This window comes from Collinsella sp. AM33-4BH (assembly GCF_003469205.1).
Taxonomy (GTDB): Bacteria; Actinomycetota; Coriobacteriia; order Coriobacteriales; family Coriobacteriaceae; genus Collinsella.
On sequence record NZ_QSIN01000001.1, the window covers coordinates 173,015 to 288,357 of the forward strand.

The following is a 115,343-nucleotide window of genomic DNA, read 5'->3' on the forward strand; positions in this document are numbered from 1 at the left end:
CTGCTTCATAAACGGAATGAGCGACCAACGACGGTCGAACTGGTAATAACCCAGCGCGTTATAACCGTCACCGTACGAAAAGCCCTGGTTATAGTTGCCGTGACTCTCATATTTGGTGAAGTACTTCATCTCGGGAGTCACGTTAACAAACGAAACGCCCTGGACCGACCTCAGCACGCCCGAAAAGGACTGCTGGGTATAGAGACCCTTATCGATATCGGTCGCATCCGAGGCAACGCCCGGCGTGGGCTCCTCGGCAGCGGCGGGTGCCGGCGCGGAAACGGCGCCAAACGAAAGCGCCAGCGTCAGGCCCGCGACAATCGCAGAATGCTTGGGCTGCATAAGATCCTCCCTGCATTGGTGTAGTTAAAGTGCAGTTTGCAAAGATAAAAATAAGTATTGCAGCTCGCCCGTTGTTGCACAACAACCCCTCGGTAAACGGCAACAACCCTCCGCGAAATCTTAAGGAATTAAACAAACTGGTCGTCGGGCGCCATCAGAAGCTCGCCGTATCGCTCCATCAGCCCGTCCCTCAACTGACAAAAAGCGGGAATATATACGTTCAAGATGCGCTGAATCAAATCTTGAGCGAGCTTGTTGTCATAGATATGGACGTTCGTATTGCGGTCTTTGAGCATATCTAGCCAGGCCGCCTCATCAATAAAGTCGTAGAATCGGTAGGACTCCTTCAAGATGGCACGAGGAGACCCCGACGCGGCAAGCGTGGCGCCCTCATACTCGAGCAGACGCTTAAGGAGCTTCCAGCTCAGTTCAAATTGAAGATTGAACTTATTAATCAAACCACTCTGAACAAAATCATTGTTGAGATCCTGATTGGGCGCATCTTCAAGATTCGCCAAGGCGCTGACAAAGTTCTCATATTTTTTCATACAGAATCACACCATCCCTGGCAATTTCATCGAGCAATTGACGCGATAAGGACTCGTCGAGATTGACGACATCTACATCTAAAAGAGTATCAAGACGCTCCTCGATCAAATATGACAACCGGCCGAAATCCCGGCAACCTGCTACGGCGATGTCAATATCGCTCTTAGGCAAGTTGTCACCTCGAGCGCGGGAACCAAACAGCACAACCTTCTCGGCGTCACATTCCCGAGCAAAAACTTCAATTTGCTTATACACCTTGTCGAGAGATGTCATTTGCAGCCCTACAGCTTAATGTCAAAGTTGATCTCGGGGACGGCGGCCAGGTCGGCCAACGTCACGCCGTCGACGTACTTTTCGATCACGTCGTCCAGACCACGCCAGAATTTGACGGTCGAGCAGAGATCGCTGCGGGCGCAGCTGTTGTCGATACCATCGCACGCCACCGGAGCCGTGCTGCCCTCGACGGCGCGCAGGATGTCGCCAGCACGCACCTCGGCCGGGTCCTTGGCCATCATGTAGCCGCCACCCTTGCCGCGCACGCTCTTAAGCAGGCCTGCCTTCATAAGCGGACGCACAAGCTGTTCCAGATACTTTTGCGAGATACGCTCGCGGTCGGCGACCTCGCGCAGGGCGATCTTGCCCTCGGCGTCACCAAGCGCTGCGATATAGATCATCAGTCGGAGGGCATAGCGGCCCTTAGAAGAAATGAGCATACCTACCCTCCCATCGCATCTGGGACAACATAACCAGGTTTGTTTGTCCCAAATCTTAAGTGAGTGGGACAAACACAACAGGTTATTTTGTCCCAGAATTTGAAAAGTCGAGTGGATTAGTCGGGTTTTCCCTTGACTAACGCCGAACCCATAGTAACTTTATTCCGAGAAGATTCCTAGGGTTTCGCACACCCATGAGTACACCATATACAGAGAGGGACAGCATGAGCGCAAATCCGCTGCTTTCCATCGAAGGTCTGACCGCCTCCGTGGACGAGAAGACCATCCTCCACAACGTCAACCTCAACGTCGCCGCCGGCGAGACCCACGTGCTGATGGGACCCAACGGCGCCGGCAAGTCCACCCTTGGCCACCTGGTCATGGGCGACCCCGTCTACACGGTCAACGACGGCCGCATCGTCTTTGACGGCCAGGACATCACCGAGCTCACCACCGACAAGCGCTCGCGCGCCGGCCTGTTCCTGAGCTTCCAGGCCCCGGTCGAGATCCCGGGCGTGCCGCTGTCGAGCTTTTTGCGCGCCAGCATCGCCGGCCGCCCCGGCCTGGAGATGAAGGGCAAGGAATTCCGTCGTCGCGTCAAGGAGCTCGCGGCCGAGCTCAACATGGATACCGCCTACCTCAACCGCGAGCTAGGCGTGGGCTTCTCGGGCGGCGAGAAGAAGAAGGTCGAGATGCTCCAGCTCCTGTTGCTGCAGCCCAAGCTCGCCATCCTCGACGAGACCGACTCGGGCCTGGACGTCGACGCGCTTTCCACCGTCAGCCACGGCATGGACGCCTACCGCAAGAGCTGCGACGGTTCCATGCTCATCATCACGCATAATACGCGCATCCTGGAGCACCTGGATGTAGACCGTGTCCACGTTATGGTCAAGGGCCACATCGTGCGCGAGGACGACGCCTCGCTCATCCCCTGGATCGACAAGAACGGCTTTGAGACCTTCGAGCGCGAGGCCGCCGAGCAGCGCGCCCAGGCCGAGGCCGCCGCTGCCGGGCAGCAGGCGTAAAGGGGCGACGCAATGACCAAGAACCGCACCGAGGTCGCGGACATCGACCGCAGCCTCTACGACTTCACCTATGGCGAGGAGGGATTCGAGCGCCTCGACGCCGGCATCACGCCCGACATCGTGCGCGAGATCAGCGCCAAAAAGGACGAGCCGCAGTGGATGCTCGACCTGCGCTTAAAGTCCCTCGAGATCTTCGACCGTTTTCCCGACCCGACGTGGGGCCCCTCCATCGAGGGCCTGGACATGGACAACATCGTCACCTACGTCAAGCCCAACACCGACCAAAAGCACGACTGGGAGTCGGTGCCCGACGACATCAAGAACACCTTTGAGCGCTTGGGCATCCCAGAGGCCGAGCGTAGCTACCTGGCGGGTGTCGGCGCGCAGTACGACTCCGAGCTCGTCTACCACAACATGCAGGACACCGCGTCCAAGATGGGCATCGTCTACTCCGGTATTGAGGAAGCCCTGCACGATCCGCAGTGGGAACCGCTCATCCACGAGAAGTTTATGACACTCATCCCGCCCACCGACCACAAGTTTGCGGCCCTGCACGGCGCCGTATGGTCCGGCGGCTCGTTTGTCTACGTGCCCAAGGGCACCAAGCTCGATTTCCCGCTGCAGAGCTACTTCCGCCTCAACGCCAAGGGTGCCGGCCAGTTTGAGCACACGCTCATCATCGTCGAGGACGATGCCGACCTGCACTTTATCGAGGGTTGCTCCGCGCCCAAGTACAACGTTGCCAACCTCCACGCCGGCGCTGTGGAGCTCTTTGTGGGCAAACGCGCACACCTGCGCTACTCGACCATCGAGAACTGGTCCAAGAACATGTACAACCTCAACACCAAGCGCGCGCGCGTGGACGAGGACGGCGACATCGAGTGGATCAGCGGCTCCTTCGGCAGCCACGTGGGCTACCTCTACCCCATGAGCGTGCTCAACGGCCGCCGCGCCCGCTCGAGCTTTACCGGCATCACCTTTGCCGGCGCCGGTCAGAACCTCGACACCGGCTGCAAGGTCGTGCTCAACGCGCCCGATACCTCGGCAACCGTCGAGACCAAGGGCATCTCCAAGAGCGGCGGCATCCAGACGTTCCGCAGCTCCATCGTGGCCACGCCTAAGGCCGAGGGCTCCAAGGCAACCGTGAGCTGCCAGTCGCTCATGCTCGACGACCAGAGCCGCTCCGACACCATCCCCGCCATGGACATCCGCGCCAAGAACGTCGACATCGGCCACGAGGCCACCATCGGCCGCATCGGCGACGATAAGGTGTTCTACCTGATGAGCCGCGGTATCTCGGAGGAAGAGGCCCGTACCATGATCGTCAACGGCTTTGCCAACCCGGTCTCCAAGGAGCTGCCGCTGGAGTACGCCGTCGAGATGAACAACCTGATCAAGCTCGAGATGGAAGGAGCGATCGGATAATGAAACAGACCACCAACACCGCTGCTACCATCCTTGAGCAGGTTAATGCGATGCCGGCTGCCACTTGGGGTTGGCTCAAGATGAACCAGACCAAGCTCGAGCTCTCTGACGAGCTTGCCGCCGCTCCCACCGAGGCCGTTGAGGTCGAGGGCTTGGACGAGCAGTTTACCGGCGTGGCAGACGCGTTTGAAGCCGCCATGGACGCTATGGCCGAGCGTTTCCCCGAGCGCCGCGCCTCCGCCCCCGGCGATGCCGCCGACCGCGCCCGTATCACGCCCGAGACCGAGCTCGACGTGCCTGCGACCTCCGTCTACCAGGCCGGCGCCATCAAGCTCGAGGAGGAGCTCTCCCCTGCCGAGGCCTTCGAGACTGGCATGGGCGAGGCTGCCTACACCTACCTGGCCGACCACGCTACCAAGCGCATCGTCATCGATGTGCCCGCATACAAGCACGCCACGGTTACCGTGCGCGTGAGCGCTGTCGATGCCGCCGCGGCCATCGCCGCCATCGACGTCGTCGCCCGTCCCCAGTCGACGCTCGATCTACATATTGCCCTAGACTCCCCCGTTACCGGCGAGGGTGTCGTGGGCTCCGTGCTACGCGTGTGCGCCCACGAGTACGCCACCGTCAACGTGACCTGCACGCAGACGCTCGACGATAGCTGGATCGCGCTCGACGACACCGGCCTGTTCCTGGACGAGGGCGCGCGCGTCAACGTGCAGCACACCGTCCTGGGTGCCGGTGCCAGCGCCACCGGCCTCGCCGGCGACCTGTTGGGCGATACCGCCAAGGTCACCATCGATACTGACTACCTGGGCGCCCGAGAGCAGGTGCGCGACTTTAACTACGAGCTGCGCCACCGCGGTCGCAAGACCGAGTGCGAGATCGACGCCAACGGCGTGCTGACCGGCACGTCCAAGAAGGTCTACCGCGGCACCATCGACCTCGTGCACGGCTGCAAGGGTGCAACCGGCACCGAGCGCGAGACGGTGCTTTTGGCCAACAAGGGGGTCGACAACAAGACCGTCCCCGTCATCCTGTGCGACGAGGACGACGTCGCCGGCAACCACGGAGCCACCATCGGCCACGTCCGCGACGAGCAGCTGTTCTATCTCGCCTGCCGCGGCCTTGACCAAAACGCCGCCGAGGACCTGTTCGTCCGTGCCAAGCTGGAGGACGCCGCGCTTTCCGCCACCGACGAGCGCACCCGCGCCGCCGTCGTCCGCCTGGGCAACAACCTGATCGACAACTTTGAAGAGGAGCTCGCATGATCGACACCGAGCACGTTAAATGCGATACCTGTACCGCACCGGAGCCTATGGAGCTCGACGCCAGCGACGAGGCCTCGCGCGGCTGGCCTACCGTCGACATCGAGACCAATCCCTACAAGGCACAGTTCCCGCTGTTCCAGCAACACCCCGAGATCGCCTTCCTCGATAGTGCCGCCACCGCGCAGCGCCCTGCCTGCGTGCTCGACGCCGAGCGCGACTTCTATCAGCGCATGAACGCCAACCCCCTGCGTGGCCTGTACTCGCTGTCCGTCGAGGCCACCGACGCCATCGCGAAAGTCCGCCAGCAGATCGCCGACCTCATCGGTGCCTCACAGGCCAACGAGGTCGTCTTCACCCGCAACACGAGCGAGTCGCTCAACCTGGTCGCCAAGAGCTTTGCACCCACGGTGCTCGAGCCCGGTGACGAGGTCGTCATCACCATCATGGAGCACCACTCCAACCTGATTCCGTGGCAGCAGGTCTGCCGCGAGACCGGCGCCAAGCTCGTCTACCTCTATCCCACCAAGACCGGCCAGCTCACCACCGAGGAGGTTCTGGCCAAGGTGGGACCCAAGACCAAGATCCTGGCCGTGGGTCAGGTCTCCAACGTGCTAGGAGTCGAGAACCCGGTCAAGAACCTCGGCAAGCTCGTGCACAAGTACGGCGGCTATCTGGTCGTCGACGGCGCGCAGTCGCTGCCGCACATGCCGGTCGATCTGGCCGACCTGGGCGCCGACTTCTTTGCCTTTAGCGCGCACAAGGCCATGGGCCCCATGGGCATCGGCGTGCTGTGGGGCAAGATGGACCTGCTCAACGCCATGCCGCCAGTGCTTACCGGCGGTGAGATGATCGATTCGGTCACCGAGCAGGACGCCGTCTGGGCGCCCGTTCCCGAGAAATTCGAGGCCGGCACGCAGGACGCCGCCGGCATCTTCGCCACGGGCGCCGCCCTTGATTACCTAGTCAACACGGTGGGTTACGAGAAAATCCAGGCCCGCGAGCAGGCACTCGTCCACTACCTGATGGGCGAGCTCATGCAGCTCGACTTTGTCCAGATCATCGGCTCCATCTATTGGGACAACCACCACGGCGTCGTGAGCTTTAACGTCAAGGGCATCCACCCGCACGACGTCGCGAGCATCATGGATATGGACGGCGTCTGCATTCGCGCCGGTCACCACTGTGCACAGCCGCTGCTCACCTGGCTGGGCGTCGAGAACCTCGCCTGCTGCCGCGCCAGCGTGGCCTTCTACAACGACAAGGCCGACATCGACAAGTTCATCGCCGGCCTGCATCACGTTTGGAGCACGTTCAATGGGTAATCTGTACACCTCCACCACATTTATGGAGCACAACTCGCACCCCGACTATAAGTACGAGATGGATGCTCCCACGCACGAGCACGACGGCATCAACCCCAGCTGCGGCGACGAGCTCACCTTGCAGCTGCGCGTCGAGAACGGCTTAATCGAGGAGGCCTCCTTTACCGGCCACGGTTGCGCCATCAGCCAGGCCAGTGCCGACATCATGGCCGACCTCATCACCGGCGAGACCGTCGAGGAAGCTCACCGCCTGGCAGAGCTCTTCCTCGCCATGATCCGCGGCGAGAAGCTCTCCGAAGAGGACTTGGAAGACCTGGACGAAGCCGCCCAGCTCCAGGACATCTCGCACATGCCCGCCCGCGTCAAATGCGCCGAGCTCGCCTGGCGTACCCTCGACGGCATGCTCGAGGGGCAAGCTAACCAGTAGCGTATGCCCCGAATCCAAGGTTTTTGATTGCCGAGCCGCCCGATACGGGCGGCTCTGTTTTTTCCTAATGAGCACAGATGCACAAAGTCTGCGCGTCCGGCGCCCCCTCTGTCATTCACCACACGACCAGACGCGAACACGGGCGTTTTCCACAGCACCAAAGGCCTGCGGCAGGGCCCCGGGCCCGCCAAGCAATGCGCCAAGCCCCGTTCTGCGAAGCTCCGACTCGCTTCGCGCCTGCCGCAGCCGGGTACCATGGGGAGCGGCGTGCATTTTTGCGAGTATTCAGCATGCAAAGCTGTGGGCATACGCATCGGAAGCGTTAATCAACGTCTCCAGGCGCATATATATTGTGTTTTAGAACAGACATCGCGGCCTGACGGGACGCAGGCACGTGCTTCAAGGGCGCAACGGCGGGAATCAATAGCTTCGGAACCCGTATGTTGCAAGATTGCGGCGGTGCCGACAGCAACACGATGCTGAAAACTCCGTTTTTTGCACGGCGCAGACGGGGGTAGGCACGGGCAAACCCGGACTGAGCCGTTATTTTATGCAAGATGGCGATTGTTCTATGCATATTAAGAAGTGCAGTTACCTCACCAAGCTTTTGAACGCTGGTTGCGGCGTATGGACGACCCCAGCTGCGGTGAAAAGGCGACCTTACATCACGTTTCCGCCAGCCCGCATCGCCGTTCGCGCGCGGGCGCGCACGATACGAGAGACGGTACTTTTGCTAATCCCCGTATACCGCTCGATCTGGCGCACCGTAAAGCCGGCATTGTTCAATCCAACAACAACGGTATCGCGCTGCGCCGGCGGTGCAGCTTTAACCCCGTTGAGCGGAACCCCGAGGCGCTTCGCCAACTTGTCGGCAAAGGCGTGGCGTTCCCACTCCGTCTCTTTCATATCGCCCAGCGCTGGCTCGCCGCCGTCGGGCGTCGACAGCGAATGGGTAATAAAGCCCTCGGCAGAACCAAAAAGCTCAAGCACGCAAGAAGGATCAGAAAATCCCCTCGCGACATCAGCCGCGTCACCGTCGTAAGCGCACAAATGCTCCGCAAAGCTGCTCCAGGGATAACGCTCGATTAGGCTAACGCCCGCCTCCTGTGGATCGGCGTGTACGGAGCGAATAGCCTCCATCACCTGCCAGTCGGTATCGAGCGAGCGCCGGTCAAAACGGTTCTGGAACAGATGGCCTGTGCGCCCCGTGCGTTTATTGAACCGCCGCGCGTACGTCAAAAGCAGCCGGTGCATCGCCGCGCTCATCCTGTCCTCGTAATCTGCAAGCACCAAATGCACGTGATTACCCATAAGGCACCAGGCGATAACCGTCACGCCCGCCTCGCGGCAGCAGTCGCGCATCAGCTCCAAAAACTCCCACCGGTCTTCATCGCCCTCAAAGATGAGCTGCTTGTCCGTACCGCGGGCACAGACATAGTAAAAGCCAGTAACCGTTCTCCAAACGCGCTGCATGGCGCTCCCTTCGCCGGGATCTGCTTGCCATCCAATACAGCACGATTGAAGCGTGCCATCAAAACATTCACGCAAAACAATACACTCGCGCGGCCAAAGGCAGTAAACGGGCGGTGAACGGCACCGTTGCAACAGGTCAACCCATGCAACGCTTACAAGAGCTGACCAAAATCTTACCAAAATCGGACCCCCTCTACGGAAGTTCACGACCACAGAACATAGAGTTAAACCGTTTCAATTAAAACTTCCGGACTTCTCGCTACGAAAACTGAGCCGTTCGCCGAATATTCCGTGCATTTCGCGGTATTATAGGGGCTGCATGTCATGTCCCTTTCGAAGGGTCGCCCGGCAATCGCCAGCCACGACCCCCAGACGGGACGCCAACACGATAGAGAGGAGAGGCATGCAGTACTCACAGGAAGTGGAGAACATGTGCCCCGTTGCCAAGGGTGCATACCACGGCCCCGCACCCATCCCCGAGGAGGGCAAGTGGGTCCAGGCTAAGGAGATTTCCGACATCTCCGGTCTTACGCACGGTGTGGGTTGGTGCGCACCTCAGCAGGGCGCCTGCAAGCTCACGCTGAACGTCAAGGACGGCATCATCGAGGAGGCCCTCGTTGAGACCATCGGCTGCTCGGGCATGACCCACTCTGCCGCCATGGCTTCCGAGATCCTTCCCGGTAAGACCATCCTCGAGGCCCTCAACACCGACCTCGTCTGCGACGCCATCAACGTTGCTATGCGCGAGATCTTCCTGCAGATCGTTTACGGCCGCAGCCAGACCGCGTTCTCCGAGGGCGGCCTGCCCGTGGGCGCCTCCCTCGACGACCTCGGCAAGGGCCTTCGCTCTCAGGTCGGCACCATGTTCGGCACCAAGGCCAAGGGCGCTCGTTACCTCGAGCTCGCTCAGGGCTACGTCACCCGCATGGCTCTCAACGACAAGAACGAGATCATCGCATTCGAGTTCCTGAACCTCGGCAAGTTCACCGACGCCGTCAAGGCCGGCAAGACCCCCGAGGAGGCCATCGCTGGCGCTATGGGCCACTATGGTCAGTGGGAGAATGCTGCCAAGTACATCGACCCGCGCACCGACGAGGAGACTCACTCCGTCGCCAGCGTGTTCCCGGTTCACGAGTAGAAAGGGAGGGAAATAACTATGACTGTTACGTTCGAAGGTTACGAGCGCCGCGCTGACAAGATCAACAAGTGCCTCGCCGACAACGGCATCGCCTCCCTCGAGGAAGCTCTGCAGATCTGCACCGACAAGGGCTTCAACCCGCGTGAGATCGTCAACAACACCCAGTCCATCGCCTTCCAGAACGCCGAGTGGGCCTACACCCTCGGTTGCGCTCTCGCTGTCAAGCGTGGCGCCAAGTCCGCTTCTGAGGCTGCCGCCATCATCGGCGAGGGCATCCAGGCCTTCACCGTTCCCGGCTCCGTCGCCGAGGACCGCAAGGTCGGTCTGGGCCACGGCAACCTGGGCGCTATGCTGCTCTCCGACGACACCGAGTGCTTCGCCTTCCTGGCCGGTCACGAGTCCTTCGCTGCCGCTGAGGGTGCTATCGGCCTGGCTCTGAACGCCAACAAGGCTCGCAAGAAGCCGCTGCGCGTCATCCTCAACGGTCTGGGCAAGGACGCTGCTCAGATCATCGCCCGCATCAACGGCTTCACCTACGTGAAGACCCAGTTCGACTACTTCACGGGCGAGCTCAAGGTCGTCGAGACCATCCCCTACTCCGATGGTCCCCGCGCCGCCGTCAACTGCTACGGCGCCGACGACGTCCGCGAGGGCGTTGCCATCATGTGGCACGAGAACGTCGACATCTCGATCACCGGTAACTCCACCAACCCCACGCGCTTCCAGCACCCCGTCGCTGGCACCTACAAGAAGGAGCGCCTCGAGGCTGGCAAGAAGTACTTCTCCGTCGCTTCTGGTGGCGGCACTGGTCGTACCCTGCACCCGGACAACATGGGCGCCGGCCCTGCCTCTTACGGCATGACCGACACCATGGGCCGTATGCACTCCGACGCCCAGTTCGCCGGTTCTTCCTCCGTGCCTGCGCACGTTGACATGATGGGTCTCATCGGCATGGGCAACAACCCCATGGTCGGTGCCACCGTCGCCTGCGCTGTCGCCGTCGAGGAGGCCCTCAAGGCCTAATCGCGCCCGCGCGATGCTCATATAGTTGAGCTTTTGAGCCGCTACCCACCCAGGTAGCGGCTCTTTTTTTGCCATAAAGCGTTCGAGATCCGATATATCAGTTCTGATGGAACGTGAGGTGTAATGAGAAGGAGCCGTCAAGCGGCCTCAACGCCCACGTGCCATATTCGCCCTTTACCGATTTATCCAATCTTTGCGATACCTTTGCCAATCTCCCGTGCGACAATGCGCGGACGAGAAAGGAATCCCATGGAATCGACTGATGTATTGGTAATTGGATCTGGCATTGCGGGCCTTTGTGCCGCCATAGAATCGTCGCGCGCGGGCGCAACCGTTGCCATCGCAAGCGCCGGCAAGACCATGAGCGGATCGAGCTTCTTCCCGGGCACCTGGGGACTCGGGCTTATTGGGCCCGTCGACGAAGACGACGAGCAGGACCTTATCGACACCATCCAAACCGTCGGCGGCGGCGTTGCCGACCCCGAACTCGTCCAGACGTTCGTCCACGGCATTCCCCAAGCGATTGACTGGCTCGAACAGGATCTGGGCGTTGATCTCCAGCGTCCAAAAAGCGCCGAGAGCGCCCAGCAAAAGCAATTTATCCCCTGCTTTGACCACAAAACGCGCATGTGGCGCGGCCTCACCCGCAAGCCCCTTGAGGACGCTCTGACGGCCCGGCTCGAGTCGCTCGGCATTCGTCTGCTCCCCCGCCATGAGCTTATCGACCTTGTTGAGGACACGAACGGCAGAATAACCGGAACCGTGCTCTACGACCTCACCGAAAATCGAATCGTGCCCTTTGCTGCCAAGGCCACGATCATCGCAGCCGGTGGCACAGGTGGCCTGTTCGAGCGCAGCCTTACGTCGGCTGATGTGCTCAGCTCCTCGCAGGCCATCGCGCTGGCGCACGGCGCAACACTTACTAATATAGAGTTCATGCAGATGATGCCCGGCTTCATTGAACCCAAGCGCAACCTGGTCTTCAATGAGAAAACCTGGCGCTACGTCACGTTTGACCAAACGGTCGATATTGCCGATGAAAAGCTGGACAATCTGCTTGAGCAACGCTCAGGATATGGACCCTTCACTTCGCGCTTGGCTTCCCGCGCCATCGATCTTGCCATCGATCAAGCAGGTGCAGAGGGCCTGGCGCTCCACTACGACTTCCCCCGCGAGGACATCCCCGAGTTTGTGCAGACCTTTGCCACCTGGCTGCAAGACGAGCACGGCATCGCCCCGACTGACGAGATGCGCGTTGCGATGTATGCCCACGCCGCTAATGGCGGCATCAAGATCGATAAGACCGCGCACACGGGCGTTGAGGGCCTCTACGCTTGCGGTGAGGCGACAGGCGGCATGCACGGCGCCGACCGCATTGGTGGCTTGTCAAGCGCCAACGGCATCGTGTTCGGACGCATCGCGGGCGCATCGGCAGCCCTTGCAGCGCAGAATGCACCTGAGGTGGCCCCGAAGGCGGATATCGCCCTCCCCCAGTACGGCATTGCCACAACAGATGCCGAACGCCTGACACGCAGCCTTAAGCACACGATGAGCACCTATTGCATGATCAACAGGACCGAAGCAGGTCTATCCAAGACACTACACGAGCTTGAGGGCTTGAAGACGGAGGCAACGACCTTGAGCGCACAGAAAGCCCAGGACAGCGAAGTCGCAGCCCTCGCCCGCCTGCAATCGCAGATTCAACTAGCACAGGAAATGGTCAAAGCCATGCGCAACCGAACCGAAAGTCTCGGTTCCCATTATCGAGCGGACTAAATCGATTCTCACTTTGAGTTTGATCACAACTTCTCAACATGCATCGAGCCCCATGAGCATAATTCTCATAAGGAGAGCACGTTTATGGGGCTTTAGCCGTGTTTCCCTAAGGGAATCACGGTGCAGATTACTCAGCTCTGTGCCCTTTCGGGTTCGACCCCATGCGAGGTCAACAAAAAAGCGACCAGCCGAAGCCAGTCGCTTTAACATGCTTTGGTGGGCCGTCAGGGGGTCAGCCTGCTTTGCAGGCGGCCGCTGCGGCGCTTTGCGCCTTGCGCGCTACGCTGGTAAATGCTTACGCATTTCCTCAGCTCCGCGCCCTTACGGGTTCGACCCCATGTACTGTTAACAAAAAAAACGGCCAACCGAAGTTGACCGTCTTAACAATCTTTGGTGGGCCGTCAGGGGGTCGAACCCTGGACCTTGGGATTAAGAGTCCCCTGCTCTACCAACTGAGCTAACGACCCAAAGCTAAAGTCCGTTGTGGCGGACTTTAGAGGAGATATCGTGTGGTGGGCCGTCAGGGGGTCGAACCCTGGACCTTGGGATTAAGAGTCCCCTGCTCTACCAACTGAGCTAACGACCCGATATCAACACGAAGCAAGAACTGGGGTGGGTAAAGGGACTCGAACCCTCGACCTACGGGACCACAACCCGTCGCTCTAGCCAACTGAGCTACACCCACCGTGTCCTGTGCGCTTCGCGCTCGACTATTATTGCAAGGAACGCCACGCGATGCAAGCCCCAATTTTCAAGAATTTTGAAAAGAGTTTTTCAAGCGCGTTTCGAGCAATTCCCACCGGTTTCATAGGAGTAAACTTGCCCCACTGCAAATGCTCGAAAGGACAAGCATGAAAGAACTCTCCAACCGTACGGCAACGTTTACCGATTCGGTCATCCGCCGCATGACGCGCATCTCCAATAAGTACGGTGCTGTCAACCTGTCGCAGGGCTTCCCCGACTTCGATCCCCCGGCGCAGCTGCTCAACAGCCTCAGCACCATCGCCACCGACCCCAAGCCGCTTTACCACCAGTACTCCATCACCTGGGGCTCCCAGGCCATGCGTGAGGCGCTTGCCGCTAAGCAGGAGCACTTTATGGGCATGCCGATCAACCCCAACGAGAACATCGTAGTCACCTGCGGCTCCACCGAGGCCATGATGGCCGCCATGATGACGGTTACGAACCCCGGCGACAAGGTCGTAATCTTCTCGCCGTTCTATGAGAACTACGGCGCCGACACGATCCTTTCGGGTGCCGAGCCCATCTACGTGCCGCTCAACCCGCCTGCGTTCGACTTTGACCGTGAGGTGCTCGAGGCGGCCTTCCGCGACAACGATCCCAAGGCGATCGTCCTGTGCAACCCGTCCAACCCCTGTGGCAAGGTCTTTACGCGCGAGGAGCTCACCTTTATCGCCGACCTCTGCAAACAGTACGACGCCTACTGCATCACCGACGAGGTATACGAGCACATCGTCTACGCGCCCCATGAGCACGTCTATATGGCCACGCTGCCCGGCATGTTCGAGCGAACCATCAGCTGCAGCTCGCTGTCTAAGACGTACTCCATCACCGGCTGGCGTCTGGGCTACACCATCGCCCCGGCCCAGATCACCGAGCGTATCAAGAAGGTCCACGACTTTCTCACCGTGGGTGCCGCCGCTCCCCTGCAGGAAGCCGTTGTCACCGCCCTCAACTTCGACGACAGCTATTACGATGAGGTCCTTAACCTCTATACCGCCAAACGCGACCTGTTCTGCCAGGGGCTCGATAGCATCGGTCTTGAGCATAACGTGCCACAGGGCGCCTACTACGTCATGATGGACATCTCTGAGTTTGGCTATGACAGCGACCTCGAATTCTGCGAGGACCTCGCATCCAAGGTGGGCGTGGGCGCCGTGCCCGGCTCGAGCTTCTTCCGCGAGCCCGTCAACCATCTGATTCGTTTCCACTTTGCCAAGCTGGACGAGACGCTTAACGCGGCACTGGAGAACCTCAAGTCGCTACGTGATAAAATCAAGCCGCGCGGGTAATGACGGCCCGGCAACTAAAGCAACCAAAGAAGCCCCGCACCGCCCGCCACGTTGCGAGGCTTCTTTTTATAGCGCTTTCTTAAATGGTTTAGAGCCCTATACTTTAGTCACGGAGCAACTCGTCCCAGAGAGAGGAATACTATGGCAGAACAGCAGCTTATCGGAGCGCTCGAGGCCGGCGGCACCAAGATGGTCTGCGCCACGGGCTATGCAGACGGTACGGTCCTGGAGCGTGAGCAGATCGCGACCACGACCCCGCAGGAGACCGTTGAGGCCGTCAATGCATGGTTTGCCGACAAGGGCATCGCCGCACTGGGCATCGGCGCCTTTGGCCCCACCGCAGTCAACCCCGCTTCGCCCCAATACGGCAAGATCCTGGAGACGCCCAAAACGGCATGGCGCTACTTTGATCTGCTGGGCACCATCCAAAACGAGCTCAATATTCCCTGTGGCTACGACACCGACGTCAACGTTGCCTGCTTGGGCGAGGTCACCTTTGGTTGCGCCCAGGGCCTCACCGACGTGGTCTACCTGACCATCGGCACCGGCGTGGGCGCCGGCGTGCTCTCGGGCGGTAAGCTCGTGCACGGCATGATGCATCCCGAGGCCGGCCACATCCTGGTCACGCGCGACCCGCGCGACACCATCGGCGAGCATAGCGCCTGCCCCTTCCATGACAACTGCCTCGAGGGCCTCATCGCCGGCCCTGGCGTTAAAAAGCGCTGGGATGGCAAGAGCGCCGGAGACATGGCCGATGACCCGGAGGCCATGGACCTGCTCGCAGGCTATCTGGCACAGGCGCTCATGACCTACACGCTGTGCTACGCACCGCAAAAGATCATCATCGGCGGCGGCGTGGCCGACCACACCCCCATCGTGCCGCTCGCACGCAAAAAGTGCGCCGAGATGCTCAACGGCTATATCGTCACGCCCGAGGTCAACGACATCGATTCCTATATTGTCAACAACAGCCTCGAGGGCAAGCAGGGCATCATGGGCTGCCTGGCCCTGGGCGCACAGGCGCTTCAGTAGCAGACGCACCCACAGGGCGTGGCGCGCTCGGCAAATCCAACCTACGGAACGACGCCACCACGCCTCATATAACCCCTCAAATAAAAAAGGCCGCCTAGGACCAAACAATACGTCCTAGGCGGCTTTTTTGGCGCACATCAGCCACCGTAAGAGATATCGAAGCACAACGCCCGTTGCCGCTCCACAGCAGTCGATCATCACATCGGTGATCATGCCGGCGCGTCCCGGCACAAAGAGCTGAATCGTCTCGTCGATCGAGGGAATCAGCAGCAGGAACACCGCCGTGGGCAGCAGCACGTCAAAGGTGCGCCGGCCCTCAAAATCAAAGGCGTGCGTTGCCAGGATGCCGAGCACCATATACTCGGTAAAATGCGCGCACTTGCGAACAACAAAGTTGGTCACCCATTCATATGGAAGTCCCACGCCGTGCAGGAAACCGCGGATAGCTTCCATGACCGTTAGGCTCAGCGAGCCCGACCCCAAGCCGGGAACCAGCGAATTGCCCCAGATCAAGAGCGCCATCAGGCAGGTCGCGACCGCCCATTTTCGATTGATCTTAACCATGCAGAAGTTATGCCTCCGCGCGGAGCGGCGCGAAGCTGGCGGTACCGCCCTCGATAACGCTCAGATAGGCACGGCCTGTACGCTTGGCTGTGGAGGACTGCAGGCGCTCGATCTCTTCCTCGAGGATCTGATTGACGCGCTCGTGACGACGATTTTCCATAATGCCGGCGGCAATAGCCTCGGCCCGCTCGATACTCTCGCGCGAGATGCGGGCGGTATCCTCGGGGAACACAGCGCTGTGACGGCCGACATAGGCGGGGGCAGCAGGCTGAGGGGCAGCGACGGGAGCGGGCGCTGCAACAGGAGCGGGCTCGTCAATCTCATCCAGAATCGCGGTGGCGGCGGCCCACATGTCCTCGTGGCCCGAGTAATCGGCTATGGGAACATCAACCTCGAGCGAGGCGTCCGGAAGGTCTCCGGTGTCGATGCGATCTTGGGCATCAATCGATGCGGTGATGGCTGCAGGCTCATCGAGGTCATCGAGATCGATGTCCGCGGCACCGGAGATGATAGGCATGCTGGCGAGGTTTGCGTTGTACGGCGCAGCCTCAGCCGCCTGCTGCTGGGCAGGAGCGCCCCAAAGCGAGCTTTCGGCGGCACGGCGGGCGGCAACGGCCTCCTCGTCCGCGGCCATGGCTTCATCAACGTACGAATTGTCGGCAGAAGCGTTCGCGTCCGCCGAGGTAGCGCTGTAGGCGTTATTGGCTGCCGCGTTGGCGACGAGTGCCACGAAAGCCGCCGTGCTGCCCGCAGGGGCGGCCTGGGAGCCAGACACGGCGCGTGCCGCGGCGGCGATGTCGTCGCGATTGAAGGAGCCGGTCTGCCCGCCGTTGGTGAGCTCGTCGATGGCGACTTGATAGACGTCGCGCGAGTGTGCAGGGTTGCAGCTCACCGGCGAATCGTCGTCGAGCATACTGTCGATCATGGACCAAGCCTCGTCCTCGTCCATAGCATCTGCGGCTCGAGCAATGGTAGGGACACCATCATCGGCATGACGGCGCTGGAACGCACCAGTCAGGCCGGAAAGGAATGCCGAGGTAGACTGCTCCGCCTGAGCCTGAGAAGCAGAAGTCGCAGCGTAAGGAGTCGCATCCTGCTGCTGAGCTGGAATCGAGGCGGTCTTGAACTCGCTTTGATGCTGATTGAGATTGGCGGCACCGCCCATGGCATCGGGCTGGAACAGACGCTCTTCACGCTGCGCACGGTACTCGGAGATACCCAGCGAGGCGGCATAGATACCCACGCCCGCCACCGCACCCACGGCGAAGGGAACCGCACCCGCCACGACCGTCTCGTTCACCGACGAAAACGGCAGCGTCGCGGCATACATAACCACGGGAGCGGCAAGGCCGATCCCGCACGAAAGTCCGGCAAGGACTGCTCGTTGTGTTGCATCAGAAGAAGCCATGAGCTCTCCCCATCTTCCAGCACCCAAATCGCATCATTCAGTTGGCTGCGCGAGAGAAGATGAAGCGGGGCTATGCCCCAAAGCAACGGTATATGGTTCGTTTCATCTGCGTTTTCCGTCGCGAAGCTTAAAAGCTATTATGCGAAACCGCCCCGTCGATTGCAAGCGACGATGTCGGATTGAAACGGGAAACCTGCTGCTCGTCGGTCTTATGGTTAAAAATAAGCGCGGAGCGGCGATATGGAAAAGGGCCGAGGCTCAAAGCCCCGACCCTTTATCGCATTGATGGCTATCGCTGCGTGTGGATGACAACCTAGAACGTCTGCTCGTAGTCGCTGTGCTTTTTGGCCGAACGCACCAGGAACTCCTGGTTGGTGTTGGTGCCCTTAAGGCCCTTGATAAACGATGCGGCTGCGCGCTCGGTGTTGTTCATGCCGGCAAGAATGCGACGCAGGCCAAAGACAAACGGGCGCATCTGCTCGTCGACCAGCAGATCCTCGTTGCGCGTACCGGAGGCAACGGGGTCAATGGCCGGGAAGATACGACGGTCGGCAAGATCGCGGTCGAGCTTAAGCTCCATGTTGCCGGTGCCCTTGAACTCCTCAAAGATGACTTCGTCCATCTTGGAACCGGTGTCGATGAGGGCAGAGGCCAGGATGGTGAGCGAGCCACCGTTCTCGATATTACGGGCTGCGCCCAGGAAGCGCTTGGGCGGATACAGGGCCGCCGAATCGACGCCGCCCGAAAGGATGCGGCCCGAGGCGGGCGCCGCCAAGTTGTAGGCGCGGGCAAGACGCGTGATGGAGTCGAGCACCACCACGACGTCGCCACCCAGCTCCACGATGCGCTTGGCGCGCTCGATGACGAGCTCTGCCACACGAGTGTGGTTGTCGGCGGGCATATCGAAGGTCGACGCCACAACCTCACCCTTGATGGAACGCTGCATATCGGTGACCTCTTCGGGGCGCTCGTCGACGAGCAGGCAGATGAGGTGCACCTCGGGGTTGTTAATCGAGATGGACTGGCAGATCTTCTTGAGGATCGTGGTCTTGCCGGCCTTGGGCGGGGACACGATCAGGCCGCGCTGGCCCTTGCCAATCGGCGACACGATGTCGATGGCGCGACCGGTGATGGAATCCTTGCCGTGCTCCATGCGCAGCGGCTCATTGGGATAGACCGGGGTAAGGTCGCCGAACTTGGGGCGGTTGCGAATCTGCTCGGGGTCCAGACCGTTGACGGTCGTGATTTTGGCGAGGCCGGCGCGCTTGTCGCCGCCGCGCGAAGGACGCAGCGAGCCCTCGATGACGTCGCCCGTGCGCAGGCGCGCGGAGCGGATGAGGTAGGCGGGCACGAAGGCGTCGTCGTTGGACTTCATGTAGCCATGGGCGTGGATGATGCCGGAGCTGTCCGGGCGAATCTGCAGAATGCCCTTGATGTCGCGGAAGCCCTCGGCCTTCGCGGCGGTGACGTAGATCTCCTCGACAAGCTCGGCTTTCTTCTTGCCGGTCGTCTCGATCTCGAACTCCTTGGCCTTCTCGCGAAGTTCGGCGACCTTCATGGCAGCGAGCTCCTCGCGCGAAAGCGTGGGCTCGGTGGGAGCGGCATTACGCTCCTTGTTGCGTTGCTTGCGATCGCGCTGGCGGTTGCGACGGTCGTTGTTGCGCTCGTCCTTGCGCTCGTTGCGCTCCTCGTTGCGCTTGTGCTGGCGACGGTTGGGGCGAGCGCCGTCTTCGCCCTCGGCGGGGGCGGCACCATCGGTTGCGGTGGTGTCAACATTGGCCGCAGCGGCGTCATTGGCCTCGGCGCCGGAATCGACCTGCGCTTCGACATCAGCATGCTGCTCGGCGGCCTTGGCCTTAACGGACTTCTTGCGACCGCGCTTGGGCTTCTCGGACGCAGGCTGTTCGACGTCTTGGGGCTCGGCGGCATCAGTCGATGCATCGGCGGTCGTCTCGTCGGAATCCTCGGACGCACCCTTCTTGGCAGCCTTAGCCTTGGACGTGCGCTTAACAGCAGTGCGACGGCTGCGACCGGGGCGGACGTCGGCGGGCTCGGCATCGGCGGGAGCGGCCTCGGAAGTCGCAGCATCCTGAACGGGTGCATCGGCAGCGGTTGCAGACTCGGCGGTCGCCGCAGCATCCCGAGCAGCTGCGGCTGCGGCTGCGGCCTTCTCTGCCTCGACGAAGGCCTTGGGCTTGCGACCGCGACGGTGCGGGCGCAAAGCCGGATCGACAACGGGAACTTCGCTGGCCTCGACAGGCGCAGCGGGCTCAGTTGGCGATGCGCCCTCCCCTGCCGCGGAACGGACCGAAGCCTCAGTGAGCTCGGGGGTTACCTGTTCAGCAACCTGCTCGGCCTTAGCAGCCGTGCGACGGCGTGTGCGCGGTGCCGGCTTCTCGGTCGGTTGGTCGGCGGCAGGGGTCTCGGGCACAGACGGGGCTGCAAACTCGGTCAGAGCCGCGGCCTCGCGCTCAGCAGCACGACGGCGGGCGCGCACCACCTGAGCCTCGCTAATCTGCGCCAACGCACGTGCCTGCGCGACCTCATCGGAAATCGGCGCCGAGGAGTCAGCTGCAACGGTGCGCTTGGCGCGCGTCGTGCGCGTGGTACGGCGCTTGGGCTTGGTGACCTCCTCGCCGTCAGCAGCAGGCTTGGTCGTGCGGCGCGTACGCTTGGGCTTTGCCGGAGCAGCCTCCTCACCAGTTGCAGGCACGGCCTTCTCAGCCGCTGCAGGCGTAGGCGTCGAAGCAGCCTTAGGCGTCTCAGGAGCCGAGGCTTGCGCGGGCGCCGCGACCTGGTCCGACGCAACCGGTGCAGCGGGAGCGGTCTGCGTCGTCGTTATTTCGTTTTCTTGCTGTTGATCAGACACGGTGTTTGCTCAACTTTCTTTTCAAGCCCTGTGATCACATGCTCCCTGCATAAACCTTCAGGGCGGCTAAACAGTCTAGTTCCGTTCAAAACGACGGACATCATTGATCTGTATCGAGATGATTGCGTCATATACGCAGCGTTAGTGTAACACAACCGCCGCCACCTGCAACTTAGTCATTGGGGACGTTCTTAAACGACTAGTCAAAAGGGACACTCTTTGGTTTAACACCCACAAATCTGACTGCCTCCGCCAAAACTATGGCGGTTTACTACGATGAATCGCTCAACCGCGACCACTCCGAAACTTGTTGAACTAAAACCGCAGGTAGATGCCTTGCATTTTTTAGTGAAAAGCCGGCGTGGTTGGAATATCTCAATTCATCGTAGTAAACCGGCATAGTTTCGTATTTCCAGCAGTTCCAAATTCGTCAACACGTCGGCGTTTGCAAAAAAGCCCGACCTCCGTAGGAGATCGGGCTTTCAAGGCTTAGTTAAACCAAGTCTGTACGGTCAAATGAACCGCAGCTTACATCTGCTCGGGAGCGGAGACGCCAACGAGAGTGAGCACCAGAGCGAGCGTCACGCGGACGGCGTCGCAAGCGGCCAGACGGGCGCGCGAAAGCTCGGGGTCGACGGGACGGCCCTCGCTCGGCAGAACCTGGCAGGCAGCATAGAAGCTGTGGAAGTCGCCGGCGAGCTCCTCGGCAAAGTGCGTCAGGCGGAACGGAGCGCGGTCGCGAGCGCAGCTGGCGATGAGGTCGGTGAGCTCGTTGAGCTTACGCGAAAGGGCGAGCTCGGTCGGGTCGGTCAGCAGCGAGTAATCGACGTTCTCACCGATGGCCTTGGCGGCGACGGCCTTCATGCCCATCTCGTCAGCCTGCTCGGGCGTAACGTCAGCGGCACGGCGCAGGATGGAGCAAACGCGGGCGTGAGCGTACTGCACGTAGTACACCGGGTTGGAGTTGTCGCGCTTCTTAACGGCCTCGATATCGAAGTCGACCATCTGGTTGGAGCTCTTGGAGATGAGCGTGTAGCGAGCGGCGTCGGAGCCGACCTCGTCAACGAGCTCCTGCAGGGTAACCATGGTACCCTTGCGCTTGGACATACGGACGGGCTTGCCGTTACGCAGCAGGTTGACGAGCTGGCCCAGCAGAACCTCGAACTTGCCGGGATAGCCAAGAGCGTCGCAGACGCAGCGGACGCGCTCGATGTAGCCATGGTGGTCGGCACCCCAGATGTCGATGACGTGGTCAACGCGCTGGAACTTATCCCAGTGATAGGCAACGTCGGAGGCAAAGTAGGTGTACTCGCCGTCGGACTTGATCAGGACGCGGTCCTTGTCGTCGCCCAGGTCGGTGGAACGGAACCACAGAGCGCCGTCCTTGGTGTAGAGGTAGCCCATCTTGTCGAGCTTCTCAAAAGCGCGGTCGACGGCGGAGGTGCCGGCGGTCTCGCCCTCGGTGTCCTTCACGTACAGCGAGCGCTCGGAGAACCAGCGGTCGAAGTCGCAATTGACGGCGTGGCAGAGGTCGCGCATGTTGTCGACCATCTTCACATAGCCGCGCTCACGGAAGCTCTCCATGCGCTCCTGTGGATCGGCCTCGACCCACTTGTCGCCGTCGGTGCGCCAGAACTCGGCAGCCTCATCGATGATGTAGTCGCCGCCGTAGGAGTCCTTACCCAGGGTCTCGGCAAAGTTGTCCTGATACGGATGGGTCTCGGGATGCTCGTCGTTCTCATCGGCAACGAAAGCGTCGCGGTCGGCGATCAGCAGCTTGTGAGCCTCGTCGATGTCCACGCCCTGCTTGGCGATAATGTCGGCAAGCTGCATATAGCGCGTGCTGATGGAGTTGCCGAAGGTGTTCATCTGCGAGCCGTGGTCGTTGATGTAGAACTCACGCTGGATGTCGTAACCGGCGTGGTCCATAACACGGCAGAGGGAGTCGCCCAGCGCGGCCCAGCGGCCATGGCCGATATGCATGGGGCCGACGGGGTTGGCGGAGACGAACTCGACCTGGGTCTTCAGGCCGCCACCGACGTTGGACTTAGCGAAGTCCATGCCCTTCTCGCGGGCCTCGCCGAAGATGGCGTTCTTGACGGCGACGGAGAGGTAGAAGTTGATAAAGCCAGGGCCGGCGATCTCGACCTTCTCGATCGCGGGGTCCTCGGGCATATGGGCAACGACGGCCTCGGCGATCTTGCGCGGGGCACAGTGAGCCAACTTGGCGGACTTCAGAGCCATGGTGGAGGTCCACTCGCCATGAGAAGTGTCAGCCGGTCGCTCGATGGCGCAATCGTCAAGTTCAAATGCGGAAAGGTCGCCGGCCTCCTGGGCCGCAGCAAGCGCAGCGCGTACCAGCTCTTCAATCTTCTCGGGCATAGATCCTCCTTGTGTTAAAGCCCCCGAGCTCTTGGTCACTCGTAGGGCAAAAGCCAGAGTTTGTAGCACTCTATCACAAGCGGTAGCTACTGTCGCAGGGTAAAGCTAATAGATATTGCATATGCACAAAAATGACTACCGCTCTTGCGCGGCTGTACAAAGTTGACGGTTTGCCTGCAGTTTATACACGTTCTGGAAATGCATAAACATGTGCATGAACCGCTCAGAGTATCGAATACTCTTACCTATCGGAGTTGTGTGCTTTTCCTGCATAAAGTAAGGGTTTGCGCACGTCAACGTAGTATTCTTAACATACGCAAATTCGTATAAGTTGGAGGTAGCATGTTCTCAATCGGTCAACACGTCATTCATCCGGGTCAGGGAGTCTGCACCGTCGTCGGTTTTAGGGACGACACACCGCAGCCCATGCTACTGCTCGAGACCAAGCAGGGACATGCGCAGACGATCCTCATGTACCCCGTGGCGCAGGCCGACCGTTTGCACGCCGCCATCTCGCAGCAAGATGCCGAGCACCTGCTGAGCCACTATGACGAGCTGGAGTGCGACACTTTTACCGAGCGCAACAGCTCACTTGAGGAGACGCACTTTAAGCAGCAGCTCAAGCTGGGCGCGCCCGAGACGGTCCGCGTGGCAAAAACCATGATGCACCGCATTCGCCAGGCCGAAGAAGCTGATAAAAAACCCAGCTCCTACTACATGCGCGTACTCAAGGAAGCCAAGCGCCGCTCCATCGAGGAGTTCGCTGTGGCCTTGGGCGTCACCGAGGAGGCCGCCGAAGCCCGCCTAGCCCAAGCCGCCCTCAACTAACCAATCCGCGCCAAAAACCACCACAAAGGGAACAGGCACCTTTGTGGTGGTTTTCTTGTTCTAGTAGTATTCATTCTTATCGATACCCACGAGCACAAGGAGTCTCTTATGGCAGAGCCGCTTACCGCCGGAATCACCCGCGACCGCGCGTTCGAACTGCTCAACGAGCACAACAAGGACCCGTTCCACATCACCCATGGCGAGACGGTCGAGGGCACTATGCGCTACTTTGCGCGCGAGTTCGACCCCGAGAACGAGGAGTTTTGGGGCATCGTCGGTCTGCTGCACGACCTTGATTGGGAGGAGCATGAGGACGACCCCATGAACCACACCATCTATGCTGCCGAGATTCTTGAGGGCGAAGGTGCGTCTCCCGAGCTCATTCGCGCCATCCAGACGCACACGTCGGACTTCAACACCTCGCTGCCCAAACCCGAGCTGCAGATGGAAAAGATCCTGTTTGCCTGCGATGAGCTCACCGGCCTGATCGGCGCTGCAGTCATCATGCGCCCGAGCAAGAGCGTTATGGACTTTACGACCAAGTCGCTTAAGAAGAAGTTCAAGGACAAGCGCTTTGCCGCCGGCTGCTCGCGCGACGTGATTTCGCAGGGCGCCGAGATGCTCGGCTGGGAGCTCCCCGAGCTCTTTGACCGCACCATCGCGGCCATGCAGTCCTTCGCCCCCGACCGCGATACCTTCCAGGCCTAACCGTCCACGCCACTTAAAACCACCACAAAGGGGAAAGGCACCTTTAGTGGTGGTTTTTGTTTGCGCGGGCGCTAGGGACGGACCTGACCGGTGCCTCGGAGCTTGTATTTGTAGGTGATGAGGGCCTCGGCGGCGAAGGGGCCGCGGGCGTGGAGCTTTTGGGTCGAGATGCCGATCTCGGCGCCCAGGCCAAACTCGCCGCCGTCGGTGAAGCGCGTGCTGGCGTTGGCGTACACGGCCGAGGCATCGACCGCGTCCAGGAAGCGCTCGCAGGCATCCACGTCCTCAGCGATGATGGCCTCGGAGTGCATCGTGCCGTAGCGGTTGATGTGTGCGATGGCCTCGTCCTCGTCTGCCACGACCTTCACGCTCATCTCGAGAGCCAAGTACTCGCGACCCCAGTCCTCCTCAGTCGCGGCGACGTAGTCATCGCCCTCCACAAAGCCGGCGTCGGCGCACGCGGCGCACGTGGCCTCGTCGCCGTGAATGAGCACGCCGTGGTCGTGCAGCACGGCAACGACCGCAGGCAAAAACGCATCGGCCACATCACGGTCGACCAGCAGCGACTCGGCGGCATTGCACACGCCTACGCGCTGGGTCTTGGCATTAACGATAATGTTGAGCGCCTTATCAAAGTCGGCGGATTCATGCACGTAGATGTGACAGTTGCCTGTGCCCGTCTCGATCACCGGCACGAGCGACTCGCGCACGCAGCGCTGAATCAGGCCCGCGCCGCCTCGCGGGATGAGCACGTCGACGATGCCGCGAAGCTTCATGAGCTCGCCGGTGGCCTCGCGGTCGGTAGACTCGATCATCGACACGGCCTCGCGTGGGAAACCCTTGGCCTCGAGCGCATCGGCCAGCAGCTCGGCGATCATGGCACACGAGTGATAGGCCAGCGAGCCGCCGCGCAGAATGCAGGCGTTGCCGGTACGGATGCAGATGCCTGCGGCATCGGTCGTCACGTTGGGGCGCGCCTCGTAGACCATGGCGACTAGGCCCAGCGGCACACTCACACGGGTCAGGTCCACGCCGCTTGCGAGCACGCGGTGGTCGAGTACGCGGCCGACGGGATCGGGCAGCTCGGCGAGCTTTTCCAGTCCGGCGGCCATGCCCTCGACGCGCTCGGGCGTCAGCAGCAGGCGGTCGAGGAGCCCCGCCGAGGTGCCCGCATCGCGCGCGGCGGACATGTCGAGCTCGTTGGCGGCAACGATGGAATCGACGCCGTCGCGCAGCACCGCGGCCATGGCGCGCACGGCCTCCTGGCGCTGGGCATCGCTCGCAGCGGCAAGCGCGCCCGAGGCGGCCTTGGCCTCAACGGCAAGATCGTGAACGTACGTGGCTATATCGACCGACATGGACGGCCCTTTCTCCTAGATGTTTGCCCACCATGGTAGCCGATTTGCACATACCTTCGTCTGCGGCGGTAGAATTGGTCAACCCGAAACACCGCAACGAACGGAAGACTCACATGGCCCTCATCACTTCGTACCACGTCCCCGGCCTTTACGTCGAGGACCACAGCATCGACGTCCCCCTTGACTGGCGCGGCCTGGAGCCGATGCTCCTAGCCGTCGGCAGCACCATGCGCCGCGGCGCCATGCCGGCACCCATCGCCGGCGCGCCCGAGAGCATCAAGCTCTTCTACCGCGTGGTTTGCGCACCCGACCGCATCAACGACGATCTGCCGCTCCTCCTGTTTTTGCAGGGCGGCCCCGGCGGCGAGAGCCCGCGTCCGCTGTCGCCCACAAGCGACGGCTGGATCGAGGAGGCCGTCAAGCACTTCCGCGTAATCCTTCCCGACCAGCGCGGCACCGGACGCAGTAGCTGCGTGGACGGACGCACGATCAAGGCACTGGGCGAGCGCGCCGAGGCAGCCGGCGCCGATACAGCACGCTCGCAGGCGGATTTCCTCAAGCGCCATCTTGCCAGCTCCATCGTGCGCGATTTTGAGTACCTGCGCCTAGTGGGCTTTGGCGGCAAGCCGTGGGTCACGCTCGGCCAAAGCTACGGCGGTTTTTTGACGCTGAGCTACCTGTCGCTCTTCCCCGAGGGCGTGGCGGCGAGCTTTACCTGCGGCGGAATCCCCCACGTGCCGGCGAGCGCAAGCGAGGTCTACGCGCACACCTTCCCGCGCATGGCCGCCAAGACGCAGCAGTATTATGACCGCTACCCCGCTGACGTCGAGCGCGTGGCAGCCCTGGCCGATGCGCTCGAGGCTCAGAAGCCCGTGCTGCCCGACGGCTCGCCGATGACGGTCGAGCGCCTACAGCTCATGGGCAGCGACTTTGGTATGAAGCCGAGCTTTGAGCGCATGCACTGGATTATCGATCATGCTTTTGTTGACGGTGACGGCACGCTGACCTGCGGCGCCTCGGTATCTGACAGCTTTTTGATGCGCGCCTTCGAGCGCACCAACACGCGTACAAACCCGCTGTATTGGACACTGCAGGAGTTCATCTACGCCGACGGCGACACCATGCCCATTCGCTGGGCCGCAGCAGAGGAGAAGGCCCATCGCACCGAGTTCGACACGCTCGCGCGCCCGCTCATGTTTACCGGCGAGGCCATGTTCCCGTGGATGTTTGAGCAGATGCCCGAGCTTAAGCCATTTAAGCCCGCCATGGACCTGCTGATGGAAGACACCAGCTGGGACAAGATCTACGACCCGCAGCGCCTGGCGTGCAACGAGGTGCCCCTGCAGGCCGCGGTGTATTTCGACGACATGTACGTGGATTCGGGCCTGCAGCTCGATACGCTCAGCCGCGTGGGCAACTCGCACGCCTGGGTGACCAACGAGTTCGAGCACGACGGCCTGCACGGCAGCGTGGTGTTCAAGCACCTCTTCGACGAAGCCCTCAACCGCGGAGATCTGCGCCAGATCTTCTAGCAAAGGAGTGTCCCCAACTGCCGACACAAAAGGAACGTCCCCAAGTGCCGGCACGAGATAAAGAGAGACAGCGCTGCGGGAAACGATCCGCAGCGCTGTCTCTCTTTATGCAAATACGATCAAGTTATCCCTGTGTATCGCGGGCTTCTCGGCCAGGTCTGCCAGCAGGCGGTTGCTAGCAATCTGGTCCTGGCGGCGTCCTGCCGCAAGCTCCAGCACGTCCGAATCGGCTTCGGCGATACCGCGGGCGACAACCATGCCGCTCGGGTCGCACACGTCGAGCACATCGCCCTCGGCAAACGCGCCATCGACCTCGCGAATACCCACCGCAAGCAGGGACGAGCCACGGCTGATCAGCGCCTTCGCAGCACCATCATCGACCGTCACCGAGCCATGCGCCTTGTCACCCAGCGCGATCCACAGCTTGCGGGGCGCAATGTCCAGGCGCTCCGCCGGCGGATCGAACAGCGTGCCCACGCTCTCGCCGCGGGCGAAGCGCACGAGTGCATCGGGCTCCTCGCCCGAGCAAATCACGCTCTGAATGCCCGCCGTCATCAGAATGCGGCTCGCACGAATCTTGGTAATCATGCCGCCCGTACCCACCGATGTGGAAGAATCGCCCGCCGAGGCGATAATCTTGGCATCGATCTTATGCACGACCGGGACAAACTCGGCCGTGGGGTCCTCATGCGGATTAGCGGTATAGAGCCCATCGATGTCCGAGAGCGTCACGCACAGATCGGCAGAAACCAGGCAGCTTACAAGCGCCGCCAGTGTGTCGTTGTCGCCAAACTTAATCTCATCGACGGTAACGGTATCGTTCTCGTTGACGACCGGCACCACGCCAAGCTCCACCAGGCGCAGCAGGGCGTCGCGCGCGTGCAGGTAGGACGTGCGGCGGGCCGTATCGTGGCGCGTGAGCAGCACGAGCGAGGTGAGCAGGTCGCGCGCATGAAACTCCTCGTCGTAGGCCGACGAGATGATGCACTGACCGGCCGAGGCGCAGGCCTGCAGGCTCGGCAAGTCGCCGACCGGCTTGCGGTCGAAGCCCAGCACGGGATAGCCGCAGGCGATAGCGCCCGAGCTCACCACGACCAGGCGCCAGCCGAGCTTGCGCAGGGCTGCGGCCTGATCGGCAAGCCCGCCGATAAAGGAGCGGTTGACCTTGCCGTCGGCGCCCACCACCGTGGACGAACCGATCTTTACCACCATCGTTTTATAAGAAGTCGTCATACGTCAGACCAATCAACTGTTCAGCGAACCGGCGTGCTGGCGGCCGAGGGAACGCAATTCGCCCCTACCGCCCAAGTTCATTAGTGAGCCCAGGGAAAGGCGGAAGCCGCGGCCATGTTCTTGCGCACGAGCTCGTCGCGCACCTGTGCCAGGCCCTGCTCCATGCCCACCACATAGGTCTGCGGGTACAGGAAGCGCTTGTAGACCGGATCAAGATGGTCAAGCGCCCAGGTGCAACGCTCTCGTGCGTCCTCAATGCTCTCGCGCGGGGCAACGGCGCTGCCATTGCGCACGATCGGCGCCAGCAGCTCGCGATACTCAAGCTCGGACACATCGGTCACCAGAGCGGCATCGTTCACGGCCACGAGGGTATTGCCGCGCGCGGCGCCCTCCCCCGCCAGATGGTCCTCGTCATAGATCATGTCGCAGATCGGGCCGCCAAAGCCGTCGTAATAACGGCGCACGCGCTGCACGCCCGGAATCGTGCGCTTGTAGGGCTGCTCGGAGAGCTTGACCACCGGCGTCCACGGGTCCGCCTCGCTCGCACGGCGGGCGGAAAGCTTGTACACGCCGCCCAGCGCCGGTTGGTCGTAGCAAGTCGCGAGCTTAGTGCCCACGCCAAAGCTGTCGATAGGCGCACCCTGGTCGAGCAGCGACTGGATCGTGTACTCGTCCAAATCGTTGGAAACCGAGATCCCCACATAAGGCAGCCCCTCGGCATCAAAACGGCCGCGGACATACTTGGACAGCTTGGCGAGGTCGCCGGAGTCGATGCGAATAGCCGATAGACGCTCGCCCACCGCCTCCATCTCCTTGGCAACCGTAATGGCATGCTCGCAGCCCTCGCGCACGTCATAGGTGTCGATGAGCAGCGTACAGTTCTTGGGGCTCGACTTGGCAAAGGCACGGAAGGCCTCGAGCTCGGAATCGAAGCTCATCACCCAGCTGTGCGCATGTGTGCCAAAGACGGGAATACCGTAGCGGCGGCCGGCGAGCACATTGGACGTAGAGGAGCAGCCGGCAACGTAGCTCGCGCGCGCAACGGCCAGGCCGCCATCGGGACCCTGGGCTCGGCGCAGGCCAAACTCCGCCACGGGGCGACCGTCGGCGGCGAGCACCACGCGCGCCGTCTTGGTGGCGACAAGCGTCTGGAACCCGACGATGTTGAGCAGCGCCGTCTCGAGCAGCTGGCACTCCAGCGCGGGGCCGGTGACGCGCACCATGGGCTCGCGCGGAAAGACGAGCTCGCCCTCGGGCACGGCGTCGATGTTTACATGCGCACGAAAATCGCGCAGGTAGTCGAGGAATCCAGGCTTGAACATCGCGCCGCCGGCAGGGGCCTGGAGCGAGGCGAGGTAGTCGATGTCCTCGGGCGTAAAGCGCAGATTCTCGACCAGCTCGGGCAGTTCGGCGGTGCCGCACATGACGGCATAGGCGCTGCCAAAGGGATGGTCGCGGTAAAACGCGGTAAAACAACCCTGCTCATTGGCCTTGCCGCTCTCCCACAGGCCCTGGGCCATAGTGAGCTCGTACAGATCGGTGAGCATTGCAATGTCGGTGGGATGCGAGATGTCGGTCAAAGCCATGGGGCGACCTTTCGGATGTGTGGTACAGAATTTGAGGGTTTGACGAGAGCAGAGGATGCGGACATGACGCCCGATGCAAATCGGTTAGAGCAGGCCCATGCTGGTCAGGATCGTGTAGCCCATAAAGATGACAAACGCGATGAGGGCAAGGACAATGATGAATTTTTGAGCCGGCGCCATGCCAGGGATCTCGTTCTCGCCCGTAGGTTCCTTGGAGGTAACCATGCGCTGGGCAAAGGTCATCTCGTCACGGCTCGGCTTGGGCTCGACGGACTTGGGACGAGCGGCCTTTTTAGGCTGAGGTTTGGGCGCGGCAGGTGCAGGCTTCGCAGCAGCGGGCTTGGGTGCAGGCGCGGGCGCCGATGCGGATGCGGCGTTCGCGGCGACCTCCTCGGCCTTCGCACGCTCGGCACGCAGGGCAGCCAGCTCCTCACGCTCGCGACGGGCCTCTTCCCGAGCCTCGCGGCGGGCCTTCTCGGCGCGGAGCTCTTCCAACTCAGCGCGCTCCTCGTCGGACAATGGTTGGGACTCAAGCTCGGCCATGGTACAGCCCTTTCTTTTAAAAAAAGCCGCCGACACAATGTCAGCGGCTTATCAAATCCAAGGGTGGAGACGAAGGGAGTCGAACCCTCGGCCTCTGCCATGCGACGGCAGCGCTCTCCCAACTGAGCTACGTCCCCAGGACAAGTCGATATTTTACCTACGGCTCGCCAACTGTCAACGCCCAATAACCAGTCTTTTTGGGGCGCGGCTATTTTGACAACTTTTCGAACAGGCGATCCTCTCGATGATTTTTTAATCCCCGTCCCAGAAAAATCATCGACGAACGCACTACTTTGCGCTGGTAAGAACACCGGTGGTGTCGAAGGCAGGGGTGAAGCTCTCGTCTACAGCGCCGCCCTCTTGCCAAAACATCGTCGTAAAGCCCAGGTCATCGGCATGGTCGAGCACCTGCTCGTACTCCTCGCGCGTCACGGCGCGTGCCAGGTCGCCGCCCTGCTCTCGCATGAGCGCATTGGGCGTGTACTGGTTCATGACGGAGATCGGCACGTCGCCCACCGTCTGCCACACCAGGTCTAACACGCGGCACGAGTCATCCGCATGCCCCGGCAGCACCAGGTGGCGCACGATGATGCCGCGCTTCATGAGCCCGCCCTCATCCACCAGCTCTCCCCCGCGGCGATCGATCTCGCGCGCCATCTGGGCCAAACCCGACACGGCCACGCGCGGGTAGTCCTTAATATGAGAAAGCGACTGCGCAAGCCCGGCATCGGCATATTTAAAGTCGGTGAGCCACACATCGACCAAGTCACCCAAGGCAGCAACGGCACTCGCCCGCTCATAGCCGCTCGTGTTGTAGACGATCGGGATGTCCAGCCCGCGCTCCCTCGCTGCGGCAATCGCGGCCGGCAGCAGGTGAGCATAATGCGTCGCAGTCACCAGGTTGATGTTGTTGGCGCCCTGGTCCTGCAGTTCCAGCATAATCTCGACCAGGCGCTCAGGTGAAATCTCAAGGCCAAAATTGCCGGTCGAGATCTCGTGGTTCTGACAATAGACGCATTTGAGCGAGCAGCCGCTAAAGAAAATCGTGCCCGAACCGGCCTCGCCCGAGATAGGCGGCTCCTCCCACATATGAAGCGCGGCGCGGGCCACCTTGAGCGTGTCGTTAGCACCGCATACGCCGCGCGCGCCCTCATCGCGCGCCGCACCGCAACGGCGCGGACACAAATGGCAGGCGGGCGAAAAAAGTTCGGTCAACGACGTCGGCATAAAAACATGCTCCAAAACAACGATTCAGCAGCTCAAACGTAAAGGGCCAGGCCGCGTAGACGGCTCCGTCCCTAAGGCGCCGTAATCGTCCGACACGATTTTTGTAATGTCAAGACTGGAATCGACAAAGTGCCGCTTTATGATGTAGGTATTCCGCCCCCCGCGGAGCAACTGGGTGAACCGTCGCGTTTATTTAGGGAGCCCACACAGTCGTACCTAGTACAGGTATCCTTCGTTGTTAAGGACGCTGGAACAGTCGATGAGGGCACCCACCTGTTTTAGGTGGGTTCATTTTCGTAACGTGGGGGGTGGTTTTCTTTTGCCGAAAATCACCATTACAGTCCATATGGATTCCCGCCGGCATCCCGACAAGCCATCGACAACATCCCAATATCTGGTAAGCGCGTGATTATCGCTGCGTGCAATTACATGCACCCCCCTTGGTCGAGTATTATGGTTCGGCTATGCCCTTTGCGCATGGCGTTCTTCTGACCTTTTCCTTCGACGCTTGGCGGTTTTTAGATTCATGGCTTCATCCCCGAGCTACATACCGTATCTATGCGTGGCAGCGGCGGCCTTTATCACGACCTTCCTCGCGGTGCCCCTGGTCAAGCGCTTGGCAATTAAGCTCGACGCCGTCGACTATCCTTCTAAGCGCCGCATCAACACCAAGCCCATCCCGCGTTTGGGCGGAACGGCGGTGTTTTTGGGCCTGGTCGTTGCCTGCATTGTGCAAATCCTAGGCACCTGGCACCTAGGCTGGCCGCCCGTCCTGGTACCGCACCCGCGCCTTCACATTAGCTATCCCATGCTGGCGCTCTCCTTTACCGTCATCTTTGCGACCGGCGCTATCGACGACGTCTATCAGCTCAAGCCCAAACAAAAACTGGCCGGTCAGGTACTCGCCGCGCTCATCGCCTGTATCGGCGGCTTGCGGATCGGCGTCATCGTCAACCCGTTTGCCCCCGGCGAAATCATGCTCGGATGGCTCGCCTACCCCATCACCGTGATCTATCTGGTGGCATTCACCAACATCATTAACCTCATCGACGGCCTCGACGGCTTGGCCACGGGCATCTGCGGCATCGCGTCGTTCACCATGTTTTCGATGGCCGTTCTCTCGGGCCGCATCGACGCCGCCGCGCTCTCCATTGCGCTCTTTGGCGCCTGCCTGGCCTTTTTGCGCTACAACTTCAACCCCGCAAGCATCTTCTTGGGCGACTCGGGATCGCTGCTTCTGGGCTTTGCGCTGGGCTCCATCTCGCTGCTCAACGTGAGCCGCACCGCCGCGCTCACCTCGCTCATCATCCCGCTCATCGTGGCCGGCGTGCCCATCATCGATACGTTTAGCGCCATCGTGCGCCGCAAGCGCGCCCACATTAGCATTGGGCAGGCCGACAAGGGCCACATCCACCACCGCCTCATTCAAGAGGGTTACAACCAAAAGCAGGCTGTGCTGCTCATCTATGCCTGGTGCATCATGCTTTCGGCCGGCGCCGCCGCGATTAACCAGGTCGAAGTGCCCATGCGTGTGCTCATCTTTACCGTGCTCGCCGCGGGCTCGGCGGCTTTCGCCAAGCACCTGCACCTGTTTGAGCCCGTCCTGCGCCACCATTACAACAAGCGCACGCACGAGGATGAGCTCGTCACCCCCGACGACCCCGCCTTTAAGCAGGAGGAGCGGGCAGCAGAAGAGCGTAAGGAAGAGCGCCACCACAAGCTCTAGGGCAAGCTGCCGAGGATGCGCCCAGGCGCCGCTGGCCAAGCTCAGCCGCGCCGTACCCATCGCACAAGCCGCACCACGCTCCCGCCCCTCTCCCGCCCCTCGCCTACTTACGCACCGCCCCTCCAATAAACGCGTTATCATCTTGACCCATGAACATACGTTAGGAGCAATCATGCCAAACGAGAACAGCTACGAAGTCGCGCTGCAAAAGAGCAACGCCATTCGCGAGGGCCTGACCAAAACGCCCGAGAAGTTCACCATGCTCACCGGCGACCGCCCCACCGGCCGTCTGCACCTGGGCCACTACTTCGGTACCCTCAAGGGCCGTGTTGAGCTGCAGAACATGGGCGCCAAGACCAACGTGCTCATCGCCGACTACCAGGTCATCACTGACCGCGACACCACCGAGCACATCCAGGACAACGTGTACAACATGGTCATGGATTACCTTGCCTGCGGCATCGACCCCGACAAGACCATGATCTACGCGCACTCCGCCGTGCCCGCCGCCAACCAGCTCATGCTGCCGTTCCTGTCGCTGGTGTCCGAGGCCGAGCTGGCGCGCAACCCCACGGTAAAGGCCGAGATGGAGGCCTCGGGCCACGAGCTCACCGGCCTTCTGCTCACCTACCCGGTACATCAGGCCTGCGACATCCTGTTCTGCAAGGGCAACGTGGTGCCCGTCGGCCGCGACCAGCTGCCGCACATCGAGCTTACCCGCACCATCGCCCGCCGCTTTAACAACCGCTACGGCAAGGTGTTCCCCGAGGTCGACGCGCTGCTGTCCGAGACCCCGCTGCTGCCGGGCCTGGACGGTCGCAAGATGAGCAAGAGCTACGGCAACGCCATCAACATCTCGATGACCGCCGAGGAAACGGCCAAGCGCATCAAGAAGAGCCAGACCGACTCCGAGCGCATGATCACGTTCGATCCCGAGAACCGCCCCGGTGTGTCTGGCCTGCTTTCGACAGCCGCCATCTGCACCGGCCGTTCCGAAGTCGAGATTGCCGAGGAGATTGGCATGGGCGGCTCCGGCCAGCTCAAGAAGTACGTGACCGAGGCCGTCAACGAGTACTTCGCACCGATCCGCGAGCGTCGCCAGCGCTACGAGAACGATCTGGACTATGTGAAGGACGTCCTGCATGAGGGCAACCGTCGCGCCAACGAGATCGCCGAGCAGACCCTGGCCGAGGTTCAGGACGCCATGGGCATGGTGTACTAGACCGATCTGTTGGCTTGAGCTTTCGATTGCTATAGGGCGGGCGCTACGGCGTCCGCCTTTTTTTGGAGCCGGACCGCTTCGGCTCCGTCCATCACACTCTCGCGACAAACAGGAACAGGCCCGCCGGCAGTTAGCTGCCAGCGGGCCTGTTCCCGAAGTACACCGTTGAATCGCACAGAGGGGAGGGATGCGAATCAAACTCAACAGGGCAGGCTTTTTCATCGCCTATTGCCTGCTCCGTTGCTGAAACCAATATAGTTCACCGTGGTTTACTTTCTAGCGTCAATGTGCGCCGCCATACCTTCTCCATAAGTTAGCTCCGGTAAACCTGCAACGGAGAACCACCACAAAGGGGACAGGCACCTTTGTGGTGGTTTTGACCACGGCAGAGCCGCTAGAGTCCGGCAGGCCAGCGACAGGCGGCCAAGTCGACGTGCATGTCGTCCTTAAACGCCACGCCCTCCCCTAGCAAAAGCTCACGTTGAGCATCGGGGCCGCCAAAGGCAAAGCCTTCGCAAATGCGACCGTCGGCAAACACCACACGATGGCAGGGAATCTGGCCGGGGCGCGGATTACTATGCAGGGCATACCCCACGTACCGCGCACTTCGTGGACGACCGGCAAGCAGTGCCACCTGACCATACGTGGCGACCATCCCCTCGGGGATCTGCTCGACCACCTCGTACACCCGTTCAAAAAAGCCCTCAGACGCCATTGCTCGCTCCCTTCCACCCGGAAAAGCATAAACCACCACAAAGGTGTCTGTCCCCTTTGTGGTGGTTTATGGCAGGTCGGTTAGTTGGCGGGCTGGAAGAAGGCTACTGCTACGGCGCCGGGGCCAACGTGGGTACCGATGGTGGCGCCGATGGTGTGAACGGGCAACTCGCCCTCGGTGTGGCCAGCCCAAAGTGCCGCGCTGTCCTCGATATACTTCTTGAGCACCGCATTCGAAAGACCCGTATAGCCGAGCGCCAGCGGCATGGAAAAGTCGATGCCGCCCGCCTTTTTGACCTTTTGGTTCAGCAGGTTGCGGCCGTTCTTGGAACCGCGCGCCTTGCCCAGCTGCACGATCAGACCGTCCTCGACAGCCACCACGGGCTTTACGTTGAGCAGCGTGCCCACGGCGCCGGCCGCAGCAGACAGACGACCGCCGCGCACCAGGTACTCCAGCGTCTCGAGCAGGCCGATAACCACCACACGGTCGCGCACGGCCTCGACAGCCGCCGCAATCTGAGATGCACTGCGGCCCTCGTCCACCAAGCGCAGCGCATACTCGACCAGGACGCGCTCGCCTAGGGTAACGTTGTTGCTGTCTACCACGAACACGTCACCACCTGGCGCCTCGGCAAGTGCGGTACGGGCACTCTGATTGGTGCCTGATAGCTTAGCGCCCACGGTAATAATCACAGCCTCATCGCCGGCTTCACGAACCTCGGCGATGGCCTGCGAAAACGCGTACGGGTTGACCTGGCCGGTCTTGGGCAGCTCATCGCGCTCCACGAGCATCTCGTAAAAGCGCTGGTGATCGATGTCGATGCCATCCATGTACACATCGGTGCCAAAGGTGACGGACAGCGGCAAAACGGCCAGTGCTGGGTGCTCGGCCGGCGACATATCGCTTGCGGAATCGGTAATAATGCGGACGGACATAGCGAATCCTTTCTTGCGCAGGTCCCGCGCAGGGAATTTTGACAGCAAGGCCCCGGCACGGCATACGCGCCCAAACGGGACTATGCAGTTGTTAATTGGAAGCAAATGCCTTGGCGGCCTTAGATCTCGCGCAGGGTGTTGAGAATCGTGCGTAGCGACGCATACATCTGCTCGCGCTGCTCCACACCCATAGCCTTACCGGTGGTATCGAGCACCTCGCGAATGATGCGGTCCGCCTCGCTCATACTCTCGCCGCCCAGAGCGGTCAGGCGCACCGGAGCACGATACTTAACGGCGGCATCGCCCGAATCATCGACCTCGACGTAGCCGCCCTCCTCCAGATGCGCGAGCGTGCGCGAGACGGCGGCGCGGGTCACGCCTGCCATGCGAGCGAGGTCGGCGCCAGTCAGGCCGTCCTTGCTGCGCTCAAGATAGTACAGGCACATAACGTCGGAGCCCTTGAGGCCCAGCCTTGCGCCCTCGGATGTCTTAATGCGCTGGATCTCCTTGTAGAGCCCGCTGATCAGTCCGACAAAGTCCTCGAAACGTGTCTCGTCGTTCTGCTGCATGGGAGACGACCGCCTTTCGCTTGCATAATGCTAACGGGTAAACATCTTAACCGTACTTATCGGCCGCCAGCCCTGCGCACCCTATTTGTTAACCCATCAACATAAAAACCACCATAAAGGACTGGCGCCTTTGTGGTGGTTTTGAGCATCAATAGGTTCTAGGCGCCGCTACAGCTCCACACAGGGATTGTCACGGGTCACAAGCGTCTTAACGACAACCGTCGCCCCCAAATACCGCTCGAGCAGATCGGCAAGACGGTCGATGGCGGCCTGGCAGTCCTTCATTCGCTCGGGCTCCACGCACTCAATCGCCAGGAACGCATCGGCCGAATCATCGGACAGAGCCGTTCGAACGCCGTCGCGCCAGTTCCAGCAGCGGCACACGGCGCCCGCATCATCGATGTAGGCGAGCTCGCCGGGCAGCGTCGGGTCGTCCGCCTCCTCGCCAAGCGGCCAGAACGCATCGCCACCGTCGGTCACCTTCAGGCGAAGGTCTCCCTCGATCGCATGTAGGTCCTCGCCTCCGACGGGCAGCGCGTAGGTCAACGACACCGTGTTGTAGATGTCCACCGCGGGCGTAATGTGGCCCACCGGCTTGCCTTTGAGCACGCGTTTGAGCAGGTTCTCGATTGAGCAACGCGCGCCCTTTTTGGTCTTGAACAGACGATAGGCCTCGCGCCATGCCTTGACCGGTGCGTTCTCGCTGATAGTATCGCTGGTCAGATGACGCTCCGCATCGATATTGGCGCGGTCGAGCAACGCCGCAATCGCATCCACGTCCTCTTGAGGAATCTGAGCCGTGGGCTTCATGCCCTCCACGACCACAACACCGACCGCTGCCTGCGGAAACAGCTCCCAGAATGAATCCTCGGCAATAAAGCTCTTCATACGCTCTCCCTTCATTGTGCGCGCCCGAGTGAGGGCGCCTAAACAAAAAGCGCCCTCACAACGGCCACCTTCAAAGTCCTACGGTGCCGTCACAAGAACGCTTGCGCTGTCCCCATCCGGAGAAGGAGACGATATGTCAGGCGTATTGTAACCCGAGTCATCCACGTGAGCAAAACCACCACAAAGGTGCCTGTCCCCTTTGTGGTGGATATGGACTCACGGCGAAGCTAGTGGCGGAGTCCCAGCAGGCCGCGGCCGCGATGACGGGCCTCGGCGGACACCTGGGCGTGCGGGCCGGCGGCTTTGACGGACTCGGGCAGGTGCGAGTACTTCTTCTCGAAGTTCTCCTCGAACATCACCGCCAGGTTGTGCGCGGCCTCGTCGTAGCGCGCGGTGCTCTGCCAGTATTGGCGCGGCACCAGGATGCCATCGGGCACGCCGTGGCACGTCGTGGGAATGTCGACGTTAAAGATGTCGTCGTGCACGAACTCGCTATCCTCGATGGTGCCGTCGAGGGCGCGCGCGACCAGCGAGCGCGTGTAGGCCAGCTCGATGCGATGACCCACGCCGTAGCCGCCGCCGATCCAGCCGGTGTTGACGAGGTACACGCGCGTGCGGCCGTCGGCAATGCGCTCGCCGAGCATCTTGGCGTAAACCATGGGGTCGAGTGGCATAAACGGCTCGCCGAACAGCGAAGAGAACGTGGGCGTGGGCTCGGTGACGCCGACCTCGGTGCCGGGAATCTTAGCCGTAAAGCCCGTCACAAAGTGGTACATGGCGGCGTCGGCCGTCAGACGCGAGATGGGCGGCAGCACGCCAAAAGCGTCGCAAGTCAGGAACAGCACGACACTCGGAGTGGTGCCCATGCCCTTAGTCCACGCGTTAGGAATGTGCTCCACGGGATAGGCCACGCGCGTGTTGTGCGTGATCGAGATGTCGTCGTAGTTGGGCTTGCGGTTCTCGTCGAGCACCACGTTTTCGCAAATGGCGCCAAAACGGACGGCGTTGAAGATCTCGGGCTCGTGGAAGGCGTCCAGGCCCTCGCATTTTGCGTAGCAGCCACCCTCAATGTTGAAGATACCCATGTCGGACCAACCGTGCTCGTCGTCGCCGATCAGCAGGCGCGTGGGATTGGCCGAAAGCGTGGTCTTGCCGGTGCCGGACAGGCCAAAGAACACGGCGGTCTCGTGCGTGACGGGATCCATGCTGGCCGAGCAGTGCATGGGCAGCACGTCGTCCTCGACGGGCAGCAGGTAATTCATAACGCTGAAGATGGACTTTTTGATCTCGCCGGAGTAGCCGGTACCCGCGACCAAAATCACGCGCTCCTGGAAGTTGATGACCACGGCGGCGCTGGAGTTGAGGCCCTTGATGGCAGGGTCGCATTGGTAGCCCGGCGCGGCGAGCACGCAGAAGTCCGGCTCGCCGGTGCGCGCGATTTCGCGGGCGAGCGGGCGGGCGAGCATCTGCTTAATGAAGAGCGCCTGGCTGGCACGCTCGCAGGCGACGAGCAGGCGGCGCGTATGGTTGCGGTCGGCGCCGGCCATGCCGCGGGTGACGAACACATCGCGCTCGTTGAGATAGTCGACGATGCCGGCTTTGATGACCTCGTAGCTTTCGACGGACAGCGGGCGGTTGACGGCGCCCCAGGCAATCTTGTCGTGGACATCGGGGGTGTCAACGATAAAGCGGTCGTTGGGCGAACGTCCGGTACGCTCCCCCGTCTCGATCACCAGCGCGCCGTTGGATGCCATGCGGCCTTCGTTGCGGCGGATGGCATGCTCGACGAGCTCGGCTGCCGGCAGGTCAACCAGCAGGCGGGGCTGGTTCTCAGCGGGGTCTTCGACCAGCGTAATGCCAAAATTGGACAGAACTTCTGCAGGGGTAACACCAGGCATGGGGCCTCCTTTAAAAACGCGGCACGTGGACGCGGCGCGCACTTTACTCACGTAAAGCCCGTTGTACCCGATATGCAAAAACGTTTTTGCGGCAAGGGCGGCAAGCCCGCCCAACGGTCAAAAATCGCAGGCAAGCGGCCCAGTCATTGGAGACGTTCTTGAACAGGCAACATTCAAGGAGTGTCCCCGAATGCCGGCACTTAGGGACGTTCCCAAAGTGCCGGCACATAAGGAACGTCCCTAAGTGCCGACTATAGTGGCAGGCCTTGTCCGAGCATGGCGATGGCGCTCATGAGGACCAGCATGCCGGCGGCGTAGGGCAGCACGGCGCTCAGGAGTTCGGCGTCCTTGCCGCGCACGCGTACGGCGGCAAGACCAATGGCGAGCGTCTGCGGCGAAATCATCTTACCGGCAGCAACGCCAAGCGCATTCAGCGCGACCATCCAGTAGTCGCTCACACCCAGCGCTGTAGCAGCCTGGCTCTGGATGGGGCCAAACAGCATGCCTGAGGACGTGCCCGAACCGGTCACGAACGCACCGACGGCGCCGATCCACGGAGCCAGAATCGGGTACAGGCCGCCAGCGACCGCAATGCAAAACGCGCTGATCGAAGAAATCATGCCCGCATAGCCCATCACCTTGGCGCAACCCAGCACCGAAAGCATGGTAATGACTGTCGGCATCATCTGCTTGACGGTCGCGGCCAGCACCTCACCCATCAAGCGCGGCGAAGCGCCCTGAATGGCACCGCCGACAAACGCAGCCAGGAAAATCCAAACACCCGGCGTGTTGATCCACGAAAACGTAAGCGTGCCGGGGTTCTCGCCGCAATACACCTGCACGTGACTCGCAAACGGCGCGAGCGCGGCGTGCACGACGGGCACCAGGTTGGAGGTACCCAACAGCAGCACAAAAATCAGGATGAAGCACGACCAGGCAGAAAGCGCCGACTTAGCGGTGAGCTGTTCGCCGGCCTCGATATTCATGTGAAAGCGTGCGTCCAGATGCCCCGACTTCTCGGCACGCATAGCAAGCGCAGCTGTCAGCCCGAGCGAAACGATAGAACCGACGACGACGGCAAGCTCGGGACCCACAAACCTAGCAACGACCAGAGCCGCACCGGCAAAGGACACGCCGGAGAGCACGGCGATGCCCGCCGCGCCACGTAGGCGCTCGGCAACGCCTGCAACGTTGCCCTGGTCCTCGGCAACACGACCAGCAACCAGTACGATAAACAGCGGCATCATCACAAAGAAAGGCGCCAACTGCACCAGCTGAACGGTCGCCAGGTGCAGGGAATCCAGACCCACCAAGTCGGCAACGGACACCGTGGGGATGCCGATGGAGCCGTAGGGTGTGGGTACGCCGTTGGCCAGCAGGCAGATGAGCACGGCGGGCACGGCCTCAAAACCCAGGCCCGCGAGCATGCCGGCAGGAATGGCGACGGCAGTGCCAAAACCGGCCATGCCCTCCATAAAACCACCGAAGCACCAGGCCACGAGCAGCGCCAGCAGACGGCGGTCGCTGCTGATGGAGGTGATCATGCTGCCGATCACGTCCATGGCGCCCGTGCGAACGCACAGGTTATACGTGAATACCGCGGCGATGATCACCAGGACGATGGGCCACAGAGCCATCAAAAAGCCTTCAAGCGAGGCGGTCGCGATCTGCGCTGCCGGCAGGTGCCACCATGCGAAGGCAAGCACGCACGAAAGGACAAACGATCCGATAGCGGCCTTCCAAGCTGGCCATTTAAAGCACAGCAGCATCACGACCAGCCAAATAATCGGCACAAGAGCCAGTAAGAATGCGGCGACGTCCATAGGTAGAAGCTCCTTGGTGCCGCGTGGGCGGCATCGGGGGGGTGTCACAAAACTTCAACAGGATACCGCACACTTACCGACAAATTACAGCCGCCTGCCGAAAATATTGAACAATCCGTTCAAAAACACGAGCGAACACCGTCGCGTCTATACTAGAGCGCAGCAATAGAAAGGACCCCGCTTTGAGCATCACGCCCCTCGATAGCATTCGCCGCGCCATCGCCCGCCGCAATGGCGTCGCCGACCCCGCCGTAGCGGGCAGCGGCACCGCAAGGGCCCAGGGCGGACGCATCGAGAATGGCCTGTTCCCCGCCTCCCACACGGCCGAAGAGCTCGCGCGCATCCAGGAGCTGAGCCAGCGCAACGCCGGCGGCCCCGACAGCAGCCAGGCCACGCGCCGTCGCCGGCGCGAACGCGATCGGGAGCCCGGCCCCGTCCGCCGCATGGTCAACGCTTGGTGGAACCGTCTGCTCGGTGCCGTCTACGGCGGCGGCTTCTCCATGCAGGAAGCGGAATACGAGGAGCACGCCACCAGTCGCGACTATCTTTGGAACACCCTCGGCACCGCCGTGTGGGGCTTGGCATTTCCGCTGCTCACCATCGTGTCTACGCAGCTCGTGGGCGCCGAAGAAGCAGGCAAATTCTCCATCGCCTTTGTCACCGGCACGCTCATCATGATCGCGTGCAACTACGGCGTGCGCAATTTCCAGGTCTCGGACATCGACGAAAAGACGTCCTTTGCCTCCTACCAGCTCAACCGCTGGCTTTGTGGAGCGCTCGCGCTGGCATGCGGCCTGGTATACAGCAGCGCCCGCGGCTACGATGCGCAGATGGCCACGATCGGCCTGGGCGTCTACCTCTATAAGGTGATCGACGGCATCGCCGACGTGTACGAGGGCCGCCTGCAGCAGGCCGACAAGCTCTATTTGGCAGGCATGAGCCAAACGCTGCGTTCCGCCGGCGTCATCGCGGTCTTTAGCGTGGCACTGTTCCTCACGCGCAGCATGCCCATCGCGGCCATGGCCATGGGCATCGCCGCGATTGCCTCGCTCGTACTGGTCACCGCCCCGCTCGCCCTGCTCGAAACCGAAAAATCACGCCGCATGAGTCTGCGCGAGGCTGGCCACCTGTTTGTCCAGTGCGCCCCGCTCTTTGGTGCGCTGTTCCTGTTCAACCTTATCGAGAGCATGCCCAAGTTTGTGATGGAGGGCACGCTGGCATACAAATATCAGCTGTACTTTAATGCACTGTTTTTTCCGGCGCAGGCCATTTTGTTGAGCATTGGATTTATCTATAAACCGCAGCTCCTGCGCTTGTCGAGCATTTGGGCTAATCCTCGCAAGCGTCGTCGCTTTGACCTGATTATTGTTGCCGTTATGGCGCTGATCGTGGTCATCACCGGCGTGTGCGCCGCATTTATGGCAGGTCCCGGTATTCCCCTCATGAGCTTTATGTACGGCCTCAGCTTTGAACGCTACCGTACGCTGGCGCTGCTGATGGTCGTCGCCGGCGGCGTAACCGCGGCCATCGATTTTATCTACGCCATTATCACGGTGCTGCGCCACGCTGGAGACGTCACCAAGATCTACCTGATCTGCTTCGCCGTAAGCGTGGTGCTGCCGGTGATCCTGATTAAGCTACTGGGTCTGATGGGCGCTGTGGTGAGCTACCTAGCCATCATGGCCCTACTCCTGGTGCTGTTGATTGTCGAATACGCCCACATTCGCCAGCGCATAGAACGCGACCGCAACCCGTACGGCGCCTAATTCGAATCAATTTGAAGAAAAGAAACGTCGATGTTTTGGCACCGACAGCGAGCAGTCTCAAAGTGCCCCAGGTTGGCGCGAAAGAGGAGCGACGCGTACTTCCGTACGCGAACGACGGTTTGAGCGACAAGATGGGGTGCTTCGGGGCTGCGCAGCATCAACGTGGCCGCCGTTCGGTAGAACGGCGGAACAAAGTTATTCCCCGGGGCGAATATTCGCGTAGAACTCCGCCCCATCATCGAGCCGCAGGATGCCCACGCGACCGAACTCGGAGCCGGTGGCGGCAGCGCAGTCGATGTCGATGCGATCGGGCACACCGGCGGCATCCTCGCCGCCCAGGCGCACGATCTGTCCGCGGCCCGACTCCTCATCGAGCCCCGCAAGACCACCGACCTCGCAATAACGCCCGAGCGACACCGTTGGCGTGTGACCGCTCACCACGACCGGACCCTTGCCCCCGGCAGAAAGCAGCCCGGTCGGCGCATCCCAATAGCCGTGACGAATCCACAGCAGGTCATCGGCCGACTGCACCGCGAGCATCTGCTGCAGCAGCTCGCGATCGGCACCCACCGCTCCAACGCCATCGGCACAATCGACGCCATGCTCAAGCAAAAACGCGCGCGCCGCCTTCATCTCGATTCCAGCATGTACCAGCAGATACGGGCGCTCCTCGGTCTCGGCCACCGCGTAGAGCGGCAGCGCGGCCATCCATCGCACGAGCTCCTCGTATGCGTCAAATTCCATGTCGTTGAGCTGCTCGCGCGTCGTCCAGCCACCGTTGATATCCCAGGTCTCGGCATCGAGCGGATCCTGGCCAATGATGGCATCGAGCATGATCTGCTCGTGATTGCCCTTGAGCACGAGGGCGTTGGGCAGCGAGCGCACGAGCTTAATAACGCCGACCGGATCGGGCCCGCGATCGATCATGTCGCCCAGCACGTACAGCGTGTCGTCGGACGCCAGCGAAATCTTAGACAGGGCCTCGTCAAGCGCACGCACGTGCCCGTGAGCATCAGATGTCACATAGATCGCCATGGTACGCCTCTCCTTGCATTGCGGCCAAAGCCCGGCGCCGCAACTAAAACTTCAAGTTGAACTTAAACGTTACCCATTGTACTCCGTTGCAATAAAGCTGGAAAGGGTTTCCGAGCAGAGGCAAAGACGGCAGCCGTCTATGACGATATCGCGCACGCCCGCAATCCAACCCCATAAACCCACCATCTTTGGGTACAAATAACCGCAGACAACTAACCGTGCCACGCCAACCACCCAGGAGCGGACACCATCCATGAACCAGATCCTTCTTTTTATCGGCCTCGTCATCATTTTGTGCCTGACCATCAAACCCATCGGCAAAAAGCTCCCCTTCCCCACCCTGCTTATCTTTATCGCGCTCGGCATGCTGTTGGGCGTCAACGGCCCGGCGCATATCGACTTTAGCGACTACGCACTCACCGAAACCGTCTGCAGCACGGCGCTATTGTTCATCATGTTCTACGGCGGCTTTAACACCAACATAGACCGCGCCAAGCCCGTCGCCGCGCCGGCGGTGCTGCTGAGCACGCTCGGCGTCGTCATCACCGCAGGCATCACCGGCGTGTTCGCCCACTTTGTGCTGGGCTTCGACTGGATCGGCGGCCTGCTGCTGGGCTCGGTCGTGGCGTCGACCGACGCGGCGAGCGTCTTTAGCGTGCTGCGCGAGCACAACCTGTCGCTAAAGGGCGGCACCGACTCGCTGCTCGAGGTCGAATCGGGCTCCAACGACCCCGTCGCCTACATGCTCACCGCGGTACTCGCCACCCTCGCGGCGGGTGGCAACATCGACATTCCCGTGCTGCTGGCCAAGCAGATCATCCTGGGCGTGGGGCTGGGCCTTGCCATCGGCTGGATATCCAGCCGCCTGATTGAGCGCGCACACGCAACGGCCGAGGGCGCGCAGACTATCTTTTTGTTCGCCGTGGCGATCGTCGCCTACGCACTGCCGAGCTACCTGGGCGGCAACGGCTTTTTGGCCGTATACCTGGCAGGCATTGTGCTGGGCGCGAGCGACATCACCGGCAAGGTCGAGATGGCGCACTTCTTTGACACCCTTACCGAGATGGCCGAGATGACGATCTTCTTCTTGCTCGGCCTGCTCGTCACGCCCGCGCGCCTGCCGCAAATGCTGCTACCCGGCCTTGCGCTCATGGCGTTTATGCTCTTTGCGAGCCGCCCCATCGCCGTCGGTCTGCTGCTGGCGCCCTTTAAGACGAGCCCTCGCCAGGTTGCGCTCGTAAGCTGGGCGGGCTTGCGCGGCGCGGCTTCGGTCGTCTTTAGCCTCTTTGCTGTGGTGGCCGGCGTTCCCGGCGGACACGACCTATTTGACCTGGTGTTTGTGATTGCCGTATCGAGCATTGTGGTGCAGGGTTCGCTACTGCCGGCGGTGGCGAAGAAACTCGATATGATCGATGCGGCCGGCGACGTGCGCCGCACCTTTAACGACTACCGCGACGAGGACGGCATGTCGTTTGTAAAGCTCAAGGTGGGCGCTGGCCATCCGTTTGCCGGGCGCTCGCTCGCCGATATTGGCAGCGCGACGGACATGCTCGTGGTCTTGGTGCTGCGCGACGGGGCGCACCCGGTACTGCCCAACGGCGATACCGTCATCGAGGAAGGCGACCTTCTGGTGATGGCAGCCCCAACGTTCGAAGAGCGTGCCGAGGTTACGCTGCGCGAGGTCACCGTGACGCTCCACGGTCGCCTGGCCGGTCAGCGCCTGCGCGACGTGCCGCAGGGCAAGCACCCGTTTATCGTGGTGATGCTCAAGCGCGAAGGCCAAACGATCATCCCCGATGGCAACACCCTAATATACGCCGGCGACGAAGCCGTCATCGCCACGCTGGCGTCATAGGGGCCAGAGGCACAGCTACCCCAGCCCCTCCTTGTATTCCTATACCCGCAGGTAGATTGACGAACATGTGTTTGCTTATTATAATTTCTACTTGAATAGACTCCTCGTCTCGTGGTATAAAAGGGTTGGTACCCTCGAATAGAGGGACCTCCAAGAGCCGGGGGCTTCCCCCCGGCATTTTTTTTGCGTAATTGGAGGTCACCTCATGACGGAACTGTCGATCTTTATCGACGAATCTGGTGACGCGGGTCCCGTATCTCGCTACTACATCGTTACCCTTGTTTTTCATGAGCAGGCAATAGAGCTAAATGCAAATATCGCCGCATACGAGCGCAACGTTAAAGACTGCGAGCTCGATATTATGCCATTTCATTTTGGGCCTCTTCTCACTGGTCACGATGATTATCAATGGGTCAACATTCGCAACAGAAAGAAACAGCTCAGCCTATTCCGCCAGTTTGTAGACCGCTCCCCCATCACCTATCAGCCCTTCATCTACGATAAGAAACAGGGCCTTTACGAACCGCAAAAGCTCTCCGCAAAGATCGAGCGCGACGTAACAATATTTCTCAGAGATCACTTGGCGTATATACAGAGCTTTGACCACGTTAAGATCTACTACGACGGAGGCCAAAGCGTTGTAACGCGAGCACTTCATGGTGCTATCGAGAAGGCCATTTCCCAAAAGGCCACGGTATATCGCGACGCTTCGCCCAAGACATACCGACTCTCCCAGGTCGCCGACTATATTTGCGGAATTGAGCTCACGCTCCTTAAATTCCAGAATGGGACAGCGACCAAAACAGACACGGAATTCTTCGGCTCGATTGCCCCATTCAAAAAGAACTTCGTCAAGAAGCTGAGGAAAAAGAGAATCGAGTGAGCCAGCCGTTCTTATCGCAACCATGGTATAAATGGATTGCGTTCCTTTATGGAGGGCAGTCAAGGGCCGGGGGATCCCCCCGGCATTTTTTATGCGTAACGTTGCCGCAATTCCTACCTAGCCTCTAGGGGAGGTACAGGTAGCTAAAAGACCCCCGTCCCAAATTAGCTACATTGCGGGCAATTTGCGTCTCGCAAAACTAAGTGAGTAGACTTTTGCCGAATCGCCGACCACGTCACCAAAGCACAACTCTGTGACCTGCGGGTTTGTTGAAGCGAATTTGTCGTGTGCTCAGGATTTGCAATAAAGCCTACTCACTTAGCCAGCGTGCAGTCAAAATAGAACTGTCGCGAACTCATTAGACTCCATTGCGACGGCTTATCGTGCATTTTGAGCAGCTGTGGGTGCAGACGCCCGTCCCAAATTAGCTACCCTTGTCACATTCCTAGTCATCGTCAACGGCAAAATCGCGGAGGTCGAGGCCTTCGCGTTCGGCTCGGGCTAGGAGCTCTTGGGGCGACTCGTCCTCGATATCCATTACGTCGAGCATAGCGACTGGAAAGCCCACGCCGGCTGCACTCCCCGCACGGTCGAGTAAACTCTCGCGCAGCTGGTCAACATCAACATCGATCTTCATGGTGAAACCCCCTACCGGATCAGGCCCCTACTCAGCAGCGCCGAGCACATTCACGGCTGCAACGAAAGCCGCAGCCTGTTTGTCGTCCATCTGCGTGGCCAAGCGCCCCGCGGGCTCGTCATAGGCAAACTGAACCTTATCGATAAAGCAATCCCAAGCGCGCTCATCCACACGCACAGCGGCCTCGCAATACTGGCTGAGCTTTTTGAGTCCATACCAAAACGCATTCACATGGCGCGCAGGATCCTCGTCCAGCACTCCATCATAGCGCCGTCCGTTAAACTCGCGCATGCGCGCCACGGCAACTTCGAGAGAGTCGCCGCCGTCGGCCGAAGCCTCGTCCACAAGCTCGGGAATCGCAACCTCGCGCCGAACATTATGCCTGGTAACACCATCGTACTCACCCACCAACACGTCTTCGTCAAACCGATCATCGTAGTCGAAATAACTACTGCCGCGGCAAATCCCGTGCAGCGAACCAGCGCCAAAGGCACGGAACAACCCACCGTCGGCAACAACGCGCCTATAGGTCTCAAACGACTTCTTAACCTGAGCGAGCAACTCGGCAAGCTCCCCGGCATCGCACCCCGTCTCGCACGTAATGCAAACAAGCCCCGGCAAAGATACCGGCTCCACCGTGCTCCCTGCAACGCGGGCAGCGCGTTCGGCCCGGTACGCTTGGGCTGCCAAGCGCGCTCGCTGCGCAGCGCCGCGCACGTTAGTCAGCTCGCGCTTCAGTGCTACGTCGCCGGCAACACCACCAGCAAGCTCGTCAACACCCTGCGGTCCGGTCGCGCTCAGCTCGGACTCAAACGTCGCCGTAATCATGCCGGCAAGGTCCGTTGCGTCGGCGGCGCAACGCAGTTGCTCCAACTGCGTGCATAGCAGATCGGCATCCAGGGGCACGGCATCCACAACGCGCACGTCACTCAGGCGCGCCACGCCCCGCAACACCAAAGCCTCCGCGGCATCGTATGCCGCACGAACCCTGTCCGCCGTATTGGCGCGCAGCTTTACCTCGATAAACGCAAGTGTCTGCTCCAGACGGGTCAACAGCTCGGCCTTGTCCTCCATGCGCAAAAAGGCAGCATAGCGGCGCTCCATCTGCAGCGGGCCCACAACACCTGCCTGCTTACGAGCGCGTGCAAGCGCAGCGCCCTCAACACGGCGAACATACCCGTCAACAGCCCGCACGGCAGACTCGCGCGCAGCGTGCTCGGCAGCCTCGACGCCCCTAAGCACGCCCAGCAGCTCGCGGGAGCGCGCATTGCGCACCAACTCCCCGCGATCGTACTGCTCAAGCGCCGTCTGCCGCTTGGCCACCGACTCAAAGCCAAACAGCTCGTCGAGCAGCTCACCAACAGAACGCTCGTCTGCCATGGCAGGCCTCCTTACCCGAACACGCCAACACGCTCGCGGGCCCACGCGTACGCAAGCCCGCACGCCCGCACCCCTACAGATCCAGCGCCTTCTTCGCGGCGTCGACCGGGTCGCCATCCATGTAGAACACCGGGCTCAGTCCCGAGATAATCTCGGACGACACGCTCTGCAGGCCCGCGATGGCGCTCAGCGGCAATATCACGCGCTTGGCGCCGGCGTTTTTGGCCACGCGCATGATGTCCTCGAGCCCGCGGATCTCATCCATAGAGCCCGACATGCGCAAGATTCCCGGAACCGCCAGCGCAGGCATCACTGGGCGGTTGCACGCCGCGGAGCACAGGCCCACAAACTCGGCAAGCGAAACTTCCTCGGACAGGCCCTTGCTCTGCAGGTCGTTATAGAACAGTAGATAATCCTTGGAGCCAATGTGCATGCCCGGCGCCACACGGTTCGCCAGGTTCACAAAGTTGTCGAACGCGGCCTCCAGCGTATCGCGCACCGGCTTGTTAAAGGCCACGCCCTCGTGCTTAAACTTGCACTCGCCGGCAACGGCCTTGTTCTCCAGCTTGTACACGGCAACCTCGCCGCCCTGCGACCTGCCCACGCCAAACACGTGACCGGACAGCAGCGGCCCGTCGGGAATCAGCGTGTCCTCGCTCTGCTCGGGCACGCGTACCACATGCACGTCCTGCGGGTTGTCGGCATCCATATAGCCCAGGTTGACGTCGATAAACTCGACGCCCGCCATAATCTTGAGCTGCTCCTTTACGCGGCGACGGCCCTCGATGGCGTAGTCCAGCAGCCAACGAACGTCGTCCTTGTCCATAGCCTCGTCGGGGAACAGCAGCTTGGCGAGGCCGCTAAAGGACTTGCGCACGGCAATCTCGTCACGCTTGTTAAAGTCGCTGTTAAAGCGGAAATAACGGTCGATATGATGCGTAAAGTCCTTGCGGCGCATCTCCTTGCAAAACTCCGACAGGCAGTCGGTGATCAAGCCGTAATGCCCGGTCAGCAGGCTCGAGCGCATCTTGGGAATCTCCCAGCCCGGCAGGTAATAGTGGATACGGTCGAAGAAGGCCGAATCGTTGTTAAACTCCGGCGGGAACGGGTCAAACAGGTGCGTGGTCTTAAGAACGTTTTGCACGGTGTCGTTGATGTTGCCCTCAAAGACCATGGAGGCATCGGCATTGATCTGGTCGCGGCCACGCGCATAGCTGCCACTCGCCATATAGTCCTTCATGATCTGCACGGCGTTGGTGTCCTTAAAGCGCATGCCGGCGACCTCGTCAAACGTCACGCAATCCCAATGGCCCACCAGGCCCACGCGATCGGCGCGCATGGAGTTCATACGGCCGAACAGGTTGGCCGTGGTGGTCTGCCCGCCCGAAAGCAAGATGGCGTAGGGCGAAACCTCTTTGTAGATATGGCTCTTGCCGGTGCCACGGGGGCCAAGCTCGCACAGGTTGTAGTTGCGCTCGATCAGCGGCACCATACGCTCGATTAAGTGCAGGCGCTCCTTCTCCGAAAGCTCGCTGGGCTCATAGCCGGCAGAGCGCAGCAGCATGTTGAGCCACTCGTCGCGCGAGAAATACTGGCGCTCGTCGATCATGGCCTCCAGGTCCAGGTTGGGCATCTGGATAGGCGTGAGCGACGCCACGCTAAACGGAGAGTCCTCGGGCCCGCGCTTTTTGCGCTTGGCCTTGGAGCGGCGCGGCGCATCGTCGCCAAAGACCTCCATGCCAAACTCGTCTTCCTCTTCCATGGGATGACGGTACTCGATGCTCATAATGCACCAAATACCACCCTGGAGAATCTTGGAATAGTCACGCACGTACTCGGCCGGCATCACAAACGGCTCAATAGTCAGATTGGCAAACGACGCCACGTAGATGTCTTTGTATTCGTCGAGCTTGGCCGTCACCTTATCGATAATGGTAAAGCGACCCAGCTCGCGAATCTTGGACTTGATGCGCTCGGACTCGTCGGGACGCACGTAGTTATCGGTGAGGATCTTGCGGATGCGCTCCAGGCCCTCCGCCACGGCGTCCTCGTCATCGGTTGAGCAGTACATGCCCAGCAGGTACTCCAGCACAAAGGTGGGCACGTTGGCACCACGCTTCATAAGGGCCGTGAGGTCCTTGCGCACGATTTTGCCACCAAAGTGCTCGAGCAGCTTGCCGTCCAGTCCATCCATGTCGTAACCGTCGTCCTCGGGAGCCTCGGCCACGGCCTGGACATAGTCATCGGTCGAGGGCTCGTCCTCGGCAGGCGCCACAGCCTCGACGGGCGCAGCAGCCACGGCCTCTGGGACAGGCACAGCCTCCACCGCGGGCACAGCCTCCACCGGCACATTCACATCAATCGAGGGAACTTCCCACAGATCGTCGTCGTGACTATCAAACATAGGGCACACTCCTAAAAACCAAAGTCAGCAACAGGGGCAAACGAAACAGCGATGGTGTACGTCTCGCGCCAAACGATCTTGCCCGTCTCGCGCTCACGGCAGACCAGATAGTACGGACCCTTGGCCGAGAATCCATCCGCCGCACGCAACGCAAACTTGGCATGCACAACGCGCTCCTGCGAGTTAACAGAAGTCTTGTTGGCATGCGCCTTAACCGTATCGCTCACCTCGTTGCCGCTTGCATCGGTAAACACCAGCTCGTACTCGCACGGCAAGACCTTGCCTTGGGCGGGTTCTTCCTGGATCAAGTTGACCGAGAAGAGCGAGTTGGTCACTCGACGCCCCTCACTCAGTACGCGCAGCGTCGCCGCGCGCGTATCGACAAAGTCCTTGGAACCCGAGCGCGCACGCCAAAATCCGATAACGGGCACGCAAAGCTCCTGCAGGCTCATGCCGCCGTGTACGTAGTTGTTAGTGCCGCCGGGACGCTTAAAGTGCACGTTCTCGCGCGGGGCAAACCCCTCAAAGCCGGCACCCAAACGTCCCATGTCAACATTAACAAACACCCCGCGTGCCTCGTCCGAAAGCCTAGCCACGGCCTCGTTGGGCACCACAAGATGACGCTTGCCGTGCATGACGGGAGCGTCAAGGAAGGGAAGGTCTGGCTTGCCGAGCATCTGGCACTCGTTGAGCTCCCGACGTGTGTAGATAAAGCCGTGATCCGCCGTTATAACAACACGCGCGCCCGGGGCGTCGGTGCACACGCGCCGCGCCAACGCGGCAAGTTCCTCCACGGTATCCGCGCAGGCATCGAAAACGTCATCCTGCGTAGCGGCCTTCTCGCCCGTGGCATCGATCTTGTTGTGGTAGAGATAAACGAGCTTGGAGTCTTTGAGCAGCGCCTTGCGCTCGGTTCCTGCCATGTTGAGGTATGTGCTCGAGCGCAAAGCGCGGGCCGTGGGCTCAACGTGGGTAAGCACGGCCTCGCGCTGCGGAGTCGTCGCAGTGGGCATGCCGTCAGCCAGCACAAACGAGCCATCCGCTGCAAGTTTAAGCGCTTGGTGCGGCATCAGCGCGGGCATACCCACCTCGGTAATGGAGGGAAAGACCGCCTGCATGCTAGAGACCTTGACGTTGCCGCCGCGCTCGCGCTCGAGCAGCGTCGCAACATCGCGGCCAACCTCATAGCGCAGCGCATCGCTCACGATGACGATCGTCGTTTTGGCAGAGCCCACAAAGGTGGGCAGCACGTGCCAGTAGAACTCATCCTGCCGTTCGGGACCCTCGATGTAGCCGCAATCGGCCCACTCCCCTTGCGCAGCCGATGTCCAGCAGGCATTGGCATCGGCCAAGAACCAGTTACTGTAAAGATTCTCCGCCCAGTCCACCACAGCTCGGGCAGGCTCCTCGAGCACATCGCACTCGACGGAACGCGCCCGCAGATACGCGGTGCACACATGGCGATAGGCAGCGTCCATGGCATACCAATCGGACGTGTAGGCATCCCACACCTGCTGGGGCTGCGCCAGATGGAACCCGCCCGCATGCGCCTGCCTAAACGCACACATATCGGCCACAGCGACAAGCAGGTCAAAGTAGCTCTTGACACGGCGGTACCAGCTCAGGTCGCAGCGACGCGACGCAAAAGTGCGCGCGTCCTCAACACGGTCCGCACCCTGAGCAAACGAGCTGAACAGCTGCGAGAGCACGGCCTCATTGACGCACGGGAACACATCAAGCGAGGCTAGCACATCGATCGGCAGAGCCTCAAACCGCGCAAAGAGCCCGCGAGCATCCTCCACCAAACGGCAGATCTCAAATAAATCCTCGCTCGACGCCTGAGCATCAGCAGTCTGGTCCCACGTACGCACTGCCTCAAGGCAATAGGGTCCGTAGGCGGGAGCCACATAGCTTTCGAGTCCCTTGAGCGCTCCCTCGGGAAGCGCGGTGGATGACGCCGTGATGAGCATATGGGATGCCAGCGCAAGCAGCGAATCACGCTCATACAGCGGCCCCTCAAACCCATAGCAACGTACAATGAAGGCAGAGAGGACATCGCGCACGCAGTACTTGTCCACCAACTCGGCCAGCGCTTCGGGGCCCTCGTGCAGCAGCGTGGTCATACAGCCGCGCAGCACAAACGCGGGGCGCGCGTCGCCAAGCTCTTTACCGCCAAAAATCACCGTAAGGGTGCCGAGTTCGATATCGGATGCGCCCGAGGCATGCGGAACACACGCGGCAAACTTAGCGCAACGGGTCTTGGCATCAAAGAACGTCTTGTGCTCGCGCAGGCTCTCGCGCACGGCGTCGATATTCTCGATGCCCAGCTGATCGGCCAAAAGCGAAAGATAGTCAGCCTGGAACTGATCTGCATACAGCTCAACATCGGCAAGCCAATCACCCTCAAGCCTGCCGCGCGGGCAACGGCGATACAGCAAGATATCGCTCGCAAGGTCATCGCGGTTGATGAGCTTCTTAACGGCAAACATGTGGCCCTCGCAGGCCTCAACAAAGCGCACTGGGCGCTCAAAGTCACCGTGAGCGGGCATAACGCCGTCATCGGCCCCCGCGCCGTCGAAACCCTCGGCAGCCAATCGCTCAAACTCAGGAGCAAACTCGCCGTCCGCATCGTGCCAAATCACCACACGGCGCAGCATACATGCGGGCAACGGCTGCAAAAAACGCAGCTTGAGCTGTTCTTCTACATCGATCTTGGGCATGAATATCCTTACCGTATTTGCAGTTACTTAATCTTTGCCAGCACATCCTGAAACTTGGCGTAGTTGACCTTGACGCCGTCATCCAGGTCGATCTTGATCATCTGGTCTGCCAAGTGGTGCAGTTTCTCTTCATAGACAATGGTCTCTTTGAGCTGGTCGTTGAGCTTTTTGACGCGCTTATCCAAACGCACGCGCTCGCCGCGCTCGGCACTGGCAAGGGCATCGTTGGCATAGCCGATCTGGGCACGGTAGCGCTCCTGCTGCTCATGCACATAGTCGGTGCGGATGCGAGCCAACAGGTCGGGCTGATAGCGATGCATGTAAACAAGGCACTTGAAGCCATTCTTCTTGCCACTGTCGAACAGCCAGTAGATGGGGCGCTTCTTATAGGTCTGACAGTGGTCCTTAAAGAAATCCTTTAGGAAATAGGCACGAATCACCTCGCGCGAGGTACCCTTGCCGCCGAGTGCCTCGGCAATAAAGGCCAGGTTCTGCTCAAGCGTCTCCTCGCCGTACACGGTGCGCACAAAGTCGATAAAGTAGCGCACGATGTCATCGTCAAAGTACTCGTCATCGGTAATGGGCAGCGCGTTGTCGCTATCGGGCATAAAGGTCACGTGCGCGGGATCGGGCATCTTAGCCAGATAGTCGTCGACCGTGGCGCCCTGATCGGCCAGGACCAGCCCGTCCACATCCAGCGAATAGCGGCCAAACATGCAGCCCACGGCATAGCTTATGAGCGAGGTGATCTCGTCGCGCTTGGTGCGCACGTACTTGTTGCCCTTATAGCTCTCGGGAATCTCATCGGCGGTATCGAAGATGCGCGCCACCGAGACGTACTTATCCTCAACCTCGATGGGCACCTCGCCCTCCATGTTGTAGATCTTGGCAAAGATTCGGTTGAGCTCTTCCTCATTAGCGCGAAGCCGCTCAAAGCGAGCATTAACCTCGGCCTTGCGGGCCTCGTATTTATCTTGAAGTAAAGTGGCCATGGTGGGCCGTCCTTTCATTGTTGATGATTCGTCAAGGAGGGAAATAAGCTAGAAGCGAAGGGATGTAAGGTCATCTCGGCATTACCCATCGACTCTGGAAAATTCGCTCGCTGCATCGAGCATTTGTAGGAAACGCGCCAGGGTTTCAACGAAATCGCAAGTTAAATATTGCAAGCTGCGTCAGGCGCGCAGAAGACACGCTCAATGTCATTTCTCAACTCGTTACTCATAGCCAGTCCATCACCCAACGCGGGCTGAAGCCCATCAGCAGATACTAGGCCCAGCCTTTATCAACTTCATCCATTTACATAATGTCGAATTCTTAATCAGAATTCTTGCCGTAAGTCTTCTAACATCAGTCGCCGGATCGTTCCCTCGTTTACCTGCAACATCTTCGATTGCGAACCATATATCGCCTTTTGCCTTAAACGCGCAGAATCTACCGTGAGCAAATCCATTTCTTAAGTGATAAAACAAGCTGAGCGTTTGATTACTTTTAGCGTCATAAAAGACCGCAGACTCAAAGGGCTTTGACACAATGTCACCGCAATCAAACAAATCAGCGCTCCGCAAAGCCTGTTCCATATCGCCAATGGTTGCAGCGGATCAATATAAAGATTTGTTTGAGCTTGCTGCCTTAAGTTTTTTATTCAAATATTGGGGTTTTCTCCAGGGAGTATCCCACCCGTATTCAGATACCGGGATGCTTCTGCTAGACAGCCCCGGAGCTGGGGTTTCGACAACGAAGAACCTAAGAAGCGGGGCAAGCACAGGGCCCAGTGACTTCTGAGATAGACCGCATTTAACCCATGCAGGATTAGATTCAACAAACACAACCTTATTTGCTGATACTGTTTCGAACATGAATCTCACCTAAACCAAGGGGTTGCGTTTGAAATCCCAGGAGGTTTCAAACGAGTCCCAGTCAAGTTCGGATGCATGGAGTGATTCCTGAACCAATTTCAAAACTTCCTCATTAGAAGAATCTATCCCGTGGACAGGGATGCGTTTAAGGTCTCCAACTTCATTATTAAAAGTCTGGCTCAACGCCAGCTTAATATATTGCGCTGTAGAGCTATTAAGCAGGCCAAGAATGAATAGCCTGTCTTCCTGCTTAACCGGAACAATGTAATAGCCCGCTCCGCCACAAATAGAATTGTCCGAACAATTTCGAACACTAATCGGACCACTTGTAAGCGCTGACCAGGTTAACACGCCGTTTTTATGGTAAAAACGTTCATTTTGGACACGGGCTTTTGCTTTTCCATTTTTGTCCCTATTAGTCTTAATCTCATGCCCATCATCCAGCCAATTAACAACATCTATCTGATTTCCTGACCACTTTCTGTAGTCGCCCCCATCAAGCATAAAGTGCCACTTCGCTCGAGATGGATCTCCCGTAACGCCTAGGACGTCCCGATTCGAACACTCGAACCAGCATCGAACGAAAAGATCGGTATCGCCGCACTTTAGCCCCTGCGCTAGTGAGCTGATCACAGACAATGGCGTTCCTTCCTTGAACGAAAGACGCGCCCCTTGTCCAAGCCAGTAGGCTATGGGAGTGCCGGGGATCTTCTTGAAGGTTTCGGCGTCGCGGCGGTAGAACCAGCCGCAGTCGGGGTTTTGGATGGCCTCCAGCGCCTTGGGAGCCTGAACCGTGGGACCAGTAAAATCGGCAAGACGAACGTATCCGCCCTTATAGCCATCGATATGCGAATTGTGATAGGTAAATGTGCAGATAGGCACGGTTGCCCCTGCAAAGCCAGAATACTCGAGCTGAATGAGCGTGGTTAGGGTCTTGTCATCGATAAGCCTATTTCGAAGCTTCTCGTAGCTACCGATGAACATCCAAACGAACGGAGTCATCATTCCAACTTCGCCGTGCTCGTTGGCAAAGTCCATAATGCGCACGATGAACGAAGAGAACAGGTCGTTCTTCACGTCAGAGTAGTTCTTCTTGACCCATTTGCTCATGAAGGGGTTAAAGCTGCTGCTGCCCATATACGGAGGATTAGCCACGGTGCAGGTAAAACGACGGGACAGCTTCTCGCAGATGGCGGCGGCGCCTTCGAGCTTAGTTTTGGTCGCAGAGGCAAAAAGGTCGTCGGAACAGCTCGCGGCGGCAGCTTTGAGCTCGTCAATCTCGGCCTCTGAAGGATTGAGCAGCGAGCCAATCTCGCCCAAATGACTCAACTCCTCGGCGAGCTTCTTGTTACCCGGCAGCTCGTCCTCCCCCAGCGGAATGCTCGAGAGCACGGTAACGTCGGCGCCAACGCCACGCCTAAAGAAGCGACGATCGTGCTCGCGGGCGCACATGGCAAGCGCCAGCTCCGCGATCTGCGCCGCGCGGGGATCGATTTCCATGCCCGCAAGGTTTTTAGTAAGAATAAGCTCGGGAATTTCGCGCTCACGATAGCCGCGCTCCTCGTACATATGGAAGAGCAATTCGAACGCATAGACCAGGATATGGCCCGAGCCGCATGCGGGGTCACAGAGAGTTATCTCCTCGGGGCTCGAGATGCGTATGAAGTCCTCGTGCTCAGCATCGGGCTCGATGTAATAATCCATGCACTCGCGCAGCGAACTCCCCGGGTTATTGAGCATCCACAGACGGCCGAGCGAGTTCTCGACCATATAGCGCACAATCCACTCAGGGGTGAAGAGCTGCGTGGCGGGCGCGATGTCCGCCGCCGCTGCCTTGCGCTTTGACTTGAAGAACTCGTCTTTTACGTCAGCGTTGTAGTACTGATACATCCAGCCCAGAACGGTCACGCCCTCGCGCCAGCGCTCGTCAGTGATAACGGCGTTGAGCTTGCCCACTACGCCGTCGGCCATCATGAGGCCCTGGGGCAACAGCAGCTCCATGGCACCGCCCACGCGTTCAAAGACGCCTGGCAGGCAATCGGCAAGTTCCTCGCACTGAGCCACAAAAAGATAGCGCCACAGCGGTTCATCCAAGCCCGCCATCTTGAGCTCGGCTATGCGATCGGTATCGGCCGTCGCCATCTCCACGTCCAGTGCGTTCTCCACGGCCTCGCTGCCATGGCTGCCGTCCGCGCGGCTCAGCATGCGCATACGGCCGGGAAGCCATCCGCGTGCGTCCATGAAGCGAATGGCCACGATGCGGTTGAACCAGGTGTAGGCCGCACGGTCGCGCAGGGCGTCGTGCCCCTCTGCGGCCTGTAGGCGCAGCAGCTCGTCGCGCTGCTCAACTTCGAGCGGACTCAGAGGCTGGCCGTTGACGGTCTCGGACCCAGCGGGCGCGAGCGTAGGCTCAGTGATGCCGTAGCGCACCATCTGCGCCTCCACGCCGTTAATAAGTTCCACGCGGGCCCACGTGCAGAAGTTCTTGAGAGCGGAATCGTTCATGGTTCCCGTACCTTTCAAAACGCCATAAGCCACCGGCGCATGCTTGGGCGCCGGCGGCTGAGCGGGTTAGTTAATGCGGATCTCGTCGTTTGATGCAAGCGCCTGCATAAGGCGGGCGCGCAGGTCGTCCACGTAGCGATCCACGTCCTCTGCGGTTGTGAGGCGGCTCGGCTTGGCCAGGTCGGCGCGACGCACGGTCTTGACCTTGCGCTGGGGCTTGGGCACGGGCACGGGAACGGAACCGTGACTTGGCGTAGCGGTGCCCTTGTTGGTGATCTTTTTGACCACTTCACCCGTGCTGGTGACCTCGGTGGAACGGCGCTCGTTTTCCATACGCTCGCGTGCGGCGTCCACGGCGTCGTATATCTTGTTGGCCGCCGTGATGGTCCAGCTTTCCCAGTTTGCCGCGAGGGCGTTAAGCTCGTTGAGGCTCTGGACGCCGTGGGTGCGGTTCTTGAACGACTCATACTTGGTGCCGGCGTCTGCTATGGCATCCTTGGCCTGCTTGACAAAACCATCTTGGCTCTCGGCCTGCTTCTGCAGGTCCTGCAGGTCGTTCTCGATGCGATGCAAGAACTCGTTGCGGCGCATGCCCAGGAGCTTTTTAATGTATTCCTCGACGGGGGCCATCAGCGGTTGCAGGTCTTTAATGCGGCTGTAGGGCTTGGGATCTTTGAGGATCTCGCACACCTTTGCCACATTCTCCACCGCGCCGGGAATGTCGTCGGAGGCATACTCAATGCCCTCCGTGCGACTCAAGAATTCCTTGGCGTGATCAAACGTTGCGCGCTGGTTGGAATCGAAAAACTCAGCCACCCTGTCATAGTCTTCCTTGGCGTCGAACAGGCGGTCCTCGTGCTTGGTGAACGTGGTCAAGAACGCCTCGGCCTCGTTCTGATCCTTAAGGACGTCGGCCACCTCCGAGCGCATCTTCTCGCACTCAGCCTCGCCGGGATACGGGTAGGCCGGTTTGATGCCCGTGTAGTAGTCGCGCGCCATAGCAAGGCACGTCTCGCGCAACCCCTCAAGATGCTCCTTGAGCTCGGCCACAAGCTTATCCTCGTTGGAGGGTACGGTCTTGAGGTCAAATAGGTCGCGCATAAGCTCGCCCGTGGCGCGCAGCAAACGGTCGCTCATGCGCACGCGAAGGCGCACTTGGGCCTTATCGGCATCCTTGCGCAGGAGTGCCACCATGCGGCTGTCGTTAGCTTGGACCGTCTGGCCGCCAAACAGCACCTGCGCGCGCTGCTCCCCCACAAGTTGCGCCACCACATTGGCGATGTCGACCTCGCGCCAGCCAAAGGGCCTTTGCTGGTACTGGCGCTGGATATCGCCCATAGTGGTATCCAGATGGCGCTGATGCTGCACTTTGAGGAAGTCCTCGACCTCTTTGAGCGCACGCGTGTTGCCCGCATCCATGCCATCGAGCCCCGTCTGGACGTTGCCCGCCAGCGTGGAGCGGATATCGGAATCACTCGTGACCGGCGCACCGATGTAGTCGGCCTTTTCAAAGACCACATCGCACAGCTGTGCCAGCACCTGCTCAAAGACCTGGGCAGGCTTGGCTGCACGCACCTCGACCATGCGGCCGTTGACGGCGCAACGCGCATGGAGCACGGCCTCGGTCAGAAGGGCGTCGGCCTCTTTCTCGCTATGGGCCGCCTCGCGCATCTTGGACTCAACGATCTGGCGCGTACTCGGCCGGAGCTCCTGAAGGTTGCGTGTCTTGGCGTACTTGCGGATCTTGGCGGCGTTGACGAGCGTCTCCCAGTAATCCGCCTCATCGCTCAGGGCCACGACGGCTTTGCCCGAAGAAGCCAAGGCCAGCTCGGTATCGTCCGCACGGCCCAGGTCGCTCGCCATAGTCGCCACGTAAAGCTCCATGCCGCCCATGCTGCCACCGTGGATTGAGCCGTCCACATAGCGGTCAAACGGGAAGTCGTTGGCCCCGCGGTTGAGCTTGCGCGCGTTGTAGATGCTGTCGAACAGGCGCTTCTTGATGGACTCGATCACTTGCGCGTTGTCAATCGGGGTGCGCGCGATTTCCTGCGTAATCTCCTGCTCCTCGTCGGTGAGGAAGCTATAGGTATCGCCCTGGCGCGCCACGTAGTTCTCGCGCTCCAGGCGGGCAAGGGACTCCTTGACGCGGTCCTTGAGGACACGCTTATCCACATCGAGGCCGTCGATCATAAGAATGGAGATGTTCTCGACCGTGGCCTTGACGTAGCCGATGTAACGAATCAGGTACAGGAGCTTGAGCACCCGCACGTCATAGGGCTCAAGGCCCTTTGCGTCCTCGGCCGCACGGATCGCGCGGTCGACCACCTGGATAATGCCATGCTCAAGATCTTTGGAGATGGTGTCGAAGAAGCGCCAGAACGGCACGAGCGCACCGGTCTGCTCAAGTTGGATGGTCTGAGCGCTCTCCTGGAAGGCGCTCAGCATGGAGCGCTCGCCCGTGGACATGTGCTTGGCCTTGACACCGTGCTTGCGTACCTCGGTCATCACGTCGGGCAGGAGCTTAAACTGGTAGCCCACAAACGGGTAGCTTGCCACAAAATCCTTGGAGTTAGCGTAGCCGGCAAGGTCGGAGCGCGAGCCACCCTCAAAGGTAAAGTTGTTTTTGAGCACGGCGGCGTCTTGCTCGTAGACCTGTGCAAGCATATCGGCCGCCGGCGCGGTCTTCTCGAGCACACGGCGCTGGATGACCTCGTCCACGCTGGAGCTGGAGAGCGAAAGGCGGGTGTCGAAACGACCTAAAATCTTGGAGAACTTGCCCGTATCAATCCCGCCCGGAAGACCGAGATTGTAAATGTCCTCTTGACTCGAAACCATTACCCAAACGCGGCCGCCGCAAACCGATCCCAACTCCTCGACCACCGTCTGAAGACTTAGCAAGCGATCCGAGCCGTTGTCGTTAGCAATAAACTGTCCAACCTCATCAACCATGAAAACAAGGCGAAAATCGCCACCATTGGCGGCTGCTTGAGCATCAACGTATTCTTTAACCTTTTGGGCGAACTCATCGGGTTGAAGAAGCTCGTCATCAGGGCTAGTAATCCAAGCTTTGATTTCATCGTCGCTCATGCCCAAAGTATCTTTAAGAAGCCCGCGAAAAGATTTGTTATACCTGTAGGTTTTACGATTATCGACCCATGATTTGCCCGTTAAACGCTCGAATTCATCGCGAAACTCTTGAGTCTTGCCAATTTCGTCAATGTACTCCTCAAGCTGAGCGAGCTTAGGTTTAATGCCGTAAAAACCTCGGGCCTCGTAAAACACACGCTCAAATCCATAAAGAACAGCAACGGATGACTTATCACCCTTCCATGAGCCCGCCTTGCTGTCGATATTAAAGAGAAGAGTCTGCGTAGGAATGGAACAGGCGCGCTCCATTGAAGCAAACACCATGGGATCGGCAATCTTGCCGTCAAAATAGGAAATAGCGCGCTTGCCATCAACGTTGAGGTTCCCAAGCAAATAGCTCGCAATTTTAAGGAAATGCGATTTACCGGATCCGTAGAAACCGCTGACCCACACGCCCATCTTATTGGTCGGTGAATCTAAAGAAGCGCTATAAGCATTGAAAAGAGTAGCAAAATGCCCCTGCAGCTCACGTGTCACCACGTACTCGCTAAGCTCTTGCCTGATTGACTCGTCTTTCTTATCGTCAACGACAACAACCCCGTTAATGGAACGGTTGATATCTTTCGAAAAGAGATTACGGACAATTGTTTTATCCATTTTAAGCTCCTTAAATTTGGAGAACGACAGCCAACAACGCAGGGGTCGAGGTCGACTTATGAGATATCGATCGCGCGGTAATAGTTCTCTGCTGCAAGCCTGTTAAACAAGGTGACAGACGAGCCATTAAAGCTACCGGGATAAGCCGCGATAACCGGCACATCATGGAAGTCAGACTGCATAGAATCAAACAGGTTGTGAACTCGCAAAAAGGGATAGACTTCGCCAACCCCTACAAGCAAAATCACATCGCCCGACTCGCGAGGTTGAGTCAAATCCAAAATCAGGTCGGAGACAGCATCCGGCTGGCAATAATCCACCACATCATCGAACACAGTTTCTAATCCAAAATCACCTTCTTGCTCTTGCATAGGCTCAAGGACATCAAGATCTTTAAGGATTGCCAGCACGGCGTCGTAGAGGTTCACGACCTTGAGCGTGCACGGAAGCTTGTCGGCCTCGGCATCGCGTGAAAGGGCGTCAAATAATGCACGCGCCTCAAACTCCAGCGCGGGGTCATAACAAAAGGTGTGGAAGCCGATCTCATTGCCTATGCCCCTGTTGGCCAAAAAGTCCTCGCTGCACAGGCACTCGCGCAGGAGTTGAGCGCGGCGCTCAAATTCCTGGCGGGCTCGCTCGGAGCGGGCATGCGCCGCCACGACGCTCTGGCGGGAATGGATGCCGATATTGGTGGTGATGTCCGTCGCCGGGGTGATTGCGGGGTCGACGGCGCTGTTGGCGGGAACCACGCTACATCACCTCCCTACCGGTAAGGGCCGCGATAAGCGGCTGCTCACCCAGCTGAACCAAGGCTCGCTCGACATCGGAATCGAGGAAGAGTGGTGACAGGCGCTCAGACTCCGGGCCCATACCCTCGCCGATAAGGCCGGCATGGCGGAGCGTCTGGCGAATCGAGCCCTTAATGCGCTTGACCGTGGCCTCGGTCCAGCGGGCCGCGTCCGGATACTCCGTGGTAAAGCGCGTCATAAAGGCGTTGAGGTCAGCCGCCGTGAAGGCATAGTCGAAGTTTTGCAGGCGCTCCCCCACCTCGACGAGCACGAACTCGCGCACGATATCGTAGCGGCAGATCATGCTGTAAAAGATGGCCTGGTCCGCCTGCGTGGGAGTACCGGATGCCATGAGGCCGGTTAGGGATAACGCAGCCTCGACGGCGGTTTTGGGGTCGATGCCGCGCGCGGCGCATGCGGCGTCCGTGGGCACCATGGCGTCGAGGCGGCGAAGGCACACGGTTGCGCGGTTGGCGACCATGCGCTCCGTGGGATATTGAAAGAGGTTTTCGCTCTTTACGCGTACAATGACCTGCTCGTCGCTTACGCCCTGCGTACGCAGGCCAGCGACGATGCGCATCTCATGCGGGAGGAATTGCTCGCGGGTGAGCCCCCCCCCCCCCGAACGCTTTTTGCGGTTACATCCACAGTGCACGCTCCAAGGGTGTCAGAGGCTGTCACGAATGCGCCGCGGCCCGGCAGGCAGGCGCGGCGCACATGACAATAATCATACCTGTTGGTAAAAAAGTTACCACGCCCAGAGTGTCAAATGTTGAGCAACAAAATTAAATCCGGTTAACGGTTATTTTCGCAGCTCAGAAGCTTTGACGAGGTTGCCCCAAATCACACTTGCCAGACAACCGCGCTTGTGAATCTGTCCCCGCCCTCCGCTACACTCAACATAGAATGAAGGCCGAGGCGGATCGTATGTGAGCCTCGAGGCAACCCTCCCCCATGTAACCATCCTGTAAATCATAGCGGCGCACTCGAGTTTTACCGTGATGCGGTCGCACCCGGCGCTGCACTGTGCTAAAGTATCCCGAACGTTCAAACGACTACGAGGGGAACTAGAAGATGGCACGTGTGCACAACTTCTCAGCTGGCCCGGCCGCACTGCCTACAAGCGTGCTCGCCGAGATCGCCGACGAGATGATGGACTACCGCAGTTGCGGCATGTCCGTGCTCGAGATGAGCCATCGATCTAGCATGTACCAGCAGATCATCGACGACGCCGAGGCAACCCTGCGCCGCCTGCTGAGCATCCCCGATAACTACCGTGTTCTGTTTTTGCAGGGCGGCGCCACGCTGCAGTTTGCGGGCATCCCGATGAACCTCATGCGCCGCGGCCGCGCCGGCTACGTCGTGACCGGCAACTTCGCCAACAAGGCGTACAAGGAAGCCGCCAAGTACGGCGAGGCCGTGCTGCTCGCGAGCTCCGAGGACGCCAATTTCGACCGCATTCCCGCCATGGCCGACATCAACGCGCGCATTGCCGCCGAGGCCGCGGGCGGCGGGCTCGACTACGTCTACATCTGCCAGAACAACACCATCTTTGGCACCATGTACCACGAGCTGCCTAACTTCGGCGACGTACCGCTGGTCGCCGATGTCTCGAGCTGCTTTTTGTCGCAGCCGCTCGACGTCGAGCGCTACGGACTCATCTACGCCGGCGCTCAGAAAAACGCCGGCGCCGCGGGCGTCACCGTGGTTATCGTGCGCGACGACCTGATCGCCGACGGTCCAGCCTTTGCGCAGACGCCGCAGTACATGGACCTTAAGACCCAGGCCGCCAAGGGCTCCATGCTCAACACGCCCAACACCTTTGGTATCTACGTGTGCGGCAAGGTGTTCCGTTGGGTTGAGCAGACCGGTGGACTTGCCGCCATGGCCGAACGCAACTGGGCCAAGGCCAACCTGCTCTATAACCTGCTCGAGCACAGCGTGCTGTTCCATGGCACCACACAGGCCGACAGCCGCTCCATCGCCAACGTCACCTTCCGTACCGGCGATGCCGACCTCGACGCCGCCTTTGTCGCAGGCGCGGCCGAGCACCAGATTCAAAACGTCAAGGGCCATCGCCTGGTGGGCGGCATGCGCGCCAGCGTCTACAACGCCGTAACCATGGAAGACGTGCGGGCACTGGCCTCGTACATGAAAGACTTCGAAGCGCAGCATAGTTTGAGCCCGCGATCTAACTAGCCCGCAACGCGCGGGCCGACCAGCCACTTCAAACCACCCTGCTTAGATCAAAACCTGCTAAGGAGTTTTTCCATGCGTAAGATTAAGACCATCGACGACATCACTAAAGACGGCAAAGTCGAGTTTGGCGAGGGCTACGAGTTTGTAAGCACCGCCGAGGAGGCCGACGCCATCCTGATGCGCTCGACCGACCTGCACGGCTACGAGCTGCCCGAGGGCATTCGCGCCATCGCCCGCTGCGGCGCCGGCGTCAACAACATTCCCGTCGAGGAGTACGCCAAGAAGGGCGTCGTTGTCTTTAACTCCCCCGGCGCCAACAGCAACGCCGTCAAGGAGCTCGTCCTGGGCATGCTGGTGCTTTCGAGCCGCGGCGTGGTGCAGTCGATGAACTGGGTGCGCGACAACGCCGACGACCCCGATATCCAAGTCGACGCCGAGAAGGCCAAGAAGGCCTTTGTGGGTCGCGAGCTCAAGGGCAAGCGCATTGGCGTCATCGGCCTGGGCAACGTGGGCTCCAAGGTCGCCAACGCCTGTGTCGATCTGGGCATGGACGTCTACGGCTACGACCCGTTCATTTCCGTCGAGCACGCGTGGGTGCTGAGCCGCGAGGTGCAGCGCGTGGGCACGCTCGAGGATCTGTGCCGCGGCTGCGACTACCTCACCGTGCACGTGCCCAGCAAGGCCGACACCATCGGTATGATCAGCACCGAGCAGATTAACCTGCTAGCGCCCGACGCCGTGCTCATCAACTACGCGCGCGAGACCATCATTGACGAAGACGCCGTCGACGCCGCCCTGCGCGAGGGCAAGCTCAGCTGGTTTAGCTGCGACTTTGCCACGCCTAAGACCGTCAAGATGCCCAATACGTTTATCACCACGCATTCGGGCGCCGGCACCGGCGAGGCCGAGGCCAACTGCGCCGACATGGCCATCAGCGAGCTCAAGGATTACCTGGAAAACGGCAACATCGCGCACAGCGTCAACTACCCCGCCTGCAGCATGGGCAAGGCGCGCGCCGCAAGCCGTATTGCCTGCCTGCATGCCAACGTGCCCAACATGATCGGCCAGATCACGGCCATTCTCGCCAAGGACAACGCCAATGTGCAGCGCATGACCAACGAGTCCGCTGGCGAGAACGCCTACACCATGTTCGACACCGATGAGCACCTGGACGGCAGCACGATCGAGGCGCTCAAGCAGATTCCGTCGATGTATCGCGTGCGCGTGATTAAATAGCGCCGGTGCCAAGCCTGCCAGACAGACCACGAAGCCCATTCGCCCCCCCGTATTCACGAAACGGGGGGGCGATTTTGTTGCTCCGGACGACTTTAAAATGATACCCAGAACAAGTTTTTTCAGATAATCGATAGTGAGGCTCCAGTCGCTAAGCACACCCGCTTTGATAAACAGCTTTATCAGGGACTTTAGTAGGTAAAAATCGGTCTCTATGTGCCGAATGTAAGTTGACTGTCTATTTTCCGAAACAACTTATTCTAGATAGCATTTTTAGGGTCCCTCCAAGGCAAAATTGAAGCCTTTTTGCGACCAGAACTCTAGCTCGCGCTACCGTTTACCCACCGCGCGACTACATTCCCGCCCAATCGATAAAAATCTCCTCACGAAGCCGCCGTTCGAGCTCCTGCTGTCGCGGCGTCTTGTCTTTCAGCGGCACATCGAGATAGGACATGATGAGCTCCATCACCACGCGGAAGGCATCGAAGTCGGCCAGCTGACCATAGGTCATCAGAACGACGGGATATCCCATGGCTTGCAAGGCCGTCGTTCGATCGGAGTCCGAAATCTTGGATTCAATGGATCCGTGAATGGCTTTACCCTGGCATTCAACCAGACACTCTCGGCTGCCGTCCTTATTTGCCAGCAGGATATCGGCATAGCGCCTATCAAGCCCCGAAATCAGACGGGCGCTGCGCGTCATACGAATCTCAACGTTATTGGTAAGGCGCAGCCCTTCGCCGCCGCGCAACCTCGTAAGACCAAACAGCATCGAAGCCTGGACCTCGAGCGGCGATGCTGCCACCCCCGTAATGCATTTCGCGGCTCGTATGAACGATTTAGCGCCGCGGAGCCCCCGGACCTTATCGACGAACTCTGTAAGCTCAGAGAGCTCGATCAAGGGAGGTCGTTTCCACAAGTCCGTTGGATTCCCCGAGACATCCTTTACGTTTTCCCAGCCCGACCGTGCGTCACTCCATCGGCTCCCATATGCCTGCTCAAGTGCCGACTTTACCTGAGGCGCAATCTTGCACACGGCAAAGGTGCCGCACATCTCATACATGCACATGATTAGACGCTCGTTTGAGACCGAGGAAGCCAGGGTCAGCAGGGTAAAGAGTGGGGACGCAACATCGAAGCCAAACTCCGTCTGCCGCACGGAATCAAACGGCCTCTCCCCGTTCCAAACATGCCTGACAATGCGATCGCCCTTACGTCCGCAGCTGCCCTGCGCCAACACGTGTAACGGGGTGCCCAGGAAATGCGTGACGAGCGGATGCTCACATAGGTGCTCCCTGCGCGGATCGTCCGCAGAATCGGGCAGGTCCGGCATTATTGCCAAAACCTGTGGAGGTATCCGGTAATACCTAAAGGCTGATATGTCGCACAGCATGTCGTCCATGAAGAGTACGTACCCAGTACGTCGTTTGTGAGCCCGCCCAGACGACAAACGCGATGGCTCGGCCTGCGAACGGTAAATACTGCTACTTGCACGTCGTGAATCTCTCGGGAGGCTTACAATCGGTTTGGAAAGCAAACTGATTGTGAGGTTGCATATGGTTGATGAGGACTTTGCCTGGCGGCTTGCGCAGGACCTTGTAAAGATTGACAGCTCAGACCCCGGCGCATATGAGGGCGAGATTGAGCACTTCATTAAGAGGCTCATTGAGCAGCAGCTAGCGCAGCTTGATAGTCCTGCGCTCGATGCTGTGCGGATTGAGGAGCTCGAAGTGCTCCCCGGGCGCCGCAACCTTATGATTACCGTGCCGGACGCGAGCGACGAGGCGCGGCTCGTCTACATCTGCCACATGGATACCGTCACCCTGGGAGATGGCTGGGACGCAGACATACCGCCGCTCGGGGCGACCGTGCGGGACGACAAGCTCTATGGCCGCGGCGCCTGCGACATGAAGGGCGGTCTGGCCTGCGCCATTGCCGCACTTATTCACACGTTTGAGCGTATTGCGGCGAAGGGCGCACTTCCCCACCGCGGCTTTTCGCTCATTTGCTCGGTTGACGAGGAGGACTTTATGCGCGGCTCCGAGGCGGCCATCGACGCCGACTGGGTCGGCTCGCGCGAATGGGTGCTGGATACCGAGCCCACCGACGGACAGATTCAGGTGGCGCACAAGGGGCGCACGTGGTTCGAGATCGACATGGCCGGCGTCACAGCGCATGTGAGCCAGCCGTGGAAGGGCGCCGACGCCGTCGCCGCCATGGCCGAGGTCGTCTGTGCGCTGCGCCGTGCGTTCGCGGCGCTGCCCGTACATGATGACCTGGGGCCTTCGACCGTCACATTTGGACAGATCGAGGGCGGCTATCGCCCCTATGTCGTGCCCGACCACGCCAAGGTCTGGGTCGACATGCGCCTGACCCCGCCGACCGATACGGCCGCCGCAATCAATATGGTCGAGCATGCCATCGCCGTCGCCGAAGCCGCCGTTCCCGGTTGCCATGGCAGCTACACCGTGACGGGCGACCGCCCCGCCATCGAGCGCGACCCGAACTCTCCCCTTCTAGCAGCGCTCAAGCGTGCCGCCGATGACGTGACGGACGCGGACACGACCGTCGGCTTCTTTACCGGCTACACCGACACCGCCGTCATTGCCGGCAAGACAGGTAACCGCAATTGCATGAGCTACGGTCCCGGGTCGCTCGCGCTCGCGCACAAGCCCAACGAATATGTGCCCCACGCCGACATCGTTCGTTGTCAGCAGGTGCTAATCGCGCTCGCCGATAACGTGCTCTGGGACGCGAGCGGCCAAGTTGGGGCATAATAAGCCGCGAACAAACCGACTCGTGCGTTAGGACCGCCCCATGAAAGCACTTCCGTTTCCCTGCATCCGCCCGGCTCAGGACCGCGTGCTCGAGGCACTGCCTGCAATGGGCAGCATCCTGAGCGGCAACGATGCTCTGCGCGGAGCCATTGCCGATGGTCTGATGCTCAAGGATCCAGGCGCGGCGTATTACGTGTACGAATGCTCGGGTGAGCCGGGACGCGTGACGGGTGTCGTGGCGATTTGCCCGGTTAACGTGCTGACGGGCGGCGACGAGGCTGCCGCCGAGAGCATCGACGCACTCGCCACCGCGCGCGCGATCGCCGAGCTCAAGGTGCAGCCGCGCCCCGTGTCGCTCGCCTACGAGGCGTCGCCCGTCATGGATATCATTTTGAGCGCTGCCAAAGAGGGCGCATCGCTCTACGCCGTCACCGATCCCGCGGGCGTCACACATCGCGTGTGGGAGGTCAAGCGCGAGGACGCCGTTGCCGCCATCCGTGCCATGCTCGATCAGGCGCCCGACCCGGTGTTCGCCGGTGACTCCGCCTATGTCGCCGCACTGGCTGGGGCATCGCAGATTCTGGCCGACGAGGCCCGCGCTGCCGGCGCCTACTCTGGCAAAGAGCCGTTCAACTTTGCTGTAGCCGTGCTGTTCCCCGCCGCGCAGGTCAGCGGCAGCGCGCCGCAGGTTCCGACGGGTCTGCTCACTCACCAGGTCTCACGGTTCTAGCGAACTCAAACGCTAAGCTGGAAAACCCAGCATCCAAACAAACAAGGGGCGGAGATGCAGCAAACGCATGCACCTCCGCCCTTTTCGCATCAAACAATTACGCCGGTAAACCGGGCCGCAACGTCAGCGTCATCCACGCTGCGGACCTGCCGCCGCCACGAGCGGCTCTAGCCCCAGCTCGCGCGCGTAGTCTTCCTGCGTAAAGACTTCGACCAGTTCAAACGTATCGGCCGCATCGTCAAACGCAAAATGCAGCACTGAGCAGTTGCCCGGCACGCGTTCGCGCTCGTCGGCCGCCGCGCCCCGCACGTGGTCCAAAAACTCCTTGATAGCTGAGCCATGACTTACCGCGAGCACGCACGTATGGTCCGGACGCTGCATAAGATCGGTCAGCGTCGCCACCATGCGCGTGCGCACCTGGATCTGGCCCTCGCCGCCAAATTGACGATAGAAATCGCGCCACGGGCGCTCGGGCATGAGCATCACGCGCTCGGCCTCAAAGTCGCCAAAGAACCACTCACGCAGGCCGTCCAGGCGCTCGTACGCCAAGCCCGGCCACAAGTTGGCGATAGTCTGCTCGGTGCGATGAAGCGTGGAGGTGTAGGCATGATCGGGCTCAATGCCGCGCGCACGTAAAAACATGCCGGCGCGCGCCGCCTGGTCGCAACCCAACTGCGTAAGCGGCGAATCACTCCACCCCTGAATGATACGCTTAAGGTTGAATATCGTCTGTCCATGACGGACCAGATACAGATCTTTATTCATAGGGGTCCTTTCGTTCGTTACCAACCCAAAAGCGAAAACGCCCCGTCGCAATAGCCAAAATGAAGCACGGCACCGTTGTCGGGCAGCTCTCCCCCGCCAGTCACATACTCAAGAAACTCCTGGCAGGCTGAGCCATGGGAAACCGCCAGCACGCAGTCGTGCTGCGGCCTGGCCATAATACGGGACAGCGCCGCGACCATGCGCGACTGAAGCTGCACTTCCGACTCGCCGCCAAAGGCAACAGGATAATCGCCCCAGGGCTGCGGCGGCATCTCGCGATTTGATGTGCCCTCCAGCGAGCCAAAATGCCACTCACGCAGGTCATCGACCAGCTCAATGGAACGGCCCTCGCCAACGATAAGCTCGGCCGTATGCCGCGCCCGGCCTAACGGCGAGGAATACACATGATCAAAGGCCACGCCACGCGCCGCAAACGCCGTACGCGCCGTCAGCGCCTGCTCGCGCCCGCGCGCCGTAAGCGGCGAATCGTGCCAGCCCTGCAAAATGCTCTGCACATTGAGCTCAGTCTGCCCATGCCGCACCAAATACAGATCTGCCACACACCCTCCCCTCGTACCACCACAAAGGGGACGGGTACCTTTGTGGTGGTTTACCGCCGGATCACACCGCGGTGACACTCAACTACACCAGCACGTCGGCGAGCGAACGCTTGGGTACGTGGTGCACCCGCGCCTCGTCGCGCCAATAATTGATGGAGCCGTCGGGATTGGAATCGATCGCATCGATCACCTGTGTCTCGGCCGGAACGCCAAACGCCATGATCAGCTTGAGCTCATACTTGTCGTTATCGAGCCCCATGGCATCGATCGCGCGGGGCGTAAAGGCCTTGAACATGCAGGCTGACACCTCGGGCGTGGCGCTGCGGGCGGCGAGCATCATCGTCTGCGCGGCAATGCCCGTGTCGACCTCGGTAATGGGAGCGGCAGGCTTGCCCGGAACGGCGCGCTCGGCCAAAATCGCGATATAGCCGGTCGGGCGCTCGCCCTCGGCAGGACCCGGCCAGTCCTTAAGCGCGCCGGCCCATGCAAGCTCATCAAATACGCGCGCGCAGTCCTCGGCACCGCTCACCACATGAAAACGCAGACGCTGAGCATTGGCGCCGCAGGGAGCCAGGTGCGCCAGTTCCGCCAGCTCAAGCAAAAACTCGCGCGGCACGCGCATGGACTCGTCAAAGCGACGGCACGTACGGGCACGACGGACCAGCGCATCAAACGCTTCCAGACCGAGCTTTTCGCAACCTTGCTTTGCCATCGATTCGACACTCGACGGTGCCTCGGGAACTGCTTCGTTCATAGGGACCCCCAATACAAGCCAATTGTCCTTAGGAAAATCTAACCTAAAACGTGGGCAATAACGAACAGGGCTGCAATGTTCTACACCTGTTGAATAGAAAATCGCGACGTGGGGAACAACGGAAACAATTCGGGACCTTTGGGTTACGTTTCGCCCTCCCCGACCCATACGCTAGCGCCTTTAAGCGTTACTGGTTGTAACGATCAAGGCTTACACCGCACGGAAAGGAGACATTATGGGCATCTTTAAGAACGATGACCAAAAATCGAGTCAGTTTGGATTTGACGAGAAAAGCATGGCAGGCAAGGCCGTCAAGGCCGTGCGCTGGATTTACGCCATCACGGGCGTCTTGGCGCTCGTCGCCGGCATCGCACTGCTGTTTGCGCCCGCCAAGTCCCTCGTCTTCCTAACGACCGTCTTGGGCTTCTACTTTGTGATCACGGCCGCGATCAGGCTGTTTACCGCTGTTTTCGAGCCACTGCTGCCCACCGGCTGGCGCGTGACGAGCATCATCTCCAACCTACTCATTATCTTGGGCGGCGTCATAATCCTGCGCAACCAGGCCTTCTCGACCGCGACGCTCACCACGATGGTGGTTATCGTGGCCGGCTTTGGCTGGATCGTCGAAGGTGTCATGTCCATTCTGGAGTCCGAGCTTTCGTCCAACCGTGCCCTCGCCATCCTGAGCGGCGCGCTCTCCATCATCGCCGGCATGTTCGTGTTTATCTATCCGCTGTGGTCGGCCAAGATGCTCGTCATCTTTAGCGGCGCCGCACTGCTGGTGTTTGGCGTAACGCTGATTGTTCGCGCTATTCAATTTGGCAAACTGGTGCACTAGATGCCGCGAACGCTCTTTATTGATGCAGACGCCTGCCCGGTCACGCGCGAGTCGATTGACTGCGCGCGGCGGGCGGGCGTCGCCGTCGTTATCGCCGGCAACAGCACACAGAACCTGGAACGCCACATTCGCCGCGACGATCCGCGCGACGTCGAGCATGCGCGACGCGGATTTTGGGTCACGACGCTCGATGTGAGCGTGGGCGCCGACAGCGCCGACTTTGCCATTGTCGAACGCCTGCAGGCGGGCGACGTAGTCGTGACGCAGGACATTGGCTTGGCGAGCATGGTGCTCGGGCGCTATGCCGCCGCCATCGGCGTGCGCGGGCGCGTCTACGATAAGGCGACCATCGACATGCAACTGTTTATTCGCCACGAGGAAAAGAAGGTGCGCCGCGCCGGCGGTCGCACTCGCGGTCCGGCGGCATTTACCAGCGAAGACCGGGCCCGCTTTAAGCGCAACCTCACCGAGCTGTTGCGCTAACCAAGGTAGATTTTCGGGACATGCCCGGAAATCTACCTTTTTTTTTGAGCGGTGTGAGCGCTCGGAATCCATGGCTCAACAAAAAACGGGCTTCAAAATGCCATGCGTCGCCGCATTGCGCAGGCGCCGAGCATGGCTATTTGAAGCCCATTTTTTAGGCCTACTTAGAGGCCGAAGGCGGATAGGATAAGGCCCCAGCCGGCGCCGATGACGTACATCATGACCAGGAACACGGTGTTTTCACGAGCGCTGCGGTTGGTGCGGAACAGGACAAGATAGCCCACGCCGGCGGAAATGAGCGTGCCGGCGAGCATCGGCGCCAGCTGTAGCGCGCCCTCCAGGTACAGCTGCGTAATGACCACGCTGGCCGAGCAGTTGGGGATCAGGCCGACGAGTGCCGAGCCCAAGACGGCGAGCGTCTCGTTGCCACGCAGGAACTGCTCGATCGCGGACTCTCCGAAGGTCTCGAGCACGGCAACTAGAATCAGCGTCACCAGGAAAATAAAAACCGAAACCTGCACGGTGTGCGAGATCGCGCTGCGGATAATCGACAGGACGGGCGCACCTTCGTGGGAGTGACCGTGGTCGTGCCCATGGCCGTGGTGGTGCTCATGCTCGCCTGCGTGACCGTGGTCATGGCTGTGTCCGTGGTCGCGCTCGTGTTCATCTTCATCATCATCGCAACCGCAATGGTCGCGCTCGCACAACTCGTGGATGTGGTCGGCGCTCACGCCCGCCTCGGCCACTTCATCAATGATGTCGCCCCCGGTATGGTCGTCGTGCGCGCAGTTCACATGAGCCGGATTGGCAGCGGTCCCCAGCACGGTACGGCGAATCGCCGCATGCGCGCGGGCATTACGACGAAGGCCGCGGATAGCCGCGTCCACGATAAAGCCCGTGACCAGCGCGATCAGTGCCTTCGAAGCCAAAAACATCGCCATGGTCTGCACGGGCACCTGCTCGGCGAGCAACAGCGGCAGCATCTCATCGGAGGTCGAGAGGAACACGGCGACCAGCGTGCCCAGCGTCACGACACGGCCGGCGTACAGCGTTGCTGCCATGGCCGAAAATCCGCACTGCGGCACCATGCCCAACAACGAGCCAACCACGGGGCCCGCGGCACCGGCGCGCTTGATGGCGCCGTTAACGCGGTCGCCCGCGACGTGCTCCAGGGTCTCGAGGGCCAGATACGTCACCAACAAAAACGGCACCAGCGACAGCGTGTCCTTGCCGGCGTCGAGCAGAATATCAATCAGTAAATCCATGACGGATGGAACCTTTCGTGTCTTTCGGCAGCATTGTAAAAGTCCTAGCGGTCAACTAGGGTATTGTAGTTGTCCCGGGCGCGGTGCCAATAGTTGCCTATGGTAAACTATCATCTCGCCATAACTCAGTAACCTCGAGCCGCACAACGCGGCCCGTCCAAGGAGTAGCATATGAACGTATCGCAAGCACTCGAATACGAGCGCCAGCCGTTTATCCCCATGTTTATCTACGGCGACCACGGCGCCATGGAGTCCGAGCGCCAGAAGGGCGAGGAGGCCCTCAAGGTGCTCGAGACCGAGTACTTTACCGCCGAGGGCGACCCCGGCTTCGACTTTGCCACCGTGCGCGACCTGGCCGACCGCAACCGCGACCTGTGCGACCAGATTGGCGAGGCGCGTCTGCGCAACGTGACGCCCGCGACGCTCTCGCGCGGCCTGTCCGATGCCGACACCTGCGCCGCCATCGGCAAGATGCAAAAGCGCACCGCCGCGTCCGTTATGCGCGAAATCCGCGGCGACCGCGACGCGCTCGGCGTGGCCTACGCCCGCAAGCCCATCCAGGGCACCGTGCTCGGTATCGACATCGAGACCACCGGCCGTGCACCCGAGCGCGGCTATATCATCAACGTGGGCTGGGAGATCATGGAGCTCACCAGCGACGCCGTCCCGCATGACGCCGAGGCACACTACTGCGGCCTGCCCGACATCTACCGCGGCGAAGATGTGCCGCTGTCGAATATCCACCACATTACCTGGGACGACATCGACGGCAAAACGCCCTTCCGCGAGAACAAGGAGCTGCAAAAGCAGCTGCTCAAGCTTATGAAGAAGTACCCGTACATGGCGCATAACGCCGCCTTTGAGGACAGCTGGTTCAAGATTCACCTGGACGGTTACGCCGAGGCACGCCGCGCGGGTAAGATCATCGTCATCGACTCGCGCCAGATCTGCCGCAGCCTGGACGCCGACGTGCGCTCGCTCCCCCGCGAGTCCGCCCCCGCCGCGCTCGAGAACTGGGCACGCCGTCGCGGCACCCTCGCGCCCGACGCCAACGAGCAGCATCTGGGTCTGGACGACACCGACCTCATGCTCCGCACGGTACAGGCCGAGTTCAACCTCAAGAACCTGTTTGCGAAATAACCGATCCATCTGCGGGAGCGCCTGCCAGGCACAGTGCAATCCGTCTGGACGCACCGGCACGCAGTAAACTAGGGCGCAGTCTTATGGCTGCACCCTAGTTTTAATCAAAACGAGCAAATACGCATGCTTCACATAGTCGGCAGATTGGCCCACCTACTTTTTTCGAGTTGTTCGGCCAGCTGAACCACTAGTCGAGGCCCCTTGAACCGCAATCGAGCGCTATAGTCGCCCCAATTTCACAACCAAGCCCTATAAATCTACCTGAATCAATTCGAATAAGACGTTGCGATCACACCATTCGTATAGGATAAGGCCGAATAACTCAAATTATGTTGGTGAGGCATCTGAGCGGTCGGCAAAAACGCTTAGAAGCTACGAATCCGCAACTAAAGTTCACCAAAATGGGGCAGCCGACAGAAACCTCCCCAGCCGAAGCTGCCCCCCCTCAATACGACAGCTCAAAAACCCACCGTTCGCAGAAGATAAGCCGCGCCCCAATACCGTTGCCCGAAGTTTCGAGCGTATATGGCGTCCGCTATGCCATCATGCGCGTATGGGAATCGTTCTGTCACATACCACGGCACGCGCTGTATACCAAACAGTCAACTCGCTCGCAAGCCACGCGACCGATCCCATATCTATGGAAAAGATCAAGGTGTCTGCGCCGACCACGTCCAACCTGGAAGCGGCGCGAGCATGGCTCAACAGAAAGAATGTCGATTCTGAAAGCATCCATGTGCTGACGTTTTCCAATAATGCCAAAAGGCACCGCAAGGGCTGCATCTGCCACTGCACGCGCTATACGTTTGATGCAGAAAGCTACCTAGAACTCGAGCCGAACGTCTACATCGTCGACATCAAGCTGTGCGCGTTAGAAGCAACAGCCGACCTCAACCTTTCGGAGCTCGTTGAGTATTACTTTGAAATCTGCGGCTCCTACGCGCTTGGAACGTCCGACGAAACTCAATATCGCGAGCGCCCAGCCCTAACCAGCGTTGAAGAGCTCAGAGCCTTCTTTTCAGAGGCATCGGGGTATCGTGGATCTAATAAAGCACTTAAGGCACTTTCTTATGTACGCGAAGGCTGTCGCTCCCCACTCGAAACGGCGTTTGTCATGATGCTGACAATGCCCAAGTCAATGGGTGGCTTAGCCATACGCGCTATCAAAACGGACTATCCGATCCCAGTCCCCAAAAGATACGCCGCCCTAACGCGACGGACGGTTTTCTACCTCGACGCGCTGCTCGAAAATTCGATGACCGATATCGAATACAACGGCTTTTACCACGACGAGCCCGAACAGCAATCAATTGACGAGGAACGCCGAAACACGCTGCGAAACATGGGATATGCCGTTATCACAGTTAGTCGTCATTCGTTTTTCAAGCAGTCCGCTTTTAGGCGGGTCATGGAAGCGATTCGCATTCGCGAGAAGATATGGCCCGGTCGACTCCCGGATAACTTCGCCATCCTGCAAGAAACTCTTCGTCAATTTGTCTTGCGGCGCTACTTCGAATACGGTCGCCGCGTCCTGGAGACACTCAAAGAAGAAGAGGCCGCCAAGCGCGAAATTGCAAGCCAATATCCGCAAGCTGATGACCCGAGCATCAACGATGTGCCAGAACCCGACGACATGCAACACGTCGGGGCCCTTGCTGAGGAAATCAATGGGCCTTGGGAATGCGACATGTTCGCAAAAATCGATGAAAACCGCACGGAAGACGACACGATTATTGATCTAATTGAGAATTCGCTCTTCTAAAGGCGATCTCTGCGGATGTCCACCTACATTTTTCGACTTATTCGGCCACCGATGTGCCAGATTGGCTGCAGCAATGCTCAATATAACTTTAGATAAAACTGATTCTGCAGGAACTCCCGTAGAGGAAGAACTGATTCTCGCGGTATTTAACACGATAAAGTACAAATATGAACAGTTCTAATGCTTCTCAAGGTGGCTTTCTTAGCATGCTGGCCGAACATCTCGAAATATGTTGGCGAGCATTGCGTCGATGTCTCCCAACCCGCAGAAAATCGCAGAGGCGGCAAGCAGTCATCGAAATTAACGTAAATAGTATTGACATATGAACATGCGCTCATATAATCGGAAGTAAGTTATATGAGCGCATGTTCATATGAAAGGATGTTGCAATGAGCAGCCACGCTGATGAAACAAAGACTGGCATCGAGGCCACCGAGCTGATCGTCCCCACCACCTGCTCGCCCGAGGACCTTCCCGACGAGGAGCTGTTGTACGACCTGGCCGACCTGTTCAAGGTCTTCAGCGACACCACACGCATCAAGATCCTCTATGCCCTCATGGGCCGCGAGCTCTGCGTGGCTGACATCGCCGAAGCGACCGCAACCTCGCAGTCGGCAGTATCGCACCAGCTGCGCACGCTTAAGCAGTCGCACCTGGTCAAGTTCCGCCGCGACGGCCGCAACATTCTCTACTCGCTCGCCGACGATCACGTCTACACCATGCTTAACCAGGGCATGAGCCATATCTGCGAATAGCAATCAACCACGGTATCAGCGCGGCCGGCACCCAGACCGCTAACACAGGGAAAGGAACCCACCATGAAAAAGCAGTTCAAGCTCGACGAGATCGATTGCGCCAACTGCGCGCGCGAGCTTCAGGACGAACTTGCCAAGCTCGAGGGCGTCAAGTCCGTTTCGGTCAACTTTATGACCCAGAAGCTGACGCTCGAGGCCGACGACGCCAAGTTCGACGAGGTCCTGGACCGCGTCGTTGAGTTCACCGCCGACGCCGAGCCGGACTGCGAGATCATTCTCTAACCCGCGCATACGTTGACCTGCGAGGCCGCGCTTGCCGCGGCCTTTGCTCGCGAAATTATATGAGCGAGTGTTCATAAACTCAAATGAGAGGTTTGAATCATGACAGCCGCCGATCCCAAAAAGAAAAAGAAGAAGCGCAAGAAGAAAGAGTCCCTTGAGCATAAGCGCAACCGCATCCTGGTAGCACTGGGCATTTTTGCCGTTGTTTATGCCCTCGACGAGCTCGGCGCCCTCACTATCGCATTTGGGGAGCCCGGCAACATCTACGCCAGCTTTGTGCTGTTCCTCGTGCCGTTTTTGATTGCCGGCTACGACGTACTGCAAAAGGCATTCAATAACATCCGCCGCGGCAAGGCCTTCGACGAGAGCTTCCTCATGGCCGTCGCGACCATCGGCGCGTTTGCCATGGTGCTCTTCCCCGACACCGACCCGCACATGGCCGAAGGTGCCGCTGTCATGCTGTTCTACCAGGTCGGCGAGTTGTTCCAGGCATACGCCGTGGGCAAGAGCCGCAAGTCGATCAGTGCCATGATGAACATCGCGCCCGACTACGCTAACGTCGAGCAAGCCGACGGCACACTCGAACAGGTCTTTCCCGATGACATCGCCGTCGGCACCGTGATCGTGGTCAAGCCCGGCGAGCGCGTGCCTATCGACGGCGTCATCGTCGAGGGCGAAACCCAGCTCGACACCGCCGCACTCACGGGCGAGTCGGTCCCCCGCCCGGCCAAGACCGGCGACGATATCATCAGCGGTTGCATCAACATGACGGGCCTCATCCACGTGCGCACCACCAAGCCCTTTGGCGAGTCAACCGTCGCGCGTGTTCTGGAGCTCGTGGAGAATGCCAGCGAAAAGAAGGCGCGCACCGAGAACTTCATCACGCGCTTTGCCCGCGTCTACACCCCCGCCGTCACTGGCGCTGCCGCGGTGCTCGCGCTTGGCGGCGGCCTGGTGACTGGCGCTTGGTCCGATTGGATCCTGCGCGGCCTGACCTTCCTGGTCGTCAGCTGCCCGTGCGCCCTCGTGATCAGCGTACCGTTGAGTTTCTTTGGCGGCATCGGCGGCGCGTCCAAGCTGGGCGTTCTCATCAAGGGCTCCAACTACCTCGAGACGCTCGCCGACGTGGACACCATCGTCTTCGACAAAACGGGCACCCTCACCAACGGCACGTTCTCAGTCGTCGCGGTGCACCCCGAGGCTGGCTATACCGAGCAGTCGCTGCTCGAAGTCGTAGCCCTTGCTGAGTCGTTCTCCGATCACCCCATCGCGCAGTCCGTGCGCGACGCCTACCAGGGCGAGGTCGACCCCAAGCGCGTGAGCGACTCCGCCAACGACGCGGGCCACGGCGTGACGGCAACCATCGACGGCAAGCACGTCGTCGTTGGCAACGCCAAGATGCTCGGCGCGGCCGGCGTTGAAGCACCGGACTGCGAGGTTGTCGGCACGATCCTCCACGTGCTCGTTGACGGCGTGTACGCCGGCCACATCGTGATTGCAGACACCGTTAAGGCCGATGCGGAGCAAACGATTCGCGACCTGCATGCCGCCGGTATCAACCGCACCGTCATGCTCACGGGCGACCGCGAGGAGGTTGCAGCGTCTGTGGCCAAGCAACTCGGTCTCGACGAGTTCCACGCGCAGCTCCTGCCGGGCGACAAGGTCGAGCGCGTTGAGGCACTACTCGCGGCCGAAAGTGGCAAGGGCAAGCTCGCCTTTGTCGGCGACGGTATCAACGACGCGCCTGTGCTTACGCGCGCCGATGTGGGCATTGCCATGGGCGCCATGGGCTCCGACGCCGCGATCGAGGCCGCCGACGTGGTGCTGATGGACGACAAGCCGTCCAACATTTCCCGCGCGATCCGCGTGGCGCGCAAGACCATGTCGATTGTTTGGCAGAACATAATCTTTGCGCTGGGCATTAAGCTGCTGATCCTTGTGCTGGCAGCGCTGGGTATCGCCAATATGTGGCTTGCCGTCTTTGGCGACGTAGGCGTGGCGATCATCGCCATCCTGAACGCCATGCGCGCGATGGGTGTCAAGAACCTGTAGCTTGTACTCGGACGGTCCCGGCAGGGATGTCCCCTCCAAAACGTCCTCGGCAAATGTGGCCCCGTTGTCCTGCTCCTACGGGGCTATAGACAACGGGGCCACTTGCCTGCGGAATGTTTTGGAGGGGACATCCCTGCCGGGACCTGCGGCAACATCGCCGGTGGTTCTTGGGCATCGCTTGCTGGCGGGGTTCCTTGGCTGAGTTAGACTTGGTTGATGGGGTTACTGATCCCGGTCGCCGTCCCGGCCCAGCATTGCCCTTAGCTTCTCAAAGCTTTCCTCGCTTAGGCAGTGCTCCATGTGGCAGCCCTCTTGCGAGGCAACCTCTGCCGAAACGCCTGCGTCCTCGAGCAGCCCCACAAAAAAGCAGTGGCGCTCCCACATTTGGCGAGCGACCTCCAGACCACGCTCCGTCAGATGAACGTCGCGCTTGCCCATTTCGACATAGCCGTTGCTTTCCAGCGTCGCCATGGCCTTGGAAACGCTCGCCTTGGTCACGCCCAGGTATTCGGCGACGTCGATTGAGCGCACCGTGCCTTGGCGCTGCGACAGAACGTAGATCGATTCGAGATAGTCTTCTCCGGATTCACGTAGGGCCATGGGCCGCCTTTCGCGATGATTGCTAGTTAGCCTTCTGATACTTTCCTTGGCTTACTTTACCGCAAAAGTTGACCATGTCTTACTGCATTGACCAAAAAGTTAGCCGCGTTTCACAAAACGTGCGGGACGAAAACAAAATGGGAACGCCCCGCAAGGAGTGTCCCCAGCTGCCGGCAGATAAGGAGCGTCCCCAAGTGCCGGGTCGCAGCTACACGAGGCCAAAGTGCTTCGCGGCGTTGTAGATGCCGTCGTCATCCACGGCGGTCGTTACGTAGGTCGCTGCGGCCTTCACGGTCGCCTGCGCGTTGCCCATTGCCACACTTGTGCCCACGGCCGAGAACATCGACAGGTCGTTCTCGCCGTCGCCAAAGGCAATCGCCTCGCTCGCGTCGATGCCCAGGCGCTCCAGCGTCGCCGCCACACCCAGGTCCTTGCCGCCGTTTGCCGGAATAATGTCGCAGAACAGATCGCACCAGCGCGTAGTGAGCGAATGCGACACCGCATCGGTCACGATATGCTCGTCGGCCGGGTCCACAAAGGCGCAGAACTGGTAGACCGGTGCGTCAAAGGCGCGCTCAAACGGTTCCTCGTGGTAGACGATCCCCGCGTTGTTGCCGGCCGTCACCACGCGCTCGGACAGGCGGTTCACAAACGAGTTCTCGCCCTGCATACACAGCGAGTCGTAGCGTCCCTGCGCCACCTGGTCCACGATCACCGCAACGTCGTCCGGATCGATCGGGCAGCTGCGGTAAACCCCCTCGGCATCAAAGCAGTGCTGGCCCGAGAGCGTAATGTACGCATCCCAACCCAATTCGAACAGCCAATCGGGCATCTGATAGGTCGGGCGACCCGTGGCGATCACGCACGCAATCCCCTGCTCATGAAAGCTGTCGAGCACCTGCTGCGCCGACGCCGGAATCCGATGGGTCTTAAAGCTCAGCAACGTGCCGTCGATATCGAAAAACGCGGCCTTGATCATCCTCGCCTACTCCTCGCCCTCGAGCCTCTCGCTCGCCTCGAGCCACGCCATCTCCAACTCGTCCATGGCGGCGTGGGCCTCGTCGATCTTTGTCTGCTGCTCGCCCAGCGCCGTGTAGTTGGTGGGGTCGACCTGAGCCATCGCGGCCTCGGCCTCCTCCACGCGGGCGCGCTGCGTCTCCATTTTGCGCTCGAGCGAGCTCACCTCGCGGCGAAGCTTCTGGCGTTCGGCGTTGGAAAGGCCATTGGGCTGGCCGCTCGACTTGGGCTTTTCGGCCGCAGCCGCCGCGGCACCGGTGTCAAACGTGCCGGTCTTGGCGCTCGGTGCACCCACGGGCTCGCCCTCGGCGGTGGCGTTGCACAGGCGCAGGTACTGGTCGACGCCGCCAGGCATATGCGTCAGATGGCCATCGAGCAGCGCCCACTGCTGGTCAGTCACGCGCTCCATCAAAAAGCGGTCGTGCGTCACCAGAATCAGCGTGCCGGGCCAGCCGTCGAGCAGGTCCTCGACAATCGCCAGCATATCGGTATCCAGGTCGTTGCCGGGCTCGTCCAGGATAAGCACGTTGGGCTCGTCCAGGATCGTCAGCAGCAGCGACAGGCGACGGCGCTGGCCGCCCGAAAGATCGCCGATGCGACTCCAGAGCTGCTGTGTCGTAAAGCCCAGGCGCTCGCAAAGTTTCTCGGGCGAAGTCTCCTTGCCGTCGATGACGTAGTACTTCTTATAGTTGCCGAGCACCTCGCGGATCGTGTCACCCATGTAGGGCTCGAGTTCCTCGAGCTGCTGCGACAGAACGCCAAAGCGCACCGTCTGGCCAATCTTCACACGGCCGCGCGTGGGCTCAATCTTGCCCTGGATCACGTCGAGCAAGGTCGACTTGCCGGCGCCGTTCTCGCCCAAAAGACCATAGCGGTCGCCCGCGCCGATGAGCCAGGTCACATCGGTGAGCACCTGCTTGGGCGCACCATCGGTATCCGCATAGCCGGCATCCACGTCGATGACATCGATGACCTGCTTGCCTAGGCGGCTCACGGCAAGGCGCTTGAGCTCCAGCTCGTCACGCACGGGCGGTACGTCGGCGATCAGCTCGCGAGCAGCCTCAACGCGAAACTTGGGCTTGGTGGAACGCGCCTGGGCGCCGCGGCTCAGCCACGCGAGCTCCTTGCGCGCCATGTTGCGACGGCGCTCCTCGGTAACGGCGGCCATGCGGTCGCGCTCCACGCGCTGCAGGATATATGCCGAGTAGCCGCCCTCGAAGGGATCGACCTGGCCGTCGTGGACCTCCCACATGCTGGTGCAGACCTCGTCCAAGAACCAGCGGTCGTGCGTGACCACGAGCATGGCGCCCTGGCCGCGCTGCCAGCGGGCCTTTAAGTGACGCGCAAGCCAGTTGATGGTGCGCATGTCCAGGTGGTTGGTGGGCTCATCGAGCATGAGCACGTCATAGTCGCCGATCAGCAGGCGCGCGAGGTCCACGCGGCGGCGCTGACCGCCCGAGAGCTCGCCTACCATGCCCTCCCAGGGCACATCGCTAATGAGGCCGGCGAGGATCTGGCGCGTACGGGGGCTCGACGCCCACTCGTACTCGGGCGTGTCGCCCACAACGGCATGATGCACGGTATCGGTGTCGACAAGCTGATCCTTTTGGCCGAGTAGACCGATCGTGGTGCCGCGGCGGTGCGTCACGCGTCCGTCATCGGGCTCCAGCGTGCCGGCGAGCACGCTCAGCAGCGTCGACTTGCCGTCGCCGTTTTTACCGACAATACCAATGCGGTCGCCCTCGCCCACGCCGAGCGTCACGCTATCGAAAATATGCTTGGTGGGAAACTCTAGGCTGATGGAATCGCATCCCAAAAGAATCGCCATATGCCCTGCTCCTTCGTAGAAATTCAACGTTGTCCATGATAGCAGCGAAAAGGCGGGGCGCACACGACACAAAAAAGCGGGCCATCTCCCGCAAGAGATGACCCGCCTCTCCAATCAGTCCCGTGGCGACCGTGGCCGCCGCGGGCCTCAAGCATGTTCCGGACTAGGAGAACATGCCGGTGAGGTAATCATTCAGCCGCTTATCCTTGGGCCGCTGGAAAATCTCGTCGGTCTCGTCGTACTCGACCATATCGCCCATGTAGAAGAACGCCGTGCGGTTGGACACACGCGACGCCTGCTCCATGTTGTGCGTCACGATGACGATGGCGCGGTCGGCCACGATCGACGACATCAGGTCCTCGATCGCCAGCGTCGAGATGGGGTCAAGCGCCGAGCAGGGCTCGTCAAACAAGATCACGTCGGGGTTGAGCGCCAGCGTGCGCGCGATGCACAGGCGCTGCTGCTGACCGCCCGAAAGCGCGTAGGCGCTCTTGTCGAGCTTGTCCTTGACCTCGTCCCACAGCGCCGCGCCGCGCAGGCTCTCCTCGACCATGCGGTCGAGCTCGTCACGGTCGGTGATGCCGTGGCGCTTGGGCGCAAACGTGATGTTGTCGCGAATGGACTTGCGGAAGGGGTTGGGCTGCTGGAACACCATGCCGATGGAGCGACGCAGCTCGTACGTGTTCTCGGTCTTGGTGTTCACGTTGCGCCCGCGGTAGTTGATCTCGCCCTCCACGCGACAGCGGCGAATCTCGCGATTCATCAGGTTGAGGCTACGCAAGAAGGTCGACTTGCCGCAGCCCGAAGGCCCGATGAGCGCCGTGATCTCACCCTTGTGGAAGTCGAGCGACGTATTGTGCAGCGCATGGTGGTCGCCATAGTACACGTTGACGTCCTTGGCGGAGAGCACGACCTCGTCGCTCACGGCCTTGCCGCTCACGCGCACGCGCCTCTCGCTCTCCCCCACGCTCGACAGAAAGTCCTGGGTCTCGGACGTGGCCGCCTCGGTTGCGGGCGTTGCATTCATCTCGCTCATTCGGCCGTCATCTTCCTTGCCAGTTGCTTGCCCACGATACGGGCGATTACGTTAAACAGCAGCACGCAGATCATCAGCAGTGCCGCGGTGCCCCAGACGATCTGCTGGGCCTCGGGGCTGCCCTCGCCATAGATCTTGTAGATGTGCACGGCCAGCGACTCGCCGGGACGGAACACGTTCCAGGCGCAGGTGGGGCTCGACAGGTTAAAGCTCAAGAAGTTCAGACGAACCGGCGAGCTCATGCCCGAGGTAAAGAGCAGCGCCGCGGCCTCGCCAAACACGCGGCCGGCCGAAAGCACGATGCCGGTCACGATGGCGGGCATGGCCTCGGGAATCAGGATGTGCAGTGTGGCCTCCCAGCGAGTGAGGCCCATGGCCAGGCACGCATCGCGCTGGGCCTGCGGCACGTCCTCGAGCGCCTGCTGAATCACGCGCACCAGGATGGGGATGTTGAACATGGTGAGCGCGACGGCGCCGGAGATGATGGAGTACTTCCAGCCCAGCTGCACCGAGAACACCAGAAAGCCGAACATGCCGACGACGATGGAAGGCAACGAGGACAAGGTCTCGATAGCGGTGGAGGCGATGTCGCGGATAGGGCCGTTCGGCGCGTACTCAACCAGGAAGACCGCTCCGCCCAGGCTGATGGGCACCGAGATGACTAGAGTGATCAGCAGCAGGTAGAACGAGTCGAACAGCTGGTAGAGCACGCCGCCCTGGGTTCCGTTGGCGCGCGCAGGCTGCGTGAGGAAGCCCGGCTGGAACAGCGTCGAGATGCCCTCGAACAGGATGTAGGCCACCATGGAGACGACGATGAGCATGACGATGGCGACGATCGCCGTCAGCACGCCCGTGGCGATGCGGTCCTGCCTTTGGACACGCCCGAGTCTCGCCTCGTCGATATGGATGCGCGTGCTAGCCACGAGCCTTCGCCCCCTTGCGGCCAATGAGATGGATGATCAGGATAAAGATGAGGCTCATGCCCATCAGCAGAAGACCGAGCGCCCACAGGACGTCGTCCTGGGCCGAGCCCTCGGCATAGACCGCCATGGACGTGGTGAGCGTGGTGGTGATGGTGGAGGCCGGCGACAGCAGCGACGTCGGCATGGCCTCGATACCGCCGATAACCATGCGCACGGCGAGCGTCTCGCCAAAGGCGCGGGTCATGCCAAGGATGACCGCGGTCATGAGCGAGGACATGGCGCTCTTGAGCACCACGTGCCAGATGGTCTGCCAGCGGGTGTAGCCCAGCGCGAGCGAACCCTGACGGTAGCTGTCGGGCACGGCACGCAGGCCATCGACCGAAAGCGTGGTCATGGTCGGCAGGATCATGACGGCCAGCACGATGGCGCCGGGCAAGATGCCCAGGCCTGTGCTCACGTGGAGAACGCTCTTCATAAGGCCGACGACCACGTGAAAACCGATCAGGCCAAAGACGACCGAGGGAATGCCGGTCAAAAGCTCAATAAGCGGCTGAAAGACCTTGGAGCCAAACTTAGGCTGGATCTCGACCGCAAAGATGGCAGAGCCGATGGCGATGGGCAGCGCGATGAGCGTGGAGAGCACCATGACCGCAAACGAGGTGACGATCAGGGGCAGGGCGCCGGTGTAGGGCAGGCCGTTTTCGGCTGTGTTGGCCAGATCCCACTTGGTGCCGGCGAAGAACTCTACGACCGAGACGCCGTCCTTGAGAAAAGCCGAGAGGCCCTTTTGGGCGACCATAAAGATGAGCGCGGCAACGACAAGCGTCACGAGCGCTACGCACGCGCCCGTGACGCCCAGGCCCACGTTCTCAAGGTCGCGCTTTGGCAGCTGTTTTGCCATTGCAAACCTTTCCGGGGCGATTACTTATTTAGCGGATACCTTGCCGCTGGCGTCCTTGACGACCTTCATGGCAGAGACTGGGATAAAGCCCTGCTCCTCGACGAGCTTGCCCTGGACGTCGTCGGAAAGCATGAACTCCAGGAAGGCCGTGGTGGCCTCGTCGGCGTCCTTGGAGCAGTACATGTGCTCGGTCGCCCAGATCTTAAAGGAGTCGTCGGTAACGTTTGCGCTCTTGGGCTCGACGCCCTCGACCTTGATGGCGTTGAACTTGGAGTCGTCGAAGTGCGAGAAGTCGAGGTAGGAGATGGCGTTGTCGGTGCTGGCCATCTGGGTCTGGACGTCGCCGGACTTGTCGAGCTCGGCGTCGCCCTTAAAGTCGTTGGCCTCGTCGCCAAAGACGGCAGCCTCAAAGGTGGCGCGGGTACCGGAGCCGGCCTTGCGGTTGAGGACGACGATGGTGGCGTCGTCGCCACCGACCTCCTTCCAGTTGGTGATCTGGCCGGAGAAGATGCCCTTGAGCTGCTCGAGGGACAGGTCGTCGACCGTAACGTTCTTGGAGACGACGGGGCCCATGCCCACGACGGCGACCTCGTGGTCGACGAGGTTCTTGACCTGATCGGCCTCGAGCTTGGTCTCGGCGAAGACGTCAGAGTTACCGATGGTGACGGTGCCGGCGGCGACAGCGGTCAGGCCCTTACCCGAACCGTTACCCGAACCGGAGACGGAGACGTCCGGATTGGCATCCATGAACTTCTCGGCAGCGGCCTCGACGAGAGCCTGGAACGAGGAGGCACCGTCGTAGGTCACCTCACCGGAGACGGACTCGGCGGCAGCGGCGCTACCCTTGTCGGCGGCGTCGGAAGCGCCTGCGCCGCCGCAACCAACGAGGCCGAGGCCCACGATGCTGGCGAGACCACCAGCGAGGCCGAGGAACTGACGACGAGAATAAGCCTGATCGAGCATGATCTTCCTTTCATACAAGCGACTCGCGGGCACCCTGCCCGCTTTGCTGTTTGGAAAGATACGGTCTCGATCGGGCAGCGCCCGCGTCAGCTGCGCTTTATTACGGGCATCTGATAGACCCTTACCGCAAGCGCGGCAGGGCTTTACAAACGAATAACAATCCCGCCGACAAGCATGACCCGCCTTTTACACCAAATGATCCGTTTTCCTCCGTCCCCAAGGGATCATTTTCAGAAAGAGGACGGCATAGACCTTCTGGTCATGCCGTCCTCTTCGAAAGACAGGTTGTCACCCTGGCGTTCGCGTAACCTTAAAGCTCCAGCTCGTTCAAGCGCAGGATTGCGACGATATAAATCTTGAGCGCCTGCTTGAGCTGCTCTTCGTTGGCGCACTCGTTGGGGCCGTGCATCTGGCCGCCCCATGGGGGCAGCTCCAGGCCGGTCTCCTCGGGGCCAAACGAGACGGCGCGGGCAAAGTTGCGTGCGTACGTGCCACCGCCCATGGCGAAGGGCTCGACATGCTTGCCCGTAAACTCGTTATAGGTATCGATAAGCGCCTTCACAGCCGGATCGTCGGCAGAGACCGAGAACGGCACCTTTGCGCGATCCACGCGATACGTCACGCCAAAGCGGCCCACAAGTGGCTCGAGCTGCTCGCGGATGGTATCGGCGCTCGTGCTGTCGGGGAAACGCACGTCAATGACCTGCTCAATGTGGCCATCCACCACGCGGATGACGCCGGGGTTGCACGTGAGCGGGCCAAACGCCGCGTTCGTCGCATCGATACCCAGGCCGCGGCCATAGGCATCCGCATGCACAAAGGCCAGGAACTTGACGAACTCGTGCTCGGCAGGCGTCAGCAGGCGCTCGTCACGGGCACCAAACGCATCCTCGGCCTCGCGCAGATACGCCACGATGAGGCCGACGGCATTGATCGTTCCCTCGGGCATCGAGGCATGACCGCCAATGCCGTGGGCAAAAATCTGCGCATGCCCGTTATCGAGCGCCGTGATCTCCAGGCGGCCGGCATTCTCAACGGGCGCCGGCAGTTCATCGGCGGCAATCGCAAGCTCGCAGATAGACTGCGACGGAATGGCGTTGCTCGCCTCGGCACCGCTCCAGGACACAATGCGCCCGCCGTCGATCTTGGAACTCACAAACGTCGCCCCAAACTGGCCCTTCTCGGCATTACAGACCGGGAACTCGGCATCGGGTGTAAACAAAAAGTCGGGGTCTGCGTGGTTCTCCAGATAATGGTGAACGTCGGACATGCCCACCTCCTCATCGCAGCCCAGCAGCGCGCGGAAGGTGTAGCGCGGGGTAATACCGTGCTTGAGCAGATAGGCGCCGGCGTAGAGCGACAGCACGGCAGGACCCTTGTCGTCGATAACGCCGCGGCCGAGCAGCCAGCCCTCGCGACGCTCCATCGCAAACGGGTCGGTGTTCCAGCCGGGGCCTGCGGGCACCACGTCCACATGGCAAATGGTCGCGAGCTGCTTGTCGCCGCGGCCAGGGATATCGGCAATGCCCACATAACCCTCGTCGTCGCTCGTCTGGTAGCCGAGCTTTTGCGCAATGCCGAGCGCGCAATCGAGCGCGTCACGGACTGGACGGCCAAACGGCGCGCCGGGCTCCGCATTGGCAGAAACCGCCACGGACGGATAGCTCACCAGACGCTCGATATCGGCGACGACATCTTCCCAAACCTCGTCGACATACTCGGCAACGCTCTGCTCCACCTGATTCATGGACGACCTCCTTACCAATGAGCGGCGAGCGTGCCCGCCCCTCACATCACATACTTATATAGCGAAAAGTTTAGCAAGCTCGGCCACCGAGTGCACCACCGCATCGGCGCCCGCGGCCTCATGCTCACCCGGCGCCGCCGCGCCCGAATAGATGCCGATGCACGGCACGCCCATTGCGTGCGCGCCCTCCACATCGTTAAAGCGATCGCCGATCATCACGGCATCGTCCGCCGTCGCACCGAGCGCCGCCAGGGCATCGCGGACCGAATCGGCCTTGGTCTCGCGTCCCTGCGGCGGATTCATGCCAACCACTGCCTTAAACTGAGAAAGCCCCAGCTCGCCCACCATGTCGATGCACTTTGCCTCCATGCGCGACGTCGCCACGGCCAAGCGATGCCCCTGGGCGGCCAACCCATCCAGCAGCTCGGAAATTCCATCGAACACAGGGTACTCTTCCGGTCCCAGCTCATCAAAAAAGGCACGGTACTCGTCGGCCACCACAAGCGACTCCTCGCGCGAGAAGCCATAAAAGTCGTGAAAGCTCTTCCACAGGGGCGGCCCAATCATGCGGCGCAGATCACCCATCTGCGCCTCCGAAAACCCGCGCACAGCCAGCGTCTTGCGCGTCGAGGTCATCACCGCCCGGCCTGTATCGGCCACCGTGCCATCGAAATCAAACAGCACAACCGACCGCTTGCATATCTCCAGCTGCTCCACTGGCACCCTCTCTTCCCCAGTTGACGATTTCCACACCGACACTTCAAACTGTTGACTATTCAACAATTGAACCTAGTAATGTGGAACGACTCTACTATACTTGTCGCACTTTGCTCTCAGAAGGCGGCGCGCAAGCGCCCCAACGAAAGGTGCAATTATGTCTTTTGCCATCATAACCGACTCCACGTCGGACATCTCCCCCGCTCGTGCTCAAGAGCTCGGCATTTACGTGATTCCGCTGCATGTGATTATCGAGGGCGAGGACCTGCTCGACCAGGTGCAGATTACCGCCGAGGAATACATCGCCCGCATGGCTGGTTCCGAGCAGTTGCCGCACACATCGCAGCCGAGCGCCGGCGAGTTCAAGGCGCTCTTTGACCGCGTGCGCGCCGACGGCCATGATAGCGCCATCTTTATCTCGCTATGCAGCGAGTGGTCTGCCTGCTATGCCAACGCCAGCCTGACGGCCGAGACCCACGAGCTCGACGTGCGCTGCATCGATTCGCGCACCGGTTCGGGCGCCGAGGGTCTGCTGGTGGAGTACGCGCTCGCCATGCGCGAGGACGGCCGCAGCCTGGACGAGACCGAGGCGCAGATCCGCGCGACGCTGCCCGATGCACACCTGCTACTGATTCCCCGCACACTCGAGAACCTCGTTAAGAACGGCCGCGCGCCCAAACTCGCCGGCCAGCTCACGCAGATGTTCAACATTCGCCTGGCCGTTTCGCCGGAGTGGAAGTCAGGCGAAATCAAGGCCGTCAAGAAGGGCCGCGGTGCCAAGCGCATCGTTGCGAACACCATGGCTGACTGCCTCGAATTTTTGACCGAGCACCCGGGCTCCAGCGTGCGCGTGCTCACGACCGGTGCTGCCGAGGAGCAGGAGCTCGTTAACCAAGCGCTCGCAGGCCAGAACTACGTAGACGCCGGCACCGGCCCCATCGGCTGCACCATCGCCACCCACGTAGGCGTCGACGCCATCGCCATCAGCTACTGTCCCCGCTACCAACCTGCCAATTAGGGACAGGTTTATTTTGGCAGGTTTTATCTGGGCAAACGTTAAACGGTAACAAAGGCTTGCCTGGCAAGATCGGACATGCCAAAGCCGTCGAACAACCGAAGTACACCCAGCCACAACAAAGCCATCACGCCGACGCGCCGCAACTCAAGGCGCGCCGGCGTCTTTTTAGGAGTCGCGGCGGAAAAGGGGCCGTTTTAGCCAAAAGGCCGCGAAACGCTTCCCATTACGCCGCAACTTCATTGCCGCCCAACCAGCTAATCGAGAAATTGGCGGCGATCGATGCTTTGTCCAACCCCCTTGCGATACCCTCTGGGCAAAAAATGGCAAATATGAGTACTGTTACCAGTTTAGTAACAGCGAAATCTGGCTGAATTTGCCATCTTCCGCCAATTCCGAGCGTCATAAAGTCCCGAATCGCCATGTTTAGAGGGTTGATTCTATCCAATCCGAATCGATTGGTCTTAAATACTTTCCAGATGATATGTTACTGCTCAAACCACAGTACTCATATTTGCCATTTTTTGCCCACAGGGTCTATTCGAGGATAGTTTCCTGCGCCTCCAGCCCACCTCATGGCCGCCAAAACCCATTCAGCAACAGCTACCGCACATTTTGACATCAGCCAAACACCACTCACGGAGCTGTACTCCGCTATCACCGAACCAAAATCAGAGTCGAGTCCCTTAAAAATCAAAATAACGTACCCTCATTTCAATGAACTCCGACAAGAACGGCATTTACATGAGCACCGTCACGCATCAATACGCCCTCATCGGGGGTACGCTATTCCAATTCAAGAAAACCGTCGCCCATGTATCGGAGCCGCACAGCCAAATCGTCATCTGCGGCAACGGTCCAGACATCCGTTACGCAACACTGGAAGAATGGGAGAAAGCTGGCGAATCTTTCGATAGACGGGCACAGGTCGAAGGAATCGTCACCAGTGCGAGCCCAGCGCGCGACAAACTGGAACTCTTTCGCAATCTCTTTACTGGCCGCAAAGATGTTTACGCTCATGGGTACCGCAGAAAAGACGGGGGCATCGGCTATACACCCGCCTGCGCAAATGAATGGAAGGCAAGCATTTGCCCCAAAGTAAATCGTCAGAAAACCAAATGCGCGGAATGCGGCAACCGCATCTTCCCCAAGCTGAGCGATGCCGCGATCATCGCCCATTTCAAAGGCAACGACGACAGGCTCCGAGACGTCATAGGTCAATACGTTCTCGATAGTGACAGTAACACAAAAGTCCTGGTCATCGACTTTGACGGAGCCGATTGGAAAGAAGCGACAAACGCCATTCGGCTTGTCGCAAAAAACCATGGGATCGATGCTGCAGTCGAGCGATCGAGATCAGGTAACGGCGCACATGTCTGGTTTTTCTTCCTAGAGCTCACCAGCGCAAAGATCGCACGAGAATTTGGAAGCAGCCTTATCACCGAAGCGGCGGCGCTCAACAAGACAATCACCTTTGAAGCTTTTGACCGGATGCTGCCCGCGCAGTCCACCATTCCTGAGGGCGGCTTCGGAAATCTCATAGCACTGCCTTTTCAAGGAAAAGCGCAGCGAAAAGGGAACAGTGTATTTGTTGACGAGCAATTTGAGCCCTTTCCCGATCAATGGCTTTACCTTTCACAAATTCAGCTGGTTCCACATGCAACGGTGCAAAATCTAATCGAAAGCATCGACAATAAACCGCATGGAATATCAGCTGCAGTGGCGGGAAACACCGCCGCGCCACATTCTCAGAGGCCGCGAAAGCGGCTTCCGCTCACGCTGCAGGACTTCCCGTCATCGCTACCCGTCACGCAAGCCGATATGCTCTACATAACCGAAAGATCTCTGAGCCCGGCCGCCCAGATGGAGGTTCGCAGGCTTGCAACATTTGCCAACCCGGAATTCTTCCGTGCCCAATCAATGCACCAATCAGTATTTGGCAAACCGCGGTACATAGACCTCAGTGAACTTAGAGATGGCTGCGTTGCGATTCCCAGAGGCTGTAAAGCTCAACTCGAGCGGCTGCTTCAAGAAGCCGGCGCTTCTGCTCACTATTCAGACAAGCGCATGTCGGGCAATCCAATTGTGATGACATTTAAAGGGGCTCTTCGCCCTGAACAGCAAATTGCCGCCGAACAGATGCTCAACTATGAAGACGGGATCATGTCCGCGCCGACGGGTTTCGGGAAAACCGTCATTGGGGCCTATCTTATTGCTGCCATCGGTCTTCCAACGCTTGTCATCGTTCCCAAGACTGCGCTCATTGCCCAATGGAAATCCCAGCTCGAACGGTTTATCGACATTACGGATAACAGAAAGCCAGTTCGAACCCCAAAAGGACGAATCAGTAAAAGGCAGCCTCCGCTCATTGGCCAAATCGGAGGAGGCAAAACCACCATAAGCCATCTCATCGACATTGCTTCATTCCAGTCTCTGTCCAGCAAGGACCCCCAGACCGGAGAACCAATAGCCAAGGAGTTCGTTCGTGATTACGGCCTCATCATCTGTGATGAATGTCACCATGCAGCCGCACCACAGCTTGAGCTCGTCCTCAAATCCGCTCCAGCCAAATATGTATACGGCCTTTCCGCGACGCCCGAACGCTCGGACGGACTCACGCGAGCACTCTCAATGCTCTGCGGCCCGCTTCGCCATGTCATTGATCCAAAAACGCAAGCAATCCAACAGGGAATTCAGCGCGTTGTTAGGCCGCGTTTTACCGGAGTTCGACTACCCGCCTACGAACCAGGGGCGTCCTTTAATCAAGTTCTCGATCTCCTGTGTGCGCACACAGCGAGAAACGAAGCAATTGTCGACGATGCCCTCGAGACCGCGTCAAACGGTCGACATCCGCTTGTGCTATCCAAAAGGAAAAAACATGCCGAAGAGCTATGTAGGCTGCTTCAAAGCCGCGGACACGAACCTATACTCTTAACCGGAGAAATCGACGCCAAAGAAAGAAAGGCAATACTGAACAGCCTTCCCGGCTTCGAGCATGAGCATCGAATTATCATCGCAACCGAAGGCCTTCTGGGCGAGGGTTTCGACCTGTCTTACCTTGACACTCTGCTCATTGCCACACCGATATCTTGGGACGGCAGCATAACGCAGCAGGCAGGCAGGCTACATAGAAGTCACGAGGGCAAGCAGCGGGTTGAGATATTCGACTATGTTGATTTGTCGATACCCATGCTCGCGCACATGTACCAGAAGAGACTCAAGACCTACGCCAAGCTGGGGTATGAAGTCTTTGCAGCAAATGACAACAAACGGGCCGATCAAAACATCCTCGTTAGGCCGGCAAGGGCCGTGGAGGCCTTAGCGGATGACATCGAGCGCGCAACGAAAAGCATTTTTATTGCCGCGCCCTACGCATCCGCTGCATGCCTCGCAAAGCTCGCTGCCGTACTCACAGGCGCCGCCGCCCGTGGGATTGCCCTTGAGATTTCAATTGCCTCGACTCCGCACAATGACGTGAAAGCGATTTTTACCGAGATGAACGTCGACTATTCCATCAAAGCCGAAGGGCGCCTGCGCGCGTCAGTAATTGACGAGGAAACCGTCTGGTACGGAACTATCCCGTTACTGGCCTTTCCTAAGAAAGAGGACTGCAGCATCCGTTTCAAAAGCAGCGAAGTTGCAGCCGAGCTTTTAAGCGAAATCCAGCGAAGAGGAGAACTGGAGGTCGCAGCCACGAACGGGACGTCTCCAACAGTTACGGTGGAATAGGGGCTGTTTTAGCCAATCGGCCGCGAATCAATCCCTATTTCCCCGCGAAACATAAGCGAGCAATCAGCCCTGCGGGCCCTGAAATAACTCCTCATGCGAGCCCATTCTCACCAGTCGGATCACAGGATTAGTCTTATGCGGCAAGTACAGAACGACCACATCGACCAAGCCATCGGATAGATGGAAATCGATGTGGCCGTTGTAATTGCCGCCCGGGTTTGAAAGCTCATGGGCGCCATATTCCGCGGGAAGCGAGCCGCGAGCTGCAAGCTCTGCGACTGCTGCCTTAAACTCGGTTTTTAGCTGCGGATGGATGCGCATCGTCCGTTTGTAATCCGCCTTAAACTGAGCCTCGACTTTAATCTCAAACATCGCTAGTCCTCATCGAGGAATGATATAAGCTCATCAGCGTTATTGAATGACGGGCTGTCGTCTGGCAGAATCCCCAACTCATGAGCCTCGGCAATCACCATGGCGCGCCTCGTCGCCTCGTTGGGAACTTCGGGCCGACCCACAATCTCAAACGGAATCTTTCGCTGATTTACCAGCTGCCGAACAGCAAGGTTCAGATACGAATTGAGACTCAGACCAACCGTATCCAAGAACTCAGTCGCCTGTTCCTTGAGCCCCTCTTCGATGCGAACCGTCGTAGGCTTAACCGTTGCAGTAGACATACGCGACCTCCTCGCTCTCGTCTTTTGCATCAGTATACCCAATTTAGAAGGCAGGCTGATGCTAAATAGCATCAGCCTGCCTTCTCATCACTACAACGACAGGCACGCTCGCCCTACATCAGCCCGCTCAGGGCGATATCGACGGCCTCGTTGAGGTCGTCGGTAATGTGCACCAGCTCCGGATCGAGCGGGCTGATCATACCGGTGTCCATCACCGGGCCATTAAGCCAGTCGAACAGGCCCCGCCAGTACTCGGTGCCCACCAAAACGAGCGGCATGCGCTTAACCTTGTGCGTCTGCACCAGCGTGAGCACCTCGAACATCTCGTCGAGCGTACCAAAACCACCGGGAAACACGATGGCGCCCGAGCTGTATTTGACGAACATGGTCTTGCGCACAAAGAAGTAACGGAAGTCCATACCGAGGTTCACGTATTTGTTGAGCCCGTGCTCGTGCGGAAGCTCGATACCCAAGCCGACCGACTTGCCGTTCGCGCTCGCCGCTCCCCTGTTGGCCGCCTCCATGACGCCGGGACCACCGCCGGTGATAACCGCCACGCCGCGCTGGGCGATTTTACGACCGACCGTACGCGCCGCCTTGTAGAGCGGATCGGTCTTGGGCGTGCGGGCACTGCCGAAGATGGTCACCGCAGGACCAAGCTCGGCAAGCGCGCCAAAGCCATCGACAAACTCGGCCTGAATGCGCAGCACGCGCCAGGGGTCGGCATGCAACCAGTCGGTCGAGTCCTCGGGCGCCAGCAGGTTGGCGTAGGTGTTGTCCTTAGGAATCATGGGGCCGCGCATGACCACGGGGCCGCGTCGGTACGTCTCGTCGTAGGCCGGCTCGCCCTCGACGTTCTCATTCTTAATCAAGGGTACTCCTATCGAGAAAAAGAAAAGCGAGCGGGGTCGACGCCATGCGTCAAACACCCGCCCGAACATCAACTATTCGGTATGGTATCCACGATGCATCATGCGCTTGCAAGGCATCGGTCAGCGGTCGCGGCTCTTAGTAGTCCACCGCCGCAGGGCTGTTCATCCAGTCGCTCACAAACGCGCCGTAGCGGCCCTCGATAATGGCCTGACGGGCACGCTGCATAAGGTTGAGCAGGTAGTAGATGTTGTGCATCGACAGCAGAATACCGCCGAGCATCTCCTTCTGCGTGACCATGTGACGGATGAGCGCGCGGCTGTAGCCGCCCGTGCACACCGGGCAGGTGCAGGTGGGGTCGATGGGGCCGTCGTCGCGCGCAAAGCGCGCGTTGCGGAAGTTGAGGCGACCCTCGCTCGAAAACGCGGTACCCATGCGGCCAGTGCGCGTCGGCAGCACGCAGTCGAACATGTCGATGCCCACGCCAACGCCGCGCACGAGCGTGGTAGGGTTGCCGACGCCCATGAGGTAGCGCGGCTTGTGCTTAGGCATGTACTCGGAAACCAGCGGCGCCAGCGTCTCGAACATGGTCTCATGGTCCTCGCCCACCGAGTAGCCGCCGATGCCGTAGCCGGGGAAGTCGCCGCACTCCTCCAGGTGGCGCAGCGATCGCAGGCGCAGATCCAGATGCATGCCACCCTGAACGATGCCAAAAAGTGCCTGGTCATCACGGGTATGAGCCTTGTAGCAGCGCTCGGCCCACATACTCGACAGCTCCACGGCGCGCTCGACATAGGCACGCGTGGCAGGATAGCCGGGGCATTGGTCGAGCTGCATGCAGATGTCGGAGCCGAGCTTCATGGCGATTTCCATGTTGTCCTCGGGCGTCCAGAACACGTGGCGGCCGTCGTAATCGTTGACGATAAAGCGCACGCCCTCGTCGGTGAGCTTGACGGCGTCGTTGTGGCTGAAGACCTGGAAACCGCCCGAGTCGGTGAGGATGGGGCCGTGCCAGTTCATGAACTTGTGCAGTCCGCCCAGCTCGGCGATGGTGTCCTCGCCGGGACGCATGGACAGGTGATAGGTATTGGCAAGCACGATCTGGGCACCGAGCTGCTTGACGGTCTCGGTGGGAATACCCTTGACGTTTGCCTTGGTGCCCACGGGCATAAAGATCGGCGTCTCGATGTCGCCGTGCGGAGTATGCAGCACGCCGGCGCGCGCGTGCGTGGTCGGGTCCTCGGCGATAAGGTCGAATTTAAAGAGGCTCTGGTCCATAAACTGGAACTCCTTGGTTGCGGTTCATACGCAAACCATTATACGGGCAACCCGCAAGAAGCACCGACTCGACAGAAACTGGCGCGAGGAGGATACGGCAGGGACACGGCAAGTGAGCGTGGATTTTTGGACGCTTACCGGATGAGCGTGGATAATCTCCCACTTTTGCCCAAAGCACAGCCCAAAAACGGGAGATTATCCACTTTCATTCTGCGGGCACTCATTTAAGTACGTCCCCGATGAGTGGAGCTATTTACCAGCCACGGCAACGCCGATATTTTGGCAACGCCGATGTTTTGACAACGTCAGCGAGCGGTCACCAGGGCGAACAAATTGGCATGAAAAGAGGGCGGCATTGACCTTCTGGTCATGCCGCCCTCTTTGAATGACAAGTTGTCGCCCTGGTGACCGCGCAGCGTCGACCCGTTACGCGGTTTGGTAAAACCGCGTAACCCTACGGACGCTGGCCCATGCCACCCTCGAGGGTGACGGTCTCGCCGTTCATATACTTAAAGTCGGGACCGCAGAGCTGAACGACAACGCGGCCGATTTCCTTCTCGACGTCGCCGTAGTGGCCTGCCGGCGGCATGTGGACGTTGGCCTTGAACGCCTCGGGATAGGCATCCTGGAAGTTCTCGAGCGCGGCGGTCCAAGCAAGCGGGCAAACGATATTGACGTTGATGCCGTCCTTGCCCCACTCGTTGGCGGCAACGCGAGTCAGACCACGGATGCCTTCCTTGGCGGCGGCATAGCTGCACTGGCCGTAGTTGCCAAACAGGCCGGCGCCCGAAGCAAAGTTGACCACGGAGCCCTTGGTCTCCTTCAGGTGCGGATAGGCCTTCTGCATGTACAGGTAGGTGGCATACAGGCCAGAGTAAATGGCCAGGTTAAACTGATCCATGGTGTGATCGGCAATGGTCACGCCCGAGGCGCTGGCCTGAGCGTTGTTGACGACGGCGTCGATGCGACCGAACTCCTCAATGGCCTTGTCGATGACGTTCTGGACGACAGCCTCGTTGTCCTGACCAGCAGAAACATCGGCCTGAACAGGCAGAACCTTGACACCGTACTCGGCCTCGAGGGATTCCTTGGCGGCCTCGAGCTTGGCGACGTTGCGGCCGGTGATGACGAGGTTTGCGCCCTCCTTGGCAAAAGCGATATCGATGCCGTAGCCGATGGAACCAGCGGAGCCGTCCTTAAGCGTGGCCTTGCCGCCGCCGGTAACGATCACGGTCTTACCAGTGAAAAGTCCCATACAAAGTCCTTTCAAATCGCGACGGGCCTGCCCGTCGACTGCGCGCATCCAACTTCACGCGCCAAAAGCTGAAATGCAACTTTAGCGGGTTCAAGCGAAAAATAAAGCCCATGGCAGGCGAACGGCGCAACGTCTTTCGGCGAAGGGAATGTCAAGTACAAACTGGATAAAGTGGCCGAGTTTTTGCTATCGACGCGAGCCATCGAACACGTTTTGAAACTTTGCTGCAGCGCGCGGGATGTCGGCGCGAGACTTTATCATAGGGTGACAAACAACGATGAGGAGCACATGCCTATGACAGACGAGCTGGACCCCCAGACTCAACAGCATATTGATAATTCCGCAGACACCATTGACGACTGCGATACTTCCACCAGAAGCGATGGCGGCATTGATGCCGCTGTCGAGGAGGCTCCTGCCGCCGCAGACGAGGCCGCAGACGCAAATGTCGCCGCAGAGCAAGACAAAGAAGAGCAGCTAGAGCAGCCGGACCCGAGCGATACTGAGCCCAAGGCTGAGAACGCTCCGCAAGCAGCAGGCCCCATCGAGGTGTCTTCGGAAGAAGAGCTCGACGCCGTCATGGACTCCATGATGGATGCCGTCAAAGCGATGAAAGACGCTGTCGCCGATGCCGATGTCGACGCCGAGGAAGAGGAAGCTGCCGAGGCCGCCTCGACGTTTGTGCCCGGCGAGACCCCGGTTGCCGACCAGGGCAGCACCATGCCCTCGTTCCTGCAACTCGAGCACCCCACGATCGGCACCGACGCGGTCGACCCACACGCAGCGGGCTTTTCCGTGATCGAAGGCGGCACCGGCAATATCGCCGCGCCGCAGGCTACCGATGCGGACGCTGCCGACACCGCTCGCCCGACCGCCCCGCACTCCCCCGCCGCGAGCCGCGATCTGGGGACCGCCGTCTCGAACACCGCGAACGCCGTGGGCACTTTTATCGCCCAGGGCGCGTCGGCCATGCGCGAGATGAACGCCGCCAAGAAGGCACTCGCCGATGCCCGCGCCCACCTGTCCGAGCTTGAGCAGCGCATCGCCGACCAGGCAGAGGAGCTCGAGACGCGCCAGGACATCGCAGGCCGCTACGATCAGATCATCGCCGACCAGCGCCAGGCAATCGCCACGGCACAAAAGACCGCTGCGGCCGCCGAGATTGACCGCGACGCCCATGCCGCCAAAGCGACTGAGCTCAAGGGCCAGCTCGAGCAAATGAAGGCAGAGGACGATGCGACCGAGCTCCGCCTGAAGGCTGCACTCGACGCCGTGGAAGCCCGCGAGGCGAGTTCGCGCGAGACCGGCAACCGCCTGGTTCGTCGCCTTGAGGATTCCAAGCGCATCCGCGACAAAGTGAAGGCTGAGCGCGATACCGGTGTCGCCGCCGCACGACAAACTGCCGATGCTACGCGCGCACAGCTCGAGACCTTGCGTCGCGAGTATGCCGAGCTGCAGCGCAACCCTTCGGCAAATCCCGCCAATTACACCGTGCGCACCAGCGAGCTGTCTATGCAAATCTCCGACGCTGCCGACGCCCTCCGCAAGGCCGAGGAAGACATTCCGCGCGTGACCGCCGATCTTGAGCATTCACTTGCCGCCGCCGAGCAGGCCGTCGAGCAGGCTCAAGCCCCTATCGCCGACGCAAAACGCGCGCACCAAGCCGTGACGACCGAAGCCGATGCCGCGCGCGACGAGTTGCAGACGGCGAAGACTGCCGCCGCGACTCGTCAGCGCGAACTGCGCGAGAAGATCGCCACGGAGGACAAGGCACGCCGCGACCAGGAGCAGACCATCGCCAACGCCCAAGCAGATGCCGCACATGCACAGTCGATCATCGAACAGGCGACCGAGGTGCACGACCACCCAGAGATCACTGAGTCGCTTGCAGGATCCTTGGCCCGAGACAAAGCCGAACACGCCGAAACCGAGCGCGAAGTGGCCCAGCTCGAGGCTACCGAGGATGACGTACGAGAGCGCACCCGCGACTCACGCATCAAATTCACCGGCGCCATCGTCTGCATCGTCGCCGCAATCCTGGCGATCATCCTAGTCTGGCTGTTCGCAAGCAAGTAGTCATTGGGGACGTTCTTAAACGACTAGTCAAACAAGAACGTCCCCAACGACTAGCCCAATGACGAGAGTGGATAATCTCCCACTTTGAGCCCCCAAGCAGGCCAAAAACGGGAGATTATCCACTCTCATTCTGCAGGCACTCATTTAAGTACGTCCCCAATGAGTACCTGCCGATGCTTTGGCAAAGTCAGCGAAAACGCCCCTAAGCGAGCAAGGTGACGTGAAAGAGGAGGGCATTGACCTTCTGGTCATGCCCGACGATTGAACGTCAGATTGCCGCTTAGGGGCGTTTGCAGCGTCAACTGGTTACGCGGTTCGTAGAACCGCGTAACTAACAAATGAGCATCGCGTCGCCAAAGCTGAAGAAGCGATAGCGCTCCTCGATAGCAGCGGCGTAGGCATCCATGATCTGGTCGCGGGTGGCCAGCGCGCTCACGAGCATCATGAGCGTAGAGCGCGGCACGTGGAAGTTCGTGATCAGCGCGTCGACCACGTGATAGGTCGAGCCAGGCATGAGGTAGAGCTGCGTCGTCGCGTTCTCGCGCACCACGATGTCACCGCGGCCGAGCGTGTCGGCGCCGTCCTCACGGCCTTCAAAATAACGCGCTGTCACGGCCGGATCGGACACCGGGGCATCCGCGTCAAAGGCGCTCTCGAGCGAGCGCACTGCAGTGGTGCCGACGGCGATCACGCGATGCCCCTCGGCCTTAGCCTTATGCACAGCGTCGACAACCTCCTGCGACACGTGGTAGCGCTCGGTGTGCATCACATGCTGCGTGGGATCGTCCTCCTCCACCAAACGGAAGGTATCGATGCCCACCTCGAGCTCGACGGCGGCAAACTTCGCGCCCTTGGCCTCAATGGCAGCCATAAGCTCGGGCGTAAAATGCAGACCCGCCGTAGGAGCGGCAGCCGAGTGCTCCTCCTTCATGGCGTAGACGGTCTGGTACTTCTCGGGATCGCCCTCGTAATCGGTAATGTAAGGCGGCAGCGGCACGTGGCCGGCAGCATGGATGGCCTCGTCGAGCGTGCGCGGGTCACCGGCGGCATTGCAACCGGCCGGCTCAAAACGCACCAGACGACCGCCGCGGCTATCGGTGACAAAGTCGATGACCTCGGCCATCAGCACCACGGGAGCCCCCTCGGGCGCATGGGCGCCACCGGCGCGATACTCAATCTGAGCACCGGGCTTCAGGCGCTTGCCCGGCTTGACCAGGCACTCCCAAACGTGACCCAGCGGGTCAACATCCTCGCGGCGCTTGAGCAGCAGCGTCTCGACCACACCGCCCGAGCCAGCCTTGCGACCGATAAGACGGGCCGGCATCACGCGCGTCTGGTTGATGACGAGCACATCGCCCGGCTCGATATAGTCGATGATGTCGCGGAAGATGCGGTGCTCAACGGTACCGCCATGCTCTAGCGGCGTTCCTGTCTCGGAGCCTTTGCGATCAACCACCAGCAGGCGGCAGGAGTCGCGCGGCTCGGCAGGAGCCTGGGCAATCAGTTCCTCAGGAAGGTTGTAGTCAAAATCATCGGTACGCATAGACACGTCGGATACTCCTTATATAGCTAAAGTCCGCTCTACATCCTAGCAGGCTGACGTCCCAAACGAACTACTTTTTGGCGGCTTTGCGCTCGTCGCGGATGCGGGCGCGGTCCATGGCCGCCTCGACAGCCGAGAAGCGGCAACCACAGTAGTTCTGCCGATACATGCCAAGCTCGCGCGAACGACGTGTCGCCTCGGGGTAATACGGGCGAAAATCGCGAATCACCGGGGTGAGACCGCGGGCGACAGCCAGACGCTCCAAAACATCATTGCAGGTATCGAACAGCTGATACGGCGAGACGGCGAGCGTCGTGCCCACAAACTCAAACCCGCGCTCCTGGGCCACGCGGCACGCCTCGGCCAAGCGCAGGGCATAGCACGCGCGACAGCGACGGGGTCGATCGGCGCCCAGCGGGGCCACGCCGGCCTCCCAGCGCTCGCGGTCCTCCCCCGCTTCGATGAGCTCGATGTCGCCATCGGCACACCACCGGCGTAGCTCGTCCAAGCGGCGCTGCCATTCATCGCGCGGCTGAATATTGGGGTTGGTCCAGCAAATCGTGGGTTCAAACCCCTCTTCGCGCAGCAAGCGAACCGGCTCAAGTGAGCACGGCGCACAGCAAGCGTGCAACAACAACGGCCTCATCAACATCTCCTCACCCGAAAAAGCGCACGCCAAAGGACGTATCCTCGCAGGCGACAATGCGGCGGTCGCGCAGGATGGTCCGCACGTAATACCAATCGCCCACGCAGCCCGACAAGTGCAGACCAGCCGCCAGGTAGCACAGCAGCGGATAGCCCGAGAACGCAAACCCCAGGGCAAACGCCACCGTCAAAACAACCGTCGGCGCCAGGCAAACCGCCATGTACCGCCGACGCGAATACACGACGCCCTCGGCGCAGGCATAGATCATCGCCGTCTCACGATTCGCGCCAAAGGTCACATGCGCGCCCGCAGGCGCCAGCAGCTTAAAAAACACCGCATGCACCAGCTCGTGCACGGCAAACGACGCTGCAGAAACCGCAGCCACACCGACCATCCAGCCCACGACGGTGGTCCAGCCGCCCGCCTCAGCCGCGTCCAAGTCCGCAGGCCCGCCCAACAGCATAAACACCGGCACCAGGCACACGGCAAACACCGCGATCACGGCCATCCCCCACACGAAGCAAGCGTGCAGAAAAACCTCGTCCTCAAACGCATGTATGTTGGAAATCTCATTCATAGCATCTTAGGATAGCGCCCCTGCCACGCACCCGCCCGCATGTGCGATAATGTCGAACGATATGCACGAATTGACCACCGCGCCGCCGAACCCCGTGCCCGGCCGCGCTCTTACCTATATGCGAAGGAGTCCCATGGCATCCAAATACTCCATGAACGACCGTCCCAGCTGGCCGCGCCGCGCCATCGTTACCGCCGGCGAGCCCTACGGCAACAAGGGTCTGCACTTTGGCCACGTCGGCGGCGTCTTTGTCCCGGCCGACTTCTTCGCCCGCTTCCTGCGCGACCGCCTGGGCCGCGAAAACGTCATCTTCACCTCGGGCACCGACTGCTACGGTTCGCCCATCATGGAGAGCTACCGCAAGCTCAAGGAGAACGAGGGCTACGACAAGTCCATCGGCGAGTATGTCGAGTCCAATCACTCCCGCCAGGCCGCGACCCTCAACAACTACAACATCAGCTGCGACATCTACGGCGGCTCGGGCCTTGAGCCGGCGGCCCAGATCCACAACGAGGTGACTGCCGAGATTATCGAGCGCCTGCACGAGCAGGGCACCATCTCCAAGCGCTCCACGCTGCAGTTCTACGATGCCAAGGCCGGCACGTTCCTCAACGGCCGCCAGGTCATCGGCCGCTGCCCCATCCAGGGCTGCAAGTCCGAGAAGGCTTATGCCGACGAGTGCGATCTGGGCCACCAGTTTGAGCCCGAGGAGCTCATCGCGCCCAAGAGCCAGCTCACCGGCGAGGTGCCCGAGCTGCGCCCGGTCGACAATCTCTACTTTGACCTGCCGGCCTACCTCGACTTTATGAAGACCTACACCGCCAAGCTCGCCCAGAACCCGCAGGTTCGCTCCGTGGTCTCCAAGACCATGGAGGAGTGGCTGCTGCCGGCTCAGCTCTACATCCAGAACAAGTTCCGCGAGGCCTTCGATGCCGTCGAGGACCAGCTCCCCGAGCACACCGTGCTGGAGCCCGAGGGCAACAAGAGCAGCTTTACCGTCACCTTCCCCAGCTGGAAGGAGCGCGACGACGCCCACGCGGTGCTCGCCAACGGTGGCGTGCGCTTCCGCAGCGGCAAGGCACTCGTGCCCTTCCGCATCACCGGCAACATCGACTGGGGCGTTCCGGTGCCCGAGGTCGATGGCGTCTCCGACGTCACCTGCTGGTGCTGGCCCGAGAGCCTGTGGGCGCCCATCAGCTATACGCGTACCGTGCTCGCGCGCGATGCCAAGGCCGCCGGCGTGACCGAGGGCGTCGCCGCCCAGGATGCCGCCCTCATGGGCGAGCCCGCCGCCGACTCCACGCAGGTGCCCGCACCCACCTACCAGCACAGCTCGCTCGACTGGCGCGACTGGTGGTGCTCTGACGACGCTCAGATTTACCAGTTCATCGGTCAGGACAACATCTATTTCTACTGCATCGCGCAGACCGCCATGTGGGAGGCCCTGGGCTGGGACCTCACGCAGAGCACCGTCAGCGCCTGCTACCACCTGCTCTACATGGGCAAAAAGGCCAGCTCGTCCTCGCAGACGCCTCCCCCGCCGGCAGACGACCTGCTCAACCACTACACCTGCGAGCAGATGCGCGCGCACTGGCTGTCGCTCGGCCTATCCGAAAAGCCGGTGAGCTTTAGCCCCAAGGCATACGACACGCGTGTGACCGGCAAGGACAAGGACGGCAACGAGGTACGCGCCTGCGACGACAAGCGCGTTATCGACCCGGCCCTTAAGGAGAGCGCGCTGCTGACCGGCGTGTTCAACCGTCTGGCCCGCAGCTGCTTCTACGGCGTCGCCGTCAAGGAAGGCGACGAGAGCCCCTACCGCAACGGCTGCATCCCCGCCGGTGCCGCTTCTGACACCGTGGTCGAAGCCGCCCAGCAGGCAGCCCTCGCCTTTGAGCAGGCCATGTACAAGTTCGAGACGCACCGCGCGCTTGCCGTGTGCGACGACTACCTGCGCGCCGCCAACAAGCGCTGGAGCGACGCTTCCAAGGCCGCCAACAAGCTCGAGGGTAACGAGGCAAACGCCGCGATGACGCAGGCCCTTGTCGACGCCTTTACCGAGCTGCGCGTGGCGACCGTCCTGATGCACGGTATTGTACCGGCCGGCTGCGAGCTCATCTGCGAGTACTTCGACGTCGACCCGGTCGCTTTCTTTAGCTGGGATAACATCTTTGCCTCCACGGACGAGTTCGTGGAGATCCTGGGCGAGAAGCCCGGCGAGCACCGCGTGAAGCCGCTGCCCCCGCGCTTCGACTTCTTTAGCAAGCACGAGAGCCAGTACTAAACACTCGACATGTAATGGAATGGGAAGGAAAGACGGATGTCCAAGCCGCGTCGTCGTAAGCAGAAAAAGCAGGTCAAGGCCGAGCTCAAGCTCAGGCAGTTTGCCGCCACCGAGCTTTCCGACCAGCTTGCCGCCCTTCCCTGCGCCGCCGACCTGCCGCGCTTTATGGTCGACACGGTCGCCGGCGCCTATGCGCCCGCCGATGCCGAGCTTATGATCGAGGGCTTCGGCGCCGCGGCCACACGCCCGGTCACGCTGCGCGCCAACACGCTCAAGGCAACCGCCGAGGACATCGCCGCGGCGCTCGATGCCGCCGGCATCGCCCACCGCCCCGTCGCATGGTACCCGGACGCTTCCATCCTGCCCGAGGCCCAGGTTTCCGACCTGTGGGACCTCGACATCTACCGCGACGGCAAGATCTACTTGCAAAGTCTGTCGTCCATGATGCCGCCGTTGGTCTTGGGCGCCCAGGCCGGCGAGGACATCCTGGACATGTGCGCGGCCCCCGGCGGCAAGACGACGCAGATCGCCGCCCTCACCCAGGGCCAGGCACACCTCACCGCCTGCGAGATGAGCATTCCCCGCGCCGAGAAGCTCGAAGCCAACCTCCACCGCCAAGGCGCAAAAAACGTGCCCGTCATGCGCATCGACGCACGCGAGCTCGACGAGTTCTTCCGCTTTGACCGTATCCTGCTCGACGCTCCCTGCACCGGCACGGGCACAGTCGTCAGCGGCAACGAGAAGAGCCTGCGCGGCCTCACCGAGCAGTTGCTGAGCAGGTGCGCCCGCTCGCAGCGAGCACTTCTGGACCGCGCCATGGGAGCCCTCAAACCGGGCGGCACGCTCGTCTATTCGACTTGTTCGATCTTGCCGCAGGAAAACGAGGACGCCCTGCAAGAGGCCCTCGACAAGCACATGGACTGCGAGCTTATCCCCCTCGATGGCACGCCGAGCGAAAGTGAGGCACGCCGCGCCCAGGAAGCTGGTGAGGAGCCGCGCATCGAGTCCAACGCCCTGACCGAAGCCATTGCCGCGGGTCAGGTATCGGCCATCGCCAACGGCCTGCCCGGCACGCTCACCATTCCGCCCAGCCGCGACTTTGAGGGCTTCTACATTGCCCTGATCCGAAAACGCAGTTAGCGCACGGATCCAAAACTCAACAAGCTATCTCCGTGCGCGTTTGCCCTGCTGGTCGCGATGCTGTTTAAGCATCGTGCGCTCCTTGCGTTCGGCCCTTTTGCCCTTAATGGCCGTGACCACAAAGTAGATGACCGCGGCGGCAACAATTGCGCCCACACACAGGCCAATCGAGCCAAACATTGCTGTCAATTCCATACCGCGTCACCTCTCTTTTAAACGGGACTTTCAAGATAGCACCTCGATCCCCGCCACCACAGCTCCTTCACGTTCGCCGGCCCTTCGGTCTAACGAATTGCGTGGCGGGGAAAAATCAACTCGTCAAACGATTTAGCATTCGCAATTCCGGCTGCATCGCGCCGGCCGTCATCGCATAGAATCGAGCTTCCATGGATACCCTCAACGATCTAAATGAGCGCGTCGACGCCTTCGTCGGCACCAGCTCCTTCGACACGCCTGCCGCGGCAAACGACCAAGCCCCCATCGATGTGCCCGCCGAGGTTCACGAGGACATCGTCGCCTCGGTCGATTTCTCCGAGGTCGAGCTCGCAGACGAGTTCACCGAGCCCCAGGTAGCCGTGACCCCCAACGGACTGCTCCCCATGGAGCCGCTGCCCATCGACGGGCGTTTGCGCAAGGCGGCCCTTCGCATGCCTGACGAGATTGAGGAGGCCAGCGGCTTCACGCTCTTTGGCCGCCGCATCAAGTCGCTCATTTACACCACCGATGTCGCGGTTATCCGCAACTCCAACGCCGATGCCGTCTTTGCGGTCTACCCTTTCACGCCGCAGCCCGCCATTACGCAAGCGCTGCTGACCGTCGCCGAGTGCCCGGTCTTTGTAGGTGTGGGCGGTGGCACCACCACTGGTAAGCGCTCCGTGCAGATGGCAGCCGTCTCCGAGATGCAGGGCGCGGCGGGATGCGTGGTCAACTCCCCCGCCACCGCCGAGATGGTCGAGCACATCACCAACATCGCCGACATCCCCGTCATCGCTACGGTCGTTCGCTGCGACGACGATGCCCACGCCAAGGTGCGCGCTGGAGCCAAGATTCTCAACATCGCCGCTGGCAAGAACACGCCCCAGGTCCTACGCGAGCTGCGCAAGCACTATCCCAACCTGCCGCTCATCGCGCCGGGCGGCAAGACGCCAGAGAGCATCCGTGAAACCATCGCCGCCGGCGCCAACGCCATCATCTGGACGCCGCCTTCGGCCCAGCAGCTACAGACCGACATGATGCAGCGTTATCGCAAGATGAAGGAAGACGCCACACCCGTCATCTCGCACGACGATGTGCCCATTATCGACCAGGTCTCCGCCGCCGAGGTCAGCCAGGTCGAGAACATGAATCCCGACGTGCCGATTCCCGACGAAGTCATCGAGCGCGTCGCTTCGATCCACGAGCGCGTCGAGGAGCATCGCGCCAACCGCGGCCTCAAGCCCGCGCTGCACGGCTTCTTCTTCCGCGGAAAGAAACGCTAGCAAAACATCTTGGCCCGCCCCACAAACGTGAGGCGGGCCGTTTTCGCTTAAGCAATCATACAGCGACGTGATGGGGCAAATTAATCCACGCGCTTGTCGCCCATAAAGAAGAGCGCCACCGTACCAGGTCCGGTATGCGAGCCAATCAGAGTACCGATGTTATTAATCTCAATCTTGCCTTTAAGCTGCGGAACCTGTTCCTCAATCAGCGCCGCAACTGCCTCGGCATCCTCGCGGCACGCCGAGTGCGACATGATGCACTTACCCGAATAATCCGCACCGTCCTGCACGTGTGCCATCATAGTCTTAGCCATCTCGGAAATCGCGCGCTTCTTAGTGCGAATCTTCTCACGTGGCGACAGCTTACCTTCGCAATCGACCGTCATAAGTGGGCAAATCTTAAGCGCCGTGCCGATGATTGCGCTCGCAGCCGAAATGCGACCGCCGCGCAGGTAGCTCGACAGATCGGTCGAGAAGAACCAGTGGTGCAGGTTGAGTTTGTGCTCCTCGATCCAGGCGGCCGTCTCGTCGAGTGAAGCCCCGCTATCGCGCACGTCGGCGGCACATTCCGCCAGCAGGCCAAAGCCCGAAGACGCCGCCAACGAATCGATGACGCGCACCTTGCCGCCCTGAGGATAGCGATCCGCGAGCATCTGTGCCGCAACGCAGGCCGATCCATACGTGCCCGAAATACCCGACGACAACGTCAGGTGCAGCACGTCTTTACCCTCGGCAACAAACGGCTCCCAAAACTCCTCGTACTCACCCACGCTCACCTGAGACGTCTTGGGCATGGCGCCCGCGGCAATCTGGGCAAAAAACTCGTCCGGCGTAATCGACTGATACAGATCGTCCGTATAGACAACATCGTCGATCTCGTAATGAAAACACACGACAGGGATATTGCGCGACGCAAAGAACTCACGGGTTCGATCGGCGGCGGATTCACAGGTCAGGACAAAATCACTCATATGAGGCTCCTTAAGTATTGCTGTGCAAATTATCGCACAGCAAGCCTAAATACGATACAAATGTCCACTATTTACCAATGCGAACCATTTGTATTGATTATCTTTATCATGAACATCCCCATCCCCGCCATGGGCCAACATGGGCAAAATCACCCGCTTTGCCTCCACTCAACCGCCATATCTACCTCAACTAAATCGATTTACCAAACCGTTCAGCCGACAATTCAGCCGCCGGCGCAAAATCGAAACAAAGCCGGCGCATACTGGTAAACGCTTGACACTGTTTTATCAGTTTTACCAACCATATCGGAAGGTGTTTCATGGTCGCATTCGATCGCAATCCGCAAGACTTCAAGTATCTGCGCCTGCTGTCGAGACAGTTTCCCACCGAGCAATCCGCGTTTACCGAGATCATCAATCTCTCGGCCATCCTCAACCTGCCCAAGGGCACCGAGCACTTTATGAGCGACCTGCATGGCGAATACGAAGCCTTCATGCACATCCTCAACAACTGCTCGGGCGTCGTACGCGAGCATGTCGACGAGATCTTTGGCGACACGCTCACCTTTTATGAAAAGGGCGAGCTGTGCACGCTCATCTACTACCCGCGCGAGAAGATCGAGCTGGTCCGCAGCCAGCACGAGGACTCACCTACCTGGTATAAAACCATGCTCGACCAGCTTATTGTGGTTGCCCGCTCGCTTTCGAGCCGCTATACCCGCTCCAAGGTGCGTAAGGCCATCCCGCGCGATTACGCCTACATCATCGACGAGCTGCTGCACACGCATCCGGACGAGAACAACTATCGCGTGCGCTATCACGAGCGCATCGTGGAGTCCATTCTGGAGACCGCCAGCGCCGACGACTTTATCGAGTCGCTTGCCTCGCTCATCAAGCGCCTGGCCGTCGACCACCTGCACCTGGTGGGCGACATCTTCGACCGCGGCGGCGGCGCGGCCAAGATTATGGACCGCCTGCTCACCTACCATTCGCTCGACATCCAGTGGGGCAATCACGACCTGCTGTGGATGGGCGCCGCTGCCGGCGAGCCCGCCTGCATCGCCACGGTGCTGCGCAACAACCTGCGCTACGACAACTACGAGATTCTCGAAAACGACTATGGCATCTCGCTGCGCGAGCTTGTCGCCTTCGCCGACGCCGCCTATATCGCCGGCGAGCCCATCAGCCCGCTGATCAAAGCCATCAACGTCCTGCTCTTTAAGCTCGAGGGCCAGATTATCCAGCGTCACCCGGAGTTCGACATGGCCGACCGCCTGCTGCTCGACAAGGTCGATCACGACGCCGGCACGGTCACCCTCGCCGACGGCAGCGTATGGCCGCTCACGACCAACGACTTCCCCACCGTCGATCCGACGGACCCCTACACGCTCACACCCGAGGAGCAGCACATCATCGACAAGCTCGTGTCCGAGTTTGTCACCGCCGATCACCTACATCGCCACATCGATTTCCTCTATACCCACGGCTCCATGTATAAGGTCGCCAACGGCAACCTGCTGTTCCATGGCTGCGTGCCGCTCAACGAGGATGGTACCTTTAGCAGCATGAACTGCCTGGGCACCTGGCACGCAGGCCGCGATTATCTCGATTTTTGCGACCGCATCGCCCGCCGCGCCTGGCGCGTGGGCGACCGCGACGCCCTCGACTGGATGTGGTACCTGTGGATCGGCTTTAACTCACCCGCCAGCGGACGCCTGGTGCGTACCTTTGAGCGCGCCTATATCGCCGATAAGAGCACCTGGGTCGAGCCGATGGACCCGTACTTTACGCTAACCAAGTCGCCCTCGGTCTGCGACGACATCATGCGCGAGTTCGGCGTTGCCCCCATGGCCTGTTCGCCGACCGGTCACATCATCAATGGCCATACGCCCGTCAAGACTACCAAGGGCGAGCAGCCCATCCGCGCCAACGGCAAGCTGCTGGTCATCGATGGCGGTTTCTGCCGCGCCTACCACCCCAAGACGGGCATCGCCGGCTACACGCTCATCTCGAGCTCGCGCGGATGCCGCCTCAAGTCGCACCAGGCCTTTACCACCGTTGCCGAGGCGCTCACCCGCAATATCGATATCGAGAGCGAGACCAACCGCTTTGACGAGGCCGACCGCCGCCGCATGGTAAGCGACACCGATACGGGTGCCAAGATCCGCAGCCAGATCCAGGACCTACGCCAACTGCTCGATGCATATAGAAACGGTGCTATCGAGGAGCGCGCCTAGCTCCACCCGTGGGGATTGGCTAAACTTGCTGAGTTCATCATCCCCGCGGCGCCCCGGCGCAATCCTAAGGCAGGTACCATGCAAAAGCTCCTTGCGCAGATCATGAAGTTTGGCGTCGTCGGCGTCGTCGCCACGGTCATCGACTTTGGCATCATGAATCTGCTCCACTACGGTCTGGGCCTTAACATCCTGATCGCCAACACCAGCGGCTTTATCGTCTCGCTCATCTTTAACTACGTCGCGAGCATGAAGTACGTGTTTGCACACAAGGAGGGCATGAGTCGCCGCCGCGAGTTCATTATCTTTGTCGTGCTGTCCGTGATCGGCTTGGCGCTCAACGACGGTATCGTGCTGGCGCTCAACGCCGGTCTGGGGCTCGAGGCCAATATCGCCAAGATTTGCGCCACCGCACTGGTCATGGTCTACAACTTTGTGACCCGAAAGATCTTCCTGGAGGGCGAGGAGACCAAATAGCTCGGCCTCCTCGTTGCACTACGGGGCCCACGAACGACGTGCGTCGAGCGCTGCGTTGTTCGTGGGCCTTGTTCGTTTACGGGCAAATTTGGCACGTTTGCGGATTGTCTCTTGCAAATTTGGCGAGTTCGTATAGTTCTTGGCAAAGACCTTACGTTTCCCATGCAAAAGCTCTAAAGTATCCTCTGCTCGATTCGTCAACGCATTGGATGTGATTACGTGCGCAAGGCACTGGCACAACCTCATACTAAGCAATTCCTCAAGTTCGCTGTCGTGGGCCTTATCTCCTTTGGCATCGACTGGGGCATGCTGATTGCGCTCGTCGAGCTGTTCCATCTCGACTTTTTGATGAGCACCACAGTCTCGTTTACCACCTCCGTCGTGGTTAACTACTGGCTCAGCATGAAGTACGTGTTCGACCATCGCGAGGGCATGAGCCGCAAGCGCGAGTTTACGATCTTCACCATCCTGTCGGTAATTGGTCTGGGTCTCAACGACCTGTACATGTTTGTGGGCGTCACGTTTTTGAGCATCGGCTACCAGGCCATGAAGGCAATCGCAACGTTCTTGGTCACCTGGTACAACTACTTTAGCCGTCGCTTATTCCTCGAGGGCGCGCAGTCGTAGACGGCCCAACATAATCTCGCTTCGCAGCCGGTTGGAATTCACGTTCCAACCGGCTTTTTGTTTACAGAGTCTGCCGCGGAAGGCGTACGAGGCGGGCTACAGTGCATGAATGGGACGCAGTTTCCCTATGAGCGCCGTTCCGGAAAGTGCATCCCAGATTGCAGCCTCAGAATGGGACACAGCTTCCGCAACGCCGTCCTAGCGGAAACTGTGTCCCGGAATTCGCCTTCAGAGTGGGATGCAATTTCCGGTTGAGCCTCGATTGGGAAACGACGTCCCATTCGCATGAAAACGGGCGGCTCGGATGTTGGTCCGAACTGCCCGTCTGGCGCGCTATGTCGAGGCCTCTAGCCCGTTACGTAATACCACACGACGTTGGCGCCATTAGGGAGAACGTAGTTACTGCAGGCCGTCATGGGCGCTGTGCCGTTAACGGAGTACATCCAGCCGCTCTTGCCGCCATGCTCCATCTCGGCCAAACCGCCAATGGCGGCAACATACGTTCCGTACGACGTGCCGCGCGCATTCACGGAAAGCCCTAGGGCGCACAGAGCATCGTAGGCCGTAGCGCCCTCGTTAAAGGTGAAGGTGCCACTAGAAGACACAGGATTGCCCACGGCGCTCGATGTGACCGAAACCGTCACCGTGACGTAGCCAGGCTGCTGCGAGCCGCCCTGATTGCCAGCAGAGGCGCTGCCGCTGTTGGATGCAGACCCACCGCCAGACACCGAGCCGCCGCCCGAAGAAGAGCCGTCAGAAGAACTCGATCCACCGGCGGATTCGGAGCCATGTCCGGCAGACACGTTGCTGGACTTCTTCCCGCCCTTGCCTTCGGACTTCTTCTCCTTCGAATCCTTTTTTGAGTCCTTGTCCGAGGATTCGGAAGCGTCCTTGGAATCAGATTCATCCGAGTCCTTCGACCCGTCCTTCGCATTGTCCGAAGATTTGGAGTCCTTGGACGCAACCTTACCCGAAGCGGTAGTCGAGCCGGAAACCGACGCATCCTTGGCAACGATGCTCTCCCCCGTCACGGTCTCGACAATCCAATCGATGGACCAGGCACCGCTGACGGAAGGGTAAACAAAGCCCAGCGAGACGACAATCAGCGCAATGCAGACGGCTGTCAGAACACCAACAAGCGCCTTGCGCCGCGAGGCGGGCGCCACCGAAGCGGCGCCCTTTTGCTTTGTATCGTCAAGCTGGATGAACGACGAGTCGGGCTGCTTGGACTCGGCGTCCTGAGGCTTATTGGACACAGCCCTCACCTACCGACGCTTGGTGAATACGAACACGCCGATGACGGCAAGACCGATCACGCCTGCCGCAACGCCGACGATGGCAAGCGGATTGAAGCCAGACTGCTGCGCGGGAGCCGCAGTGGACTTCTTAGCAGCGGTCGTAGCAGACGAGCCCGTATCGGACTTGGAGCCGGACTTGCTGGACTTCTTATCAGACTTCTTGCTGTCCTTCTTGTCGGACTTGTCGGAATCCTTCTTGGAATCCTTGCCGTCCTTGGTCTCGGTCGTGGTCGTGGTCGACGACACCGGCTTCTGCCCAGGCGAAACAGCGCCGCCGCTCTGCTGGCCGTTAGTACCATTGCCGGAACCGGCGCCGGCACCGGCATTACCCGAGCCGCCGTTGGAGCCAGAGCCGCCGTTACCACCAGGGTTAACAGCATTCTTGACCCACTTGGCATACAGCGTCATATCCGCCGTCACCGCAACGCTAAAGTCATACGCCTCCGTACAAGCCTCGTCGGTATACCAACCAGCGAAGGTGTAGCCCTCGCGCGTCGGATCGGCAGGCTTGGCCACAGAGCCGTTGACGGCCGTAGTCTGAAAATCGACCTTGGACCCCTTGCCAGCACTAAACGAAACCTTAACGCCAGCATTCAGCTTGAACAGCGTGCCAGAGTCGTTGATGTAGTACAAGTTGCCCTGGGCATCACAAGCGATTGGCGAGTCACAGTAGTTGTTGTGGCCCGTTGCGCTAAACACACCAGAAGC

At 60.2% G+C, this 115,343-nt stretch carries 94 protein-coding genes and 4 tRNA genes (2 of these 98 running past the window's edge); 38 read left to right on the forward strand and 60 right to left on the reverse strand.

What is annotated here, in order from left to right; all coding sequences use genetic code 11:
- The 4 genes from DW821_RS00795 to DW821_RS00810 form a co-directional block, all read right to left on the reverse strand.
- A protein-coding gene (locus tag DW821_RS00795; RefSeq protein WP_118065027.1) for a hypothetical protein crosses the window boundary here: on the reverse strand, nucleotides 1-342 show its beginning. It extends 1,473 nt beyond the left edge of the window; only the first 342 of its 1,815 coding nucleotides appear in the window; it begins with the start codon at nucleotides 340-342; the stop codon falls past the left edge of the window.
- 128 nt (nucleotides 343-470) lie between these two features.
- Complete coding sequence (locus tag DW821_RS00800; RefSeq protein WP_089572004.1) at nucleotides 471-890, reverse strand: HI0074 family nucleotidyltransferase substrate-binding subunit; 420 nt, start codon at nucleotides 888-890, stop codon at nucleotides 471-473.
- Nucleotides 877-1,164 carry a nucleotidyltransferase family protein gene (locus DW821_RS00805; protein ID WP_089572006.1) on the reverse strand — a complete coding sequence of 96 codons (288 nt, stop codon included), beginning with the start codon at nucleotides 1,162-1,164 and terminating at the stop codon, nucleotides 877-879. Before DW821_RS00805 ends, DW821_RS00800 begins: the two co-directional genes overlap by 14 nt.
- Nucleotides 1,165-1,172: 8 nt before the next feature.
- On the reverse strand, nucleotides 1,173-1,604 hold the full coding sequence (locus DW821_RS00810; RefSeq protein WP_099431873.1) for an Rrf2 family transcriptional regulator: 432 nt from the start codon (nucleotides 1,602-1,604) through the stop codon (nucleotides 1,173-1,175).
- A gap of 224 nt (nucleotides 1,605-1,828) precedes the next feature.
- Between DW821_RS00810 and sufC the strand changes: the two genes are divergently transcribed.
- The 5 genes from sufC to sufU are packed head-to-tail and all read left to right on the forward strand — an operon-like array spanning nucleotide 1,829 to nucleotide 7,074.
- Nucleotides 1,829-2,629 (forward strand): Fe-S cluster assembly ATPase SufC, encoded by an 801-nt coding sequence (gene sufC / locus DW821_RS00815; RefSeq protein ID WP_117638112.1) that lies wholly within the window; start codon nucleotides 1,829-1,831, stop codon nucleotides 2,627-2,629.
- A 12-nt stretch (nucleotides 2,630-2,641) separates the two neighbouring features.
- Nucleotides 2,642-4,054: a Fe-S cluster assembly protein SufB gene (sufB, locus tag DW821_RS00820; protein WP_118065029.1), complete on the forward strand. Its 1,413-nt coding sequence runs from the start codon at nucleotides 2,642-2,644 to the stop codon at nucleotides 4,052-4,054.
- Complete coding sequence (locus DW821_RS00825) at nucleotides 4,054-5,325, forward strand: SufD family Fe-S cluster assembly protein (protein ID WP_118065031.1); 1,272 nt, start codon at nucleotides 4,054-4,056, stop codon at nucleotides 5,323-5,325. The genes sufB and DW821_RS00825 overlap by 1 nt, the downstream gene beginning before the upstream one ends.
- A complete protein-coding gene (locus tag DW821_RS00830; protein ID WP_199584228.1) occupies nucleotides 5,322-6,647 on the forward strand; it encodes an aminotransferase class V-fold PLP-dependent enzyme in 1,326 nt (441 codons plus the stop codon). Before DW821_RS00825 ends, DW821_RS00830 begins: the two co-directional genes overlap by 4 nt.
- Nucleotides 6,640-7,074 (forward strand): Fe-S cluster assembly sulfur transfer protein SufU, encoded by a 435-nt coding sequence (gene sufU, locus DW821_RS00835; protein WP_118065033.1) that lies wholly within the window; start codon nucleotides 6,640-6,642, stop codon nucleotides 7,072-7,074. Before DW821_RS00830 ends, sufU begins: the two co-directional genes overlap by 8 nt.
- Before the next feature lie 660 nt (nucleotides 7,075-7,734).
- Here the strand turns inward: sufU and DW821_RS00840 are convergent.
- A complete protein-coding gene (locus tag DW821_RS00840; RefSeq protein ID WP_118065035.1) occupies nucleotides 7,735-8,547 on the reverse strand; it encodes a transposase in 813 nt (270 codons plus the stop codon).
- Nucleotides 8,548-8,950: 403 nt separating this feature from the next.
- On the opposite strand from DW821_RS00840, the gene DW821_RS00845 reads away from it, so the two are divergent.
- From DW821_RS00845 to DW821_RS00855, 3 genes are all read left to right on the forward strand, one after another.
- Complete coding sequence (locus tag DW821_RS00845) at nucleotides 8,951-9,685, forward strand: iron-sulfur cluster assembly scaffold protein (RefSeq protein WP_006235554.1); 735 nt, start codon at nucleotides 8,951-8,953, stop codon at nucleotides 9,683-9,685.
- 18 nt (nucleotides 9,686-9,703) lie between these two features.
- Nucleotides 9,704-10,708 carry a GGGtGRT protein gene (locus tag DW821_RS00850; RefSeq protein WP_006235553.1) on the forward strand — a complete coding sequence of 335 codons (1,005 nt, stop codon included), beginning with the start codon at nucleotides 9,704-9,706 and terminating at the stop codon, nucleotides 10,706-10,708.
- 249 nt (nucleotides 10,709-10,957) lie between these two features.
- On the forward strand, nucleotides 10,958-12,484 hold the full coding sequence (locus DW821_RS00855) for an FAD-dependent oxidoreductase (RefSeq protein WP_118065037.1): 1,527 nt from the start codon (nucleotides 10,958-10,960) through the stop codon (nucleotides 12,482-12,484).
- A 391-nt stretch (nucleotides 12,485-12,875) separates the two neighbouring features.
- Here the strand turns inward: DW821_RS00855 and DW821_RS00860 are convergent.
- From DW821_RS00860 to DW821_RS00870, 3 genes are all read right to left on the reverse strand, one after another.
- Nucleotides 12,876-12,951 (reverse strand) — tRNA-Lys (locus tag DW821_RS00860).
- Nucleotides 12,952-12,994: 43 nt separating this feature from the next.
- Nucleotides 12,995-13,070, reverse strand: a tRNA-Lys gene (locus tag DW821_RS00865).
- Nucleotides 13,071-13,092: 22 nt separating this feature from the next.
- Nucleotides 13,093-13,169 (reverse strand) — tRNA-His (locus DW821_RS00870).
- A gap of 166 nt (nucleotides 13,170-13,335) precedes the next feature.
- Between DW821_RS00870 and DW821_RS00875 the strand changes: the two genes are divergently transcribed.
- Both DW821_RS00875 and DW821_RS00880 read left to right on the forward strand, forming a co-directional pair.
- Complete coding sequence (locus tag DW821_RS00875) at nucleotides 13,336-14,517, forward strand: pyridoxal phosphate-dependent aminotransferase (protein ID WP_118065039.1); 1,182 nt, start codon at nucleotides 13,336-13,338, stop codon at nucleotides 14,515-14,517.
- A gap of 141 nt (nucleotides 14,518-14,658) precedes the next feature.
- Nucleotides 14,659-15,549: an ROK family protein gene (locus tag DW821_RS00880; protein ID WP_006235486.1), complete on the forward strand. Its 891-nt coding sequence runs from the start codon at nucleotides 14,659-14,661 to the stop codon at nucleotides 15,547-15,549.
- 114 nt (nucleotides 15,550-15,663) lie between these two features.
- Here the strand turns inward: DW821_RS00880 and DW821_RS00885 are convergent, their stop codons facing one another.
- The 4 genes from DW821_RS00885 to argS form a co-directional block, all read right to left on the reverse strand.
- Nucleotides 15,664-16,113, reverse strand: coding sequence for a VanZ family protein (locus DW821_RS00885; RefSeq protein WP_118065041.1), 450 nt, complete (start codon nucleotides 16,111-16,113; stop codon nucleotides 15,664-15,666).
- A 7-nt stretch (nucleotides 16,114-16,120) separates the two neighbouring features.
- On the reverse strand, nucleotides 16,121-17,521 hold the full coding sequence (locus DW821_RS00890; protein WP_118065043.1) for a hypothetical protein: 1,401 nt from the start codon (nucleotides 17,519-17,521) through the stop codon (nucleotides 16,121-16,123).
- A 313-nt stretch (nucleotides 17,522-17,834) separates the two neighbouring features.
- Complete coding sequence (gene rho, locus DW821_RS00895) at nucleotides 17,835-20,390, reverse strand: transcription termination factor Rho (RefSeq protein WP_233552970.1); 2,556 nt, start codon at nucleotides 20,388-20,390, stop codon at nucleotides 17,835-17,837.
- Nucleotides 20,391-20,918: 528 nt separating this feature from the next.
- Nucleotides 20,919-22,772 carry an arginine--tRNA ligase gene (argS, locus tag DW821_RS00900; RefSeq protein WP_118065045.1) on the reverse strand — a complete coding sequence of 618 codons (1,854 nt, stop codon included), beginning with the start codon at nucleotides 22,770-22,772 and terminating at the stop codon, nucleotides 20,919-20,921.
- 342 nt (nucleotides 22,773-23,114) lie between these two features.
- On the opposite strand from argS, the gene DW821_RS00905 reads away from it, so the two are divergent.
- Nucleotides 23,115-23,600, forward strand: coding sequence for a CarD family transcriptional regulator (locus DW821_RS00905; protein ID WP_006235480.1), 486 nt, complete (start codon nucleotides 23,115-23,117; stop codon nucleotides 23,598-23,600).
- A gap of 108 nt (nucleotides 23,601-23,708) precedes the next feature.
- Nucleotides 23,709-24,308 carry an HD domain-containing protein gene (locus tag DW821_RS00910; protein ID WP_089572031.1) on the forward strand — a complete coding sequence of 200 codons (600 nt, stop codon included), beginning with the start codon at nucleotides 23,709-23,711 and terminating at the stop codon, nucleotides 24,306-24,308.
- Between the two features lie 71 nt (nucleotides 24,309-24,379).
- Here DW821_RS00910 and DW821_RS00915 read toward each other — a convergent pair whose 3' ends face one another.
- On the reverse strand, nucleotides 24,380-25,666 hold the full coding sequence (locus DW821_RS00915) for a glutamate-5-semialdehyde dehydrogenase (protein WP_118065047.1): 1,287 nt from the start codon (nucleotides 25,664-25,666) through the stop codon (nucleotides 24,380-24,382).
- A gap of 113 nt (nucleotides 25,667-25,779) precedes the next feature.
- Between DW821_RS00915 and DW821_RS00920 the strand changes: the two genes are divergently transcribed.
- A complete protein-coding gene (locus DW821_RS00920; protein WP_118065049.1) occupies nucleotides 25,780-27,198 on the forward strand; it encodes an alpha/beta fold hydrolase in 1,419 nt (472 codons plus the stop codon).
- 105 nt (nucleotides 27,199-27,303) lie between these two features.
- Here the strand turns inward: DW821_RS00920 and proB are convergent, their stop codons facing one another.
- The 5 genes from proB to DW821_RS00945 form a co-directional block, all read right to left on the reverse strand.
- Nucleotides 27,304-28,431 carry a glutamate 5-kinase gene (proB, locus tag DW821_RS00925; RefSeq protein ID WP_118065051.1) on the reverse strand — a complete coding sequence of 376 codons (1,128 nt, stop codon included), beginning with the start codon at nucleotides 28,429-28,431 and terminating at the stop codon, nucleotides 27,304-27,306.
- Nucleotides 28,432-28,511: 80 nt separating this feature from the next.
- Nucleotides 28,512-30,017 carry a nicotinate phosphoribosyltransferase gene (locus DW821_RS00930; RefSeq protein ID WP_118065053.1) on the reverse strand — a complete coding sequence of 502 codons (1,506 nt, stop codon included), beginning with the start codon at nucleotides 30,015-30,017 and terminating at the stop codon, nucleotides 28,512-28,514.
- An 84-nt stretch (nucleotides 30,018-30,101) separates the two neighbouring features.
- The gene (locus DW821_RS00935; RefSeq protein WP_118065055.1) at nucleotides 30,102-30,560 is read right to left on the reverse strand and encodes a hypothetical protein; all 459 of its coding nucleotides are present in this window, start codon (nucleotides 30,558-30,560) and stop codon (nucleotides 30,102-30,104) included.
- Nucleotides 30,561-30,624: 64 nt separating this feature from the next.
- Nucleotides 30,625-30,697: transfer RNA gene (locus DW821_RS00940), tRNA-Ala, on the reverse strand.
- Nucleotides 30,698-30,848: 151 nt separating this feature from the next.
- The gene (locus tag DW821_RS00945) at nucleotides 30,849-31,787 is read right to left on the reverse strand and encodes a radical SAM protein (RefSeq protein WP_118065057.1); all 939 of its coding nucleotides are present in this window, start codon (nucleotides 31,785-31,787) and stop codon (nucleotides 30,849-30,851) included.
- A gap of 526 nt (nucleotides 31,788-32,313) precedes the next feature.
- On the opposite strand from DW821_RS00945, the gene DW821_RS00950 reads away from it, so the two are divergent.
- Nucleotides 32,314-33,513, forward strand: a complete 1,200-nt coding sequence (locus tag DW821_RS00950) for an MraY family glycosyltransferase (RefSeq protein WP_118065059.1) — start codon at nucleotides 32,314-32,316, stop codon at nucleotides 33,511-33,513.
- A gap of 172 nt (nucleotides 33,514-33,685) precedes the next feature.
- Nucleotides 33,686-34,735, forward strand: a complete 1,050-nt coding sequence (gene trpS / locus DW821_RS00955; RefSeq protein ID WP_117716819.1) for a tryptophan--tRNA ligase — start codon at nucleotides 33,686-33,688, stop codon at nucleotides 34,733-34,735.
- Nucleotides 34,736-35,129: 394 nt separating this feature from the next.
- On the opposite strand, the gene DW821_RS00960 is transcribed toward trpS, so the two are convergent.
- The 6 genes from DW821_RS00960 to DW821_RS00985 all read right to left on the reverse strand — a co-directional run bounded on the left by DW821_RS00960 (nucleotide 35,130) and on the right by DW821_RS00985 (nucleotide 41,563).
- Complete coding sequence (locus DW821_RS00960; protein WP_118065061.1) at nucleotides 35,130-35,450, reverse strand: MGMT family protein; 321 nt, start codon at nucleotides 35,448-35,450, stop codon at nucleotides 35,130-35,132.
- Nucleotides 35,451-35,530: 80 nt separating this feature from the next.
- Entirely contained in the window at nucleotides 35,531-36,385 is an 855-nt protein-coding gene (locus DW821_RS00965; protein WP_118065063.1) for a DegV family protein, read from the reverse strand.
- A 119-nt stretch (nucleotides 36,386-36,504) separates the two neighbouring features.
- Nucleotides 36,505-36,954, reverse strand: coding sequence for a MarR family winged helix-turn-helix transcriptional regulator (locus DW821_RS00970; RefSeq protein WP_022093866.1), 450 nt, complete (start codon nucleotides 36,952-36,954; stop codon nucleotides 36,505-36,507).
- Nucleotides 36,955-37,122: 168 nt separating this feature from the next.
- Nucleotides 37,123-37,842 (reverse strand): B3/4 domain-containing protein, encoded by a 720-nt coding sequence (locus DW821_RS00975; RefSeq protein WP_118065065.1) that lies wholly within the window; start codon nucleotides 37,840-37,842, stop codon nucleotides 37,123-37,125.
- 227 nt (nucleotides 37,843-38,069) lie between these two features.
- Entirely contained in the window at nucleotides 38,070-39,740 is a 1,671-nt protein-coding gene (pckA, locus tag DW821_RS00980; protein WP_199584233.1) for a phosphoenolpyruvate carboxykinase (ATP), read from the reverse strand.
- Between the two features lie 251 nt (nucleotides 39,741-39,991).
- Complete coding sequence (locus tag DW821_RS00985) at nucleotides 39,992-41,563, reverse strand: L-lactate permease (protein ID WP_117637799.1); 1,572 nt, start codon at nucleotides 41,561-41,563, stop codon at nucleotides 39,992-39,994.
- A 182-nt stretch (nucleotides 41,564-41,745) separates the two neighbouring features.
- Here DW821_RS00985 and DW821_RS00990 point away from each other — a divergent pair, with 182 nt between their 5' ends.
- Nucleotides 41,746-43,329: a lipopolysaccharide biosynthesis protein gene (locus DW821_RS00990; protein WP_370221147.1), complete on the forward strand. Its 1,584-nt coding sequence runs from the start codon at nucleotides 41,746-41,748 to the stop codon at nucleotides 43,327-43,329.
- A gap of 195 nt (nucleotides 43,330-43,524) precedes the next feature.
- Here DW821_RS00990 and DW821_RS00995 read toward each other — a convergent pair whose 3' ends face one another.
- The gene (locus DW821_RS00995) at nucleotides 43,525-44,364 is read right to left on the reverse strand and encodes a metallophosphoesterase (protein ID WP_117637797.1); all 840 of its coding nucleotides are present in this window, start codon (nucleotides 44,362-44,364) and stop codon (nucleotides 43,525-43,527) included.
- Nucleotides 44,365-44,617: 253 nt separating this feature from the next.
- Between DW821_RS00995 and DW821_RS01005 the strand changes: the two genes are divergently transcribed.
- Nucleotides 44,618-46,219, forward strand: a complete 1,602-nt coding sequence (locus DW821_RS01005; RefSeq protein WP_118065067.1) for a potassium/proton antiporter — start codon at nucleotides 44,618-44,620, stop codon at nucleotides 46,217-46,219.
- Nucleotides 46,220-46,424: 205 nt separating this feature from the next.
- Nucleotides 46,425-47,102: a DUF3800 domain-containing protein gene (locus tag DW821_RS01010; protein ID WP_117637795.1), complete on the forward strand. Its 678-nt coding sequence runs from the start codon at nucleotides 46,425-46,427 to the stop codon at nucleotides 47,100-47,102.
- 445 nt (nucleotides 47,103-47,547) lie between these two features.
- On the opposite strand, the gene DW821_RS01015 is transcribed toward DW821_RS01010, so the two are convergent.
- The 9 genes from DW821_RS01015 to DW821_RS01055 form a co-directional block, all read right to left on the reverse strand.
- The gene (locus DW821_RS01015) at nucleotides 47,548-47,739 is read right to left on the reverse strand and encodes a hypothetical protein (protein WP_117637794.1); all 192 of its coding nucleotides are present in this window, start codon (nucleotides 47,737-47,739) and stop codon (nucleotides 47,548-47,550) included.
- 27 nt (nucleotides 47,740-47,766) lie between these two features.
- The gene (locus DW821_RS01020; protein WP_117637793.1) at nucleotides 47,767-49,119 is read right to left on the reverse strand and encodes a hypothetical protein; all 1,353 of its coding nucleotides are present in this window, start codon (nucleotides 49,117-49,119) and stop codon (nucleotides 47,767-47,769) included.
- Nucleotides 49,120-49,192: 73 nt separating this feature from the next.
- Nucleotides 49,193-51,523 (reverse strand): protease Lon-related BREX system protein BrxL, encoded by a 2,331-nt coding sequence (gene brxL / locus DW821_RS01025; RefSeq protein ID WP_199584236.1) that lies wholly within the window; start codon nucleotides 51,521-51,523, stop codon nucleotides 49,193-49,195.
- Nucleotides 51,524-51,534: 11 nt separating this feature from the next.
- Nucleotides 51,535-54,243: a BREX-1 system phosphatase PglZ type A gene (gene pglZ, locus DW821_RS01030; RefSeq protein WP_118065069.1), complete on the reverse strand. Its 2,709-nt coding sequence runs from the start codon at nucleotides 54,241-54,243 to the stop codon at nucleotides 51,535-51,537.
- Nucleotides 54,244-54,266: 23 nt separating this feature from the next.
- A complete protein-coding gene (locus DW821_RS01035) occupies nucleotides 54,267-55,235 on the reverse strand; it encodes a hypothetical protein (protein ID WP_117637791.1) in 969 nt (322 codons plus the stop codon).
- An 873-nt stretch (nucleotides 55,236-56,108) separates the two neighbouring features.
- Nucleotides 56,109-58,604, reverse strand: a complete 2,496-nt coding sequence (gene pglX / locus DW821_RS01040) for a BREX-1 system adenine-specific DNA-methyltransferase PglX (protein WP_118065071.1) — start codon at nucleotides 58,602-58,604, stop codon at nucleotides 56,109-56,111.
- Nucleotides 58,605-58,670: 66 nt separating this feature from the next.
- The gene (gene brxC, locus DW821_RS01045) at nucleotides 58,671-62,348 is read right to left on the reverse strand and encodes a BREX system P-loop protein BrxC (protein ID WP_117637789.1); all 3,678 of its coding nucleotides are present in this window, start codon (nucleotides 62,346-62,348) and stop codon (nucleotides 58,671-58,673) included.
- A gap of 56 nt (nucleotides 62,349-62,404) precedes the next feature.
- A complete protein-coding gene (locus DW821_RS01050; RefSeq protein ID WP_117637788.1) occupies nucleotides 62,405-63,097 on the reverse strand; it encodes a DUF1788 domain-containing protein in 693 nt (230 codons plus the stop codon).
- A 1-nt stretch (nucleotide 63,098) separates the two neighbouring features.
- A complete protein-coding gene (locus DW821_RS01055; RefSeq protein ID WP_255415089.1) occupies nucleotides 63,099-63,791 on the reverse strand; it encodes a DUF1819 family protein in 693 nt (230 codons plus the stop codon).
- Between the two features lie 419 nt (nucleotides 63,792-64,210).
- On the opposite strand from DW821_RS01055, the gene serC reads away from it, so the two are divergent.
- Both serC and DW821_RS01065 read left to right on the forward strand, forming a co-directional pair.
- Complete coding sequence (gene serC, locus DW821_RS01060; protein ID WP_117637786.1) at nucleotides 64,211-65,335, forward strand: 3-phosphoserine/phosphohydroxythreonine transaminase; 1,125 nt, start codon at nucleotides 64,211-64,213, stop codon at nucleotides 65,333-65,335.
- A 72-nt stretch (nucleotides 65,336-65,407) separates the two neighbouring features.
- The gene (locus tag DW821_RS01065) at nucleotides 65,408-66,571 is read left to right on the forward strand and encodes a phosphoglycerate dehydrogenase (RefSeq protein ID WP_117637785.1); all 1,164 of its coding nucleotides are present in this window, start codon (nucleotides 65,408-65,410) and stop codon (nucleotides 66,569-66,571) included.
- A 349-nt stretch (nucleotides 66,572-66,920) separates the two neighbouring features.
- Here DW821_RS01065 and DW821_RS10105 read toward each other — a convergent pair whose 3' ends face one another.
- Nucleotides 66,921-67,469, reverse strand: coding sequence for a hypothetical protein (locus DW821_RS10105; protein ID WP_147487015.1), 549 nt, complete (start codon nucleotides 67,467-67,469; stop codon nucleotides 66,921-66,923).
- Nucleotides 67,470-68,124: 655 nt separating this feature from the next.
- Here DW821_RS10105 and DW821_RS01075 point away from each other — a divergent pair.
- Together DW821_RS01075 and DW821_RS01080 are read left to right on the forward strand one after the other, a co-directional pair.
- Nucleotides 68,125-69,345, forward strand: coding sequence for a M20 family metallopeptidase (locus DW821_RS01075; protein ID WP_118065077.1), 1,221 nt, complete (start codon nucleotides 68,125-68,127; stop codon nucleotides 69,343-69,345).
- A 40-nt stretch (nucleotides 69,346-69,385) separates the two neighbouring features.
- Nucleotides 69,386-70,075, forward strand: coding sequence for a DUF1015 family protein (locus DW821_RS01080; RefSeq protein ID WP_117637782.1), 690 nt, complete (start codon nucleotides 69,386-69,388; stop codon nucleotides 70,073-70,075).
- A gap of 129 nt (nucleotides 70,076-70,204) precedes the next feature.
- Here DW821_RS01080 and DW821_RS01085 read toward each other — a convergent pair whose 3' ends face one another.
- The 3 genes from DW821_RS01085 to DW821_RS01095 form a co-directional block, all read right to left on the reverse strand.
- A complete protein-coding gene (locus DW821_RS01085) occupies nucleotides 70,205-70,840 on the reverse strand; it encodes a histidine phosphatase family protein (RefSeq protein WP_117563979.1) in 636 nt (211 codons plus the stop codon).
- A 17-nt stretch (nucleotides 70,841-70,857) separates the two neighbouring features.
- Complete coding sequence (locus tag DW821_RS01090) at nucleotides 70,858-71,400, reverse strand: histidine phosphatase family protein (RefSeq protein WP_055252053.1); 543 nt, start codon at nucleotides 71,398-71,400, stop codon at nucleotides 70,858-70,860.
- Nucleotides 71,401-71,482: 82 nt separating this feature from the next.
- Complete coding sequence (locus tag DW821_RS01095; RefSeq protein ID WP_199410655.1) at nucleotides 71,483-72,154, reverse strand: nitroreductase family protein; 672 nt, start codon at nucleotides 72,152-72,154, stop codon at nucleotides 71,483-71,485.
- 235 nt (nucleotides 72,155-72,389) lie between these two features.
- Between DW821_RS01095 and DW821_RS01100 the strand changes: the two genes are divergently transcribed.
- On the forward strand, nucleotides 72,390-72,992 hold the full coding sequence (locus DW821_RS01100; protein ID WP_035137275.1) for an HdeD family acid-resistance protein: 603 nt from the start codon (nucleotides 72,390-72,392) through the stop codon (nucleotides 72,990-72,992).
- Nucleotides 72,993-73,475, forward strand: a complete 483-nt coding sequence (locus tag DW821_RS01105) for a DUF188 domain-containing protein (RefSeq protein WP_118065079.1) — start codon at nucleotides 72,993-72,995, stop codon at nucleotides 73,473-73,475.
- A gap of 164 nt (nucleotides 73,476-73,639) precedes the next feature.
- Here the strand turns inward: DW821_RS01105 and DW821_RS01110 are convergent, their stop codons facing one another.
- Nucleotides 73,640-74,740 carry a putative manganese transporter gene (locus DW821_RS01110; protein ID WP_118065081.1) on the reverse strand — a complete coding sequence of 367 codons (1,101 nt, stop codon included), beginning with the start codon at nucleotides 74,738-74,740 and terminating at the stop codon, nucleotides 73,640-73,642.
- A gap of 171 nt (nucleotides 74,741-74,911) precedes the next feature.
- Here DW821_RS01110 and DW821_RS01115 point away from each other — a divergent pair, with 171 nt between their 5' ends.
- The 5 genes from DW821_RS01115 to DW821_RS01135 all read left to right on the forward strand — a co-directional run bounded on the left by DW821_RS01115 (nucleotide 74,912) and on the right by DW821_RS01135 (nucleotide 80,731).
- Nucleotides 74,912-75,880: a 3'-5' exonuclease gene (locus DW821_RS01115; RefSeq protein ID WP_117766893.1), complete on the forward strand. Its 969-nt coding sequence runs from the start codon at nucleotides 74,912-74,914 to the stop codon at nucleotides 75,878-75,880.
- Nucleotides 75,881-76,520: 640 nt separating this feature from the next.
- Nucleotides 76,521-77,642: a hypothetical protein gene (locus DW821_RS01120; protein WP_118094647.1), complete on the forward strand. Its 1,122-nt coding sequence runs from the start codon at nucleotides 76,521-76,523 to the stop codon at nucleotides 77,640-77,642.
- A gap of 389 nt (nucleotides 77,643-78,031) precedes the next feature.
- Nucleotides 78,032-78,397, forward strand: a complete 366-nt coding sequence (locus tag DW821_RS01125; RefSeq protein WP_117637779.1) for a helix-turn-helix transcriptional regulator — start codon at nucleotides 78,032-78,034, stop codon at nucleotides 78,395-78,397.
- Nucleotides 78,398-78,460: 63 nt separating this feature from the next.
- Complete coding sequence (locus DW821_RS01130) at nucleotides 78,461-78,679, forward strand: cation transporter (protein ID WP_089572082.1); 219 nt, start codon at nucleotides 78,461-78,463, stop codon at nucleotides 78,677-78,679.
- 99 nt (nucleotides 78,680-78,778) lie between these two features.
- Complete coding sequence (locus DW821_RS01135) at nucleotides 78,779-80,731, forward strand: heavy metal translocating P-type ATPase (protein ID WP_199410653.1); 1,953 nt, start codon at nucleotides 78,779-78,781, stop codon at nucleotides 80,729-80,731.
- A gap of 222 nt (nucleotides 80,732-80,953) precedes the next feature.
- On the opposite strand, the gene DW821_RS01140 is transcribed toward DW821_RS01135, so the two are convergent.
- The 9 genes from DW821_RS01140 to DW821_RS01180 form a co-directional block, all read right to left on the reverse strand.
- The gene (locus DW821_RS01140) at nucleotides 80,954-81,331 is read right to left on the reverse strand and encodes a metal-dependent transcriptional regulator (RefSeq protein ID WP_118065083.1); all 378 of its coding nucleotides are present in this window, start codon (nucleotides 81,329-81,331) and stop codon (nucleotides 80,954-80,956) included.
- Nucleotides 81,332-81,539: 208 nt separating this feature from the next.
- Nucleotides 81,540-82,310: a Cof-type HAD-IIB family hydrolase gene (locus DW821_RS01145; RefSeq protein ID WP_118065085.1), complete on the reverse strand. Its 771-nt coding sequence runs from the start codon at nucleotides 82,308-82,310 to the stop codon at nucleotides 81,540-81,542.
- A 6-nt stretch (nucleotides 82,311-82,316) separates the two neighbouring features.
- Nucleotides 82,317-84,176 (reverse strand): ABC-F family ATP-binding cassette domain-containing protein, encoded by a 1,860-nt coding sequence (locus DW821_RS01150; RefSeq protein WP_118065087.1) that lies wholly within the window; start codon nucleotides 84,174-84,176, stop codon nucleotides 82,317-82,319.
- Nucleotides 84,177-84,339: 163 nt separating this feature from the next.
- Nucleotides 84,340-85,212 (reverse strand): phosphate ABC transporter ATP-binding protein PstB, encoded by an 873-nt coding sequence (gene pstB / locus DW821_RS01155; RefSeq protein ID WP_117634962.1) that lies wholly within the window; start codon nucleotides 85,210-85,212, stop codon nucleotides 84,340-84,342.
- Nucleotides 85,209-86,135 carry a phosphate ABC transporter permease PstA gene (gene pstA / locus DW821_RS01160; protein ID WP_199410568.1) on the reverse strand — a complete coding sequence of 309 codons (927 nt, stop codon included), beginning with the start codon at nucleotides 86,133-86,135 and terminating at the stop codon, nucleotides 85,209-85,211. The genes pstB and pstA overlap by 4 nt, the downstream gene beginning before the upstream one ends.
- Complete coding sequence (gene pstC / locus DW821_RS01165; protein ID WP_117637294.1) at nucleotides 86,128-87,036, reverse strand: phosphate ABC transporter permease subunit PstC; 909 nt, start codon at nucleotides 87,034-87,036, stop codon at nucleotides 86,128-86,130. Before pstC ends, pstA begins: the two co-directional genes overlap by 8 nt.
- Before the next feature lie 24 nt (nucleotides 87,037-87,060).
- Complete coding sequence (locus DW821_RS01170) at nucleotides 87,061-87,999, reverse strand: phosphate ABC transporter substrate-binding protein (RefSeq protein ID WP_117637295.1); 939 nt, start codon at nucleotides 87,997-87,999, stop codon at nucleotides 87,061-87,063.
- Nucleotides 88,000-88,309: 310 nt separating this feature from the next.
- A complete protein-coding gene (locus DW821_RS01175; protein ID WP_118065089.1) occupies nucleotides 88,310-89,746 on the reverse strand; it encodes a M20 family metallopeptidase in 1,437 nt (478 codons plus the stop codon).
- A gap of 54 nt (nucleotides 89,747-89,800) precedes the next feature.
- On the reverse strand, nucleotides 89,801-90,469 hold the full coding sequence (locus tag DW821_RS01180; protein ID WP_118065091.1) for an HAD hydrolase-like protein: 669 nt from the start codon (nucleotides 90,467-90,469) through the stop codon (nucleotides 89,801-89,803).
- Nucleotides 90,470-90,620: 151 nt separating this feature from the next.
- Here DW821_RS01180 and DW821_RS01185 point away from each other — a divergent pair, with 151 nt between their 5' ends.
- Together DW821_RS01185 and DW821_RS01195 are read left to right on the forward strand one after the other, a co-directional pair.
- Nucleotides 90,621-91,481 (forward strand): DegV family protein, encoded by an 861-nt coding sequence (locus DW821_RS01185; RefSeq protein WP_118065093.1) that lies wholly within the window; start codon nucleotides 90,621-90,623, stop codon nucleotides 91,479-91,481.
- Nucleotides 91,482-92,222: 741 nt separating this feature from the next.
- Nucleotides 92,223-95,207 (forward strand): DEAD/DEAH box helicase family protein, encoded by a 2,985-nt coding sequence (locus DW821_RS01195; protein ID WP_158567521.1) that lies wholly within the window; start codon nucleotides 92,223-92,225, stop codon nucleotides 95,205-95,207.
- A gap of 63 nt (nucleotides 95,208-95,270) precedes the next feature.
- On the opposite strand, the gene DW821_RS01200 is transcribed toward DW821_RS01195, so the two are convergent.
- From DW821_RS01200 to DW821_RS01220, 5 genes are all read right to left on the reverse strand, one after another.
- Nucleotides 95,271-95,579 (reverse strand): type II toxin-antitoxin system YafQ family toxin, encoded by a 309-nt coding sequence (locus DW821_RS01200; RefSeq protein ID WP_117637301.1) that lies wholly within the window; start codon nucleotides 95,577-95,579, stop codon nucleotides 95,271-95,273.
- 2 nt (nucleotides 95,580-95,581) lie between these two features.
- Nucleotides 95,582-95,881 carry a type II toxin-antitoxin system RelB/DinJ family antitoxin gene (locus DW821_RS01205; protein ID WP_117637361.1) on the reverse strand — a complete coding sequence of 100 codons (300 nt, stop codon included), beginning with the start codon at nucleotides 95,879-95,881 and terminating at the stop codon, nucleotides 95,582-95,584.
- A 113-nt stretch (nucleotides 95,882-95,994) separates the two neighbouring features.
- Nucleotides 95,995-96,684, reverse strand: a complete 690-nt coding sequence (locus tag DW821_RS01210) for a TIGR00730 family Rossman fold protein (protein WP_369831358.1) — start codon at nucleotides 96,682-96,684, stop codon at nucleotides 95,995-95,997.
- Nucleotides 96,685-96,889: 205 nt separating this feature from the next.
- A complete protein-coding gene (gene tgt / locus DW821_RS01215) occupies nucleotides 96,890-98,029 on the reverse strand; it encodes a tRNA guanosine(34) transglycosylase Tgt (protein WP_118065097.1) in 1,140 nt (379 codons plus the stop codon).
- 454 nt (nucleotides 98,030-98,483) lie between these two features.
- Entirely contained in the window at nucleotides 98,484-99,284 is an 801-nt protein-coding gene (locus DW821_RS01220; RefSeq protein ID WP_006235414.1) for an SDR family NAD(P)-dependent oxidoreductase, read from the reverse strand.
- Nucleotides 99,285-99,578: 294 nt separating this feature from the next.
- Between DW821_RS01220 and DW821_RS01225 the strand changes: the two genes are divergently transcribed.
- A complete protein-coding gene (locus tag DW821_RS01225) occupies nucleotides 99,579-101,360 on the forward strand; it encodes a hypothetical protein (protein ID WP_118065099.1) in 1,782 nt (593 codons plus the stop codon).
- Nucleotides 101,361-101,691: 331 nt separating this feature from the next.
- Here the strand turns inward: DW821_RS01225 and queA are convergent, their stop codons facing one another.
- The 3 genes from queA to DW821_RS01240 all read right to left on the reverse strand — a co-directional run bounded on the left by queA (nucleotide 101,692) and on the right by DW821_RS01240 (nucleotide 104,126).
- The gene (queA, locus tag DW821_RS01230; RefSeq protein ID WP_118065101.1) at nucleotides 101,692-102,903 is read right to left on the reverse strand and encodes a tRNA preQ1(34) S-adenosylmethionine ribosyltransferase-isomerase QueA; all 1,212 of its coding nucleotides are present in this window, start codon (nucleotides 102,901-102,903) and stop codon (nucleotides 101,692-101,694) included.
- A 70-nt stretch (nucleotides 102,904-102,973) separates the two neighbouring features.
- Nucleotides 102,974-103,549, reverse strand: a complete 576-nt coding sequence (locus DW821_RS01235; protein WP_118065103.1) for an epoxyqueuosine reductase QueH — start codon at nucleotides 103,547-103,549, stop codon at nucleotides 102,974-102,976.
- Nucleotides 103,550-103,559: 10 nt separating this feature from the next.
- Complete coding sequence (locus DW821_RS01240) at nucleotides 103,560-104,126, reverse strand: DUF3267 domain-containing protein (protein WP_117758769.1); 567 nt, start codon at nucleotides 104,124-104,126, stop codon at nucleotides 103,560-103,562.
- A gap of 133 nt (nucleotides 104,127-104,259) precedes the next feature.
- Between DW821_RS01240 and DW821_RS01245 the strand changes: the two genes are divergently transcribed.
- Nucleotides 104,260-106,410 (forward strand): methionine--tRNA ligase, encoded by a 2,151-nt coding sequence (locus tag DW821_RS01245; RefSeq protein ID WP_055250885.1) that lies wholly within the window; start codon nucleotides 104,260-104,262, stop codon nucleotides 106,408-106,410.
- 36 nt (nucleotides 106,411-106,446) lie between these two features.
- Nucleotides 106,447-107,550: an RsmB/NOP family class I SAM-dependent RNA methyltransferase gene (locus DW821_RS01250; RefSeq protein WP_117564476.1), complete on the forward strand. Its 1,104-nt coding sequence runs from the start codon at nucleotides 106,447-106,449 to the stop codon at nucleotides 107,548-107,550.
- Nucleotides 107,551-107,574: 24 nt separating this feature from the next.
- On the opposite strand, the gene DW821_RS10145 is transcribed toward DW821_RS01250, so the two are convergent.
- Entirely contained in the window at nucleotides 107,575-107,745 is a 171-nt protein-coding gene (locus DW821_RS10145) for a hypothetical protein (protein WP_158551274.1), read from the reverse strand.
- A gap of 191 nt (nucleotides 107,746-107,936) precedes the next feature.
- On the opposite strand from DW821_RS10145, the gene DW821_RS01255 reads away from it, so the two are divergent.
- A complete protein-coding gene (locus DW821_RS01255) occupies nucleotides 107,937-109,028 on the forward strand; it encodes a hypothetical protein (protein WP_118065105.1) in 1,092 nt (363 codons plus the stop codon).
- An 80-nt stretch (nucleotides 109,029-109,108) separates the two neighbouring features.
- Here the strand turns inward: DW821_RS01255 and DW821_RS01260 are convergent, their stop codons facing one another.
- Nucleotides 109,109-109,999 (reverse strand): DegV family protein, encoded by an 891-nt coding sequence (locus tag DW821_RS01260; RefSeq protein WP_117634925.1) that lies wholly within the window; start codon nucleotides 109,997-109,999, stop codon nucleotides 109,109-109,111.
- Between the two features lie 320 nt (nucleotides 110,000-110,319).
- Between DW821_RS01260 and DW821_RS01265 the strand changes: the two genes are divergently transcribed.
- From DW821_RS01265 to DW821_RS01275, 3 genes are all read left to right on the forward strand, one after another.
- Entirely contained in the window at nucleotides 110,320-112,236 is a 1,917-nt protein-coding gene (locus DW821_RS01265) for a fructose-1,6-bisphosphatase (RefSeq protein ID WP_118065107.1), read from the forward strand.
- 78 nt (nucleotides 112,237-112,314) lie between these two features.
- A complete protein-coding gene (locus tag DW821_RS01270) occupies nucleotides 112,315-112,710 on the forward strand; it encodes a GtrA family protein (protein WP_117655839.1) in 396 nt (131 codons plus the stop codon).
- Nucleotides 112,711-112,929: 219 nt separating this feature from the next.
- Complete coding sequence (locus DW821_RS01275; protein ID WP_117842626.1) at nucleotides 112,930-113,337, forward strand: GtrA family protein; 408 nt, start codon at nucleotides 112,930-112,932, stop codon at nucleotides 113,335-113,337.
- A 347-nt stretch (nucleotides 113,338-113,684) separates the two neighbouring features.
- Here the strand turns inward: DW821_RS01275 and DW821_RS01280 are convergent, their stop codons facing one another.
- A complete protein-coding gene (locus tag DW821_RS01280; RefSeq protein WP_233503144.1) occupies nucleotides 113,685-114,593 on the reverse strand; it encodes a DUF4430 domain-containing protein in 909 nt (302 codons plus the stop codon).
- A 9-nt stretch (nucleotides 114,594-114,602) separates the two neighbouring features.
- Nucleotides 114,603-115,343, reverse strand: the 3' portion of a protein-coding gene (locus DW821_RS01285; protein WP_147487016.1) for a DUF4430 domain-containing protein. It continues 6,534 nt past the right edge of the window; only the last 741 of its 7,275 coding nucleotides appear in the window; its start codon lies beyond the right edge, outside the window; it ends in the stop codon at nucleotides 114,603-114,605.

What these genes read in the sequence shown, in the direction of transcription:
- DW821_RS00915 (WP_118065047.1), bottom strand. Translation starts at nt 25,666, where the DNA reads ATGTCGGTCGATATAGCCACGTACGTTCACGATCTTGCCGTTGAGGCC.
- DW821_RS01125 (WP_117637779.1), top strand. Translation starts at nt 78,032, where the DNA reads ATGAGCAGCCACGCTGATGAAACAAAGACTGGCATCGAGGCCACCGAG.
- DW821_RS00830 (WP_199584228.1), top strand. Translation starts at nt 5,322, where the DNA reads ATGATCGACACCGAGCACGTTAAATGCGATACCTGTACCGCACCGGAG.
- DW821_RS00905 (WP_006235480.1), top strand. Translation starts at nt 23,115, where the DNA reads ATGTTCTCAATCGGTCAACACGTCATTCATCCGGGTCAGGGAGTCTGC.
- DW821_RS10145 (WP_158551274.1), bottom strand. Translation starts at nt 107,745, where the DNA reads ATGGAATTGACAGCAATGTTTGGCTCGATTGGCCTGTGTGTGGGCGCA.
- DW821_RS00950 (WP_118065059.1), top strand. Translation starts at nt 32,314, where the DNA reads ATGGCTTCATCCCCGAGCTACATACCGTATCTATGCGTGGCAGCGGCG.
- DW821_RS00845 (WP_006235554.1), top strand. Translation starts at nt 8,951, where the DNA reads ATGCAGTACTCACAGGAAGTGGAGAACATGTGCCCCGTTGCCAAGGGT.
- DW821_RS01145 (WP_118065085.1), bottom strand. Translation starts at nt 82,310, where the DNA reads ATGATCAAGGCCGCGTTTTTCGATATCGACGGCACGTTGCTGAGCTTT.
- DW821_RS01235 (WP_118065103.1), bottom strand. Translation starts at nt 103,549, where the DNA reads ATGAGGCCGTTGTTGTTGCACGCTTGCTGTGCGCCGTGCTCACTTGAG.
- DW821_RS00885 (WP_118065041.1), bottom strand. Translation starts at nt 16,113, where the DNA reads ATGGTTAAGATCAATCGAAAATGGGCGGTCGCGACCTGCCTGATGGCG.
- DW821_RS01220 (WP_006235414.1), bottom strand. Translation starts at nt 99,284, where the DNA reads ATGGGACTTTTCACTGGTAAGACCGTGATCGTTACCGGCGGCGGCAAG.
- DW821_RS01110 (WP_118065081.1), bottom strand. Translation starts at nt 74,740, where the DNA reads ATGGATTTACTGATTGATATTCTGCTCGACGCCGGCAAGGACACGCTG.
- DW821_RS01020 (WP_117637793.1), bottom strand. Translation starts at nt 49,119, where the DNA reads ATGGCAGACGAGCGTTCTGTTGGTGAGCTGCTCGACGAGCTGTTTGGC.
- DW821_RS01075 (WP_118065077.1), top strand. Translation starts at nt 68,125, where the DNA reads ATGGTTGATGAGGACTTTGCCTGGCGGCTTGCGCAGGACCTTGTAAAG.
- DW821_RS01270 (WP_117655839.1), top strand. Translation starts at nt 112,315, where the DNA reads ATGCAAAAGCTCCTTGCGCAGATCATGAAGTTTGGCGTCGTCGGCGTC.
- DW821_RS01100 (WP_035137275.1), top strand. Translation starts at nt 72,390, where the DNA reads ATGGGCATCTTTAAGAACGATGACCAAAAATCGAGTCAGTTTGGATTT.
- pglZ (WP_118065069.1), bottom strand. Translation starts at nt 54,243, where the DNA reads ATGCCCAAGATCGATGTAGAAGAACAGCTCAAGCTGCGTTTTTTGCAG.
- DW821_RS01240 (WP_117758769.1), bottom strand. Translation starts at nt 104,126, where the DNA reads ATGAATGAGATTTCCAACATACATGCGTTTGAGGACGAGGTTTTTCTG.
- pglX (WP_118065071.1), bottom strand. Translation starts at nt 58,604, where the DNA reads ATGAACGATTCCGCTCTCAAGAACTTCTGCACGTGGGCCCGCGTGGAA.
- DW821_RS01210 (WP_369831358.1), bottom strand. Translation starts at nt 96,684, where the DNA reads ATGCGCGGCCCCATGATTCCTAAGGACAACACCTACGCCAACCTGCTG.
- sufB (WP_118065029.1), top strand. Translation starts at nt 2,642, where the DNA reads ATGACCAAGAACCGCACCGAGGTCGCGGACATCGACCGCAGCCTCTAC.
- DW821_RS00855 (WP_118065037.1), top strand. Translation starts at nt 10,958, where the DNA reads ATGGAATCGACTGATGTATTGGTAATTGGATCTGGCATTGCGGGCCTT.
- DW821_RS00995 (WP_117637797.1), bottom strand. Translation starts at nt 44,364, where the DNA reads ATGGCGATCTATGTGACATCTGATGCTCACGGGCACGTGCGTGCGCTT.
- DW821_RS01200 (WP_117637301.1), bottom strand. Translation starts at nt 95,579, where the DNA reads ATGTTTGAGATTAAAGTCGAGGCTCAGTTTAAGGCGGATTACAAACGG.
- DW821_RS00975 (WP_118065065.1), bottom strand. Translation starts at nt 37,842, where the DNA reads ATGAAGAGCTTTATTGCCGAGGATTCATTCTGGGAGCTGTTTCCGCAG.
- DW821_RS01005 (WP_118065067.1), top strand. Translation starts at nt 44,618, where the DNA reads ATGAACCAGATCCTTCTTTTTATCGGCCTCGTCATCATTTTGTGCCTG.
- DW821_RS00840 (WP_118065035.1), bottom strand. Translation starts at nt 8,547, where the DNA reads ATGCAGCGCGTTTGGAGAACGGTTACTGGCTTTTACTATGTCTGTGCC.
- DW821_RS00985 (WP_117637799.1), bottom strand. Translation starts at nt 41,563, where the DNA reads ATGGACGTCGCCGCATTCTTACTGGCTCTTGTGCCGATTATTTGGCTG.
- DW821_RS00920 (WP_118065049.1), top strand. Translation starts at nt 25,780, where the DNA reads ATGGCCCTCATCACTTCGTACCACGTCCCCGGCCTTTACGTCGAGGAC.
- DW821_RS00880 (WP_006235486.1), top strand. Translation starts at nt 14,659, where the DNA reads ATGGCAGAACAGCAGCTTATCGGAGCGCTCGAGGCCGGCGGCACCAAG.
- DW821_RS01255 (WP_118065105.1), top strand. Translation starts at nt 107,937, where the DNA reads ATGGATACCCTCAACGATCTAAATGAGCGCGTCGACGCCTTCGTCGGC.
- DW821_RS01250 (WP_117564476.1), top strand. Translation starts at nt 106,447, where the DNA reads ATGTCCAAGCCGCGTCGTCGTAAGCAGAAAAAGCAGGTCAAGGCCGAG.
- DW821_RS01150 (WP_118065087.1), bottom strand. Translation starts at nt 84,176, where the DNA reads ATGGCGATTCTTTTGGGATGCGATTCCATCAGCCTAGAGTTTCCCACC.
- DW821_RS00930 (WP_118065053.1), bottom strand. Translation starts at nt 30,017, where the DNA reads ATGGCTTTGACCGACATCTCGCATCCCACCGACATTGCAATGCTCACC.
- brxL (WP_199584236.1), bottom strand. Translation starts at nt 51,523, where the DNA reads ATGTTTGATAGTCACGACGACGATCTGTGGGAAGTTCCCTCGATTGAT.
- DW821_RS01175 (WP_118065089.1), bottom strand. Translation starts at nt 89,746, where the DNA reads ATGAATCAGGTGGAGCAGAGCGTTGCCGAGTATGTCGACGAGGTTTGG.
- argS (WP_118065045.1), bottom strand. Translation starts at nt 22,772, where the DNA reads ATGCCCGAGAAGATTGAAGAGCTGGTACGCGCTGCGCTTGCTGCGGCC.
- sufC (WP_117638112.1), top strand. Translation starts at nt 1,829, where the DNA reads ATGAGCGCAAATCCGCTGCTTTCCATCGAAGGTCTGACCGCCTCCGTG.
- pstB (WP_117634962.1), bottom strand. Translation starts at nt 85,212, where the DNA reads ATGAGCGAGATGAATGCAACGCCCGCAACCGAGGCGGCCACGTCCGAG.
- serC (WP_117637786.1), top strand. Translation starts at nt 64,211, where the DNA reads ATGGCACGTGTGCACAACTTCTCAGCTGGCCCGGCCGCACTGCCTACA.
- DW821_RS00875 (WP_118065039.1), top strand. Translation starts at nt 13,336, where the DNA reads ATGAAAGAACTCTCCAACCGTACGGCAACGTTTACCGATTCGGTCATC.
- DW821_RS01170 (WP_117637295.1), bottom strand. Translation starts at nt 87,999, where the DNA reads ATGCTCGATCAGGCTTATTCTCGTCGTCAGTTCCTCGGCCTCGCTGGT.
- DW821_RS00800 (WP_089572004.1), bottom strand. Translation starts at nt 890, where the DNA reads ATGAAAAAATATGAGAACTTTGTCAGCGCCTTGGCGAATCTTGAAGAT.
- brxC (WP_117637789.1), bottom strand. Translation starts at nt 62,348, where the DNA reads ATGGATAAAACAATTGTCCGTAATCTCTTTTCGAAAGATATCAACCGT.
- DW821_RS01260 (WP_117634925.1), bottom strand. Translation starts at nt 109,999, where the DNA reads ATGAGTGATTTTGTCCTGACCTGTGAATCCGCCGCCGATCGAACCCGT.
- DW821_RS01085 (WP_117563979.1), bottom strand. Translation starts at nt 70,840, where the DNA reads ATGAATAAAGATCTGTATCTGGTCCGTCATGGACAGACGATATTCAAC.
- DW821_RS00825 (WP_118065031.1), top strand. Translation starts at nt 4,054, where the DNA reads ATGAAACAGACCACCAACACCGCTGCTACCATCCTTGAGCAGGTTAAT.
- DW821_RS00805 (WP_089572006.1), bottom strand. Translation starts at nt 1,164, where the DNA reads ATGACATCTCTCGACAAGGTGTATAAGCAAATTGAAGTTTTTGCTCGG.
- tgt (WP_118065097.1), bottom strand. Translation starts at nt 98,029, where the DNA reads ATGGACCAGAGCCTCTTTAAATTCGACCTTATCGCCGAGGACCCGACC.
- DW821_RS01135 (WP_199410653.1), top strand. Translation starts at nt 78,779, where the DNA reads ATGACAGCCGCCGATCCCAAAAAGAAAAAGAAGAAGCGCAAGAAGAAA.
- DW821_RS01185 (WP_118065093.1), top strand. Translation starts at nt 90,621, where the DNA reads ATGTCTTTTGCCATCATAACCGACTCCACGTCGGACATCTCCCCCGCT.
- DW821_RS00850 (WP_006235553.1), top strand. Translation starts at nt 9,704, where the DNA reads ATGACTGTTACGTTCGAAGGTTACGAGCGCCGCGCTGACAAGATCAAC.
- pstC (WP_117637294.1), bottom strand. Translation starts at nt 87,036, where the DNA reads ATGGCAAAACAGCTGCCAAAGCGCGACCTTGAGAACGTGGGCCTGGGC.
- DW821_RS01245 (WP_055250885.1), top strand. Translation starts at nt 104,260, where the DNA reads ATGGCATCCAAATACTCCATGAACGACCGTCCCAGCTGGCCGCGCCGC.
- proB (WP_118065051.1), bottom strand. Translation starts at nt 28,431, where the DNA reads ATGACGACTTCTTATAAAACGATGGTGGTAAAGATCGGTTCGTCCACG.
- DW821_RS01105 (WP_118065079.1), top strand. Translation starts at nt 72,993, where the DNA reads ATGCCGCGAACGCTCTTTATTGATGCAGACGCCTGCCCGGTCACGCGC.
- DW821_RS00910 (WP_089572031.1), top strand. Translation starts at nt 23,709, where the DNA reads ATGGCAGAGCCGCTTACCGCCGGAATCACCCGCGACCGCGCGTTCGAA.
- DW821_RS01095 (WP_199410655.1), bottom strand. Translation starts at nt 72,154, where the DNA reads ATGAACGAAGCAGTTCCCGAGGCACCGTCGAGTGTCGAATCGATGGCA.
- DW821_RS01265 (WP_118065107.1), top strand. Translation starts at nt 110,320, where the DNA reads ATGGTCGCATTCGATCGCAATCCGCAAGACTTCAAGTATCTGCGCCTG.
- DW821_RS01195 (WP_158567521.1), top strand. Translation starts at nt 92,223, where the DNA reads ATGAGCACCGTCACGCATCAATACGCCCTCATCGGGGGTACGCTATTC.
- DW821_RS00965 (WP_118065063.1), bottom strand. Translation starts at nt 36,385, where the DNA reads ATGTCCGTCCGCATTATTACCGATTCCGCAAGCGATATGTCGCCGGCC.
- trpS (WP_117716819.1), top strand. Translation starts at nt 33,686, where the DNA reads ATGCCAAACGAGAACAGCTACGAAGTCGCGCTGCAAAAGAGCAACGCC.
- DW821_RS00890 (WP_118065043.1), bottom strand. Translation starts at nt 17,521, where the DNA reads ATGGCTTCTTCTGATGCAACACAACGAGCAGTCCTTGCCGGACTTTCG.
- DW821_RS00960 (WP_118065061.1), bottom strand. Translation starts at nt 35,450, where the DNA reads ATGGCGTCTGAGGGCTTTTTTGAACGGGTGTACGAGGTGGTCGAGCAG.
- DW821_RS01115 (WP_117766893.1), top strand. Translation starts at nt 74,912, where the DNA reads ATGAACGTATCGCAAGCACTCGAATACGAGCGCCAGCCGTTTATCCCC.
- DW821_RS01205 (WP_117637361.1), bottom strand. Translation starts at nt 95,881, where the DNA reads ATGTCTACTGCAACGGTTAAGCCTACGACGGTTCGCATCGAAGAGGGG.
- pckA (WP_199584233.1), bottom strand. Translation starts at nt 39,740, where the DNA reads ATGCCTGGTGTTACCCCTGCAGAAGTTCTGTCCAATTTTGGCATTACG.
- DW821_RS01120 (WP_118094647.1), top strand. Translation starts at nt 76,521, where the DNA reads ATGGAAAAGATCAAGGTGTCTGCGCCGACCACGTCCAACCTGGAAGCG.
- DW821_RS01035 (WP_117637791.1), bottom strand. Translation starts at nt 55,235, where the DNA reads ATGGCCACTTTACTTCAAGATAAATACGAGGCCCGCAAGGCCGAGGTT.
- DW821_RS00935 (WP_118065055.1), bottom strand. Translation starts at nt 30,560, where the DNA reads ATGGCCGAGCTTGAGTCCCAACCATTGTCCGACGAGGAGCGCGCTGAG.
- DW821_RS00945 (WP_118065057.1), bottom strand. Translation starts at nt 31,787, where the DNA reads ATGCCGACGTCGTTGACCGAACTTTTTTCGCCCGCCTGCCATTTGTGT.
- DW821_RS00810 (WP_099431873.1), bottom strand. Translation starts at nt 1,604, where the DNA reads ATGCTCATTTCTTCTAAGGGCCGCTATGCCCTCCGACTGATGATCTAT.
- queA (WP_118065101.1), bottom strand. Translation starts at nt 102,903, where the DNA reads ATGCGTACCGATGATTTTGACTACAACCTTCCTGAGGAACTGATTGCC.
- sufU (WP_118065033.1), top strand. Translation starts at nt 6,640, where the DNA reads ATGGGTAATCTGTACACCTCCACCACATTTATGGAGCACAACTCGCAC.
- DW821_RS01010 (WP_117637795.1), top strand. Translation starts at nt 46,425, where the DNA reads ATGACGGAACTGTCGATCTTTATCGACGAATCTGGTGACGCGGGTCCC.
- DW821_RS01080 (WP_117637782.1), top strand. Translation starts at nt 69,386, where the DNA reads ATGAAAGCACTTCCGTTTCCCTGCATCCGCCCGGCTCAGGACCGCGTG.
- DW821_RS01015 (WP_117637794.1), bottom strand. Translation starts at nt 47,739, where the DNA reads ATGAAGATCGATGTTGATGTTGACCAGCTGCGCGAGAGTTTACTCGAC.
- DW821_RS01140 (WP_118065083.1), bottom strand. Translation starts at nt 81,331, where the DNA reads ATGGCCCTACGTGAATCCGGAGAAGACTATCTCGAATCGATCTACGTT.
- DW821_RS01225 (WP_118065099.1), top strand. Translation starts at nt 99,579, where the DNA reads ATGACAGACGAGCTGGACCCCCAGACTCAACAGCATATTGATAATTCC.
- DW821_RS01065 (WP_117637785.1), top strand. Translation starts at nt 65,408, where the DNA reads ATGCGTAAGATTAAGACCATCGACGACATCACTAAAGACGGCAAAGTC.
- DW821_RS01130 (WP_089572082.1), top strand. Translation starts at nt 78,461, where the DNA reads ATGAAAAAGCAGTTCAAGCTCGACGAGATCGATTGCGCCAACTGCGCG.
- DW821_RS00970 (WP_022093866.1), bottom strand. Translation starts at nt 36,954, where the DNA reads ATGCAGCAGAACGACGAGACACGTTTCGAGGACTTTGTCGGACTGATC.